The sequence below is a fragment of the Actinomadura xylanilytica genome (assembly GCF_030283145.1).
In the GTDB taxonomy this organism is placed as follows: Bacteria; Actinomycetota; Actinomycetes; order Streptosporangiales; family Streptosporangiaceae; genus Spirillospora; species Spirillospora xylanilytica.
This window is the reverse complement of record NZ_JASNWE010000003.1, coordinates 340,631-455,973: the sequence shown is the minus strand read 5'-3', so window position 1 is coordinate 455,973 and position 115,343 is coordinate 340,631. Positions and strand designations below refer to the sequence as shown.

General features: G+C 74.2%; 80 protein-coding genes, 1 tRNA gene and 1 pseudogene (2 of these 82 running past the window's edge). 44 read left to right on the top strand and 38 right to left on the bottom strand.

What is annotated here, in order from left to right:
- The 13 genes from QP090_RS19930 to QP090_RS19870 form a co-directional block, all read left to right on the top strand.
- On the top strand, positions 1-773 hold the 3' portion of the coding sequence (locus tag QP090_RS19930; protein WP_285940616.1) for an ABC transporter permease. It extends 274 nt beyond the left edge of the window; the window shows 773 of its 1,047 coding nt (coding positions 275-1,047); the start codon falls outside the window, past its left edge; its stop codon occupies positions 771-773.
- 58 nt (positions 774-831) lie between these two features.
- On the top strand, positions 832-1,926 hold the full coding sequence (gene rhaS, locus QP090_RS19925; protein ID WP_285940615.1) for a rhamnose ABC transporter substrate-binding protein: 1,095 nt from the start codon (positions 832-834) through the stop codon (positions 1,924-1,926).
- Positions 1,927-2,028: 102 nt separating this feature from the next.
- Positions 2,029-2,346: an L-rhamnose mutarotase gene (locus QP090_RS19920; RefSeq protein ID WP_285940614.1), complete on the top strand. Its 318-nt coding sequence runs from the start codon at positions 2,029-2,031 to the stop codon at positions 2,344-2,346.
- Between the two features lie 30 nt (positions 2,347-2,376).
- Positions 2,377-3,534: an L-rhamnose isomerase gene (gene rhaI / locus QP090_RS19915; RefSeq protein ID WP_285941377.1), complete on the top strand. Its 1,158-nt coding sequence runs from the start codon at positions 2,377-2,379 to the stop codon at positions 3,532-3,534.
- Positions 3,531-6,764, top strand: a complete 3,234-nt coding sequence (locus QP090_RS19910) for a family 78 glycoside hydrolase catalytic domain (RefSeq protein WP_285940612.1) — start codon at positions 3,531-3,533, stop codon at positions 6,762-6,764. Before rhaI ends, QP090_RS19910 begins: the two co-directional genes overlap by 4 nt.
- A gap of 25 nt (positions 6,765-6,789) precedes the next feature.
- The gene (locus QP090_RS19905; RefSeq protein WP_285940610.1) at positions 6,790-8,841 is read left to right on the top strand and encodes a bifunctional aldolase/short-chain dehydrogenase; all 2,052 of its coding nucleotides are present in this window, start codon (positions 6,790-6,792) and stop codon (positions 8,839-8,841) included.
- Positions 8,842-8,952: 111 nt separating this feature from the next.
- The gene (locus tag QP090_RS19900) at positions 8,953-11,502 is read left to right on the top strand and encodes an alpha-L-rhamnosidase-related protein (protein WP_285940608.1); all 2,550 of its coding nucleotides are present in this window, start codon (positions 8,953-8,955) and stop codon (positions 11,500-11,502) included.
- Between the two features lie 103 nt (positions 11,503-11,605).
- A complete protein-coding gene (locus tag QP090_RS19895; RefSeq protein WP_285940606.1) occupies positions 11,606-13,831 on the top strand; it encodes an alpha-L-rhamnosidase-related protein in 2,226 nt (741 codons plus the stop codon).
- 14 nt (positions 13,832-13,845) lie between these two features.
- Complete coding sequence (locus QP090_RS19890; RefSeq protein ID WP_285940604.1) at positions 13,846-15,267, top strand: L-fucose/L-arabinose isomerase family protein; 1,422 nt, start codon at positions 13,846-13,848, stop codon at positions 15,265-15,267.
- A gap of 57 nt (positions 15,268-15,324) precedes the next feature.
- Positions 15,325-17,421, top strand: coding sequence for a family 43 glycosylhydrolase (locus QP090_RS19885; protein ID WP_285940602.1), 2,097 nt, complete (start codon positions 15,325-15,327; stop codon positions 17,419-17,421).
- 3 nt (positions 17,422-17,424) lie between these two features.
- Positions 17,425-20,271 (top strand): alpha-L-rhamnosidase, encoded by a 2,847-nt coding sequence (locus QP090_RS19880; protein ID WP_285940600.1) that lies wholly within the window; start codon positions 17,425-17,427, stop codon positions 20,269-20,271.
- Positions 20,272-20,336: 65 nt separating this feature from the next.
- Positions 20,337-20,495, top strand: a complete 159-nt coding sequence (locus tag QP090_RS19875; RefSeq protein WP_285940598.1) for a hypothetical protein — start codon at positions 20,337-20,339, stop codon at positions 20,493-20,495.
- An 11-nt stretch (positions 20,496-20,506) separates the two neighbouring features.
- Positions 20,507-23,716 carry a family 78 glycoside hydrolase catalytic domain gene (locus tag QP090_RS19870; protein ID WP_285940596.1) on the top strand — a complete coding sequence of 1,070 codons (3,210 nt, stop codon included), beginning with the start codon at positions 20,507-20,509 and terminating at the stop codon, positions 23,714-23,716.
- A 75-nt stretch (positions 23,717-23,791) separates the two neighbouring features.
- Here QP090_RS19870 and QP090_RS19865 read toward each other — a convergent pair whose 3' ends face one another.
- The 3 genes from QP090_RS19865 to QP090_RS19855 form a co-directional block, all read right to left on the bottom strand.
- Positions 23,792-24,700, bottom strand: a complete 909-nt coding sequence (locus QP090_RS19865; RefSeq protein ID WP_285940594.1) for an acetamidase/formamidase family protein — start codon at positions 24,698-24,700, stop codon at positions 23,792-23,794.
- Positions 24,700-26,157 carry an APC family permease gene (locus QP090_RS19860; protein ID WP_285940592.1) on the bottom strand — a complete coding sequence of 486 codons (1,458 nt, stop codon included), beginning with the start codon at positions 26,155-26,157 and terminating at the stop codon, positions 24,700-24,702. Before QP090_RS19860 ends, QP090_RS19865 begins: the two co-directional genes overlap by 1 nt.
- A 107-nt stretch (positions 26,158-26,264) precedes the next feature.
- A complete protein-coding gene (locus tag QP090_RS19855) occupies positions 26,265-27,161 on the bottom strand; it encodes a proline iminopeptidase-family hydrolase (protein ID WP_285940590.1) in 897 nt (298 codons plus the stop codon).
- 131 nt (positions 27,162-27,292) lie between these two features.
- Between QP090_RS19855 and QP090_RS19850 the strand changes: the two genes are divergently transcribed.
- Positions 27,293-28,036, top strand: coding sequence for a FadR/GntR family transcriptional regulator (locus tag QP090_RS19850; protein ID WP_285940588.1), 744 nt, complete (start codon positions 27,293-27,295; stop codon positions 28,034-28,036).
- A gap of 193 nt (positions 28,037-28,229) precedes the next feature.
- Here the strand turns inward: QP090_RS19850 and QP090_RS19845 are convergent, their stop codons facing one another.
- Entirely contained in the window at positions 28,230-29,699 is a 1,470-nt protein-coding gene (locus tag QP090_RS19845) for an FGGY-family carbohydrate kinase (RefSeq protein ID WP_285940586.1), read from the bottom strand.
- Between the two features lie 251 nt (positions 29,700-29,950).
- On the opposite strand from QP090_RS19845, the gene QP090_RS19840 reads away from it, so the two are divergent.
- From QP090_RS19840 to QP090_RS19810, 7 genes are all read left to right on the top strand, one after another.
- Complete coding sequence (locus tag QP090_RS19840; protein WP_285940584.1) at positions 29,951-30,739, top strand: DeoR/GlpR family DNA-binding transcription regulator; 789 nt, start codon at positions 29,951-29,953, stop codon at positions 30,737-30,739.
- Positions 30,740-30,934: 195 nt separating this feature from the next.
- Complete coding sequence (locus tag QP090_RS19835) at positions 30,935-33,793, top strand: alpha-L-rhamnosidase (protein WP_285940582.1); 2,859 nt, start codon at positions 30,935-30,937, stop codon at positions 33,791-33,793.
- A gap of 59 nt (positions 33,794-33,852) precedes the next feature.
- Positions 33,853-35,136 carry an ABC transporter substrate-binding protein gene (locus QP090_RS19830; protein WP_285940580.1) on the top strand — a complete coding sequence of 428 codons (1,284 nt, stop codon included), beginning with the start codon at positions 33,853-33,855 and terminating at the stop codon, positions 35,134-35,136.
- Between the two features lie 2 nt (positions 35,137-35,138).
- Positions 35,139-36,041 carry a carbohydrate ABC transporter permease gene (locus tag QP090_RS19825; protein WP_285940579.1) on the top strand — a complete coding sequence of 301 codons (903 nt, stop codon included), beginning with the start codon at positions 35,139-35,141 and terminating at the stop codon, positions 36,039-36,041.
- Positions 36,038-36,865 carry a carbohydrate ABC transporter permease gene (locus tag QP090_RS19820; RefSeq protein WP_285940577.1) on the top strand — a complete coding sequence of 276 codons (828 nt, stop codon included), beginning with the start codon at positions 36,038-36,040 and terminating at the stop codon, positions 36,863-36,865. Before QP090_RS19825 ends, QP090_RS19820 begins: the two co-directional genes overlap by 4 nt.
- A 4-nt stretch (positions 36,866-36,869) precedes the next feature.
- The gene (locus QP090_RS19815) at positions 36,870-40,616 is read left to right on the top strand and encodes a glycosyl hydrolase (protein WP_285940575.1); all 3,747 of its coding nucleotides are present in this window, start codon (positions 36,870-36,872) and stop codon (positions 40,614-40,616) included.
- Positions 40,617-40,659: 43 nt separating this feature from the next.
- On the top strand, positions 40,660-42,258 hold the full coding sequence (locus QP090_RS19810; RefSeq protein WP_285940573.1) for an alkaline phosphatase D family protein: 1,599 nt from the start codon (positions 40,660-40,662) through the stop codon (positions 42,256-42,258).
- 94 nt (positions 42,259-42,352) lie between these two features.
- Here the strand turns inward: QP090_RS19810 and QP090_RS19805 are convergent, their stop codons facing one another.
- Positions 42,353-43,396 (bottom strand): DUF2293 domain-containing protein, encoded by a 1,044-nt coding sequence (locus QP090_RS19805; protein ID WP_285940571.1) that lies wholly within the window; start codon positions 43,394-43,396, stop codon positions 42,353-42,355.
- Positions 43,397-43,481: 85 nt separating this feature from the next.
- Here QP090_RS19805 and QP090_RS19800 point away from each other — a divergent pair, with 85 nt between their 5' ends.
- Entirely contained in the window at positions 43,482-43,700 is a 219-nt protein-coding gene (locus QP090_RS19800) for a hypothetical protein (protein ID WP_285940570.1), read from the top strand.
- Positions 43,701-43,764: 64 nt separating this feature from the next.
- Positions 43,765-44,712, top strand: coding sequence for a ribokinase (locus QP090_RS19795; RefSeq protein ID WP_285940568.1), 948 nt, complete (start codon positions 43,765-43,767; stop codon positions 44,710-44,712).
- A gap of 32 nt (positions 44,713-44,744) precedes the next feature.
- Here the strand turns inward: QP090_RS19795 and QP090_RS19790 are convergent, their stop codons facing one another.
- Positions 44,745-45,179 carry a PH domain-containing protein gene (locus QP090_RS19790; protein ID WP_285940565.1) on the bottom strand — a complete coding sequence of 145 codons (435 nt, stop codon included), beginning with the start codon at positions 45,177-45,179 and terminating at the stop codon, positions 44,745-44,747.
- Between the two features lie 59 nt (positions 45,180-45,238).
- On the opposite strand from QP090_RS19790, the gene QP090_RS19785 reads away from it, so the two are divergent.
- Complete coding sequence (locus QP090_RS19785) at positions 45,239-45,724, top strand: LURP-one-related/scramblase family protein (RefSeq protein WP_285940564.1); 486 nt, start codon at positions 45,239-45,241, stop codon at positions 45,722-45,724.
- 266 nt (positions 45,725-45,990) lie between these two features.
- Complete coding sequence (locus QP090_RS19780; protein ID WP_285940563.1) at positions 45,991-46,920, top strand: Ppx/GppA family phosphatase; 930 nt, start codon at positions 45,991-45,993, stop codon at positions 46,918-46,920.
- 28 nt (positions 46,921-46,948) lie between these two features.
- Here QP090_RS19780 and QP090_RS19775 read toward each other — a convergent pair whose 3' ends face one another.
- Positions 46,949-49,024 (bottom strand): protein kinase domain-containing protein, encoded by a 2,076-nt coding sequence (locus tag QP090_RS19775; protein ID WP_285940561.1) that lies wholly within the window; start codon positions 49,022-49,024, stop codon positions 46,949-46,951.
- Positions 49,025-49,281: 257 nt separating this feature from the next.
- Here QP090_RS19775 and QP090_RS19770 point away from each other — a divergent pair, with 257 nt between their 5' ends.
- Positions 49,282-50,850, top strand: a complete 1,569-nt coding sequence (locus QP090_RS19770; protein WP_285940559.1) for a polysaccharide deacetylase family protein — start codon at positions 49,282-49,284, stop codon at positions 50,848-50,850.
- A 48-nt stretch (positions 50,851-50,898) separates the two neighbouring features.
- Here the strand turns inward: QP090_RS19770 and QP090_RS19765 are convergent, their stop codons facing one another.
- Genes QP090_RS19765 through imuA' form a run of 3 tightly spaced genes read right to left on the bottom strand, consistent with a single transcriptional unit; the run spans position 50,899 to position 56,506 of the window.
- Positions 50,899-54,177: an error-prone DNA polymerase gene (locus QP090_RS19765; protein WP_285940557.1), complete on the bottom strand. Its 3,279-nt coding sequence runs from the start codon at positions 54,175-54,177 to the stop codon at positions 50,899-50,901.
- Positions 54,178-54,191: 14 nt separating this feature from the next.
- Positions 54,192-55,715, bottom strand: a complete 1,524-nt coding sequence (locus tag QP090_RS19760; protein WP_285940555.1) for a DNA polymerase Y family protein — start codon at positions 55,713-55,715, stop codon at positions 54,192-54,194.
- A complete protein-coding gene (gene imuA', locus QP090_RS19755) occupies positions 55,712-56,506 on the bottom strand; it encodes a DnaE2-dependent mutagenesis accessory factor ImuA' (RefSeq protein WP_285940553.1) in 795 nt (264 codons plus the stop codon). The genes QP090_RS19760 and imuA' overlap by 4 nt, the downstream gene beginning before the upstream one ends.
- Before the next feature lie 180 nt (positions 56,507-56,686).
- Between imuA' and mtnA the strand changes: the two genes are divergently transcribed.
- Complete coding sequence (gene mtnA, locus QP090_RS19750; RefSeq protein WP_285940552.1) at positions 56,687-57,718, top strand: S-methyl-5-thioribose-1-phosphate isomerase; 1,032 nt, start codon at positions 56,687-56,689, stop codon at positions 57,716-57,718.
- 137 nt (positions 57,719-57,855) lie between these two features.
- On the opposite strand, the gene QP090_RS19745 is transcribed toward mtnA, so the two are convergent.
- Positions 57,856-59,019 (bottom strand): aldose epimerase family protein, encoded by a 1,164-nt coding sequence (locus QP090_RS19745; protein WP_285940550.1) that lies wholly within the window; start codon positions 59,017-59,019, stop codon positions 57,856-57,858.
- A gap of 158 nt (positions 59,020-59,177) precedes the next feature.
- Here QP090_RS19745 and QP090_RS19740 point away from each other — a divergent pair, with 158 nt between their 5' ends.
- The 3 genes from QP090_RS19740 to recD2 all read left to right on the top strand — a co-directional run bounded on the left by QP090_RS19740 (position 59,178) and on the right by recD2 (position 62,986).
- Entirely contained in the window at positions 59,178-59,864 is a 687-nt protein-coding gene (locus QP090_RS19740; RefSeq protein ID WP_285940548.1) for a hypothetical protein, read from the top strand.
- Between the two features lie 580 nt (positions 59,865-60,444).
- Entirely contained in the window at positions 60,445-60,615 is a 171-nt protein-coding gene (locus QP090_RS19735) for a hypothetical protein (protein WP_285940546.1), read from the top strand.
- 139 nt (positions 60,616-60,754) lie between these two features.
- A complete protein-coding gene (gene recD2 / locus QP090_RS19730; RefSeq protein WP_285940544.1) occupies positions 60,755-62,986 on the top strand; it encodes an SF1B family DNA helicase RecD2 in 2,232 nt (743 codons plus the stop codon).
- Positions 62,987-62,993: 7 nt separating this feature from the next.
- On the opposite strand, the gene QP090_RS19725 is transcribed toward recD2, so the two are convergent.
- The 4 genes from QP090_RS19725 to QP090_RS19710 form a co-directional block, all read right to left on the bottom strand.
- Positions 62,994-63,794 (bottom strand): MBL fold metallo-hydrolase, encoded by an 801-nt coding sequence (locus QP090_RS19725; protein ID WP_285940542.1) that lies wholly within the window; start codon positions 63,792-63,794, stop codon positions 62,994-62,996.
- Positions 63,795-63,958: 164 nt separating this feature from the next.
- Positions 63,959-64,570, bottom strand: a complete 612-nt coding sequence (locus tag QP090_RS19720) for a TetR/AcrR family transcriptional regulator (RefSeq protein ID WP_285940541.1) — start codon at positions 64,568-64,570, stop codon at positions 63,959-63,961.
- Between the two features lie 45 nt (positions 64,571-64,615).
- Positions 64,616-65,173, bottom strand: a complete 558-nt coding sequence (locus tag QP090_RS19715; RefSeq protein WP_285940539.1) for an NADPH-dependent FMN reductase — start codon at positions 65,171-65,173, stop codon at positions 64,616-64,618.
- A gap of 42 nt (positions 65,174-65,215) precedes the next feature.
- Positions 65,216-66,775 (bottom strand): peptide ABC transporter substrate-binding protein, encoded by a 1,560-nt coding sequence (locus tag QP090_RS19710; protein ID WP_285940537.1) that lies wholly within the window; start codon positions 66,773-66,775, stop codon positions 65,216-65,218.
- A 186-nt stretch (positions 66,776-66,961) separates the two neighbouring features.
- On the opposite strand from QP090_RS19710, the gene QP090_RS19705 reads away from it, so the two are divergent.
- A complete protein-coding gene (locus QP090_RS19705) occupies positions 66,962-68,413 on the top strand; it encodes an LVIVD repeat-containing protein (RefSeq protein ID WP_285940535.1) in 1,452 nt (483 codons plus the stop codon).
- A gap of 89 nt (positions 68,414-68,502) precedes the next feature.
- Here QP090_RS19705 and QP090_RS19700 read toward each other — a convergent pair whose 3' ends face one another.
- Positions 68,503-69,054, bottom strand: coding sequence for a CGNR zinc finger domain-containing protein (locus QP090_RS19700; RefSeq protein WP_285940533.1), 552 nt, complete (start codon positions 69,052-69,054; stop codon positions 68,503-68,505).
- 308 nt (positions 69,055-69,362) lie between these two features.
- Positions 69,363-70,880 carry a type I glutamate--ammonia ligase gene (locus tag QP090_RS19695; RefSeq protein ID WP_285940532.1) on the bottom strand — a complete coding sequence of 506 codons (1,518 nt, stop codon included), beginning with the start codon at positions 70,878-70,880 and terminating at the stop codon, positions 69,363-69,365.
- 120 nt (positions 70,881-71,000) lie between these two features.
- Here QP090_RS19695 and QP090_RS19690 point away from each other — a divergent pair, with 120 nt between their 5' ends.
- From QP090_RS19690 to QP090_RS19680, 3 genes are all read left to right on the top strand, one after another.
- Complete coding sequence (locus tag QP090_RS19690) at positions 71,001-72,116, top strand: amidohydrolase family protein (RefSeq protein ID WP_285940530.1); 1,116 nt, start codon at positions 71,001-71,003, stop codon at positions 72,114-72,116.
- A 65-nt stretch (positions 72,117-72,181) separates the two neighbouring features.
- Positions 72,182-73,576, top strand: a complete 1,395-nt coding sequence (locus QP090_RS19685; protein ID WP_285940528.1) for an FAD-dependent oxidoreductase — start codon at positions 72,182-72,184, stop codon at positions 73,574-73,576.
- Between the two features lie 39 nt (positions 73,577-73,615).
- Positions 73,616-76,999, top strand: a complete 3,384-nt coding sequence (locus QP090_RS19680) for a DUF4132 domain-containing protein (RefSeq protein ID WP_285940526.1) — start codon at positions 73,616-73,618, stop codon at positions 76,997-76,999.
- 6 nt (positions 77,000-77,005) lie between these two features.
- Here the strand turns inward: QP090_RS19680 and QP090_RS19675 are convergent, their stop codons facing one another.
- Positions 77,006-78,130 carry a cystathionine gamma-lyase gene (locus tag QP090_RS19675; RefSeq protein WP_285940524.1) on the bottom strand — a complete coding sequence of 375 codons (1,125 nt, stop codon included), beginning with the start codon at positions 78,128-78,130 and terminating at the stop codon, positions 77,006-77,008.
- A 62-nt stretch (positions 78,131-78,192) separates the two neighbouring features.
- Between QP090_RS19675 and QP090_RS19670 the strand changes: the two genes are divergently transcribed.
- From QP090_RS19670 to QP090_RS19650, 5 genes are all read left to right on the top strand, one after another.
- Positions 78,193-81,531, top strand: a complete 3,339-nt coding sequence (locus QP090_RS19670) for a DUF4132 domain-containing protein (protein ID WP_285940522.1) — start codon at positions 78,193-78,195, stop codon at positions 81,529-81,531.
- 148 nt (positions 81,532-81,679) lie between these two features.
- The gene (locus QP090_RS19665; RefSeq protein WP_285940520.1) at positions 81,680-82,795 is read left to right on the top strand and encodes an ATP-binding protein; all 1,116 of its coding nucleotides are present in this window, start codon (positions 81,680-81,682) and stop codon (positions 82,793-82,795) included.
- Positions 82,795-85,140: a DUF5682 family protein gene (locus tag QP090_RS19660; RefSeq protein WP_285940518.1), complete on the top strand. Its 2,346-nt coding sequence runs from the start codon at positions 82,795-82,797 to the stop codon at positions 85,138-85,140. Before QP090_RS19665 ends, QP090_RS19660 begins: the two co-directional genes overlap by 1 nt.
- Positions 85,137-86,288 (top strand): VWA domain-containing protein, encoded by a 1,152-nt coding sequence (locus QP090_RS19655; RefSeq protein ID WP_285940517.1) that lies wholly within the window; start codon positions 85,137-85,139, stop codon positions 86,286-86,288. The genes QP090_RS19660 and QP090_RS19655 overlap by 4 nt, the downstream gene beginning before the upstream one ends.
- On the top strand, positions 86,285-88,357 hold the full coding sequence (locus tag QP090_RS19650) for a YehQ family protein (RefSeq protein WP_285940515.1): 2,073 nt from the start codon (positions 86,285-86,287) through the stop codon (positions 88,355-88,357). Before QP090_RS19655 ends, QP090_RS19650 begins: the two co-directional genes overlap by 4 nt.
- Positions 88,358-88,391: 34 nt before the next feature.
- Here QP090_RS19650 and QP090_RS19645 read toward each other — a convergent pair whose 3' ends face one another.
- From QP090_RS19645 to QP090_RS19585, 13 genes and pseudogenes are all read right to left on the bottom strand, one after another.
- A complete protein-coding gene (locus QP090_RS19645) occupies positions 88,392-89,177 on the bottom strand; it encodes a class I SAM-dependent methyltransferase family protein (RefSeq protein WP_285940513.1) in 786 nt (261 codons plus the stop codon).
- Positions 89,178-89,323: 146 nt separating this feature from the next.
- Positions 89,324-89,746, bottom strand: a pseudogene (locus tag QP090_RS19640) (lysophospholipid acyltransferase family protein); the annotation flags it as partial.
- Entirely contained in the window at positions 89,743-90,552 is an 810-nt protein-coding gene (locus tag QP090_RS19635) for a phosphatidate cytidylyltransferase (RefSeq protein WP_285940511.1), read from the bottom strand. The pseudogene QP090_RS19640 and the gene QP090_RS19635, both read right to left, overlap by 4 nt.
- Entirely contained in the window at positions 90,549-91,121 is a 573-nt protein-coding gene (locus QP090_RS19630) for a CDP-alcohol phosphatidyltransferase family protein (RefSeq protein WP_285940509.1), read from the bottom strand. The genes QP090_RS19635 and QP090_RS19630 overlap by 4 nt, the downstream gene beginning before the upstream one ends.
- Positions 91,122-91,204: 83 nt before the next feature.
- On the bottom strand, positions 91,205-92,146 hold the full coding sequence (locus QP090_RS19625) for an MBL fold metallo-hydrolase (protein WP_285940508.1): 942 nt from the start codon (positions 92,144-92,146) through the stop codon (positions 91,205-91,207).
- Complete coding sequence (locus QP090_RS19620) at positions 92,143-93,372, bottom strand: vWA domain-containing protein (protein WP_285940506.1); 1,230 nt, start codon at positions 93,370-93,372, stop codon at positions 92,143-92,145. Before QP090_RS19620 ends, QP090_RS19625 begins: the two co-directional genes overlap by 4 nt.
- Positions 93,369-94,604, bottom strand: a complete 1,236-nt coding sequence (locus QP090_RS19615) for an AAA family ATPase (RefSeq protein ID WP_285940504.1) — start codon at positions 94,602-94,604, stop codon at positions 93,369-93,371. The genes QP090_RS19620 and QP090_RS19615 overlap by 4 nt, the downstream gene beginning before the upstream one ends.
- On the bottom strand, positions 94,601-96,451 hold the full coding sequence (locus QP090_RS19610; protein WP_285940503.1) for an ankyrin repeat domain-containing protein: 1,851 nt from the start codon (positions 96,449-96,451) through the stop codon (positions 94,601-94,603). Before QP090_RS19610 ends, QP090_RS19615 begins: the two co-directional genes overlap by 4 nt.
- A complete protein-coding gene (locus QP090_RS19605; RefSeq protein ID WP_285940501.1) occupies positions 96,448-97,605 on the bottom strand; it encodes a leucine-rich repeat domain-containing protein in 1,158 nt (385 codons plus the stop codon). Before QP090_RS19605 ends, QP090_RS19610 begins: the two co-directional genes overlap by 4 nt.
- Positions 97,606-97,607: 2 nt before the next feature.
- Positions 97,608-99,047 carry an SDR family NAD(P)-dependent oxidoreductase gene (locus tag QP090_RS19600; RefSeq protein WP_285940500.1) on the bottom strand — a complete coding sequence of 480 codons (1,440 nt, stop codon included), beginning with the start codon at positions 99,045-99,047 and terminating at the stop codon, positions 97,608-97,610.
- Between the two features lie 21 nt (positions 99,048-99,068).
- A tRNA-Arg gene (locus QP090_RS19595) sits at positions 99,069-99,141 on the bottom strand.
- Positions 99,142-99,268: 127 nt separating this feature from the next.
- Complete coding sequence (locus QP090_RS19590; RefSeq protein WP_285941376.1) at positions 99,269-100,345, bottom strand: rod shape-determining protein; 1,077 nt, start codon at positions 100,343-100,345, stop codon at positions 99,269-99,271.
- A 274-nt stretch (positions 100,346-100,619) separates the two neighbouring features.
- On the bottom strand, positions 100,620-101,675 hold the full coding sequence (locus tag QP090_RS19585) for an SDR family oxidoreductase (RefSeq protein WP_285940499.1): 1,056 nt from the start codon (positions 101,673-101,675) through the stop codon (positions 100,620-100,622).
- Between the two features lie 482 nt (positions 101,676-102,157).
- On the opposite strand from QP090_RS19585, the gene qcrB reads away from it, so the two are divergent.
- On the top strand, positions 102,158-103,786 hold the full coding sequence (gene qcrB / locus QP090_RS19580) for a cytochrome bc1 complex cytochrome b subunit (RefSeq protein WP_285940497.1): 1,629 nt from the start codon (positions 102,158-102,160) through the stop codon (positions 103,784-103,786).
- A gap of 69 nt (positions 103,787-103,855) precedes the next feature.
- Here qcrB and QP090_RS19575 read toward each other — a convergent pair whose 3' ends face one another.
- From QP090_RS19575 to QP090_RS19545, 7 genes are all read right to left on the bottom strand, one after another.
- Positions 103,856-104,254: an STAS domain-containing protein gene (locus QP090_RS19575; RefSeq protein WP_285940495.1), complete on the bottom strand. Its 399-nt coding sequence runs from the start codon at positions 104,252-104,254 to the stop codon at positions 103,856-103,858.
- A 406-nt stretch (positions 104,255-104,660) separates the two neighbouring features.
- Entirely contained in the window at positions 104,661-106,133 is a 1,473-nt protein-coding gene (locus tag QP090_RS19570) for an aldehyde dehydrogenase family protein (RefSeq protein ID WP_285940493.1), read from the bottom strand.
- Positions 106,126-107,214: an ABC transporter ATP-binding protein gene (locus tag QP090_RS19565; protein WP_285940491.1), complete on the bottom strand. Its 1,089-nt coding sequence runs from the start codon at positions 107,212-107,214 to the stop codon at positions 106,126-106,128. Before QP090_RS19565 ends, QP090_RS19570 begins: the two co-directional genes overlap by 8 nt.
- 2 nt (positions 107,215-107,216) lie before the next feature.
- Positions 107,217-108,089: a carbohydrate ABC transporter permease gene (locus QP090_RS19560; RefSeq protein ID WP_285940489.1), complete on the bottom strand. Its 873-nt coding sequence runs from the start codon at positions 108,087-108,089 to the stop codon at positions 107,217-107,219.
- Entirely contained in the window at positions 108,089-109,009 is a 921-nt protein-coding gene (locus tag QP090_RS19555; protein WP_285940487.1) for a carbohydrate ABC transporter permease, read from the bottom strand. Before QP090_RS19555 ends, QP090_RS19560 begins: the two co-directional genes overlap by 1 nt.
- 8 nt (positions 109,010-109,017) lie before the next feature.
- The gene (locus tag QP090_RS19550) at positions 109,018-110,400 is read right to left on the bottom strand and encodes an ABC transporter substrate-binding protein (protein ID WP_285940486.1); all 1,383 of its coding nucleotides are present in this window, start codon (positions 110,398-110,400) and stop codon (positions 109,018-109,020) included.
- A gap of 54 nt (positions 110,401-110,454) precedes the next feature.
- Positions 110,455-112,002 carry an N-acyl-D-amino-acid deacylase family protein gene (locus tag QP090_RS19545; protein WP_285941374.1) on the bottom strand — a complete coding sequence of 516 codons (1,548 nt, stop codon included), beginning with the start codon at positions 112,000-112,002 and terminating at the stop codon, positions 110,455-110,457.
- A gap of 114 nt (positions 112,003-112,116) precedes the next feature.
- Here QP090_RS19545 and QP090_RS19540 point away from each other — a divergent pair, with 114 nt between their 5' ends.
- The 4 genes in view from QP090_RS19540 to QP090_RS19525 are tightly spaced (at most 25 nt apart) and all read left to right on the top strand, a layout consistent with a single transcriptional unit that may run on beyond the window.
- Positions 112,117-112,860, top strand: coding sequence for an IclR family transcriptional regulator (locus QP090_RS19540; RefSeq protein WP_285940484.1), 744 nt, complete (start codon positions 112,117-112,119; stop codon positions 112,858-112,860).
- Between the two features lie 16 nt (positions 112,861-112,876).
- Positions 112,877-113,980 carry an alanine racemase gene (locus QP090_RS19535; protein WP_285940482.1) on the top strand — a complete coding sequence of 368 codons (1,104 nt, stop codon included), beginning with the start codon at positions 112,877-112,879 and terminating at the stop codon, positions 113,978-113,980.
- A 25-nt stretch (positions 113,981-114,005) separates the two neighbouring features.
- Positions 114,006-114,977 (top strand): succinylglutamate desuccinylase/aspartoacylase family protein, encoded by a 972-nt coding sequence (locus QP090_RS19530; protein ID WP_285940480.1) that lies wholly within the window; start codon positions 114,006-114,008, stop codon positions 114,975-114,977.
- Positions 114,967-115,343, top strand: the 5' portion of a protein-coding gene (locus QP090_RS19525) for an MBL fold metallo-hydrolase (RefSeq protein ID WP_285940479.1). Its footprint extends 352 nt past the window's final position; the window shows 377 of its 729 coding nt (coding positions 1-377); the start codon lies at positions 114,967-114,969; its stop codon lies off the right edge, out of view. Before QP090_RS19530 ends, QP090_RS19525 begins: the two co-directional genes overlap by 11 nt.

Here is a 115,343-nt window from a genome sequence, read left to right as displayed (position 1 = left end):
CCGGCAAGCTGTGGGACGCGGGCCTGTCCATCGAGATGATCATCCCGCTGGTGCTGGTGATCGGAGTGGTCTGCGGGCTGGTGAACGGCCTGCTGGTCACCCGGCTCGGGCTGCCGTCCCTGGCGGTGACGATCGGCACGATGACGCTCTACCGCGGCCTGGCGTACGTGGTGCTGGGCACCGAGGCGATCACCGCCTTCCCGCAGACCTACACCGACCTGGCCACCTCGAACGTCCCCGGCACCCCGGTCCCCTACCCGATCGCGGTGTTCGCCGTGCTCGCGATCGCGACCGCGGTGACGCTGCACGCCACCGGCGTCGGCCGGTCCCTGTTCGCCATCGGCGCCCAGGAGGACGCGGCCCACTTCGCCGGGATCCGGGTCAAGCGGATCAAGCTCGTGCTGTTCGTGCTGTCCGGCCTGGTCGCCGGCTTCGCCGGACTGGTGTTCACGCTGCGGTACGGCAGCGCCCGCGCCGACAACGGCCTCGGCTTCGAGCTGACCGTGATCGCGGCGGTGCTGCTCGGCGGCGTCGACTTCGACGGCGGCAAGGGCACGCTCGGCGGCGTCATCGCCGCGGTGCTCCTGATCGGCCTGCTGAAGAACCTGCTCATGCTCAACGACGTCTCGGGCGACACCCAGGCGATCGTCACCGGGCTGCTGCTGATCGTCTCCGTCCTCACCCCGCGGCTGATCGCCGTGGTCCGTGAGGCACGGGGCAGACGGCGGGGCGGCGGGCCCACCCCGTCCACCGCCCCCGCCGCCTCCACCTGACCCCTCTCCGTCCACCCCTCCCCCCTGACACGACCCTGGACATCCGAAAGGCACCGAGATGACCGTTCGCACGCGCTCGCGCGTCCCGTTGCGGCACTTCGCCGCGATCGCCTCCGCCAGCGCCCTGGCCCTCACGCTCGCCGCGTGCGGCGGCACCACCAAGGACTCCGCCGGCTCCGGCGACGGCAAGGCGGCGGCGGGCAAGTCGTCCGCCGACCCGAACGCGCCCCTGAAGAAGGGGCTGAAGGTCGCGTTCCTGCCCAAGCAGGTCAACAACCCCTACGAGACGATCGTCGACAAGGCCGGCATCGCCGCCGCCGCCGAGTACGGCGGCACCGCCAAGGAGGTCGGCCCGTCCGACGCCTCGGCCTCGTCGCAGGTGTCCTACATCAACACCCTGGTCCAGCAGCGGCACGACGCGATCCTGATCGCCGCCAACGACGAGAACGCGGTGTGCGGCCCGCTCAAGCAGGCCATGGCCAAGAAGGTCAAGATCGTCGCCTATGACTCCGACACCGCCAAGGAGTGCCGCGACCTGTTCATCAACCAGGCCAGCTCCGAGGAGATCGGGCGCAGCCAGATCAAGCTGCTGTCGGAGCAGCTCGGCGGCAAGGGCGAGATCGCGATCCTGTCGGCGACCGCCAACGCCACCAACCAGAACACCTGGATCAAGTTCATGGAGGACGAGCTGAAGAAGCCGGAGAACTCCGGCCTCAAGCTCGTCAAGACCGCCTACGGCGACGACGACGACCAGAAGTCGTTCCAGCAGACCCAGGGCCTGCTCCAGGCGTACCCGAACCTCAAGGGGATCATCTCGCCGACCACGGTCGGCATCGCCGCGGCGGCCCGCTACATCTCCGGGTCCAAGTACAAGGGCAAGGTCGCGCTGACCGGCCTCGGCACCCCCGACCAGATGCGCCAGTTCATCAAGGACGGCACGGTCAAGCAGTTCGAGCTCTGGGACCCCAAGAACCTGGGCTACCTGGCCTCCTACGCGGCGGCCTCGCTCGCGTCCGGGCAGATCTCCGGCGCGTCCGGTGAGAAGTTCAAGGCCGGCAAGCTCGGCGAGCGGACGATCGGTGAGAACGGCGAGGTCATCCTCGGCCCGCCCACCGTCTTCGACGCCAAGAACATCGACGAGTACCACTTCTGAGCACCTCCGGCCGCGGCGCGCCCCGTCCCCCCGCCGGGAGGACCGAGGTCCGCGGGACGCGCCGCGCGCCGGTGACAGGTGAGACGTGAGACGAGGACGGTCATGAAGCGTGCCTGCTTCCTGCTGAAGGTCAGGCGGGACCGCATGGCGGAGTACCGGCGGCGCCACCGGGAGGTGTGGCCCGACATGCTCGCCGCGCTGAGCGAGAGCGGATGGCGCAACTACTCGCTCTTCCTGCGCGACGACGGCCTGCTGGTCGGCTACCTGGAGACCGACGACTTCGAGGCGGCGCAGGAGCGGATGGCCCGGACCGGGGTCAACGCCCGCTGGCAGGACGAGATGGCCCCGTTCTTCGAGGATCTGGACGGCCGCCCCGACCAGGGGATGCTGCCGCTCACCGAAGTCTTCCACCTTGACTAGAGGATCGGAGAGTAGGAACCCGTGACAGACATGACCGCGGTGAAGGACGCCCTGCGCCGCCAGCAGATCGAGACTCCGTCGTGGGCGTACGGCAACTCCGGCACCCGGTTCAAGGTGTTCGCCCAGCAGGGCGTCCCCCGCACCCCCCGGGAAAAGATCGCCGACGCGGCGCAGGTGCACCGCTTCACCGGCGTGGCCCCGAGCGTCGCGGTGCACATCCCGTGGGACACCGTGGACGACTACGCCGAGCTCGCCGCGTACGCCGTGGACCAGGGCGTGCGGATCGGCGCGGTGAACACCAACGTGTTCCAGGACGACGACTACATGCTGGGCAGCGTCACCAACCCGGACCCGGCGATCCGCCGCAAGGCCCTGGACCACCTGCTGGCCTGCGTCGACATCATGGACGCCACCGGTTCGCGCGACCTGAAGCTGTGGTTCTCCGACGGCACCAACTACCCCGGCCAGGACGACATCCGGACCCGCCAGGACCGGATGGAGGAGGCCCTCGCGGCCGTGTACGAGCGGCTCGGCGACGACCAGCGGTTCCTGCTGGAGTACAAGCTGTTCGAGCCGGCGTTCTACATGACCGACCTGCCGGACTGGGGCGCCTCGTACGCGCACTGCCTCAAGCTGGGCCCGAAGGCGCAGGTGGTGGTGGACACCGGGCACCACGCGCCGGGCACCAACATCGAGTTCATCGTCGCGTTCCTGCTGCGCGAGGGGAGGCTCGGCGCGTTCGACTTCAACTCGCGCTTCTACGCCGACGACGACCTGATGGTGGGCGCGGCCGACCCGTTCCAGCTCTACCGGATCATGCACGAGGTGGTCCGGGGCGGCGGCTACGACCCGGCGACCGGGGTGCGGTTCATGCTCGACCAGTGCCACAACATCGAGCCGAAGATCCAGGGCCAGATCCGCTCGGTGCTGAACGTCCAGGAGGCCACCGCCAAGGCGCTGCTCATCGACACCGCCGCGCTGGGCGAGGCGCAGCGGACCGGTGACGTGCTCGGCGCGAACGCGGTGTTCATGGACGCCTACAACACCGACGTCCGGCCGCTGCTGGCCGAGCTGCGCGAGGAGATGGGCCTGCACGCCGACCCCGTCGCCGCCTACAAGGCGTCGGGGTACTACGAGCGGGTGGTCGGCGAGCGCAAGGACGGCCAGGCCGCGGGGTGGGGCGCGTGAGACCGCGCCCCCGCCGCGGCGCGGCGCTGCTCCTGACCGGCGGGATGGTGGTCGCGGGGGCGGCGCCGGCGCAGGCCGCCGCCCCGGCGGGGCTGCGCGTCACCGGGATGGAGACCGAGCACGCGACCGCGCCGATCGCGGTCGCCGCCGCGAACCCGCGGCTCGGCTGGCGGCTCCGCTCCGACCGGCGCGGGGAGCGGCAGACCGCCTACCGGATCTCGGTCGCCGCCGAGGCCGGCGGGGGCCAGGTGTGGGACTCGGGCACGGTGAAGAGCGCGCGCGCCTACGACGTGCGGTACGGGGGGCCCGCGCTCAGGCCCGCCACCCGCTACACCTGGCGGGTCCGCGTGGCCGACGCCCGCGGGCACTGGACGGGCTGGAGCGCCAAGGCGGCGTTCGAGACCGCGCTCGCCGGGGACGGCTGGCGCGGCTCGTGGATCGGCGCGCCCGACGCCGCCGCGTCTGCGCCTGACCTCAAGGGCAGCAGTTGGATCTGGTTCCCCGAGGGCGACCCGGCGACCAGCGCGCCCGCGGCCACCCGCTACTTCCGCGGGGCGGTCGACCTGGCCTCGGTGCCGCAGGGCGCCCGGCTGGTCATGACCGCCGACGACGGCTTCACCGCCTGGGTGAACGGCACGGAGGTCGGCGGCCGGGAGCCCGACCCGTCCAAGGAGAACTGGAAGCGCCCGATCGTGGTGGACGTGGCCGCGGCGCTCCGCCAGGGCCGCAACGTCATCGCGGTCAAGGCCACCAACGGCCGCCAGAGCCCGGCGGGTCTGCTCGGCCGGCTCGAACTCCCGGGGCAGGCGCCGAAGGCGTTCGACACCGGGGACGCGTGGCGCGCGCTCGACACCGCGCCCGCGGCCGAGTGGACCGTTCCCGGGTTCGACGACGCGTCCTGGAAGGCCGCCAAGGTCCTGGTGCCGTGGGGCGGCGCGCCGTGGGGCGAGGTGTCGGTCGAGGCGCCGTCCCGCCCCGAACCGCTGCTCCGCCGCGACTTCACCGTCCCCGGCAAGAAGGTCGCCAGGGCCCGGCTGTACGCGGCGGCGGGCGGGTACGCCGAGCTGAGCCTGAACGGCGAGAAGGTCGGCGACGAGGTCCTCGCGCCCGGGTTCACCCGCTACGACAAGCGGGTCGAGTACGTCACCCACGACGTCACCAGGATGCTGCGCCGGGGCGGCAACGCCATCGGCGCGCGGCTCGGCCGCGGCTTCTACGGGATGACGCAGGAGAACGTCTGGAACTGGCACAAGACGCCCTGGACCGCCGAGCCGCGCCTTCTCGCCCAGCTCGTCGTCACCTACACCGACGGGTCCGCGCAGACGATCGCGACCGACGGGCAGTGGCGGTACGCCGAGGGCCCGGTGCGGTACGACTCGCTGTTCGGCGGTGAGACCTACGATGCCCGCGAGGAGAAGCCCGGCTGGGACCGCGCCGGGTACGACGCCGCGTCGTGGGGCCCGGCGACGAAGCTGGCCGCCCCGGCGGGCACGGTCGTCCCGGAGGAGCACGAGCCGATCAAGGTCACCGGCACGATCCGGCCCTCCTCGGTGACCAGCCCCAAGAAGGGCACCCACGTCTTCAAGCTGCCCGCCAACATCGCCGGATGGGCGCGGATCCGCACGCACGGGCCGAAGGGCGCGCAGGTCACGCTCAAGTACGGCGAGCGGCTCAACGCCGACGGCACCGTGCAGGTGAGCAACGGCAACGTCACCGGACGCGTCCAGACCGACGAGTACGTCCTGGCCGGGCGCGCGGGCACCGAGACCTGGGAGTCCCGCTACACCTACAAGGGCTTCCAGTACGTGGAGGTCACCGGCTGGCCCGGCGACGCGGCGCCCACCACCGCCGACCTGGACGGCCGCGCCGTCCACACCGACCTGCGCCCCACCGGGTCCTTCCGCAGCTCCAACGCGCTGTTCAACCAGGTCAACACGATGACCCGGCAGACGGTCGTGAACAACTGGCACGGCATCCCCACCGACACCCCGATGTACGAGAAGAACGGGTGGACCGGGGACGCGCAGCTCATGGCCGACATGGAGATGACCGAGTACGACCTCCGGCGGCCCTTCACCAAGTGGATGACCGACCACCGCGACAGCCAGGGCGCGGACGGGCTGATCCCCGGGATCGTCCCCGACAACGGATGGGGCCTCGGCTACTACGGCCAGGCGCCGCCGTGGCACGCCTCCTTCACCGCCATCCCGTGGCAGATGTACCAGCGGTACGGCGACAAGGACGTGCTCGCCGCCAACTACCCGGCGATGACCCGGTACCTGGACGGCTGGCTGGCCAAGGCCGACGGCGAGGGCCTCTACCCGAGCAGCCTCACCGACTACCTCGCGCCCGGCTACGGCGGTAACACCCCCGAGGACGCGCGCCTCGCCGGGACCGCCTACACCTACTTCAACACCACGACCGTCGCGGACGTCGCGCAGGCCCTCGGCCGCACCGCCGACGCCGCCCGCTACCGGGCCGCCGCCGCGAAGACCAGGGACGCCTTCAACAAGGCGTTCCTGCGCGGCGACGCCTACGTCACCGCGTCCGACCCGGGCTACCGGCAGACGTCGGCGCTCCTGCCGCTGGCGTTCGGGATCACGCCGGAGGCGTCCGAGAAGGCGGTCACCGCGCGGCTGGTCAAGGACGTCGAGGACCGCGGCGGCCACCTCAACACCGGCGCGCTCGGTACCAAGTTCCTGCTGACCGAGCTGACCGAGCGCGGCCAGGGGGAGCTGGCCTACAAGATCGCCGACCAGAAGACCTATCCGAGCTGGGGCTACTGGGCTGCCAACGGCGCGACCACGCTGTGGGAGCGCTGGGACCTGGACGCCCGGTCCCGCGACCACGTGTTCCTCGGCGGGGCGATCGGCGAGTGGTTCTACCGGGACCTGGCCGGCATCCGGTCCGCCGCGCCCGGCTACGACCGCGTCCGCATCGCGCCGAAGCCGCTCGGCGACCTGACCTTCGTCGAGGCGTCCACCGAGACGCCGCACGGCCCTGTCGCGGTGCGGTGGGACAGGCGCGCCGGCGGCGGGCTCGGGCTGCGCGTCCGGGTCCCGGTCGGCGCCACCGCCGAGATCGAGATCCCCGCCGCGTCGGCCGCCGCCGTCACCGAGGGCGGGCGCCCGCTCGCCTCCGTGCCCGGCGTCCGGGTGCTCGGCGCCGCCGGCGGGACCGTCCGGGTCGAGACCGGCTCCGGCGGCTATGACTTCCAGGCCCGCAAATGAGCCACCGAACAAGGAGACAGAACCGATGACCGCCACTCCGCCCGAGGTGGAGCAGCTCCTCGCCCGCGCCCACGACCTGGGCTCGGACCCGCGCAACACCAACTACGCGGGCGGCAACGCCTCGGCGAAGGGCACCGTCACCGACCCGGTGACCGCCCGCGACGTCGAGCTGATGTGGGTGAAGGGTTCCGGCGGCGACCTCGGCACCCTCACCGAGCCGGGCCTGGCCGTGCTGCGGCTGGACCGGATGCGCGCCCTCGCGGACGTCTACCCGGGCGTCGAGCGCGAGGACGAGATGGTCGCCGCGTTCGACTTCTGCCTGCACGGCAAGGGCGGCGCCGCGCCCTCCATCGACACCGCCATGCACGGGCTGGTGCCCGCCGCGCACGTCGACCACCTGCACCCCGACTCCGGCATCGCGATCGCGACCGCCGCGGACGGCGAGGAGCTGACCCGGCGGATCTTCGGCGACCGGGTGGTGTGGGTGCCGTGGCGGCGGCCCGGCTTCCAGCTCGGTCTGGACATCGCCGCGATCAAGGAGGCGAACCCGGCGGCGATCGGCGTCGTCCTCGGCGGCCACGGCATCACCGCCTGGGGCGCGACCAGCGCTGAGTGCAAGGCCGCCTCGCTGGAGATCATCGCGACCGCCGAGGCGTACCTGGCCGAGCACGGCAAGGCCGACCCGTTCGGCCCGGTCGTGCATCCGGCGCTGCCCGAGGCGGAGCGGCGGGCCCGCGCGGCCGAGCTGTTCCCGCTGGTGCGGGGGCTCGCCTCCACCGACCGGCCGCAGGTGGGGCACTTCACCGACAGCCCCGAGGTGCTCGACTTCGTCGCCCGCGCCGAGCATCCGCGGCTCGCCGCGCTCGGCACGTCCTGCCCCGACCACTTCCTGCGCACCAAGGTCGCGCCGATGGTGCTCGACCTGCCGCCGGACGCGCCGCTCGACCAGGTGAAGGCGCGGCTCAGCGAGCTGCACGCCGACTACCGCGACGCCTACCGCGCCTACTACGAGCGCAACGCCGCGCCGGACTCCCCGGCGATGCGCGGCGCCGACCCCGCGATCGTGCTGGTGCCCGGCGTCGGCATGTTCAGCTTCGGCGCCAACAAGCAGACCGCCCGGGTCGCGGGCGAGTTCTACGTCAACGCGATCAACGTGATGCGCGGCGCCGAGAGCGTCTCGGCGTACGCGCCGATCGACGAGGCCGAGAAGTTCCGGATCGAGTACTGGGAGCTGGAGGAGGCCAAGCTCCGCCGGATGCCCGCGCCGAAGCCGCTGGCCACCCGCGTCGCGCTCGTCACCGGCGGCGGCTCGGGCATCGGCGCGGCGACCGCGCGGCGGCTGGCCGCCGAGGGCGCCTGCGTCGTCGTCGCCGACCGCGACCGGGCCGCGGCCGAGAAGGTCGCGGCCGAGATCGGGGCGGGCGCCTACCGGGCGTCCGACGTCGCGGTGGCCGTCACGGTCGACGTCACCTCCGAGGACGAGATCACCGCCGCCGTCGCGGCGGCCGTGCTCGCCTTCGGCGGCGTCGACCTGGTCGTCAACAACGCCGGGCTGTCGGTGTCCAAGCCGCTGCTGGACACCACCGCCGCCGACTGGGACCTCCAGCACGACGTGATGGCGCGCGGCTCGTTCCTGGTGTCGCGCGAGACCGCCCGCGTCATGGTCGAGCAGGCCATGGGCGGCGACATCGTCTACATCTCGTCCAAGAACGCCGTGTTCGCCGGGCCCAACAACGTGGCCTACGGCGCGACCAAGGCCGACCAGGCCCACCAGGTCCGGCTGCTCGCCGCCGAGCTCGGCGAGCACGGCGTTCGCGTCAACGGCATCAACCCCGACGGGGTGGTGCGCGGCTCGGGCATCTTCGCCGGGGGCTGGGGTGCCAAGCGCGCCGCCGTCTACGGCGTCGAGGAGGACAGGCTCGGCGAGTTCTACGCCCAGCGGACGCTGCTCAAGCGCGAGGTGCTGCCCGAGCACGTCGCCGCCGCCGTCTTCGCCCTCGCGGGCGGCGACCTGACCCACACGACCGGACTGCACATCCCCGTGGACGCCGGCGTCGCCGCCGCGTTCCTCCGCTAGACCCGGTGGGGCCGGCCCGGTCACGCAGGAGCCGCGCCGGCCCCACCGCCCCACGCTCGCACGCGTCGCCCACCCCCCCGTTGGACCTTGCAGAGCCCGAAAGGGACAAAGATGGACCTGGCCAGGACGTTCCACCGCCCGCTGCCCGTCATCGCCACCCTCGCCCTCGGCGTGACCGGCCTGCTGGCCGCCGCCCTCCCCGCCGGCGCGACCGGCCCGTCCGGCGTGACCGACGCGTTCGGGCTGCCCGCCCTCGCGAAATCCGACCGCTACGTGATGACGCCGGCGGCGCGCACCGTCCGCCCGGCCCGCGTCGCCGAGTCGCACAAGGTCAACGGCGACTACGTCACGGCGGACTCGCCCGCCTCGGAGAAGGACGGCCACGCGCTGACCGCCGGCCCGTCCAGCACCACCGCGAGGGTCGACGGCGTCCAGGTCAGGCAGGCGGGCCCGGACGTCGCCGGAGCCTCGTTCGGCTACCGGATGCGCGTCCCCGGCACGGGCCCGCTGACGCTGCGCGTCGAAGAGGCGGGCAGCGCGACCGGCCACTACGAGGTGCTCGTCAACGGCACCGTCGTGCATGAGCGCAAGCCCGACACCGCCCAGGCCGGCGTCTGGGGCGGTCCCGGCGGGCAGCAGCTCGCCGGGCTCGTGCACTACGACGTCGCCGTCCCCGCCCGGCTCGCCGGATCCTCCGGCTCGATCCAGGTCACCTTCCGCAACGCGGCCGAGCCCGGCCCCGGCGCCCGCGTCCACGCCGTCTGGACGCTCGCGGACGCGGGCCGGACCACCGCCCCCTACGGGGGCACCGTCACCGACCCCGGCGGCGCGGCGCGCGGCGGCACCACCACGCTCCGCTCGGACGCCTACGGCCGCCCCTACGTCGTCTACGACTTCGGCCAGGAGGTCGGCGGGAAGATCGGATTCACCGCCCACACCAAGGGCGGTGCGGCCCCCAAGATCGGGCTGGCGTTCAGCGAGAGCCCCACCTACCTCACCACCGCCTCCGACTACAGTCAGGACCCGGTCGGGCTGGCGACCGAGACGCACTACCTGACCCCCGGCGCGGGCCGCTCGGCGGTCACCGACCCGGTGATCCGCGGCGGGTTCCGCTACCTGATGGTCTTCCTCGCAGAGCCCGGCGAGGTGGAGCTGTCCGGCCTGAAGCTGGACTTCACCGCCGATCCCGCCAACCCGGCCCCGAACCGGTACCGGGGCGCGTTCCTGTCCAGCGACGAGACGTTCAACCGGCTCTGGTACTCCGGCGCCTACACCGTCCAGATGAGCACCATCGACCCCCGGACCGGGCGGCCCTACCCGGGCAAGGAGGGACCGGTCGGCAACGACGCGACCGTCGGCGACGGCGACAGCGTCATCACCGACGGCGGCAAGCGCGACCGGATGATCTGGGGCGGCGACAACGCCGTCGCCGACGTGGTGTCCTACCTCAGCACCGGCCGCCCCGGACCGGCGGCCAACGCGGTCGGGTTCATGGCCAAGGGGCAGGCCGCCAGCGGCCAGATCCCCGGCCTGTACCTGACCGAGAGCCAGGGCTACAACCTCGGCTGGGGCGAGTACGCCGAGTGGTGGGTGCAGAACTTCTGGGACCACTACCTCTACACCGGCGACCGCGCGTTCCTCGACCGCTGGTACGGCGCGATGAAGAAGAACATGGCCTGGCTGGAGTCCAAGGCCGACGCCGACGGCGTCCTGGACCTTAAGGGCGCGGGCGGCACCTGGGGCTACGGCAACGAGGGCAAGGGCACCTACACCAGCTCGCTGTACGTGCGCGTGCTCGGCCTGGCGGCACGGGCCGCCGAGGCGAAGGGCGAGCCGGACGCGGCCAAGACCTATCGCGAGCAGGCGGCCCGCACCGCCGCCGGGGTCAACGCCACGCTGTGGGACCCCGCCGCGGGCGCCTACAAGGTCGGCCCGGGCGACGCCACCCACCCGCAGGACGGCAACGCGATGGCGGTCGTGGCGGGCGTCGCCACCGGCGACCGGGCGCGCTCGGTGCTGCGCTTCTTCGACACCGCCCTGGCCGGACGGCACGGCGACCTGACCGTCGACAAGCCCGGCGGCGTGGTGCCGCAGTACATCAGCCCGTTCGTGTCGAACTCCGCGCTGCTCGCGCACGTGAAGCAGGGCGACGCGGACGGCGCGGGGTCGCTGCTGAAGCGCACCTGGGCGCCGATGCTCGGCGGGTCCAACCCCGGCACCCTGTGGGAGAACGTGAACCCGGACGGCGCGCCGCGCCTCGGCTCGTACACCAGCATGGCGCACGGCTGGGCGGCCGGCCCGACGTCCTTCCTCACCAACCAGGTGCTCGGCGTCACCCCGACGTCGGGCGGGTTCTCGACCTTCACCGTGCTGCCGCACCCGACGCCGGGCCTGCGCTGGGCCCAGGGCCGCGTACCCACCCCCGCCGGGAACGTCACCGCCTCCTGGAAGCGGCAGGGCGGCACGTTCTCCCTCCAGGTCGTCGCGCCCGGCACGACCTCCGCCACCGCGGGCGTCCCCGCGGACGGCGTCCGCGAGGTCCGGCTCGGCCGCACCCCCGTCTGGCGGTCCGGGCACGCGCTGCGCCCCGGCGTGGTCGTCCGGGACGGGCTGATCCAGGTGCCGGGCCTCACCGGGACGTCCACGCTGACCGCCCGGTGACCCTCGGACGAGTGACCCTCGGACGAGTGACCTTCGGACGAGCGCCACTCGGACGAGCGCCATCCGCGCAGACCGCCGCCAGTAGCTGAGTACAGGAGCTTTGATGGCCCACCCCACCCCCCGCCGCGGGCTCGCCCGCGCCGCCGTCGCCGCCGCCCTCACCGTGGCCGGCACGGCGGCCGTCCTGCCCGCCATGCTCACGCCCGCCGCGTCCGCCGCGCCGTCCGCGCGCGGCCCCTGGCAGGACCCCTCGTACCAGCCGCGCCCCGGCCAGTGGCGCCCCTACGTCCTGGCGCCCGAGAGCCGCACCGTGCCGCCCGTCGCGGTGTACAAGGCCGACCCCCGCGAGGGGCGCATCGACGGCTCGCCCGAAGCCGCCCTGAAGAACGGCGGAGGGTCGGTGCGGCTGACCGGCGCGGCCGACCGCGCCGGGTCGCCGCTGCTGATCCTGGACTTCGGGAAGGAGGTCGCCGGGCACATCAAGGTGCGGGTCAAGGGCGCCTCGTCCACCCGGCCCAAGCTGCGCGCCTGCTTCAGCGAGTCGATCCGCTACCTCGCCGAGGCGCCCGGCGACAACGACGGGCAGGGCGCCATCGCCCCCGGCTGCGACACCGCCAACATCTGGAACGGGTTCCCCGGGCAGCCCTACACCGAGGACACCGACAGCCACGCCCTCACGCTGGACGGCAGGCTCCCCGGCACCGTCCGCGACAAGGAGCTGCGCGGCGGCTTCCGCTACGCCACGCTCTTCCTCGACGGCCCCGGCTGGGTCGACGTCGACGGCGTGTCGGTCGACTACACCGCGGCGCCCAGGCAGAAGGACATGACCGACTACCAGGGCCGGTTCCTGTCCAGCGACAACCTGCTCAACAAGATCTGGTACGCGGGCGCCTACACCGTCCAGCTCAACACCGGCGCCGCGAACACCGCCAAGAGCTGGCCCTACGTCAAGGGCGAGGGCGACCACGCCGACGCGCCCGTCCCGCACGCCGACCCGAGCAAGGACGTCATCTACGACGGCGGCAAGCGCGACCGCATCATCTGGCAGGGCGACCTGGCCGTGCAGGCGCCCGTCGCGTACCTGAGCACCAACGACCTGGACGCGGTGACCAACTCGCTGTCGTCACTGGCCGCCCAGCAGCTTCCTGACGGCTACATGCCCGCCGAGAGCCAGGTCGGCCAGCACAACGCGGACGAGCTGCGCACCTACGGCGAGTACGTCACCTGGTTCGTCAGCAACATGCACGAGCACTGGCTCTACACCGGCGACCGCGCCTACCTCGCCAAGTGGTGGACGGCGCTGACCAAGGCGACCGCCTGGCTGGAGTCGGTCCGCGCCCAGGACGGCGACAAGGGCCTGATCGCGTTCGACAAGGCCGGGTCGTGCGGCCACTACGGCTACTCCGACTGCGGGCACGAGACCTACGTCAACGCCCTCTACGCCCGCAACCTCGCGCAGATGGCGGACCTGGCGAAGGCCCGCGGCGACGCGGGCGCCGCCGCGGCCTACGCCGGGCGGTCGGCCGCGGTGAAGAAGGCGATCAACGACCAGCTCTGGGACGAGCAGGCCGGCGCCTACCGGCTCTCCCGCGAGATCCCGGGCGCCTACCCGCAGGACGGCAACGCCACCGCGGTCCTGGCCGGCGTCGCGGGCGCCGCGCGGGGCCGCCGCGCGATGGCCTACCTGCGCGCGAACAACTGGGAGAAGTACGGGTCGCTGACCGTCTCGCAGAAGACCCCCAACGCCTCGCTGCCGCCGTTCTACGCGCCGCTCCCGAGCACCTTCGAGACCGACGCCCGCCTGGAGGGACGCGACGCGTCCGGGCTGGACCTCATCCGGACGTTCTGGGGCCACCAGCTCGCGCAGGACCCGGGCTCGACGTTCTGGGAGCACATGCAGCCGGACGGCACCCCCAACCTCAAGCAGTTCTCCAGCCTCGCGCACGGCTGGGCGGCCGGCCCGACCGTCACCCTCAGCACCCGCGTCCTCGGCGTCCGGCCGACCGCCGCCGGATACTCGTCCTTTGCGGTCGTGCCGTTCGCCGGCGACCTGACGTGGGCCGAGGGCACGGTCCCGACGCCGCACGGCGGCATCGAGGCGTCCTGGCGCACCGACCGGCACGGGTTCGGCCTGACCGTCCGCGCCCCGCGCGGCACGACGGGCCGCCTCGCGGTGCCGGTGTCGGCGCGCACCCGGAAGGTGACCTTCGACGGCCGCACCGTGTGGGCCGGGGGCGAGGCCACCGCACGCGGCGTCAGCAGTGACGGCGCCTACGTCTATTTCGACGGGGTGTCCGCCGGGCGGCACGTCCTGGCGGCGAGAGAGTGAAGGGAAGAGAGCACATGACCGAGAACGGGACGGGGACCGGCCGGGTCCGGGTCGGCCTGGTCGCCGGGGGGCTGGGCGCCTACTGGCCGCAGTTCCCCGACCTGCTGCCGCAGTTGCGGCGGTCGGCGGAGCGAGTGGCCGAGCGGATGCGCGGCCTCGGCGCCGACGTCGTCGACGTCGGGTTCATCTCCGACGCGCAGGAGGGCGCCGCGGCGGCCGAGAAGCTGCGCGCGGCGGGATGCGACATCATCGTCGGCTTCCTCACCACCTACATGACCGCCACCATGCTGGTGCCGGTCGCGCAGCGCGCCGACGCGCCGGTGCTGCTGATCAACCTCCAGCCGACCGAGTCGATGGACCACGCGACCTTCGACACCGGCCAGTGGCTGGCGTACTGCGGGGCCTGCCCGCTGCCGGAGATGGCCAACGCGTTCCTGCGCTGCGGCATCCCGTTCCGGTCCGTCTCGGGGTACCTGGAGGACGAGCGGGCCTGGACCCGCATCGGGCGCTGGGTGCGCGCCGCCGGGGTGCGGGCCGCGCTCCGCCGCGGCCGGCACGGGCTGATGGGGCACCTGTACCCGGGCATGCTCGACGTCTCCACCGACCTCACCCTGGTCAGCGCCAACTTCGGCGGCCACGTGGAGGTGCTGGAGTTCGACGACCTGCGGGTCCGCGTCGAGCAGGTCACCGAGGCCGAGGCCGCCGCCAAGCGGGCCGAGGCGGCGGAGGTCTTCGAGCTCGACGCCTCCGTCGACGAGGACGACCTCCGCTGGGCCGCGCGGGTCTCGGCCGGGCTGGACCGGCTGGTGGCCGACTTCGAGCTGGACAGCCTGGCCTACTACCACCGCGGGCTGGACGGCGAGATCCACGAGCGGCTGGGCGCCGGCATGATCCTCGGCGCCTCGCTGCTCACCGCGCGCGGCGTCCCGGCCGCCGGGGAGTACGAGCTGCGCACCTCGCTGGCCATGCTGATCGCCGACCGGCTCGGCGCGGGCGGCTCCTTCACCGAGCTCCAGGCGCTGGACTTCGGCCGCGGCCATGTGGAGATGGGCCACGACGGCCCGGCCCACCTGGCGATCAGCGCCGGCCGGCCGCTGCTGCGCGGCCTCGGCGTCTACCACGGCAAGCGCGGCTACGGCGTGTCGGTCGAGTTCGACGTCAGGCACGGCCCGGTCACCGCGCTCGGCGTGATCCAGCACCGCGACGGCCGGTTCTCGCTCGTCGCGTCCGAGGGCGAGACCGTGGCGGGGCCGCTGCTCCAGATCGGCAACACCACCTCCCGGGTCGACTTCGGCTGCGACCCGGGGGAGTGGGTCGACGCCTGGAGCGCCACCGGCATCTCCCACCACTGGGCCCTCGGCACCGGCCACCGGGTGGCCGAGCTGAAGGCCGTGGCCGACCTCTTGGAGATCGAACTCATCGACGTCCGCCCGTAACGCGCACCACGACCGAATTTCAGGAAGTCGGGGGACTTACCTACCAGGAGCGTCCGCGTGACGTGTGTCTTCGGCATACGCAAAATCACCCCGGCCACCGCGCTCTTCACGGCGATGGCCCTGATCACCGCCCTGCTCTCGCTCGCGCCGCCGCCCGCTCGGGCGGCGGCGCCGCGGCCGGCGGGGACCACCACTGAGCTCGCCAACTTCGACGCGGGCGGGAACCAGGTCACCCGCTACGACACCGACGGCAACGCGGTGGACGCGCACGACGGCGCGATCCAGCGCTTCGGCGACACCTACTACCTGTACGGGACCAGCTACGACTGCGGCTACCAGTGGCAGGTCAACAACACCTTCTGCGGGTTCAAGGTCTACTCCTCGCCCGACCTGGCGCACTGGACCGACCGCGGGTACGCGGCCAAGCCCCGCGACTGCAAGTTCTGCTTCCGGCCGCACACCGTCCACAACAAGGCGACCGGCAAGTACGTCATGTGGGTGAACGACCAGGAGGCGGCGGACAGGTTCCGCGTCTACACCGCCGACCGGCCCACCGGCCCGTTCACCGAGAAGCCGGTGCCCGACCTCCCGTCCGCCACGCCCTGCACCGCCGACCTCGACGTGTTCATCGACGACGACGGCACCGGCTACCTGGCGTGCAGCAACGCCGGATGGCACATCGCGGTCATCAAGCTCACCCCCGACTACCTGCGCGTGGCCGGGCCGTACGCGGTGACCGGGGTGACACGGGTCGAGGCGCCGTCGCTGTTCAAGCGGAACGGCACCTACTACCTGACGATGTCGGACCCGAACTGCGGCTACTGCGTCGCGACCGGCACCTCCTACCTCACCGCCAAGAGCCCGCTCGGCCCGTGGCACGGCCGCGACGCCTGGACCGTCGAGGACGGCGCGCTGGTCGCCAAGGGCGGTCTCTACGGCCTGTCGCAGCAGGGCGACGACTGGACCGACTACACCTACTCCTTCGACGTCGCCCCGCTCCCGGCCTCGTCGGGGACGGCCGCGCAGGCGGGCTTCTCGGTCCGGATGAACCGCGACGACCACGGCTACCTGTTCCTGCTGAGCGGCTCGGGGACGGGCAACGGCAAGCTGAGCGTCCTGCGCCGCGCCGGGTCCACCACCGCGAGCCACGTCGTCACGCTCGACAAGCCGGTCGTGGCGGGGGAGTGGCACCACGTGTCGGTCACCGCCGCCGGCTCCACCCTCACGACGTCCATCGACGGCGTGCAGGTGGACAGCTACACCGACGCCACGTACCCGGCCGGCAAGGTCGGCGTCCGCGAGTGGAACGGGGCGGCGCTGGAGTCGGCCAGGTTCGACAACGTGCGGGTCACCTCGGCGGACGGCCGGGAGCTGCTCGCCGACGACTTCTCCGGCGACCTGTCCAAGTGGATCGTCCCGACCCCGGGCGTCAAGATCAGCGACGACTCCTGCGGCGGCCAGCCCGCCCAGGTCGCCACCCTGCGGCAGCGCCGCGGCGACCCGACCTACCTGTACTTCAGCGACCTGTGGAACTTCCACACCAACGAGGCGCGGGCCAACTTCTACTGGCAGCCGCTGACGTTCGCCGCCGACGGCTCGATCGAGAAGCTCACCTGCTCCAACACCCGCGTCCACCTCGATCCCGGGCACGCGGGGCGGCAGCGCCCGGTCCGGGGCCTGGACCAGGGCAGCGGCGCGGCCGGGTTCCGTACCGGCTGCGACATCGCGGGCAACGTCCGGCGGGAGCAGCGGTTCACCGCGGGCCGCTCCGGCCGCCTCACCTCGCTCGCCGTGACCGCGTTCAAGGACGGCACCGAGGAGGGACGCGTCCAGCGCACCCCGCCGGACGAGCCGCTGACCATCGAGATCACCGACGGGGCCACCACGCTGTGGTCGGGCTCGGTGGCGGCCACCGGCGTCGGCTGGGCGCCGCGCAACCTGACCGTCCACCCGCGCGTCAAGGTCGAGCGCGGCCGGCCCTACACGGTCCGGATCGGCTCGGCGACGACGGCCAAGGGCTGCTACGGCCTCGCCTACAGCGACGGCGACCCCTACCGGGGCGGGACGGCGGCCGTCAGCACCGACGGCGGCGCGACGTTCACCGCCGAACCCGCCCGTGACCTGAAGTTCTTCACCACCGTCGAAAGGAACTGACGCGTGAGCGACAACAAGGCCGGATTCACCCGCAGGGGCGTCCTCCAAGCGGGCACGGCGGCGGGTGCGGTCGCAGCCGTCTCCTGGGGCGCGCCCCTGGCCGGCACGGCCGCCGCCGAGACGGCCCCCGCCGCCGACTGGTCGGGCGCGTCGTGGATCTCGCATCCGGTCGTCGAGCCGTCCCTGGACGGCGCGTCCTGGATCTGGCACGCGGCCGACGCGTCCGCCCCCGGCAAGGTCGAGCGCGCCTTCCGGGGCGGCTTCACGGCGCCGGACGGCGCGTCCGGGGGCACGCTGCTGTTCAGCGGCGACGACGCGGTGGACGTGTACCTCAACGGCGAGCTGCTCGGGAGCACCCGCGCGATGCAGGCCCGCAACACCTTCGCCTGGCAGGTCGGGCAGCTCGTGGACCTCACCGGCAAGGTGAAGGCGGGCCGGAACGTGCTCGCCGTGCGCGGGGTGAACAGCGGCAGCTCGGCGGCCGTGATCGCGCGGGTGGAGGTCAGGGGGGCAGACGGCGGCGCCGTCCAGGGGGTCGACACCGGCGCCGAATGGCGGTCGGCCGCCGACGCCCCGGACGGCTGGGAGGCCCCCGGCTTCGACGATTCGGCGTGGCCCAAGGTCAAGGTGCTCGGCGCCTACGGGATCAGCCCGTGGAAGACCAACGTCCGCATCCCGCGCACGCCGGTCGAGTTCCGCCGCGGCTTCCGCGCGCGCAAGCCGGTCAGGTCCGCGGTGCTGCACGTGTCGGCGCTCGGGACCTACGAGGCGCGGCTGAACGGGAGCAAGGTGGGCGACGAGGAGCTCTCGCCCGGCTGGGTGGACTTCGCGCACAAGGTCCCGTACCAGACCCACGACGTCACCAGGCTGATCCGCTCCGGCGCCAACGAGATCGGCGCCACGGTCGCGGAGGGCTACTACGCGAGCATCCTGATGGGGGGCCAGCACCGCTTCGCCGACTCGATGGCCTTCCTCGCCGAGCTGGTCGTCCACTACCGGGACGGGTCCACCGACCGGATCGTCACCGGCCGCGACTGGAAGGCGGGCCACGGTCCTCTGACGCGGGCCACCCTGTACGACGGCGAGGAGTACGACGCGCGGCGCGCCGCCCTGCCGGTCACCGGGCCGGTGAAGGTCCGCTCCGACCTGTCCCCGCGGCTGTACGAGCTCGACCACGCGCCGGTGCGCGTGATCGGCACCGTCAAGGCCAGGTCGGTGACCGCGCTCCCCGGCGGCGTGCACCGGATCGATTTCGGGCGCAACTTCGCCGGCCGGGTGCGGATGACGGCCACCGGCCCGGCCGGCACCAGGATCCAGCTCAAGCACGCCGAGTGGCTGAACGCGGACGGCACCACCTACTTCGCCAACCTGCGCGGCGCCGACCAGCGCGACATCGTCACGCTGGCCGGTGCCCACCGTCCCGAACGGTACGTTCCCCGCTTCACCAGCCACGGGTTCCGCTACGTCGAGGTGACCGGCTATCCCGGCACCCCGACCGTGGACGACTTCGTCGCCGAGCAGCTCAGCGCCGACACGCCGGTGACCGGCGCGTTCAGCACGTCCAACGCCGACCTCAACGCGCTCCAGACGGCGCTGTTCGCCGGGCAGCGGTCCAACTTCACCGTGCTGCCGACCGACTGCCCGCAGCGCGACGAGCGGCTCGGCTGGGCCGGCGACGTGCTCGGCTTCGCCCCGACCGCCGCCTACAACGCCGACGTCGACGCCTACCTGCGAAGCTGGGTCACCTCGCTGCGGGAGGCCCAGCAGGAGGACGGCTCGGTGCCGAGCATCGCGCCGCGCGTCTACGACGGCGCCAACGGCGGCGCGGGCGTGTCCGGCTGGGGCGACGCGATCATCTTCGTGCCGTGGACGCTGTACGAGCGGTACGCCGACCGGCGGGTCCTCACCGAGAACTACGCGGCGATGGCCAAGTGGGTGGCCTTCCTCCAGACCGACTCCACCGGCCTGCTCCGTCCCCCGACCGCCTACGGCGACTGGCTGGCCGTGGACACCTCGCCCAAGGAGGTGGTCAACACCGCCTACTTCGCCCACTCGGTCCGGCTGCTCGCCAAGATCGCCCGGGTGCTCGGCCAGACCGCGGACGCGGCCCGGTACGACGCGCTGCTCGGCAAGATCAAGGACGCCTTCATCGCGGCGTACGTCTCCGCCGACGGCACCGTGCGCGGCGACACCCAGGCGGTCTACGTGCTGGCCCTCCAGTTCGGGCTGATGCCGGACGCGCTGCGCGAGAAGGCCGCCGAACGGCTCGTGGCCAAGGTGACGGCGGCCGGGTTCCACCTGTCCACCGGCTACCTCGCCACGCCCTACCTGCTGGACGTGCTCACCGAGGCCGGCCACCTCGACGTCGCCTACAAGGTGCTGCTGAACGACTCCTACCCCGGCTGGCTGTACATGCTGCGCCAGGGCGGCACCACACTCTGGGAGCGCTGGGACTCCCTGCAACCCGACGGGGTGTACCAGCGCAGCTCCTTCAACCACCACGCCCTCGGCGCGGTGGGCGACTGGATGTACCGCACCATCGCCGGGATCAACCCCGACGAGGCCCGGCCCGGCTACCGGCACAGCGTCATCAGGCCGCTGCCGGGTGGCGGCCTGACCAGCGCGCAGGGCTCGCTGCGGACCGGGTACGGCGAGCTGTCGAGCGCGTGGCGGGTGACCGGCTCCACCCTCCGGCTCACGGTGAAGGTGCCCCGCCGCACGACCGCCACGGTGCGCCTCCCGGCCGGTGCCACCGGGCCGGGGGGTCGCAAGCCCGACCGCACCGAGAACGGGACGGCGGTCTTCGAGGTCCGCTCGGGGACCTCGGCGTTCACCGCCCCGGCGCCCTGACGGCGATGCGACCCCGCGCTCAGAGGAAACGTGAGGTGAGGCCCTGATCCGCTGCGACTGAGCACGTGATCGGGGGATCCGCTCCGCAGGCGACGGCGAGCAGGCCCCGGCCGCACGGCCAGGGGTCCTGCTCGCCGAGCGTCCGCTTCACCGGGATGCGCGACGGCCACGCGGTCTACGAGGCCGGGTCCGGCCGCCTCACCTTCCGTTCCACCCACCGTTGAGGAGCATCGGCATGTCCGACGAGCTGTCCAGAAGAAGATTCGTGCAGGCCGGCGGCGTCGCGGCGGCGGCCGTCACCGCGGCCGGCGGCGCCACCGCCGCCTTCACCGCCACCGCCGCGCCGGCGGCGGCGGCCGAGCGGGCGGCCTCGCTCCGTCCGGCCGACCTCCAGGTCGACCACCTGCGCTCCCCCCTCGGCATCGACGACCCCGAGCCCACGCTGAGCTGGCGGTTCGCCCCCGGGCCGCGCAACCAGACGCAGACGGCCTACCAGGTCCGCGCCGCGAGCGGCGACCGGGCGCTCGCGCGGCCCGACCTCTGGGACTCCGGCAAGGTCGCCGGCGCGGCGGTGGAGGCCGTCTACGGCGGCCGGGCCCTGCGCTCCCGCGAGCGCGTCTCCTGGCAGGTGCGGGTCTGGGACGCCCAGGGCCGGGCCTCGCAGTGGAGCGAGCCGTCGCACTGGGAGATGGGGCTCCTGAAGCCCGGCGACTGGACGGCCCAGTGGATCGGGAACCCCGCCTGGACCGACCCGGTGCCCGTCCCGGTGACGGTCGAGTTCACCGCCCGCACCGCCCGGCACGTCCGCCTCGACGTGACCCGGCTCGGGCTGCCCATCAAGGAGGGTTGGCCCGACAAGGTGTCCCGGCTCCAGCTCGCCGCGATCCAGGTGCTGGACGGCGCCGCGCCCGGCACCGACCTCGCGCTGCACGCGCCGGTCACCGCGTCCGAGAGCTACACCGCCGCGGGCCAGTGGGAGCCCGAGGCGCTCACCGACGGCTCCCTGACCACCGACACCGCCCCGTTCGGCTACACCAGCATGGAACGCCACCAGCAGGACCTGGCCGAGCCGATCTGGATCCAGCTCGACCTGGGCGAACCGCGCCGCTTCGACCGCGTCCTGCTCTACCCGCGCACCGACGCGATGACCGACGACGGCAGGACGCCGAACGTCCCGGCGGACTTCACCGTCCGGACCTCGGACGACGGCAAGGCGTTCGACACCGCCAAGGAGGTCAAGGGGCAGCCGGCGCCCCCGCCGATGCACCGGCAGCCCGAGGCCCTGCCCGTTTTCGCCAAGGACTTCACGGTGTCCAGCCGGGTGCGCGAGGCCCGCCTGTACGCCACCGCCCTCGGCGTCCTCGACATCACCGTCAACGGGCGGGCGGTGAGCGGCGCGGTGCTGGAACCGCCCAACACCGCCCACAAGGAACGCCTCGTCTACTCCACCTACGACGTCACCCGCCTGCTGCGCAGCGGCGACAATGAGGTGCGCGCGGAGCTCGGCAACGGCATGGCCAACGTGCCGTCCACGCCGGGCCGCTACCAGAAGCTCGTCCGCTCGGACGGGGCGCCCGCGTTCATCGGCCAGCTGGAGATCACCTTCACCGACGGCCGCCGGACCGTGGTCGCCGCCGACACCACCTGGCGGACCGCGCTCGGCGCCACCACGTTCAGCAGCTGGTACGGCGGTGAGGACCACGACGCCCGGCGCGTCCCGAAGGACTGGCGGACGGCGGTGCGCCGCGACGCGCCCACCGCCCGGCTCGCCGCCCGGATGGCGCCGCCGATCGAGCAGGTCGAGACGCTGCGCACCAAGAAGATCACCAAGCCGAGGGACGGCGTGTACGTCGTCGACCTCGGCACCAACTTCGCCGGCTGGCCCCGGCTGCGGGTCGAAGGCCCGGCCGGCACCACGGTGACCATGCGGCCCGGGGAACTGCTGAACGACGACGGCACCGTCGGCCAGCACACCACCGGCAGCCCGATCTGGGACACCTACACCCTGTCGGGCAAGGGCACCGAGACCTGGCACCCCCGCTTCACCTACCACGGGTTCCGCTACCTCCAGCTGGAAGGGCTCCCGTCCGCCCCGGACGCCGGCACCGTCACCGGGATGGTGCTCCGCGCGGCCAACGCGCCCGCCGGCGCCTTCACCAGCTCGCACGCCCTCCTCAACGACATCCACAAGATCATCGACCGGGCCGTGCAGAGCAACATGTACTCGGTCCTCACCGACTGCCCGCACCGGGAGAAGCTCGGCTGGCTGGAGCAGACCAACCTGGTCTTCCCCGCCGTCGCCCGCAACTACGACGTCGCCGCCTACTACGGCGGGCTCGTCCGCGACATCGCCGAGGCCCAGACCTCCAGCGGCCTGGTCCCCGACATCGCGCCCGAGTTCACGGTGTTCTCCGGCGGCTTCCGCGACGACCCCAACTGGGGCAACGCGATCGTCTTCGCGCCCTGGCAGATGTACCGCGCCTACGGCGACGTGGCGACGCTGCGCACCTACTACCCCAACATGACGCGCTACCTGGACTACCTGACGGGCAAGGCGAAGGGGGACCTGCTCGACTACGGCCTGGGCGACTGGATCACCTTCGACCCGAGCACCCCCACCGGCGTGACCGCCACCTTCGGCTACCACCGCGCCGCGTCCGCCCTCGCCGGGATCGCCGGGGTCATCGGCAAGACCGCCGACGCCGAGCGCTACACCGCGCTGGCCAAGAGGATCGGAGCGGCGTTCAACGCCGCCTACCTCAAGGGCGACACCTACGCCTCGGGCAGCCAGGCGTGCGACGCCCTCGCGCTCGACATGGGCGTCGTCCCGGACGACCGGCGCGCGGCGGTGCTCGGCCACCTCGTCGCGAGCGTCACCGCCAAGGGCTACCACCTCACCGTCGGGGAGATCGCGCTCCCGTCGGTGTTCCGGGTGCTGTCGGCGGCCGGACGCGACGACGTCATCCACGCGGTCGCGACGCAGACCGGCAACCCGAGCTACGGCTACCAGGTCGCGCACGGCGCCACCTCGCTGACCGAGAACTGGGACGGCCCCACCTCCGGCAACTCGCAGAACCACTTCATGCTCGGCGCCATCGACGAGTGGTTCCACAACGGGCTCGCCGGGCTCGGGCAGGCCGACGACTCGGTCGGCTACCGGCACCTGCTCGTCCGGCCCGCCGTGGTCGGCGATATCACCCGCGCGGCGGCGGCCTACGAGACCCCGCGCGGCCGGGCCGCCGCGTCCTGGCGCCGCACCGGCAAGCGGCTGCGCCTGGACGTCACCGTCCCGCCCGGCGCGACCGCCCGCGTCGAGGTCCCCCTGCTCGGTGGCACCGGACAGCCGAAGGCCCCCGCCGACGCCCGCTGGACCGGCGTCCAGGACGGGCGCGGGGTCTTCGAGATCGGCTCCGGCGACTGGACCTTCGAAGGAGCGTCCGCATGACCCCGTCCCCGTCCCGGCGCCGTTTCCCGGGGGCCGGGGCCGTTCTCCCGGGGGCTCCGCCTCGCCGGAGGGTGCTCAGGAGAGCAGGGCGAACTCCAGATGGGCCGAGACGACCCAGTTGGGGGCGTCGACGACTTCGGAGATCTTGAGGTCGGCGGCGACGCTCGCCAGCAGGTAGGCGTCGACCGGATGCATCCCGGTGCGCGCCACCACCTCGTCGATCAGGCGCCGGGCCGCGTCCCGGGTGGCCTCCATCAGGTCCGGGCCGATCCCGGTGGTGGCGAGCGCGGCGCCGGTGCGCTGGGAGCGCGGATCGGTGTGCACGACGGGCGTCCGGGGCGCGCCGCCGCGGTGCAGGCCGACCCGGAGCCGGACGGCGGCGTCGGTCTCGACGCCGGTGCCGCAGACCTCGCCGTCGCCCATCGCGGCGTGCGCGTCGCCGACCGACAGCAGGGCGCCCTCCACCCCGACCGGCAGGATCAGCCGGGCGCCGGGGCCGATGTGCCGGACGTCGAGGTTGCCGCCCCAGCGGCGCGGCGGGACGATCGAGTGCTCACCCGGCTCCGGCGGCGCCGTCCCGATCGTGCCGATCATCGGGACGACCGGGACGGGCAGGCCGGGCAGCAGCTCGGCCCCGTCCGCGCCGATCGTGGAGATCCGCAGGTGCGGGTCGGGGAACTGGTCGGCGAGCAGGCCGAACCCCGGGATGCAGGCCGTCCAGCCCCAGTCGCCCACCTCGACCTCGAGCACGTCGATGACCAGCGCGTCGCCGGGCTCGGCGCCCTCGATCCGGAACGGGCCGGTGACCGGGTTGACCCGGCCGAAGTCGAGGTCGGCGACCTCGGCGGTCACCGAGTCGCGGCCGAGCTGGCCGCCGCTCGACTCCGCCGTCTCCAGGGTGATCTCCTCGCCGGGCGCCAGGACGGCCAGGGGCGGGATCGCGTTGTCCCAGGCGTTGTGCGCGCTGGTGCGGCGGAAGTGCATCAGTCCTCCAACTTCAGGTCGCTGCCACGGCCGGTGCGGGTGAACACCAGCAGTACCACGGCCCCGACGGCGAGCCAGATCAGTCCGCCGATCTTGGCCCGGTCGTCGGCGTTCACCAGCACCGAGCCGATGATCACGAAGCCGAGCGCCGGCGCCAGCATGTGCAGGTGCCACCTGGTGCTCCGGTTCCGCAGCTTGAAGTGCACGAACACCGCCACGTGCAGCATCAGGAAGGAGAACAGCGCGCCGAAGTTGACCAGCGACGACAGCAGGTCGATCTGCCCGGTGAAGAACAGCCCGAGCACCAGCGAGATCGCCGCCACGAACAGGATGGCCCGCTCGGGCGTCTTGCGGGTCGGGTGCACGTGCGCCAGGAACCTCGGCAGCTTGCGGTCGCGGGCCATGCTGAACAGCAGCCGCGAGGTGGCGGCCTGCGCGACCAGGGAGTTGGCGATGCCGGTGGCCAGCGCGGCGGCGACCGCGACGGTGATCTTCAGCCAGTGCCCGCCGGCGATCTCGGCGATGTCGTAGAACGCCGAGTTGGTGGCGTCCCCGTCGGCGAACGACTCGCGGCCGGGCACCAGCAGCGCGGCGACGTAGGTCTGCACGACGAACAGCGCGGCGACCACGCACAGCGCGATCAGGGTGCCGCGGCCGACCAGCTTGCGGTCGCCGTCGCGGACCTCCTCCGACAGGGTGGAGATGCCGTCGAAGCCGAGGAAGCTCAGCACCGCGATGGACAGCGCCCCGAAGATCAGGCCGGGGGTGAGCACCTCGGGCTTGAGCAGCGGGTCCAGGGAGAAGTGCGCGCCGTTCTCCCCGTTGACCACGGCGGCCAGGCCGAAGCCGACGAACAGCGCCAGCACCACCAGCTCACCGCACAGGAAGATCCGGTTGAGCCGCGCGGTGGACTCGATCCCGGTGAAGTTGATCACCGTGTTGACCAGCACGAACACGATGACCCAGGCCCACTGCGGGACGGCCGGGACCAGCGAGGTCAGCGCCGCCGCGCTCATCACGTACAGCAGGGTCGGGATGAGCAGGTAGTCCAGCAGGATCGCCCAGCCGGCCAGGAAGCCGACCTTGGGGTTGATGCCGCGGCCCGCGTAGGCGTACACCGATCCGGCGATCGGGAACGCGCGGGACATCTCCCGGTAGCTGAGCGCGGTGAACAGCATCGCGACCAGGCCGATGAGGTAGGTGAGGGCGACCATGCCCTTGGAGCCGTTGAACACGACGCCGAAGATGGTGAACGGCGCGATCGGCACCATGAACACCAGGCCGTAGATCACCAGGTCGGCGAGGCTGAGCGAGCGCTTGAGCTCCTGGGCGTAGCCGAACGAGCTCAGCGTGCCCTCGCCGCTGCCGACGGGGGCCGCGCCCGCGCCCGCGCCCGGCGCGGTCGGGTCGGAGGATCCGGGCTCGGGTGTGCCCGGCCGGGGGCTGGCGGTGGTCATCTGCGCGGGCGCCTTTCAGGGTGTGCGGGTGTTCAGGGGGCGGGCGGCGGCACATCGGCGCTGGTGCGCCGCCGTGATCCAGAGGCCGGTGACCGGCCGGCGATCGGTCAGCGGTCGCCGAGGAACCCGGCGACCGCCGCGAGGCAGGCGTCCTTCTCCTCGACGTGCGGCATGTGGCTGGACTCCTCGAAGACCTGCCAGCGGACGTCGGGGATCCGGTCGGCGTACGGCTGGACCGCCGCGGGCGTCGCCTCGTCGTACCGGCCGGAGATCAGCAGCGTCGGCACCGCGATCCGGTTCAGCCGGTCGATGATCGACCAGTTCCGCAGCGTGCCGACCACGTGGAACTCGCTCGGCCCGTTCATCGTGTGGTAGACGGTCGGATCGTCGTCGATCGCCGCGAAGGTGCGGGCCACCTCGTCCGGCCAGGGGATCCGGCACACGTGCCGGTCGTAGAAGACCCGCATGGCGGTGGCGTACTCGGCCGAGCCGGTGGTGCCGCCGGCCTCGTGCTCGCGCAGCGTGGCCTCGACCTCGGCCGGCAGCCCCAGCCGGAGCCCCGCTGCCGCGGCGAGCCACAGCGGCATCGAGGCGGGCGAGTCGGCGATCACCAGCGACCGCAGGCCCGCCGGGCGCCGCACCGCGTGCTCGGCGCCGAGCATGCCGCCCCAGGACTGTCCCAGCAGATGGTACCCGCCGTCGACGCCGAGGTGGACGATCAGGTTGTCCAGCTCGGCGAGGAACAGCTCGACCGTCCAGAAGTCGGCGCCCCGGTCCCGCAGGTGGGTGGAGCGCCCGTTGCCGAGCTGGTCGTAGTGGATCACCTGGCGGCCGGTCAGGGCGGCCAGCTCCGCGAACGACAGGACGTAGTCGTGCGTGCAGCCGGGACCCCCGTGCAGCACCACGAGCGGCGCCCTTCCCGAGGCGGGCGGCCCGGTCACGCGGTACCAGGTCCGGTGGCCGCGGAACTCGGCGAACCCCTCGACGACGGCCGGTCCGGTCACGCTGATCTCCTTCTGAGCTGGGGGAACGTGCTGCGATGCGAGGATATGCGGTAAAAGGTCTGAATCCCAGACCTTTATGTAACGTTAGTGTTCCCCAAGGTGGAACCGGACGGCGGGGAGGGGGTGGCACGGTGGTCCACGACCCGCTCGGGCCGCTGCGCCCGGCGCGCACCGGCGAGCAGGTCGCGCACCGGCTGGCCACCGCGATCGCGCTCGGCGAGTTCACCCTCGGCGACCGGCTGCCGAGCGAGCGCGACCTCGCGACCCTGCTCCAGGTGAGCCGCGAGAGCGTCCGGGCGGCGCTGCGGCTGCTGGCCGGATCGGGGCTGGTCGAGACCCGGCGCGGCCGGGGCGGCGGCGCGTTCGTCCGGGCCGAGTGGGGCGAGGTCAGCGAGAGCGCCGTCCGCGGCGCCCTGCTCGACCGGTGGGAGGAGTTCGAGCAGCTCTTCGACTACCGCCGCCTGGTCGAGGCCATGATCGCCCGGACCGCGGCCGAGCGCGCCACCGGCGCCGACCGCGACGCCGTCCGGCGGGCGCTGGCGGGCTTCGACGGCGCGGCGACCCCCGCCGAGGCCCGCGAGTTCGACGTCGCGCTGCACCAGGCGGTGGCCCGCGCCACCGGCAATCCCCGGCTGGTCCGGCTGCACGAGCGGCTGCTCTCGGAGGTCAGCCTCGGGGTGTCCGCCGAGCCCTACACCTGGGCGATCTACGAGGAGGCCCGGCCGCACCACCACGCGCTCGCCGACGCGATCACGGCGGGCGACGGCGACGCGGCGGCGCGCATCGCCGAGCGGCACTTCGCGATCACCGAGGTCGCGGTGCGGCGGCTCGCCGACCGCGTCGGCCGCCCCGAGCCCGAACGCCCCGCCCTCTGAACGCCCTTGACATCCCGCGCCGCGGGCGGTCCGGTAAGCGCCTCAGCCGTCGCGCGAGCGCGCTACCTGGCCGGTGAGGCGATGCCGAAGGCGAGCCTCACCGGCCAGATCGCGAAGCGATGTCGCGCTCGCCCAAGCACGGTCGGCGTCCGAGCCGCCAGGCGAGGGCGCCGGGCCGGGCTTGAAATATGACTCAGCCGTGCTCGCGGGCGTAGGCGGCCTGCTCGGCGGGCAGCCAGCCGCGCCGTTCCAGCTCGTCCAGCAGGCGGTGGAACGGCTCGGCGAACCGCTCGGCCGCGCCGGGCCGGGGCTCCACGACCGTGCGGATCCGCACCATCGACTCGGCGATGTCGGCCGGCGACCGGCCCTCCGTGGTCCCGTACGCGGCGAGGACGGCCATGCCGAGGGCGGCGTCGGCGTGCTCGGGGATCCGGGCCGGGCGGCCGAGGACGTCGGCGCGGAGCCCGCACCAGTACGCGCTGCGTGCCGCGCCCCCGGTGAAGGTGATCGGGCCCTCGACGTCGGCGCCGAGCTGCCGGACGTAGGCCAGCGCCAGCCGCTCGATGAGCGCGACGCCCTGGAGCAGGGCCGCGTGCCGGTCGCCCTCGCCCGCCGGATCGCCCAGCACGAAGCCCTCGGCCTGCGGGGCGAGGAAGGGGAAGCGCTCGCCGCGGGAGACCAGCGGGTAGGCCAGCGCCCCGGACGGCTCATGGGCGGCGGCCAGCTCGTCCAGCCGGGCGAGGTCGCCGGACAGCACGCCCGCCCCGACGCTGGAGGCGCCGCCGGGCAGCCAGGCGCCGTCCGGCGCGCGGTGGCTGTACATGACCCCCGCCGGGTCGCGGACGGGCGCGGCGGTCACCCCCTTGAGCACCAGGGTGGTGCCGAGCACCGAGTTCCACCGGCCGAGCCCGAGCGCGCCCGAGCCGAGCTGGGCGGCGCAGCCGTCGGTCATCCCGGCGATCACCGGGGTGCCGGCCGCCAGGCCGGTCTCCGCGGCGGCGCGGGCGCCGACCTCGCCGAGCCGGGTCCCGGGCCGGACCACCTCGGGGAACAGCGAGGCGGGCAGGCCGAGCCGCTCGTGCGCCTCGCGCGGCCAGCCCTCGGCCTGGAGGTCGTAGCCGGTCTTGAGCGCGTGGCTGGAGTCGGTGCCGGCGGGCGCGCCGATGAGCCGGGAGACGACGAGGTCGGCCTGGTGGGTGATCCGCGCGCCGTCCAGGAGGCCGGGGTGGGCGCGGGCCAGCCACAGCACCTTGGCCAGCGCCCAGGAGGGCTGGATGCGCACGCCGAGCCGGTCCCAGAGCCCGTCCCCGGCCTCCTGTGCGGCGCGCGCCTCGGCGGGCGCCCGGCCGTCGTCGTACATCAGCCCGCCGGTCCGCGGCTCGCCGTCCGGCCCGGCCAGCAGCACGGTGCCGGAGGTGCTGCACACGGCCAGCCCGCGGACCGCGGCGGACGGCACGCCGGCGAGCGCGGCGCGGGTGGCCTGCACGACGGCGGCCCACCAGTCGGCGGGGTCCTGCTCGTGCCACCCGCCGTCGCGCCGTCCGGTGAGCGGCGCCGAGCCGCGCCCGGCGACCCGTCCGGCGGCGGTGACGGCCAGCGTCCGGACGCCCTGGGTGCCGACGTCGATGCCGACCCAGACGGCCTCCGGGGACCCCTCTCGCACGATATGACTCCTAAGTTTTCGCGTCGAATCATGTGAACTTACAACAGGTGAACGTTAATTCATGTCGGTACGGTACCTGGCGGACCCGGCCAAAACCGCGATGCGCAGGGGCTTGACGCGATACGGGCTGGTGTTACAAGCTCTGTGACGCGGCTCTCGCAGTGTTAACAGCAGGGCCCTCGTGCGCCCGTCCCGCCGCCGGCTCCGGGAAGGTCCCGCCGCCCGGCGCGCCGCCACGGGAGGATCGGATTATGACCAAGGACAGCACCGGCCGGCGCGGCCCCGAAGGGCGCCGGCGGGACATCGCCGATCATGTACTCTCCGCGGGCTCGGTCACCGCCGCCGACCTCGCCGAACGATTCGGCGTGAGCCTGATGACGATCCATCGCGACTTCGACGAACTCGAGCGCCAGGGCATCGTGCGCAAGCATCGCGGCGGCGTCACCGCCCAGCCGTCCGGGGTGTTCGAGAGCAACGTCTCCTACCGGATGAAGTCGATGGAGGCCGCCAAGGACGCCATCGCCGGGCGCGCGGTCGAGCTGATCGAGCCGGGCATGGCGGTGATGCTCGACGACTCCACCACCACGCTCGCGGTGGCCCGCCGGCTCGCCGGCATCACGCCGCTGACCGTCATCACCAACTTCCGGGAGGCGATCAACCTGCTCGCCCGGCAGCCCGACATCCGCCTGCTGGCGCTCGGCGGCGACTACGACCCGCTGCACGACTCCTTCCTCGGGGTGTCGTGCGTGGACGCGATCGGGGCGCTCAACGTGGACCTGTGCTTCGTGTCCACCTCGGCGGTGTCCGGCGGCTTCGCCTACCACCAGGAGCAGCACATCGTGTCGGTCAAGCGCGCCATGCTCGGCGCCGCGGCCCGCAACGTGCTGCTGCTCGACCATTCCAAGCTGGGCCGCGTGGCGCTGCACCGGGTGGCGCCGCTCTCGGCGTTCGACCGCGTCATCGTCGACGACGGCGCCGGCGCCGAGGTGCTGCGCGACCTCGACGAGCAGAAGGTGGCCTACGAGCTGGCGCGGACGTGACCCCGTTCCCCTGGTGATCGCCTACTCCCTGGGCTGACCGGCGGCGGCGAAGGAAGGGCCGGAAGGAGCGCCCCCGGTGCCGGGGGCGCTTTTCGGGCTGCCCGGGAACGCTGAGAAAAACGTTTTAACCGGTTGCTCCGAAGTTCTTGACACCCTGTTCGAGCACCTTCTAGCGTCAACTCCACATTAATTAACGTGATCTTCACAGATCTGTTGTTAAGTGATTGGAGTGGGCCGGTGACCGGTTCCGAGCACGTGCTGCTCACCCCCTATGGCCTGCGCTGCGACCACCGGGCCGAGCCGCTGGGGCTCGACGCGGGGACGCCGCTGCTGTCCTGGCGGCTGCGGTCGGGCCGGCGGGGCGACGCGCCCGCCGCGTACCGGGTGCGCGTCCGCACCGAGGACGGCGTGCTCGTCTGGGACACCGGCGAGGTGGCCGACCCGGAGGCCGCGTCCGCCCGCTACGCGGGCCCCCTCCTGCGGCCCCGCACCCGCTACCGCTGGCAGGTCTCGGTCACCGCCGCGGACGGCGCGGTGGGCGCGGCGGAGTCCTGGTTCGAGACCGGGATGCTCGGTCCGTCCGCCTGGACGGCCTCCTGGATCGCGCACGACCCCGCCGCGCTCGACGTCATGAACGCCCCCGAGGAGGGCGAGCTGGCCCTGGCCGACCACGGCCTCCAGCCCGCCGTCCGGCTGCGCCGCCCGTTCGAGGCGCCCGCCGCGCCGGTGCGCGCCCGCCTCTACGTCACCGCCCGCGGCCTGTACGAGATGCGCGTCAACGGCGCCCGCGTCGGCGACGCCGAGCTGGCCCCCGGCTGGACCGATTACCGCGACCGGATCGATTACCAGACCTACGACGTGACCGGCCTGGTCCGCGCGGGCGGGAACGTGCTCGCCGCGACCCTCGCGGACGGCTGGTGGAGCGGCTTCGTCGGCTTCGACCCGCGCCGCTCCGGCGCGCACTACGGCACGTTCCCGCAGCTCCTAGCCGAGCTGCACCTCGAATACGCCGACGGCACGACCGGGATCCTGGCCACCGGCGGCGACTGGGAGACGGCCCGGTCGCCCATCCGGTACGCCGACCTGCTGATGGGGGAGTGCCACGACCTCCGCCTCGAGACCCCCGGCTGGGACCTCCCCGCGGAACGGGCACGGCCCGAGGCGACGCAGGACCGGGAGACCGAGCCCGAAGAGCCGCGTCCGGCGCAGTCACAGCCGGCGGAGTCACAGCCGGCGGAGTCGCGGCCCGAAGGGACCGCGGCCGGCCGCGCGTCCGGGGACGGCTGGCTGCCCGCGTACGTCGCGGGCACCGACCGCGCGCTGCTCACCGCGTCCGTGGCGCAGCCCGTCCGGGCCGTCCAGGAGCTGGCGCCCCGCACCGTCACCCGGTTCGAGGACGGCCGCCACCTGGTCGACTTCGGGCAGAACTTCGCCGGCCGCGTCCGGGTCACCGCCCGCGGCCTGGCGCCCGGCGACCGGGTGGTGGTCCGGCACGGCGAGACCCTGGACGACCGGGGCCGCCTCTACACCGACAACCTGCGCACCGCGGCGGCCACGGACGTGCTCGTCGCGGGCGCCGACGACGAGACGATCTTCGAGCCGCGGTTCACCTACCACGGCTTCCGCTACGCCGAGGTGACCGGCCTCACCGCCCTCGGCACCGGCGACATCACCGGCGTGGTGCTGCACAGCGACACCCCGTGGGCGGGCGAGTTCGCCTGCTCCGACCCCGAGCTCGACCGGCTGCACCAGTCCATCGCCTGGGGGCAGCGCTCCAACTTCGTGAGCGTCCCCACCGACTGCCCCCAGCGCGACGAGCGGCTCGGCTGGCTCGCCGACGCGCAGGTGTTCCTCCCGACCGCCTGCCTCAACGCCGACGTGGCCGCCTTCTTCGACGGCTGGCTGCGCGACGTCCGCGGCGCCCGGTCGGCGGACGGCGGCTTCAGCAACGTGGCGCCGAGACTGGCCGGGGTGGCCGACGAGGGCGCGCCCGGCTGGGGCGACGCGGGCGTTCTGGTGCCCTGGCACCTGTACCGGGTCTACGGCGACGAGCGGGTGCTGGTCCGCAACTTCGACGCGATGTGCGGCTGGGTCGACTTCGTCCACCGGCACAACCCCGACCTGGTGTGGAACCGCCGCGTCGGCCCGCACTTCGCCGACTGGCTCGCGCCGACGCCGACGCCGCGCGACGTGGTCGCCACCGCCTACTTCGCCCGCAGCGCCGACCTGACCGCCCGCGCCGCGGAGGTCCTCGGCCACCCCGACGCCGCCGAGCGGTACGGGACGCTCGCCGGCCACATCCGCAAGACCTTCACCGAGCGGTTCGTGACGCCGGACGGCCGGATCGAGGGCGACACCCAGACCGGCTACCTGCTGGCCCTGGCCTTCGGCCTGCTGCCCGCCGAGCTCGTGCCGGGCGCCGCGGACCGCCTGGCCGAACTCGTCGAGGCGGCCGGACCCGGCCTGACCACCGGGTTCCTCGGCGTCGGCCTGATCGCGCCCGTCCTGGACGCGCACGGCCGCGCCGACCTCGCGCACGCCCTGCTGACCCGCGCCGAACCGCCGTCCTGGCTGCATCCGCTGCGGAACGGCGCCACCACCATCTGGGAGCGGTGGGACGGCTACACCGCCGGACGCGGCTTCCAGGCCGCCGCGATGAACTCGTTCAACCACTACTCGCTCGGCTCGATCGGCGAGTGGCTCTACCAGGGTGTCGCCGGGCTGGCGCAGGCGCCCGCGTCGACCGGCTACCGGGAACTGCTGATCCGCCCCCGTCCCGGCGGCCTGACCTGGGCCCGCGCGTCGTACGAGTCGGTGCGCGGCACGGTGAGCACCGCCTGGACCCGCGAGGGCGGCGGGTTCCGGCTGGAGGTGTCGGTGCCACCGGGGGCGTCCGCCGTGGTGCACATTCCCGCGGCCGATCCCGGCGGGGTCAGGGAGAGCGGGATCCCGGCGGCCGAGGCCGCCGGCGTACGGATCGTCGGCACGGAGCCGGGAGCGCTCCGCTGCCGGGTGACATCGGGGGAGTTCCGCTTCACCGCGGACGTTCATTGACCACCGTCCCCAAGGGGGACGGCCCCGGCGACCCTTTCGCCGGACATCAAGGAGGACACATGTCAGCGTCGTTCGAGAGGGCGGCCCTCAGCCGCCGCGGGTTCCTGCGGGCGTCCGGGATGGCCGCCGGGGCGATCGCACTGCCCGGAGCGCTGGCCGCGTGCGGCGGGTCGTCGGGCGGTTCCGGCGGCACCCTGCGGCTGGTCGGCGTCGCCGACCAGCAGAAGCCGCTGGACCTGCTCACCAAGGCCTACACCAAGTCCAAGTTCAACGCCTCCTACGCGCCGACCGACCAGGTGCAGACCTCCGTCCGCACCCAGCTCGGCGCGGGCAACGCGCCGGACGTGCACGTGGTGTTCCCGGGCAACGGCAGCGCGATGAGCATGATGCAGATCTCCCAGGCCGGGCTGCTCGCCGACCTGAGCGACCAGGCGTGGACCAAGAAGATCCCGGCCAACTTCAAGCCCGCGTTCCAGCGCGACGGCAAGACCCTGATCCACGCGGCCGGCGCCAGCGTGATCGGCGCGATCTACAACAAGAAGGTCTTCCAGGAGGCCGGGGTCGAACCGCCGAAGACCTGGCCGGAGTTCCTCCAGGTCTGCGAGAAGATCAAGAAGAAGGGCAAGATCCCGATCGCGCTCGGCGCGCAGACGCCCTGGGTCACCCAGCTCATCAGCTACGCGCTGGTGCCGTCCACCGTGTACGCCGAGAATCCGCAGTTCGACAGCCAGATGCAGGCGGGATCGGCGACCTTCGCGAAGTCCGGCTGGGTGCAGGCGCTGGAGATGTACCTGGAGCTCCAGAAGCGCGGGTTCTTCAACGACAACCCGAACGGCACCACCTTCGAGCAGCAGACCTCCATGGTCGCGACCGGCAAGGCCGCCATGGCGATCCAGGTCTCGGCGGTGCTGCCCGACTTCCGCAAGGCGGCGTCCGGACCGGACGACCTGTCGATGTTCCCGGTGCCGGGCGCGGACGACGCGGCCGGGGTGTGGATCCCGGCGGGCGTCGTGGTCGGCCTCGGCGTCAGCGCGCGCGGCAAGAACCGCGACGCCGCCAAGGCGTTCATCGAGTTCCTCGGCGAGCAGCAGAACATCAACACGTGGGCCGAGGCGGTCGCGTGCGTGCCGCTCGTCCGCGACTCCAGCTCCAAGATCGACCCGGTGCTGGAGCCGTTCCTGTCGTTCATGGACGGGAACAGGGCCGTGCCGTTCATGGACCAGAACTGGCCCAACGCCGAGGTGCAGCCCGCGCACTTCGCGATGGTGCAGGAGCTGCTCGGCGGCAAGACCACCGTCGCGGCCGGTCTCGCCAAGCTGGACGAGACCTACCGGAAGAAGTAGCCGTGTCCCTGCTCACGATCCGCCGCGCCAAGGGCGGGTTCCTGAGGCCGCCGTGGTGGTTCGCGGCGCCCGCCCTGGCGGTCTACGCGCTGGTGGTGCTGTACCCGACCGCCAGCGGCATCGTCTATGCGTTCACCGACTGGAACGGCATCGGCGACAGCTCCTTCAACGGCCTCGACAACTTCAGCAAGCTCCTCCAGGACGACGCGGCGCGCGGCTCGCTCGTCAACACGCTGCTGCTGAGCGTCGCGATCGTCATCGTCCAGAACGGCGTCGGGCTCGCGCTCGCGCTCGGCGTGCACACCGCCATCAAGTCGCGGGCGCTGCTGCGGGTGGTGTTCTTCGCACCCGCCGTGGTCAGCCCGGTGATGGTCGCCTTCCTGTGGAAGTACGTCTACAACCCGGCGCCGGACGCCGGCCTCAACGGCATCCTCGGCGCCGTCGGGCTCGGCGGGCTGCGCCAGGACTGGCTCGGCGACCCCTCGCTGGCGATCTGGTCGGTGGCCGGGATGGTGGTCTGGCAGTTCGCCGGCTACTCGATGGTCATCTTCCTGGCCGGGCTGGAGGGGGTGCCGGCCGAGCTGCACGAGGCCGCGATGATCGACGGCGCCGGGCGGTTCCAGCGGTTCCGGCACGTGACCTGGCCGCTGCTGGCGCCCGCCGTCACGATCAACGTGATGCTGTCCACGATCGGCGGCCTCAAGCTGTTCGACCAGGTCTACGCGGCCACCAACGGAGGCCCCGGGCATGCCAGCGAGACCCTGTCGACGGTGCTGTACAAGCAGGCGTTCGTCTTCGGCAACTACGGCTACAGCACCGCGATCGCCCTGGTGCTCGCGCTGTTCGTGGCCGCGGTGTCGATGGTCCAGATCTTCTATCTGCGCGGCCGGGAGGTGAGCGCGTGAAGCTCCGCTACGGGTTCCGCACGTTCCTGCTCGAACTGGTGATGATCGCTGTCGCCCTGGCGTTCCTGTTCCCGGTGTACGCGCTGATCACGCTGTCGCTGAAGGACAAGCAGCAGATCGCGTCGACGCCGCTGGCGCCGCCGACGTCCCCGACGTTCGGCAACTTCGCCGACGCCTGGCAGCGGGCCTCGCTCGGCTCGGCGCTGCTGAACAGCACCGTGATCACGGTGGTCAGCCTGCTGCTGCTCATCGCGGTCGGGTCGTTCGCCGCCTACTTCCTGGCGCGCTGCGCGTCCCGGCTCGGGTTCGGGCTGTACGTGCTGTTCCTGCTCGGCATCGTGCTGCCGTTCCAGCTCGGCATGATCCCGCTGTTCAAGCTGGTCGACTCGGCCGGGCTGCTGGGCAGCTACCAGGGAATGATCATCTTCTACACCGGCATCCAGCTGCCGTTCACGATCTTCCTGTACACCGGGTTCATCCGGGCGCTGCCCGCCGACTACGCCAACGCCGCGCTGATCGACGGCGCGGGGCACTGGCAGGCGTTCACCCGGGTGGTGTTCCCGCTGCTGCGGCCGATCACCGGCACGGTGCTGATCCTCAACGCCGTGTTCATCTGGAACGACTTCTTCACGCCGCTGCTCTACCTGGGCGGGTCGGCGCGCGAGACGGTCCCGGTGCGGATCTTCGCCTTCGTCGGGCAGTACGTCTCCGACTACGGCCTGGTCTTTGCTGGGCTGGTGCTGGCCGCGCTGCCGATCCTGGTGGTCTTCCTGGTGCTCCAGCGGTATGTGATCAAGGGCTTCGCGAGCGGGCTGAAGGGATGAGGCCGTGATCCCGGCGCGGCTGCGCGCGGTCCTGGCGGACCCGCCGCGGGCCTACTCCCCGGCGCCGATCTGGTGGTGGAGCGGCGACCGGCTGGACCGGCGGCGCCTGCGCGACCAGCTCGAGCGGTTCGCCGCCGGCGGCGTCCACAACCTGGTCGTGCTGAACCTGGCGCCCTCGGGCCCGATGTTCGGCGCGGACGCCGACGACCCCCCGTTCTTCTCCGAGGCGTGGTGGGAACTCCTGGACGGCGTCTGCGAGGACGCCGGGGCGCTCGGGGTGTCGCTCTGGTTCTACGACCAGCTCGGCTTCTCCGGCGCCGACCTCCAGGCCCGCCTGGTGCGGGACGCCCCCGGGTACGCCGGGCGGTGGCTGGACCGGGACGGCGGGGTGTCGGTGCGCGGCTTCGACTACCTGTCGGCCGAGGCGTGCGCGGTACTGCTCGACCGGGTGCACGGCGAGTTCGAGCGGCGCCTCGGGCACCGGCTCGGCACCGTGATCGCCGGGTCGTTCCAGGACGAGCTGCCCTCCCTGCCGACCTGGTCGGAGCCGTTCGCCGAGGAGTTCGAGAAGCGCCGCGGCTACGACCTCACGCCGCACCTGGCCGTGCTGTGGGACGGCGGCCCGTCCGGCGCGCCTGGCCCGTCCGGGCCGGCGGGCCGGGACGGGCAGATCCGCCGTGACTACCACGCGACCCGCGCCGAACTCGCCGAGGAGGCGTTCTTCCGGCCGCTGGCCGAATGGCACGAGCGGCACGGCCTGCTGGTCGGCTGCGACCAGCAGGACCCGGCGCGGGCCGGGCACCCGGTGGACGGGGTGCGGCTCTACGCCGACTACGCGCGCACCCACCGCTGGTTCGGCGCGCCCGGCTCCGACCACCACGGCGACGCGCGCGTCCACTCGTCCCTCGCCCACCTGTACGGCCGGGAACGGACGTGGATCGAGGCGTTCCACTCCAGCGGCTGGGGCGGGACGATCGAGGAGACCTTCGACTGGCTGCTGCCGTGGCTGCGGTCCGGCGCGACGCTGTACAACCCGCACGCCGCCTACTACACGACCAGGGCGGGCTGGTGGGAGTGGGCGCCGCCGTCCACCGACTGGCGCCAGCCCTACTGGGCGCACTACAAGGTCTTCGCGGACGCGGTCGCCCGGCTCTGCGCGGCGCTCTCGCTCGGCCGCCACGTGTGCGACGTGGCCGTGCTCTTCCCGACCGCGACCGCCCAGGCCGGGACGCGGCTGGACGGCGTGGACTCCGGCGCCGCCCTCGCCCAGGACACCTACCGGGCGCTCATCGGCGACATGGCCTGGTTCCGGATGGTGCCCGGCGCCCTCGACCGGCTCCGCGTCGACGCCGACGTCGTGGACGACGACTCGGTCCAGCGCGCGACGGTCGCGGACGGCCGCCTGAACGTCGCGGACGAGGCCTACGCGACCGTCCTGCTGCCCGCGTGCACCGTGCTGGAGGGCGACACCGCCCGGCGGCTCGCCGCCCTCATCGAGGCGGGCGGGCGCGTCATCGCGATCGGCCCGCCGCCGCGCGAGGGCGTCGGCGACGCGGCGGCGGGCGAGGCGGTGGCACGGCTCGCCGGGATGGTGGAGACCGTCCCGGACGTGGCCGGTCTGGACGCGCTGCTGGCGGCCCGGCGGCGCGTGGAGGCGCCCGTCCCGGCCCTGGTCCGCGAGGTCGACGGCGCGACCGTGGTGTTCGTGACCGCGACCCCGTCCATGGCCAGCCGCGTGTCGGTCGAGCGTCCCGACGAGCGCGGCGCCGACCAGGGCTGGGTCGACGTGACCTACGACTTCGATCCGGGCCGCTACCTGCGGGAGATGCCCGTGCGCGTCGAGGGCGTGACCGGCCCCGCCTACCTCGCCGGCCCGTTCGGCGGCCCGCTGAGGCCGCTCGCGTGCACCGTCTCGGGGACGGCCGCCGAGGTCGTCGTGCCGTTCGACGACGGGCCCGCCGCGCTGATCATCTTCCCCGGCGGTGAGGACGGGGCGATCCCGCCCGCCGCGCCTCCCGTCAGGCGGGTCCCCGAGACGGAGATCGGCCTCGGGGCGTCCTGGAGCATGGAGCTGGTGCCGACGCTCGACAACGCCTGGGGCGACTTCGCCCGTCCCGCCGGCGAGCCCGTGCCGCTGGAGTGCTGGGCCCTCTCCCACCAGGTCGAGGGCGAGGACGGCTGGGACGGGGCGCACGCCACGTTCGGTCCGCACGGCGTGTGGACCGCCGCGCCGGGCGGCCCCGGCCGGACGGCCGAATACTCCGACTCGCGCGGCATCCGCAAGGACACCGTCCACCGCGACTTCCTCGGACCGAAGGGCCACGTGCCCGAGGAGTTCCTCGATTTCGGCGACGTCCGGGCGGGGGAGCGGGTGCTGTTCCGCACGCGCCTGACCGTGCCGGACGGCGGCGGCGGATTCGTCGCGGTCGGCGCCGCCGCCGCCAAGACGCTCACGGTGGACGGAGCGGCCGTCCCCCTCGACGATCACGGGTACCTCGCGGACGGCGCCACCCGGCTCGCTCCCGGTGAGCACGACGTCGAGCTCCACCTCGTCCCCGGCGAGGACGTGCGGCTGCGCGCCCACCTGGCCGTGGTGACCGACCCCGGGCGGTACCGCCGTCCGGAGTGGATCACCGCCGGGGGGGACGGGCGGCCGGGCGCGCGGGTCGCGTTCACCGTGCCGCTCGGCCCCGGCACCGTCCTCCAGGTGGCGTCCGCGGCGCCCTGCCGCATCCTGGTGGACGGCGCGGAGATCGGCCGCCAGGGCGGCTTCGACCCGTACGCCGAGCAGGAGGTCCCGCGCGTCGGCCGCTACGACCTGACCGGCGCGGCGAACGCCGAGCTGACGCTGGTCCTCACCGAGGAGGGGGCGCCGCCCGCCGTCCTGGTCGACGGCCCGGCCGTCTCCGGCGCCCCGGGCTGGACCGCGACCCGCGACGGCGAGCCGGTGCCCGTCCTGCCGAGGCGCCGCCAGCACGGCGACCCGGCCGCGCTGCACCTGCACCGCCGCCCCCACCCGCTGACCGGCACGGCCTGGCTCGAAACCGACGGCCACGATGGCGGCGGCGGCGGGCCCGGCGGCGGAGTCGTCCTGCCGACGGTGCTCGACGTCCCGGGGACGGGCGGCGGCCGGATCGAACGGCTGCGCCTCACGGTGCCGCCCGGCGCCACCCGGATGGCCTTCGACCTGCGCGGCGAACTGTTGGACGTCCTGGTGGACGGGCGGCCACTGGAGTTCACCGGGCGTTCGGCGGCCTTCGATCTGATGCTCCCAGGGGGCCGGACGGCGGCGCGCACGGCGACGCTGCGGATCCGGACTCGGCCGGGCCACCGGGCGGGCGCCGCGCTCGCCGGGCCGGTGCGGTTCGCGATGGGCCCCGGCACGATCGAACCGGGCGATTGGGAGGAGGTCGGCTTGGCCGGATACAGCGGCGGCGTGCGCTACCGCCGGCGGGTCGAGCTCCCCCCGACCCCGATGGCCTCCGGGACGGCGACGCTCGATCTTGGGAAGGTGCGGGGCACCGCCGAGGTGACGGTGAACGGGCGTCCCGCGGGCGTCCGCGTCTGCGCGCCCTACACGTTCGACCTCGGGACGGCCCTGCGTCCCGGGGTGAACGACATCGAGGTCCTCGTGTTCGGCACCCTGGCCCCCTACCTCGACGAAGTGAGCCCGACGCACTTCGTGTTCGACGGCCAGCGCGCGTCCGGGATGTTCGGCCCGGTGCTCCTGCGCCTGCGTCCCGGAACCTGACCGCCCCTCACCCCACGCACCCCTCACGTTCGAGGAGACCTCCATGACCAGTGCCCAGAACCGGCCGTCCGGCCCGTCGCTAGGACGGCGCGAGCTGCTCGCGGGCGGCGGGGCCCTCGGCCTCGGCGCCGCCGCGGCCGGCTTCTCGACCAGCAAGGCGTGGGCCGCGCCCGCGTTCGGCGACGACCCGTTCACCCTGGGCGTGGCCTCCGGCGACCCGTGGCCGGACGGCGTCGTGCTGTGGACCCGGCTCGCGCCGCAGCCGCTCGCCCTGGACGGCCTCGGCGGGATGCCGCCGCACAAGGTCGAGGTGGTCTGGGAGGTCGCCGCCGACGAGCGGTTCCGGAAGATCGTCCGAAGGGGGCGCACGCACGCCGTCCCGGAACTGGCGCACTCGGTGCACGTCGAGGTGAGCGGGCTCGCGCCGGGACGGGAGTACTTCTACCGCTTCCGCGCCGGCGGGGCGCAGAGCCCGGCCGGGCGGACCCGGACCGCGCCCGCGCACGGCGCCGCGCTCAGCGAGCTGAAGTTCGGCGTCGCGTCCTGCCAGGCGTGGTTCGAGGGCCACTACACCGCCTACCGGCACCTGGCCGAGGAGGACGTCGACTTCATCTTCCACCTCGGCGACTACATCTACGAGAACCCGATCGACGAGGCGGGCGGCGTGCGGAACGTGGCGCTGCCCGCCGAGGTCAGGGCGGAGCCCTACGACCTCACCCAGTACCGGCTGCGGCACGCGCTGCACCACTACGACCCCGACATCATCGCCGCCCACCAGGCGCATCCCTGGGCGCTGATCTGGGACGACCACGAGATCGACGACAACTGGGTCGGCGACTTCGGCAAGGACCCCGGCACCGACCCGGCGGTGTTCCGCAAGCGCAAGGCCGCCGCCTTCCAGGCGTACTACGAGAACCTCCCGCTGCGGCTGCCGAACAAGCCGAACGGGCCGAGCGCCCGCCTCTACCGCGGCCTCGGCTACGGCCGCCTCGCGCAGTTCCACCTGCTCGACACCCGCCAGTACCGCGACGACCAGGCGTGCGGGGACAAGACCAGCGACTGCGCCGAGCGGCTCACGCCCGGCCGCACCGTCCTCGGCGACGCCCAGGAGCGGTGGCTCTTCGACGGCCTGCGCCGCTCGCGCGCGACGTGGAACATCATCCCGCAGCAGATCCCGGTCACCCAGGTCGACACCGTCCCCGGTGACGGCCGGGCGTTCGTCATGGACTTCTGGGACGGCTACAAGCCGGCCCGCGACCGGCTGTTCGCCCGGCTCGCCGACCCGAGGGTGCGCAACCCGGTCGTGCTGACCGGCGACATGCACCGGCACATGGCCGCCGACCTGCGGACGGACTTCGACGACCCGCGTTCGCGCACCATCGGCGTGGAGTTCGTCGGCACCTCGATCTCCACCAAGATGGACGGGATGGACCTGGACCCGGGCGGCCAGGACCTGCTCGACGCCAACGAGCACATCAAGTTCACCAGCTACCAGCGCGGCTACGTCCGGTGCACGCTCACCAAGGACACCTGCCGCGCCGACTTCCGCGTCCTCCCGTACGTGACGCGGCCGGGCGCACCGGTCAGCACCCGGGCCTCGTTCGTGACCGAGAACGGCAACCCCGGCCTCCAGGCGGTGTAGCCCGCCTCCCGGCCGGCGACGTCCAGGCGCATGACGTATCCGTCCGGATACGCCCGGTTCCGGAATTCTCTGGAACCGGGCCCGTGCGGTACGGCTAGGGCGCCCGCCGCCACGTATTGAGCACCCGGTCGACCGTGGCGCGGATCGCGGCGCGCGCGTCCGCGCGCGGAACGCCGTCCATCAGGAGCCGGTCGTAGCCGGTGTCGAGATGCCGGACGGAGGCGACGACGGCGAGCGTGACGGCCTCCTCGTCCAGCTCCCGGCCCGCCGCCGACCGCCCGACCCGGCCGCTGCCGCGCACCGCGGCGTGCCCGGCGATCTCCGCCGCGCGGTCGGCCGGGCAGCCGGGGAAGAGCCGCACGATCTCCGCGGCCATCCGCTCCTGGAGGTCGAGGTCCTGCTCCGCGCGGCGCCCCCGGTCGCGGTCGCGGCGCCTGGACCGGGCGTCCTCGTCGGCCAGGCACAGCTCCTCGGCCCGCTGGAGCGCCGCCTCCTCGACGAGGAGGCCGCGCCGCTCGTACCGCTTGCGCCGCCGGTTGAACCGCATGACCAGCGCCGAGAGCCCGCTCTCCTTCTTCGCCCGGCGGCTCAGCGCGGCGTCGCCGGACGGCAGGAACACCAGATGGTCGAGGTCGGCGCAGGCCAGGCAGAGCGGCGCGTCGTCCTCCACGAGGTGGAACTCGCCGGTGCCGCCGCATCCGGCGCAGGCCCACGCCTTCTCCGGCACGACGGCCACCAGGTCGGGGGCCCGGTTCTGCTTGGCGGTCAGCCGTTCGCGCTGCGCCGGCGTCAGATCGGGGGAGGTCCAGTGCAGGCGGAGGGCGCGCTCGGCCGCCTCACCGCCCGCGGCGGTGAACCGCAGCGCCCGCCGGTCGCGGGTGGCCGCGAGGTAGACGGCCTCGCTGGAGTCCAGCCCCCGGGCCTCGGCCCACGCGCGCAGCGCCCGCGCGGCGTCGCCGATGCGGTCGGCGCCGACGGGCATGACCGCCTCGAGGGAGGCGTGCCGCCCCTGCCGCCACTCGTCCACCTGCGCGGTCCGCAACCAGCGGATCTGGGTGAACACCTCCACCGCCGACACCGACCGCGTCCGTTTCAGGATCCCGTCCGCGGCGTCCTCGACCCGCCGTCCCAAGCTCATGAGCGCCAACGCTACCGACCTCCGGACCCCCGCAGGACCGGGGCCGGAACGGAGCTGCGCGGTCACGGAACGTAATGTCGATCTCATGGAACGGGGGAACTGGACCGGGCCCGGTGGGATGCGGGTCACCGCCGTGCGGCTGGCGGGGGCGCACCGGGTATGGGCCGACTTCGCGGGGATCGGGGCGGAGGTCGGCTCGGCCTTCCTGGTGACCGGCGGCGGGGCGCTGGCCGGACGCGGCTACTACGCCACGGTGGAGGACCTGGCACGGGCGGTGGACCTGGCGGCGCTGAGCCCCGGCTGAGCGGCTGAGCGGCTGGGCCTTGCGGGCCGGGCCGGCCCGTGTGATTGTTTGGCGGATGATGGACATGCCCGAGCGGGACCGCGCGGAGGTCGTCGTCGTCGGGTCGGTCAACGCCGATCTGGTGGTCCGCGTCGACCGGCGCCCGGAGCCGGGGGAGACCGTGCTGGGCTCCGACCTGGCCGTCCACCCGGGTGGCAAGGGCGCCAACCAGGCGGTCGCCGCCGCCCGGCTCGGCGGCCGGGTCGGGATCGTCGGCCGGATCGGCGACGACGGCAACGGCGAGCTGCTGCGCGCCTCGCTCGCCGCCGCCGGGGTCGGCCTCGGCCACCTCCTCGGCACCGGCGGCCCGACCGGGGTCGCGCTGATCACCGTCGGCCCGGACGGTGACAACAGCATCATCGTGTCGCCCGGCGCCAACGCGCGGCTCGGGCCCGCCGACGTCGCGGCGGCCCGCGCGATGATCGCCGCGGCGGCCGTGGTGTCGTTCCAGCTCGAGGTGCCGCTCCCCGCCGTCCTCGCCGCCGCGCGCACCGCGGCGGACGCCGGGGCGCGGGTCGTCCTCAACCTCTCGCCGCCCGCCCCCGTCCCGGACGAGCTGCTGCGCCTGTGCGACCCCCTCGTGGTGAACGAGCACGAGGCCGCCTTCCTCCTGGCGGGCCGCGACGGCGGTGACGGGCCTCCTGGGGACGGGGACGGGGACGGCGGCGATCCGGCCGGGCTCGCGGACGGGCTGCTCGGCCTGGGCCCCCGGTCGGTCGTGATCACCCTCGGGCCCGGCGGCGCGCTGGTCGCGGACGCGTCCGGGACGGCCCGGGTGACCTCGCCGCGGGTGGAGGCCGTCGACACGACCGGCGCGGGCGACGCCTTCACGGCGGCGCTGTGCCTGCGCCTGGCCCGGGGCGACGCCCTGCCGGACGCGGCCCGCTTCGCCGCCCGCGTCGGCGCCGCGTCCGTGCGCACGCCCGGGGCGCAGAGCTCCTACCCGGGATCGGCCGACGACCTGCCCGTCTGACCGCCCGACCCGCCGCCCGTCCGGGTGCCCGATCAGCCGTCCGGGACGGCGCGGAGCCGGAACAGCTCTTCGGCGACGTCGTGCACGTCGGCGCCCAGGTCGAACGCGCTGAGCAGGTGCAGGTCGTCGACGGTCTCGATCTCCAGCAGCCGGGTGTGCAGGAGCAGCCGCCGCCGCTCGTCCACCCGGATCGCCTCGACGTCGGCCCACGGGATCCGGCGATGCCCGGCGTAGCCGCTCATCACGGTCACCCCGGCGCCGTCGGCGGCCAGCCGCACCGGCGTGAGCAGGTCGCGCACCGCCAGCCCGGCCAGGCCGATCGCCGCCACGCCCGCCAGCAGCACGAGCTGCCGGTCGTGCGCGGACAGCGCAGCCAGCCCCGCGACCGCCACCGCGGCGGCGCACTTCAGCGCCACGTGTCCCGGCGGCACCCGCCACTGCCGTCCGGGTCCGGCCTCTTCCCCCATGGCCGACACGGTAGCGGCCCGTCGGGTAGGAAGAGCGGGACGACCACGGAAGGCGGCACATGCGGTTCAAGGTGCGAGACCGGATCTTCGGCATCGGCGACGACTACTGGATCGAGGACGAGGACGGCCGGCGCGCCTTCCTGGTGGACGGCAAGGCGCTGCGGGTCCGGCAGACGTTCGAGCTGAAGACCCTCGACGACCAGGTCGCCGCGGTCATCCGCAGGAAGATGGTGGCGATCCGCGACACGATGGTGGTCGAACGCGAGGGCGAGCGCCTCGCGTCGGTGCACAAGAAGCACCTCACCCTGCTGCGCGAGCGCTTCAAGGTCGAGCTCGCCGACGGTTCCGCGTGGACGGTCAAGGGCGACATCATCGACAAGGAGTACGAGATCGAGTCCGACGAGGGCCGGGTCGCGCGGATCTCCCGCAAGTGGTTCCGGATCCGCGACACCTACGCCGTCGACGTCGACGAGGGCGCCGACGTCGCCCTCGTCCTCAGCGTCGCGGTGTGCGTGGACGCGCTGACCTCGGACGAGGACGGCTGACCCGCGCGCCGGCCGGGCGTGTCGGCCCCGACCGCGATGGCCACATTGCACTTCCCCGCGGGTCACCCCACCGTCCGGTGCCGGCCCGGCGGGGGCGTGCACCGGCCCGGGGCCGCCCCGCCGTCCCGTCCGCCGGTCCGGTGCCCGCCCTCGGCCGCGGGCCGGGCCCGGGCGCCGTATGTTCCAGCGGTCGTTACACGGGAGCTCCGGCCGCATAGGGGTGATCCGCGGCATTCGCCGGGCCGCCGGTTCGGTAGCGTCGAGGCATGCGACTCGGCGTACTGGACGTGGGCTCGAACACGGTGCACCTGCTGGTGGTGGACGCCCATCGGGGCGCCCGCCCGCTGCCGGCGTTCTCCCACAAGGACGATCTGCGCCTGGCCGCGCACCTCGACGAGGACGGGCGGCTGTCGGCCGACGGCGAGACCCGGCTCCGCGCGTTCATCGAGGAGGCGCTCCAGGTCGCCGAGGACAAGGGCGTGGAGGACCTGGTCGCGTTCGCCACGTCCGCGGTCCGCGACGCCGCCAACGGCGAGGAGGTCCTCGACCGCATCCGCACCGGCACCGGGGTCGGCATCAGCGCCCTGTCCGGCCCGGACGAGGCGCGGCTGACCTTCCTCGCGGTGCGCCGCTGGTTCGGCTGGTCGGCCGGGCGGCTGCTGGTGGTCGACATCGGCGGCGGCTCGCTGGAGATCGCGACCGGCATCGACGAGGACCCCGACGTGGCGATCTCGCTGCCGCTCGGCGCGGGCCGGCTCACCCGCGACTGGTTCACCGCCGACCCGGTGCCCGCCGACGAGGTGCGCAAGCTGCGCAAGCACGTCCGCGCCGAGATCGCGCGGCACGTCGGCGAGGTGGCCCGTTACGGCGTGCCCGATTTCGCCGTCGCCACGTCCAAGACGTTCAAGCAGCTCGCCCGGATCGGCGGCGCCGCGTCCACGTCGGACGGCCCCTACCAGCGCCGGGTGCTGCGCCACTCCGACCTGACCGAATGGGCCGAGAAGCTGGCCGGGATGCCCGCCGACGGGCGCGCCGCGCTGCCCGGCGTCTCCGAGCGCCGGGCCTCGCAGCTCCCCGCCGGGGCGATCGTCGCGGACGCGTCGATGGACCTGTTCGGCCTGGCCGAGCTGGAGGTCTGCCCCTGGGCGCTGCGCGAGGGCGTCATCCTGCGCCGGCTCGACATGATCACGGGCTGACCGCCGGACCGCGCGGGGCCGTGCCGGATCACCAGCCGGGGTGGCCCAGGGTGCGGCCGGGCGGGGTGATCCGCCGCTCGCCGGTGCCGTCGGCGCGGATCGCGTGGATCACCGGGCGGTCCCAGGTGCCGCGGGTGAAGGCGATCCACCGGCCGTCCCGCGACCAGGAGGGGTCCATCTCGTGGGCGGGGTCCCGGGTGACCCGGTGCGGAGCGGAGCCGTCGGCGTTCACGATCCAGATGTCGCCGCCGGGGTAGGCGCCCCGCGAGTAGGCGATCTTCGAGCCGTCCGGCGACCAGGCGGGATCGACGGCGCGGACGCCGTCGCGGGTGATCCGGGTCCACGGCGCGGCCGGCCGTTCCGCGTCGAGCGAGTAGAGCTGCTCGGCGCCGTCGCGCTTGCTCCAGAACACGAGGCGGCCCTGCGGGGAGCACATCGGGTCGTCCTTGTCGGACGGGTCGGTGGTGAGCGGCTGAGCCGCGCCCCCGTCGATCGCGGTTCTGTAGATCTGCCGGACGTCGGCGCGCTCGCCCATGTACGCCAGCCGCCGGCCGTCCTCCGACCACGTCACGCGCCCGCCGGCCAGCGCGTCGGTGACCCGCCGCGGGCCGCCGCCGTCGGCGTTCATCACCCACGCCTCGGTCTTGTCGCCGTTCTTGCGGGTGAACGCGACGCGCTTCCGGTCGGGCGAGTACTGGGGAAGGGAGTCGCACGTCGGCCCGCCGACGAGGGTGGTGGGCGCGGCGGCACCGGGCGCGTAGGTGCCGATGTCGCCGTGGCAGGTCTTCGGCCATCCGGGTGCCGTGTCGATCCGCACCAGCAGCGGCTCGGCCGGGAACCCGCCGGTGGTCTTGGCAGCCATTCGCGACCCGTCGTCCGGCCGCGTCAGCAGGTAGTTGCCCGTCACGGCGCCCACCAGCAGCACGGCGGCGCCGACGGCCAGCGGCCCCTTTCTGCGGGGCCACGCCCGCCGGGCCGGAGGCGCCGGGGGGACGGTGGGCATGACGGGCTGCGGCGACTCGGTCCGCCCCTCCCCGATCGGCGAGGTGCCCGACTGGGGAGGGGGCGCCACCTCCGTGGCGGGGTGCGGTGGCGGGGGCGAGCCGTGGCGGGCGTCCGGCGCGGCGGCGTCCTGAGAGGTGACGCCAGAGGACGGAGACGGAGACGGCGGCGGGATCGGCGGCGGGGATGGCGGCGGGGGCTGGGGCGGCGTCCACGACTCGCCCAGGGTCGTGGACACGTCGGTCTCGGTCGAGCCGCCGACGAGCGCGAGCAGCAGCTCCTGCGCGGTGGGCCGGTGTTCGGGGTCCTTGGCCAGCGCGGCCCGGACCAGCCCGGCGAGCGGGCCCGGCAGGTCGCCCAGCTCGGGCTCGGCGTGCACGACGCGGGCGGCCATGACCTGGAAGGTGCCCTGCCCGAACGGGTTGCGCCCGCCGGCCGCGAACACCACCAGGCAGCCCCACGCGAACACGTCGACCGCCGGGCTCACCTGCTGGGTCAGGATCTGCTCGGGCGCGATCCAGCCCGGGGTGCCGACGACCTGCCCGGTGCGGGTGTGCGCGCTCGCCGCGTCCAGCGCGCGGGCGATGCCGAAGTCGATCACCCGCGGCCCGGACATGGACAGCAGCACGTTGCTCGGCTTGAGGTCGCGGTGCACCAGCCCGGCCGCGTGGATGGCGACGAGCGCGGCGGCCACGCCGACCGCGACGCCGTGCAGCATCCCCGGCGACAGCGGCCCCCCGTCCGCGACCCGCTGGAGCAGCGAGGGGCCGTCGATGTACTCGGTGACCAGGTAGGCGACGCCGGCGTCCTCGCCGTGCTCCAGCACCTGCGCGGTGCAGAACGAGGCGACCCGCTCGGCGTGCGCGGCCTCGTCGTGGAAGCGGGCGAGGAACGTGCGGTCGCCGGCGAGCGCCGCGCGGACCACCTTCACCGCGACCGGGCCGCCGTCCGGGGCGCGGCCGAGGTAGACCGCGCCCATCCCGCCCTCGCCGGCCTTGGCCTCGATCCGGTACCGGCCCACCCGCGCCGGGTCGCCGGGACCCAGCTCGCGCAGCGGTGCCGGCGTCGGCCCCGGTCCCGGCCGCGAAGTCGGGTTCTCCATTGGCGACTCACCTCTTGCGCCCAGGGGCGCCTCCGAACGGCCGCCGTCGCGGCGGCACGCGGGCCCCGTGAATCCTCACGATGGCAGAGCCGGAGCGGCACGGCCAGTGCCGGTGAAAGGTCAATAAAACGCCAAGTCCATCCCGGCATACGGCAAAACTCCGAATGGTCGGCTGTGCCGCGGCCTGCGCCGGCGCGGCCGGGCATACGCTGGTCGGCCAGCCGGTCCGAGGCATGCTCGGATCATCGGGGTGATCGGTGGATTCCTTGATCTTGCGGATGCGCCGCGGCACCCCCCGCCGTTTCCCCATCCGCCCCGGAATCCGCCGTGATCGCGCCCGCGCCCTTCCGCGCGGGCGCGGGAGAACCGGGCTCGTCCTGGCCGCCGTGCTGGCCGTGGTGCCGGCCTCGTCCGGCTGCGGCATCCGGACCGAGCGCTGGAGCCGGCCGGTCTCCGGCGTCACCGCCGTCCAGACGATCGACCCCGGCGTGGTGCCCGGTCTCGACGTCGAGACGCGCACCGGGGACGGCCCCGAACGCCACATGTACGCCGCATACCCCCGCATCCCGGGCGCGGACCCGCTGACCGACCGGCTCGCCTCGGCCGTCGACGACCGGATCAGGGCCTTCGAGGCCGACACCGCCGACACCGCCCGCGGCCGGGACGGCGACGCCCCGGCCGCGTCGTCCGGTGGACGCGCCCCCGAGCTCAACGTCCAGTGGTCGCTGACCGCCGCGTCCGGCCAGGTGGCCGGGGTCCGGCTGGTGACCTGGCAGTACCTCGGCGCCTCCGGCGGCGAGACGCGGCGCACGTTCTGGTACGACGGCACCACCGGCCGGGCGCACCCCTCGTCCGACCTGCTGGACGGCGACCGCGGGCTGGACGCGCTGGCCCGACTGGTCCGCGACCGGCTCGGGGCGCGGGGCGACCCCGGGCAGGTGGAGGCGGACGCGCGCGCCTTCCCGTCCCTGGTCTTCAACGAGGCGGGCGACCTGGTCGTCGAGTTCAGCGACTTCACCGTGGCCCCCCGCTCTGCCGGGCGGGTCGCGGTCGCGCTCGGCCGCGAGGACTACGACCCGCTGCTGTCGGACGTCGGGCGCCGCGCCAGGGACGCCGCCGTCGCCGTCCGCCCCCGGCCCGCGCTCGCCGCGGCCGAGCCGGACGCCCGGCCCACGCCGTCCCCCTCCGTCCCCCCGCCGGCGGCCCCGTCGCCGTCCGGGACGTCCCGCCCCGACTGCGCCCGCGCCAAGTGCGTCGCGCTGACCTTCGACGACGGCCCCGGCCCGGTCACCCGGCGGCTGCTGGACGCGCTGGCCCGGCGGCAGGCCCGGGCGACGTTCTTCGTGGTCGGCGGCAGCGCCCACGCCTACCCCGACACGATCCGCCGCATCGCCGCCGCCGGCCACGAGCTCGGCAACCACACGCAGAACCACCGCGACCTCGGCCGGCTTCCGGCCCTCCAGGTCAACACCGACATCCAGGCGACCCAGCAGGTCCTGCGCACCGTCCTCGGCCGGGCCCCGGTTCTGCTGCGGCCCCCGTACGGCTCGACCAACGGCACCGTCGAGGGCGTCGCCGGATCGCTCGGACTGCGCCAGGTCGGCTGGAGCGCCGACCCCGGCGACCGGGGGGAGGACGACGCCGGGACGATCGCCGACCGCACGGTGGACGCGGCCCGTCCGGGCGGCATCGTGCTGCTGCACGACGGCCACGGGCCGACGGCCGACGCCGTCCCCGCCATCGTCGACCGGCTCGCGGGCGACGGCTACACCCTGGTCACCGTCTCCGACCTCCTCGCCGGCCAGACCCACCGCCACGGCGGCTGAACACGCCCGGCCCCACGGCACCGGCGCGGCGGACGGCCACCGGGCGCGTCAGTGGAAGTTGCGGGCGCGCACGCGGCCGGGGACGGGGAGGCGGCGCAGCCGCGTGGCGCGGACGTTGGCGACGCCGTCGGCGCGTTCGAGGCGCCCGCCGACCAGCAGCGCCTGCGCGTCGACGGCCAGCCCCCGGTGCCGCTGGAACACCTGCGGCGGGCAGACCACGTTGACGATGCCGGTCTCGTCCTCCAGCGTCATGAAGACCAGTCCGCCGGCGGTCGGCGGTCGCTGCCGGTGCGTGATCAGCCCCGCCACCAGCACGTTGGTCTCGCCGGGGACCGCGGCCAGGCGCTCGGACGAGTACGCGCCCAGCTCGTCCAGCGAGGCGCGCACGTGCGCCATGGGATGGGTGCCCGAGACGCCGGTCGCCCACAGGTCGGCGAGCGTCTCCTCGACCGGCGTCATGGCGGGCAGCTCCGGCGCACCCGCCCCCGGCGTGACGCCCTCAAGCTGCCCGGGACCGGTTCCGGCCAGGGCACCCGCCGCCCACAGCGCCGCGCGCCGCGAGAGCCCGAGGCGGCCGAACGCGCCGGCCGTCGCGAGCGCCTCCAGTGCGGCGGGCGACAGCGGAACCCGGCGGGCGAGGTCCTCCATACTCGCGTACGGGCGGCCCGCGGCGATCGCCTCCGCCGCGTCCGCGCCGAGGTTGCGGATCCCGGTGAGCCCGGCGCGGATCGCCGGCTGCGGCGCGGCAGGCGCGTGCGGATGCCGGCTCTCGTGCGCGACGGGCTCCTCCAGCGTGGGGTGCACCCCGCTGGCGTTGACGTCGACGGGCCGCACCTCCACGCCGTGCCGGCGGGCGTCGCCCAGCAGGCTCTGCGGGCTGTAGAACCCCATCGGCTGGTTGCGGACGAGCGCCGCGGTGAACGCCGCCGGGTAGTGCCGCTTGAGGTAGCCGCTGGCGTACACCAGGTGCGCGAAGCTCTGCGCGTGCGACTCGGGGAACCCGAAGCCGGTGAAGCCGAGGATCTTCTCGTACACGTCCTCGGCGACGGCGGCGGGGATGCCGCGCTCGGCCATCCCGTCCAGCAGGCGCCGCCGGAGCCGCTCGACCCGTTCGGGCGCCCGCTTGGACCCCATCGCCTGCCGCAGCTCGTCGGCCCCGGCCGGGGTGAACCCGGCGCAGTCGACCGCGAGCTGCATCATCTGCTCCTGGAACAGCGGGACCCCGAGCGTGCGGGCCAGCGCCTTCTCCATCAGCGGGTGCGGGCAGGCGGCGGGCTCCAGCCCCTTGCGGCGCCGCAGGTAGGGGTGCACCGAGCCGCCCTGGATCGGACCCGGGCGGATCAGCGCCACCTCCACCACCAGGTCGTAGAACTCGCGGGGCCGCAGCCGGGGCAGCGTGGCCATCTGCGCGCGCGACTCGACCTGGAACACCCCGACGGTGTCGGCGTCGGCGAGCATCGCGTACACCTCCGGATCGTCCGGCGGGATCGACTGGAGCCCCAGGCGCCGCCCGTGGTGCGCGGCGACCAGGTCGAACGCGTCGTGCAGGGCCGCCAGCATCCCGAGGCCGAGCAGGTCGAACTTCACCAGCCCGGCCGCCGCGCAGTCGTCCTTGTCCCACTGGAGGACGCTGCGGCCGGCCATCCGGGCCCACTCGATCGGGCAGATCTCGCCGACCGGACGATCGGCGATCACCATGCCGCCCGAGTGGACGCCCAGGTGCCGGGGCAGCGACAGCATCCGCCCGGCCAGGTCCGTCACGGCGCCCGGGACGTCGTTCTCGGCGCCGACCGGATCGCGCGGATCGACGCCCCGCGACCAGGCGTCCTGCTGGCCGGGGGAGAAGCCGAGCGCGCGGGCCGCGTCGCGCACGGCCATCCGCGGGCGGTAGCTGATGACGTTGGCGACCTGCGCGGTGCACTCGCGCCCGTACTTGCCGTAGACGTACTGGATGGCCTCCTCCCGGCGGCGGTGCTCGATGTCGAGGTCGATGTCGGGCGGCCCGTCCCGGCCGGGGGACAGGAACCGCTCGAACAGCAGTTTGTGGTGCACCGCGTCCACGCCCGTGATGCCGAGCGCGTAGCAGACCGCCGAATTGGCCGCCGATCCCCGCCCCTGGCACAGGATGTCCTGCTCCCGGCAGAACCGCACGATGTCGTGCACGATCAGGAAGTAGCCGGGGAAGCCGAGCCGCTCGATGACGTCGAGCTCCTTGGCGAGCTGCGCGTACGCGCCCGGGGTCCGCTCGCCGTCCGGCGGCCCGTAGCGCTCGCGGGCGCCCTCGGCGACCAGGTGCCGCAGCCAGCTCGCCTCGGTGTGCCCGCCGGGCACCGGCCAGTCGGGCAGCCGGGGCGCCATCACCCCGAAGCGGAACGCGCAGTCGCGCGCCAGCTCCACCGTCCGCTCGCGGACGCCCGGGAACCGTGCCAGCCTGGCCGCCATCTCCGCGCCGCTCCGCACGTGCGCGGTGCCGCCCGCGGGCAGCCAGCCCACCATGTCGTCCAGGCTGCGCCGCGCCCGCACCGCCGCCATCGCCTGCGCCAGCCGCGCGTCGTCCCCGGGCGCGGCGAAGTGCACGTTGTTGGACGCCACGACCCCCGTCCCCGTGCGGGCGGCCAGCTCGAACAGCACGTCGTTGCGGGAGTCGTCGTCGGGCTGGTCGTGATCGACCAGCTCCACGAACACGTTGCCGCGCCCGAACAGCCCGGCCATCCGGCGCAGCTCCCGCTCGGCCGCGTCCGGCCCGCCCTCCTCCAGCGCGGCGGGCACCGGCCCCTTGCGGCACCCGGTCAGCACCGCCCAGTGGCCGTCGTGCGCGGCGGCCAGCGCGTCCAGGTCGTACACCGGGCGGCCCTTCTCCCCGCCCGCGAGCTGCGCGGCGGTGATCGCCGAGCAGAGCCGCGCGTACCCGTCCGGATCGCGGGCCAGCACCAGCAGGTGCCGCCCCGCCGGATCGGGCTCGCCGGTCTGCGGCCCCGGCAGCCCGAGGCTCAGCTCCGCGCCGAAGACCGTCGCCAGTCCCGCCTCCCGCGCCGCCTGCGCGAACTGCACCGCCCCGTACATCCCGTCGTGGTCGGTGACGGCCATCGCCTCGACCCCGCGCCGCTTCGCCTCGGCGACCAGCGCCGCCGGAGCGCTGGCCCCGTCCAGGAAGCTGTACGTGGAGTGGCAGTGCAGCTCGGCCCACGGAACGGGGTCCGTCGGCGCGGTCTCGCGCGGCGCCGTGCGCGGACGGGGCGCCGCTGCGCCGCCCCGCTCAGGGGCCTGCCGCCACGACAACCTCTTCTCGAACTCCCGCCACGGGATCGGCGGATTACTCCAGCCCATCGGCCCTCCCCGCCTCAGTCATAGTCGCCCTCCACATGCCAGCGCCCGCCCTCGACCGCGAGGAGGAACGCCGCGCCCTCAGCCGTGACGACCTGGAACCGGGCGCGGCGCCGGGACCGGTCCGGATCCCACCAGCGTTCGTCGGCGGGCCACGGCCCCGTCCACGCCGACACCGGCACGGCCCGCCCGCCGCCGATCGCGATCCGCGCGGGCGGCGCCGACAACGTGCAGCGCGCCGACACCACCACCGGTGCCCCGGACGCGTCGGTGACGTCGACGGAGGGCGGCGCGACCGGGACGGCCGCGGGAGCGGGCGCCGGGACCCGGCCCGGCCACGGCCCCCCGGGCGCCCCGCCGGGCGGCAGGTCGCCGACCGGGACCCGCACCACCTGCTCGCCCGGCCCGCGCCCGCCGACCAGTACCGGACGGGTGATCCCGCGGTGCCCGAGCAGGGTCTGGATCCGGTCCGCGGCGCGCGCGATCCGGTCGGTCACCGCGGCCTGCCCCCACAGCGCCTGCTGCCGCCCCTCGTCCGGGACGAGCTGGTCGGGCACCAGCTCCAGCCAGCAGACCCCGCCCCAGACCGCCTCGTCCGGCCCCGGCGCGTCGTCCCGCCACGCCGACAACTGCCAGCGCACCCGCTCGGCCACCGCCAGCGTCGACAGCGCGCCGTCGTGCCGCCACAGCCGATGCAGGACGCGCCCGTCCGCGAACCCCACCTCGACCTCCAGCCGGACGCACGTCAGCCCGCCCTCGGCGAGGCCCTCGTGCAGCTCCCCGGCGAGGCGCTTGGCGGCGAAGACCACCTGCTCGGCCTGGGCGGCGGGCGGATCGAAGTCGCCGCGCACCGACAGGTCGGCGGCGGCCTGCGCGGGCGCGAGCGGACGCGGTTCCTCCCCGCGCGCCAGCCGGTGCGCCAGAGCCCCGTCGGCACCGAACCGGCCCGCCACGTGGCCCGACGGCAGCGCCGCGAAGCCGCCCAGCGTCCGCACCCCCAGCCGGGCGAGCAGGTCGGCCAGCTCGGGACGGCCCAGCACCGACAGCGGATACGGCGCGAGGAACGCCGCCGAGCCCCCTGACGGGACCACCGCCCCGCCCCCGCCGCGCGCGGCCAGCTCGGCCGCGAACAACCCGTCGGCGATGCCCGACCCGCAGTCGAACCCGGCCTCCACGACCGCGTCCTGCACCAGGACGCGCAACGCCTCCTCACCCCCGTAGAACCGTGCCGGGCCGCGCGCCGGAATGGCGCACAGCCCCGGCCGCACCACCTCCACCTTGGGCGTGAGCTCGGCCACCGCGTCCACGACGGTCTCGAACAGCCGACCCTCGGCGTCGACGTCGCGCTCCCGCACCACCAGCTCAGGACAACGACGCTGCGCGTCCCGGATCCGCTGCCCCCGCCGGACGCCCTCAGCCCGCGCCGCCGCCGTGCACGCCGCGACCTGCCCCTGCACCACGACCACCCCAGGCGTCGCCGCCTCCACCCCGACCGCCGTCGCCGGCCAGTCAGGGCACCACACCACCAAGACCCGCGTCACGCCCCCTCCCCACCGACCACGACGGCACGCCCCGCGAAACCGCTGCCGGGAATCGCGGTGACCGTGCCGCCCCTCGGGATGGCCGTGATGGTGCCGCGCTTGGGGACCGAGGTCACGGGGACGTGTTCGCAGGCCGCGGTGACGGCGCCGTCCGGGGCGGGCAGCCACAGCCGGTCGTGACGGCCCGTGCCGGGAGCGTCGCGCCCTTCGGCGACCACCCGTGCGAGGCGTCCGCGGAGCCGGCCGTGACCGTGGCCGAGGCCGTGCCAGGTGACGTCCTCGATCCGCAGCCTGAGCCGGGTGCCGGGCCAGTCGCGGGCGAAGGCCCCAGTGAGCGTCAGCACGCAGCCGTGTTTGCGGGCGAGGGCCGTCAGGCGGCGGACCGCCGTGGCCCCGGGGCGTTCGGGCGGCCTGACCAGGATCAGGTCGACCGCCTCGGCCAGTGCCGCCACCACGTCGGGCCACCGGCCGCCCGGCTCGTCGACCAGCAGCAGCCGTTCGGGCGCGGCGCCCATCGCGGTGGCGGCGGCCACCCCGAAGTCGGGCAGGCCGACGACGCCGCACCAGCCGCCGGTCCCTTCGACGCCGCCGTGCCGGGAGACGCCCGCGACGAGCGCCAGGCCGAGCGACGCGGCGCCGAGACCGCCGAGGCCCACGATCGAGCCGGGGCGCAGCCCGCCGCCGGGCACCACCGACCGCAGCGCGGGCAGTACCGGAACCAGGCCGCGCGCGGACCCGGCGCCGGGCGCGAAGGCGTCCAGCGCCGCGTTCTGTAGCGCCGCTTCCGGCACGGTGCCTCCTTCCACGCCGACCCGGCCCGCTCCCGACAATGTCGAACATAGGTTCGATGTATGTCAAGTTACCGCAGGTCACCTGATGGATGGCGTGGGCCGCCCCGGGGTCGGGAAGCCTTGCCGGGACGGGCTTTCGTTCCTGTAAGAGGGAGTTTCGCGGTTTCGTAGCATTGCCCCATGAACGGTGATGTGAGGGTCGTGTCGTGGACGGGTGACGCGCTCCGGCTCGTCGACCAGACGCTGCTGCCGGCGCGCCTGGCGCACGTCGACATCCGTGATGTCGACGTGCTGGTGGACGCGATCCGGCGGCTCGTCGTCCGTGGGGCGCCCGCCCTCGGCGTCGCGGGCGCGTTCGGCGTCGCCCTCGCGGTCCTTCAGGCGGAACGCGAGGGGTGGGACGACGCCGCCCGAGACGCCGCCATCACCCGGATCCGCGAGGCGAGGCCCACCGCCGTGAACCTCGCCGCGGGCGTCGACCGGGTCCGCCCGTACCTCGCCGGGGGCGCCGGCGCCGTGGCGGCCCGGGCCCAGGAGCTGCTCGACGCCGACGTGCGCGGGAACCGGGCGATCGGCGCTTACGGTGCGGACTGGATCCTGGCCCGCACCGGCGACCGCCCCCTGCGCGTCCTCACCCACTGCAACGCGGGTGCCCTCGCCACCGCGGGCTGGGGCACCGCCCTCGGTGTCGTCCGTGAGCTGCACGCCCGCGACCGCGTGGAGCTCGTCCATGTCGACGAGACCCGACCCCTCTTGCAGGGCTCGCGGCTCACCGCCTGGGAGCTGGACGAGGCGGGCGTCCCCTACGCCGTCCAAGCCGACGCCGCCGCGCCGAGCACGATCCTGCGCGGCCTGGTCGACGTGGCGGTCATCGGCGCCGACCGCATCGCCGCCAACGGCGACACCGCGAACAAGATCGGCTCGGTCGGGGTCGCGCTCGCCTGCGCCGCCGCCGGCGTCCCGTTCGTCGTCGCGGCCCCGTGGAGCACCGTCGACCTCCGAACCCCGTCCGGCGCCGGCATCCCGATCGAGGAGCGCGCCGCGGACGAGATCCTCAACTGGCAGGGCGCGCGCACCGCTCCCGCCGCCGCCCGCGCCTTCAACCCCGCCTTCGACGTCACGCCCGCGCATCTGGTGACCGCCCTGGTCACCGAGACCGGCGTGCTCGAGGTCTCGGCGGGGGCGACACCCCACCGAGCGGCCACCGGCTGACCAGCGCGCCCGCTGACCAGCGCGCCCTCTGGCTGACCGGCGCGCTCGCCGGGTGATCCGCGCCTTCCGGCTCCGGACTCCTTTCTGTTCGTGCCGGCGCGGTGTCCCGGGTTGACCGGCCGGCGATCAGCGTCCTCCTAGCGGGTGGAGAAGGCGTAGACGGTGCCGGCGTCGAAGGTCTGGCCCGGCCGCAGGACGGTGGACGGGAACGCCGGCTTGTTGGGGGAGTCGGGGAAGTGCTGGGTCTCCAGGGCGAACCCGTCGCCCTGCCGGTAGGCGTGCCCGCTCGTGCCGACCAGGCTGCCGTCCAGGAAGTTCGCGGAATAGAACTGCACACCCGGCTGGGTCGTGCTGACCTCCATGACCCGGCCCGTGGCCGGTTCGGTCACCCGCGCCGCGCGGGTCGGCTCTCCGGGCCTGCGCTGGTTGAGCACGTAGTTGTGGTCGTAGCCGTGCCCGATGATCAGCTGCGGATCGTCGGCGCGGATGCGCTCGCCGATGGTGTGCGGGCGGGTGAAGTCGAACGGGGTGCCCTTGACCGGCGCCAGCGGCCCGAGGGGGATGGACGTCTCGTCGACCGGTGTGTAGCGGTCGGCGTTGAGCTCGAGCCGGTGGTCGTAGGCCCCGCCGGTGCCCTCACCGGCCAGGTTGAAGTACGAGTGGTTGGTCAGGTTGACCACCGTGGCCTTGTCGGTGGTGGCGTGGTAGCCGATCCGCAGTTCGTTGCGGCCGGTCAGGGTGTAGGTCACGGTCGTCTTGAGGGTGCCCGGGTAGCTCTCCTCGCCGTCCGCGCTCGTGTAGCTGAGCCGGAGGCCCACCGCGCCCTTCGCGCGGACCGGCTCGGCCCGCCACACCCGTTTGTCGAAGCCCTTGAGCCCTCCGTGCAGGCTGTTGGGGCCGTTGTTGACCGCGAGCTGGTAGCTCTTGCCGTCGAGGCTGAACCTGCCCTTGGCGATCCGGTTGGCGAAGCGGCCGACGAGCGCGCCGAAGTACGGGCCGGAGTTGTTGTCGACGTAGTCCTTGAGCGTCGCGAAGCCCAGCACGACGTTGTCGCTGCGCCCGCGCCGGTCGGGGACCTCCAGCATCTGCACGATCCCGCCGTACGTCAGGATCCGCACCCGCATCCCCTGCCCGTTGCTGAGCGTGTAGCGGTCGACCTTCGTGCCGTCCGGCATATTCCCGAACGCCTCTTTCGAGATGCCGGGGCCGCCCCCGGTGGGAGACGCCCCCGCGGGAAGGGCCGAAACGACCAGTGCGGAGCCGGCCAGCATCGCTCCGGCGAGTGCGAAAACGCTCTTCATGGCTCTCCCCAATACTCGTGGTACGGACGCGCCCGGACCGTACGTCGCGATCACTCATAGATCCAGATCCCCTGCCGGAACCGGCCACCCCCCGGACCCGGCCGCCGCCTTCGGCACGTCCTTTGACCTGAGGGCCCGCGCCTTGCGACGATCGGGGGATGCTGAAGGTTCCGCTGCGCGATGTCGACGCCAGCCTCAAGGAGAACGGGTGCGGCTCCAGGTTCGCGATCGTCACGGTCGATTTCGAACCCGCCGCGGCGTTCGAACTGGTCGATGCCACGCACCCGGCCCGATCGAGGCAGGAGTGGGCGGACGGCGTGGCATCGACGAGGCCGCGCCTCTCAGGCGGCGATGATCTGCGGGCCTACAAGAACGCGTTCGCCGATGCGGTGCGGCAGGAACTCGGGCGGGCCGCCGTCAAGGTGATCCTCACCCGCCTCCGGTATCACGAGGTCGACAGCAGTGAGCGCGCGTTCGTTCTGGCGGCTCGGCACACCGCGCGGGAGCTCTACCGGCGGGTCCCGTGCCGGCTGAGCCGGCCGGTGCGCGGAGTGCGGGTCAGGGACGCGGGCGTGTACCACCGCGGCGCCCGCTATGCCGCGGGCATCACGGTCGATTTCGAGCCCGCCGACGAGTACGCGTTCGTCAGCACGGTCGATTCGCGTCGCGTTCCGAAGGACCACGTGGCCACAGTGCGCGAGGTCTTCCACGAGGAGGCGGGCGGCCAGTCCGTGCGGATCGTCCTCACCGGTGAAGAGCATGACAACGTCCTCGCCTTCCGCTTCCGGGACGTCGCCCACCAGGCGGTGAGTGAACTGCGCGCCCACCTCCGCCCGGCGGAGTGAGCCCACGCGCCGGCGGCCGGATTGTGCGCGGGGACGACGGCGGTGAGGGTGGGCCCGGTGCGGTGGCCCGGGGGCCCGCCCCCGGCGGGGTCGATCGTCGTGACGGTCATCGCCGGCCCCACAGCCGCAGGAGGGCGCGCCAGGTGCCCGTGGCGAGCCAGACCGTGCCGTGGACGAGGGTGCTGAGCCCGATGCCGGGCACTGCTCCATGCATGGTGTAACTCCTCTCTCGCGTTCGGTGACCATCCTCGGTCGGTGGGCACGGCGCCGCCAAGACCCTCGCGAAACTGTGGATAACCGGGGTTGGGGATCTGATCTGGCCATATGTGAGCGGAATGACACCATTTGCACCGCATCTACACTCGGCTGGGTTCTGTGAGCCGATTTGAGCTGATTATGCGGTGTGGGAGGGGGTGTCTCGGCCGCAGACCGGAGGCTGACCGGGCGGTGCGCGGCATGGGGAATGGCTGCGCCCTCGTTCTCCCTGATCAGCCGCTGAAAGGATCAATGCGGAACTTTCCGCACTCTCTTTGCATCTCACCCATGACTGAGCTGGAAGGAACAGAGGGAGTGATGGTGAATGTCCAAGAACACCAAGAAGGCCGTCGGAGCGTACGGTTCCGCCGCCGTTTGCCTCGTGACCGCCCTCATCATCTTCGCGATGGGCAATGACACCGGGACGGCCCCTGTGTTCCTTGTCTTGGCTTTGGTGCTCACCATCATCGGCGCCTTCCGGCAAACCCGCGATTGATCGGGTGTAGGAGCCGGGCGGCGGCGGCCTGGTGCCGCGCGGCGTTCACGGCCCCGGCAAGGTCGAAACGCTGGGTGTCCTTATCCACAGAATTTGGTTCGGGTCGTGGCTGTCGTACTGATCCGCCATCATCGGGAATGTGACGAGCAGCAGTGGTCCGCCCCCGCCCCCGCCGGTGCGGCTGGAGGCCGTTCTCGAGCGCATCACCTATGCCAATGAGGACACCGGCTACACGGTCGCGCGGGTCGCCACCGACCGCTCCGGCCCCGACCTGCTCACCGTGGTCGGGGCGCTGCTCGGCGCGCAGGTGGGGGAGAGCCTGCGGCTCACCGGCCGGTGGCGGTCCCATCCCCGCTTCGGACGGCAGTTCGAGGTCGACTCCTACACCACCGTGCTGCCCGCGACGGTGCAGGGGATCCGCCGCTACCTCGGCTCCGGGATGATCAAGGGGATCGGGCCGGTGACGGCCGACCGGATGGTCGTGCACTTCGGCACCGACATCCTGCGGATCATCGAGGAGGAGCCCGGTCGCCTGGTCGAGGTGCCGGGCCTCGGGCCCAAGCGCACCCAGCGCATCGCCGACGCCTGGGAGGAGCAGAAGGCGATCAAGGAGGTGATGCTCTTCCTCCAGGGGGTGGGCGTCTCCACCTCCCTCGCGGTGCGGATCTACAAGCAGTACGGCGACGCCTCGATCGCCACCGTCCGCCGGGAGCCCTACCGGCTCGCCGCCGACGTGTGGGGCATCGGGTTCAAGACGGCCGACACCATCGCCCAGGCGGTCGGCATTCCGCACGACAGTCCCGAACGCATCAGGGCCGGATTGCAGTACACGCTGTCCGAGGCCGCCGACGACGGGCACTGCTTCCTGCCGGAGCCCAACCTGATCACCGCCGCGGAGAAGATCCTCGGCGTGCCGCGCGAGCTGATCGGCCCCGCCCTCGACGGTCTCGCGGCCGACGAGGGCGTCGTCCGCGAGCCGATCCCCGGGCCCACTGACGGCGACGCCACCATCCCGGCCGTCTACCTGGTGCCGTTCCACCGGGCCGAACGGTCCCTCGCGCGCGGGCTGCGCGAGTTGCTCGACGCCGGGCACGACCGGCTCAAGACCTTCGCCGACGTCGACTGGGCGCAGGCCCTCGGCTGGCTCGAGCGGCGCACCGGCACCGCGCTCGCCCCAGAGCAGGAGGAGGCGGTGAGGCTCGCGCTCACCGCCAAGGTCGCGGTGCTCACCGGCGGCCCGGGATGCGGCAAGAGCTTCACCGTGCGCTCCGTCGTCGAGCTCGCGCACGCCAGGAGGGCCAAGGTCATCCTGGTCGCGCCCACCGGCCGCGCGGCCAAGCGGCTCGCCGAGCTGACCGGGCACGAGGCCGCCACCGTGCACCGGCTGCTCCAGCTCCAGCCCGGCGGCGACGCCAAGTTCGACCAGGACAACCCCCTCGACGCCGACCTGGTCGTCGTCGACGAGAGCTCCATGGTCGACCTGATCCTCGCCAACAAGCTGGTGAAGGCCGTTCCGCGCGGCGCCCACCTGCTGCTCGTCGGGGACGTCGACCAGCTCCCGTCCGTCGGGGCCGGCGAGGTCCTCGCCGACCTCCTGGGCGCCGAGACGGTCCCGCGGGTGCGCCTGACCAGGATCTTCCGGCAGGCGCAGCAGTCCGGCATCGTCGTCAACGCGCACCGGGTGAATTCCGGGGAGCACCCGCAGACGAGCGGCTATCCGGACTTCTTCCTCTTCCCCTGCGACGAGCCCGAGGGCACCGCCGCGCTCACCGTCGACGTCATCACCAACCGCATTCCCCGCAGATTCGGCCTCGACGCCCGCCGCGACGTCCAGGTCATCGCGCCCATGCACCGCGGCCCGGCGGGTGCGGGCGCCCTCAACGCGCTCCTCCAGGAGTCGCTCACCCCGCACCGGGAGTCGCTGCCCGAACGCCGCTACGGCGGACGGGTCTTCCGGGTCGGCGACAAGGTCACCCAGCTCCGCAACAACTACGACAAGGGCGAGGCGGGGGTCTTCAACGGCACGGTCGGGGTCGTCTCCGCCGTGTCGCCCGACGACCAGACGCTCACCGTGCTGACCGACGAGGAGGAGAGCATCGACTATGCCTTCGACGAACTGGACGAGCTGGCCCACGCGTACGCCATCACCATCCACCGGTCACAGGGCAGCGAGTACCCGGCCGTCGTCATCCCGCTCACCACCGGATCCTGGATGATGCTGCGGCGCAACCTGCTCTACACGGGGATCACCCGCGCCAAGAAGCTGGTCGTGCTGGTCGGCTCGCGCCGGGCCCTCGCCGCCGCCGTCCGGACCCCCGGCGCGGGGCGGCGCCACACCGCCCTCAGGCACCGGCTGGCGGTCCCGGCCTGAACGGACGTCACCGGTAGCGGTCGAACTCCCAGGGGTCGTGAGCGCAGAACATCTCGATCTCGTTCTTGAGGGCCAGTTCGCGGAGCCGCGCGACGTTGTCCAGGCGCAGGGCGCGGTCGACCTCGGCGCCGACCTGGACGAGGTCGAGCAGCGGATGGGTGCACGGGTCGGGCCGGTCCACCTCACCGTGGTAGAAGTACGCGTCGCCGGCGTGGAGGAGTGGGCGGTCCCCGTCGTCCACCGCGACGGCGACGTGCCCTGGCGTGTGACCGCCGAGCGGGACCATGAGGATCTCCGGAGGCAGGCCGTCCAGCGGCCGTACGCCCTCGAAGCCGAACCACGGGTCGCCCCGCCCGTCCTCGTACGTAGCCCAGCGGGGACCGTGCGCCAGTTGCGCGGACCGGTACGTCCCGGGGTCGGAGAGCGCCGCGGCATGCTCGGCCGCGTGCACGTGCACCGTGGCGTCCGGGAAGTCCCCCAGGCCACCGGCATGGTCGCTGTGCAGATGGGTGAGTACCACGTGCCGGACGTCCTCGGGCGAGTACCCGAGCCGTGCGACCTGCCGCACCGCGGTCTCGGTGGGATCCAGGGCGGGTGCGGCGAAGGCGATCCAGTCCGCCCCGAGCCGCTCGTCCGGATCGGCGATGTCCGGCGTCCCGATCCCGGTCTCGACCAGTACCAGGCCGGCCGAGTCCGTCTCGATCAGCAGGCAGTGACAGACCGCCCGGGTCGGCTTCAGCGGGCTGTCCGCGCCGTCGACCGGCTCGATCTCCGCCAGCGATCCGCAGTTGAGGTGATGGACGCGCAACGCATACTCCTTGATTGATCTCTATGACGGGTACAGAGGCCGAGACGCCGAATGCATGCGAGTGGACCCCAGACGGTCGACTCGGACGGTTTGGGTAGGGGTGGGCCACGGCAGGGGTGGGGCGTGCGGCTGGGGCTGCGGCCCGGGGGCCGGCGGGGGATGTCCTACAGAGGAGCCGGGGTGGTGCCGGTGGCCGGTGCGGTGGCCAGCTCGATGAGGTCGCCGAGTTGGCGGGTGATCGTTTGGATGACGGTGACGTCGCGCTGGACGCGGGCGAGCATGACCACGCCCTGAAGCGACGAGAGCACCAGGGCGGCCAGGGGGTCCGACGCGTCGTCGGGTACGCCCCAGCCGCGCAGGGCGGTGGCGATGCCGCGCTGCCAGCCGTCGTACGCCTGGTCGCAGGCGGTGCGGAGGGAATCGCTGGCCGCCGAGGTCTCCAAGGCGACGGTCGCGACGGGACAGCCCTTGCTGAAGTCGGACTCCAGCAGGGACTGGGCGAAGTACTCGCCGAGAGCGGCGACTCCCGTCCGGCCGTCCGGGGCGGTCGAGGCGGCGGCCATGAGGGCCTCGCCCAGCTCCGCGCCCGAGAGCGCCACCGACTCGGCGGCCAACTGCTCCTTGCCGGCGGGGAAGTGGAAGTACAGCGAGCCCTTCGGCGCATGGCTCTCGGCGAGTACCTGGTTGAGCCCGGTGCCGTGGTAGCCCTGCCGTTGGAACAGCTCGGACGCGGTTCGCAGGACCCGGTCTCGGGTCTCTCCCTGGGATGCTGCCATGCGGCCACCCTAGACCAATCGGTCTATAGTGATCAATAGACCGGTCTACCTAGTTGTCCCCGGGGCGCGGCTGTGGGCGGCCAGGGCCTGGATCGCCCGGGTGATGGCGGTGCGGGTCGCGGGGGGTTGGACGAGGCCGTCGGGGCCGACGTCGTCACGGGTGACCGGGATGCGCGCGCAGGCGGCTTCGACCAGGTCGGCGCCCGTGTAGCGGAGCACCTTGCGGAGGGAGTCGTGCGCGTCGGCGCCGCCGCTCGGGGCGGCGGGGGAGGCGACGTTGATCCAGGCGGTGGGCTTGTCCTGGGTCTCGACCCCGCCGACCGTCCAGTCGAGCAGGTTCTTGAAGGAGCCGGGCAGCGCGCCCGCGTACTCGGGTGTGCAGATCAGCAGCGCGTCCGCGGCCTCGATCGCCGCGCGCAGGGCCGTCACGGCCGGGTGCAGCGGGGCGTGGTCATCGTCGGGGTCGAAGTGCGGAAGCTCGCGCATGCCGCCGAACAGCGTCGCCGTCACGCCGTCGGGGGCCCGGTCCGCCGCCGTCCGCAGCACCGCCTCGTTCGTCGATCCCGCACGCAGGCTTCCACAGATCATCAGCACGGTCGTCATGATCGGTGAGGCTAGCCGGAGGGAGGCGGTGACGCCGTCCGACTACTCCTTGAGTGCGAGGCGGTCGAGGTGCAGGCCGGTGAAGGGCTCGGCGCTGACGCCGCGCAGCCGTTCTGACCAAACCAGGTGCTCGTGGGACGACCACAGGGGCATCGCCGGCATGTCGCGGAGCAGCGCGGTCTCCGCGAGCCGGGCCGGGGTCACGGCCTCCTCGGGGGTGGCGGCGCGCTCGGCCTCGTCGATCAGGTCGGACGCGTAGCCGTCGGCGAGTTCGAGGAGGGGCGCCAGCGCGGCGACCGGGGCCGGGTAGGCGGCGGTGGTGTGCAGGACGAACGGGCCGTCGGCGCCGCGCAGCTCGGCAGGCTCGGCCGGTCGGGTCCGGACGTCCAGCTTGAGCTCCTTGCGCAGCTGGCCGGCGACGGCCGTCACCCCTGCGGCGTCGCCGGCTTCGTACCGGATCGTGACCGGGCCGGTCGGCCCGCCCGCGTCGGCGAGGGCGGCGGTCGCGGCCTTGGAGTCGTGCACGCACAGACGGCACTGGCCCTCGCGCCGGCCGGGCAGGACGCCGGGCGGGACGAGCGCGTTCGCGGGGGACGCCTGGTGGCCCAGCGGTCCCTCGGTGACGGCGCTCCGGTCGATCGCCATGGACATCGCCTGGCGCAGCGCCGGGGACGAGAGGTGCTCCGCCCGCTCGGGGAAGACCAGATAGGTCGTCGTGCGGCCCGGCAGCGCGAGATGGCGGCCCCGGAAGTCGGTGTCCATCGACGCGTGCCGTCCGGGCGGCACCTGCGTGGCGAGGTCGAGGTCGCCCGCCTCGACCGCCGCGTACTGGCGGGCGGCGTCCGGAATCGCCTCGACCACGATCTCGCGGCCTCCGGCGGGACGCCGGAGCACGGTCCCGGACGTGTCGTGGGACCGTACCCGGTACGGGCCGTTCCCGATCGGGAGCCGCCCGTACGAGGCCCAGTCGCGCGAGCGCAGGACGCTCTCGGGCATCGGCAGGAACGCCGGGTCGCCGAGCAGTGCGCGGAACCCGTTCAGGGGCCGGTCGAGCGTCACCTCGAACGTCCGGTCGTCCTCGACCTTCAGGCCCGCGACGCCGGCCGAGCGGCCGACGGCGCGCGCGGCGCCCTTGATCCCGGCCACGTCGGTGAGGAGCGGGGCGCCGTGCCAGTTCTCGTTCAGCACCGACGTCCAGGCACCGGTGAAGGAGCGCGCGGTGACGGGGCTGCCGTCGTGGAACCGGCCGCCGGGCCGCAGCCGGACCGTCCAGACGCGGCGGTCCGGGCTGGTGACCGACTCGGCCGCGGCGTCGGCGGGGACACCGGTCGCGGCGTCGTAGGCGACCAGGCCGGTCCACACGGCGCCCGCGATCATCCGGCCGGTCCGGTCGCGGACGTCGCCGGGGACCAGGGTGGCGGCGGGCGCCGCGCCGACCGAGATGCGGGGGTCGGCGGGATCGCGCAAGAGCGTGAAGCCGGCGATCGGTCCCACGAGCACCAGCATCGCGCCGGTCAGCAGGGCGGCGGTGCGCGGGGCGCTCTTCAAGCGGGCCTCCCGGGTGTCGGCGTGCTCGGCGTGCCCCGGAAGCCCGGGGCCCACCCGCTCCGGTCGTGCCGGGCGCGTCCCCGGCCGCCGGTGAGCGTACGGCACGCCCCTACGGCCACGGAAGACAGGGACGAGCGCTCCTGACACTCCTGAGGCCGATTCGTGATTCCGTGCCCATTGATCAGCGGGGCCGCACTGTTCACACTGACGCTGCGAAGATCCGCTCGAAGTGGAGGCGCGATGTTGCCCCGCAGACCAGCCCGCACCAGACGGCTGATCCAGGGCGCCGGCGCGGTCACCGCGTCCCTGGCGCTGATGGCCGGCACCGCCTGGGCCTGCCCGCCGGAGCCCGGATACCCGCAGACCACCAAGGCCGGCGAGGTTCGGGGAGAGGGCGGCGGCGCCGGCGCCTCCGGGCACGCCGGGCACTACCGCCCGGCCGAGACGGGCAAGGCCGAGGCGTCCGAGGCGATCAAGGGCGTGCGACGGGTCGGCGGGGTGCCGGAGGCCAAGGGCGCCATCTCGCTGATGTTCATCGACTACGGCACCGGCCGGCACAAGCGGACGATCATGTACGCGACCGGCGATTTCGGGCTCAAGGCCTACGACATCAGCGCCGACCCGCGCGTCCCCACGCTGGTCGGGCAGCTCAACATGCCCGGGATGTGGGAGACCGAGGACACCGACTTCGATCCCCGGCGGAAGATCATCTACCTGTCCCGGGACCCGCGCGCGTTCGGCGGCAGCACCGCCACCGGCGAGTCGGGCGTCTACGTCGTGGACGCGTCCAAGCCGGAGAGCCTGCGGCAGATCACCTACGTGAAGGTCCCGGCCGGGCACACCACGACGTGTGTCAACGACTGCGCGTACCTGTGGACGGGCGGGCCGGCGAAGGCGAGCTGGATGCCGGCCGACTGGGGCGGCCGTCCGGTCTGGGTGACCGACGTACGCGACCCGGCCAGGCCGAAGGTGCACAAGGACCCGATCGACACCGGCCGCAACGACGGCAAGACCGACTACACCCACGACATCCAGGTGGACTCCGACGGGGTGGCGTGGGCGTCCGGGCGCGGCGGCGTCCGCGGCTACCACACCTCGGGACGGCACTTCGACCCGCTGAAGAAGAAGTGGCGCAAGGCGACCGCCCTCGACCCCGTTCCGTACGCGGGCGGCGGTCTCGACGAGGCCACCACCAACTCCACGTTCATGCACAACAGCTACCGCGCGGTCGGCCGCACCCGGGACCAGGCCGCCGACCCGCGCAGGTGGGGCGACGGCAAGCTGCTGTTCATCACCGAGGAGACCTTCAACGACGGCTGCGCCAACGACGGCCTCCTGGTCATCGCCTCGCTGAAGGGCTCGTACAAGGGCGAGGGCTGGAAGTCGACGCCGGACAAGAAGTTCCGGCTAAACACCGTCGCGACCTGGGGCGTGGCCGGGCAGGAGGGGAGCGATCCGACGAGCACGGACTGCTCGGCGCACTACTTCGACGTCCGTGACGGGGTGCTGGTGCAGTCGTTCTACTCGCAGGGCACCCGGTTCCTCGACGTGCGCGACCCGACCAACCCGCGGCAGCTCGCCTACTACCGTCCTGCGGACGCCGCGTCCTGGCAGCCGTACTGGCACGGGAAGTACGTCTATGTCGCCGACAACACCCGTGGCATCGACGTGTTGCAGCCGACCTTCCGCTAGAGGCGACCGGCTGTGGGGGTTCCTCCGCGGGCCCGTCCCTTCTGTCTGGGGACGGGCCCGCTGCCACGTCCCGCGTCAGGCGTCCCGCGTCAGGCGTCGGCCGTGGGGAGGGTGCGGCGGCGGGCGCGGAACGCGGCCACGTTGGTCCGGTTGGCGCACGCCTCGGAGCAGAAGCGCCGCCGGCCCGCCCGTGAGGTGTCCGCGTAGACCCGGTCGCAACCGTCGGCGGCGCAGACGCCCGTGCGGCTGAGGCCGTGGCGGCAGACCAGTTCCGAGAGGTTCATCAGCGTGCTGGCCTGGAACCGCTGCGGCAGCCGGGCCGAGGGCGGCGCGAAGTGCATGTGCAGGCCGTGTGGTTCGTGGTTGGCGATGTGCGGGTGCATCGGTATCCGGAGCATCAGCCCGTTGAGCATGGCCGCGGCCTCGGCGAGGTCGGACGTCTCGAAGAAGGGCCGCAACGTACGGCCCCACGCGCGCAGGTCCTCGGCGTCGTCGGGCTCGAACTCCCGCCAGAAGAACTCGTTGTCGCGCAGGATCGCGCGGAGGGCGTCCGGGCCGTCGTCGTCGTCCGCGCCGGTGACGGCGTTGACCAGCGCCACCGCGGCGGCGGTGCCCTTGCTCTTGTACCCGATCGTCTGCATTGCCCGGCTCCTACTCGCATGCCATGCTGTAAATGATATCTTTTCAACAACCCTTACAACGGCCCGCGAGTGACGGGATGCGCGGTGGAGGATTGCCCAAGCTGTGGATGGCCCCAGGCGGAGGTCTACCGGGTGCTGTCACGCCATCTGACCTCCGAGGGTGTGGTGACCTACAGCCGCTGCGCGTGCGGACGGCTCCAGGTCCGGACGCAGCCGTTCGACGCGGGGACGGTGGTGTCCACGGGGCCGGGGGACGGTTCGGGGCGGTGTCGCGCCGGCGGCTGAAGGGGCGCCGCGGCGCCGGCACGTCAGTGCCGCCAGCGGGTCGCCGCGGTGATCTCCTCGGGCGTCGCGCCGTCCAGGAGTTCGATCTCGCCCCGCCGGACGACCGCGACCGTGTCGATCACGGCCTCGCCGAGCGCCTCGCGCAGCGCCGGATCGGCCTCGAACGCCGCCACCGACTCCTCCAGCGACGACGGCAGCGCGATGATGCCGCGGTCCGCGCGGGCGTCCGCGGACAGCGCGCCGGGGTCGAGGTCGACCGGCTCGGGCAGCTCCGCCTCGGCGCCGATCCCGGCGCGTCCCGCCGCCAGCAGCGCGGCGAGGGCGAGGTAGGGGTTGGCCGCCGGGTCGAAGCACTTGATCTCCAGATTGGCGGCACGGGCCCGCTCGCCGTCGGCGCCGGCGACGAACCGCAGCGCGGCCTCCCGGTTCTCCAGCCCCCAGCAGGCATAGGCGCCCGCCCAGTGCGACGGGATGAGGCGCAGGTAGCTCGCCACTGACGGCGCGCCCACCGCGAGCAGCGCGGGCAGCCGGTCGAGGATTCCGGCGGCGAACGCCTCGCCCGCCCCGGTCATCCCGTACGGCCCGTCACCGCCTGCCATCACGTTCACCGCCGCGCCGCCGGCCGGACCCCCCGCCCCGGTCGCGCCCGCCCCTGTCCCGGCGGTGCCCGCCGCCGCGCCGTCGGCGGCCGTGCCGGCCGCGGTGGGGTCGCCCTGCCACAGGCTCAGGTGGATGTGGCCGCCGTTCCCGACCGAGTCGGCCTCCACCTTGGGGGAGAACGAGGCGACGAACCCGTGCTCCAGCGACACCGCGCGGATCGTCTCGCGGACCAGGACGGCGGTGTCGGCCGCGCCGACGGGGTCCTCGGCCGCCACGGACAGCTCGTACTGCCCGGCCGCGTACTCGGGGTGGATCTGCTCGACCGCGACTCCGGAGGCGTCGAGCGCCTGGAGCAGGTCGCGCAGGTATCCGGCGAGCTCGCTGATGCGGGTCATCCCGTATGCGGGGCCGCCGCTCGCGGGACGGAATCCACCGCCGTCGCCCTCCGACACCGTCCACTCCACCTCGAACGCGGTCAGCGCCGACCAGCCCAGCGCTGCCAGCCGCGCGACCTCGCGGCGCAGCAGCGCCCGGGTGTCGAGCGGGTGCACGGTCCCGTCCTGCGCGTACCGCAGGGCCGGGGCGAGGGCCCAGCCGGGCAGCGCCGGGAGCGGGACGAGGCGGTCGAGGTCGGGGTGCAGCCGCAGGTCGCCGACCGGACCGCCCACGTACCGGCCGGACACGATCGAGTCGTCCAGCAGGAACGCGTCGAACACCGGCGACATGCCCACGCCCCAGGTGGCGGCGTGCTCGAGCCGGGCCACCGGGACCGCTTTGGTACGCGTGATGCCGCTGATGTCGACCCAGGTCAGGGCCACCGCGGCGACGTCGCGGCCGGCGAGCTCGGCGGCCAGTGCGGCGGCGCGGGCGCCGAGCCGGGCGCGTTCGTCCCGGTCGAGGGCGCGCTGCCCGCCGTCCCGGCCGTAGGCGGTTTCTTCCACGTTGCGGTCCCCGATCGGAAGTGGCGGTGGGCGGCGACGGTGCGCACGGCCCCGTCCAGGGCATCGTAGGAAGACCGGGGGACCATTTCACGGTCGACACGTGATGCGAGGGGGAGACACGTGCTGGAGAGGCTGGAAAGACTGAGCCTGATCGATCACCACTGCCACGGGGTGCTGCGCCGTGACCTCGACCGGGCCGAGTTCGAGTCGCTGCTCACCGAGGCCCGCGCGCCGGGGCCGCTCGGCGGGAGCCTGTTCGACTCGCAGGCGGGGTTCGCGCTGCGGCGCTGGTGCGCGCCCGTGCTGGACCTGGAGACGCACGCCGATCCGGACGACTACCTCGCCCGCCGCGCCGAACTGGGCGCCGACGAGGTCAACCGCCGCTTCCTGGAGGCGGCCGGGCTCGACGCGCTGTGCGTGGACACCGGCTACACCCCGGAGCCGCTGACGGCCCCCGCCGAGCTGGGCGGCCTCGCAGGCGCGCGGGCGCACGAGATCGTCCGGCTGGAACGGGTCGCCGAGGACACGGCGGCGGACGGGACGGACGCCGCCAGGTTCGCCGACGACGTCCGGACCCGGCTGGAGGCGCGCGTGCGCGCGGGAGCCGTCGGCGCCAAGTCCGTCGCGGCGTACCGGGCCGGGCTGGAACTCGCCGGGGAACGCCCGTCCGACCTCGAGGTCGCCGCCGCGGCCGGACGGCTGCTCCGCGAGGAGATGCCGCCTCGGGTGGCGGATGAGACGCTGCACCGGTTCCTCGTCTGGTGCGCCGCCGACCTCGGGCTGCCCGTGCAGTTCCACGTCGGCTACGGGGACGCCGACGCCGACCTGCGGCGCGGCGACCCGCTGCTGCTGACCGGGCTGCTCCGGGAGCTGGCGCCCACAGGGACACCGGTGCTGCTCCTGCACAACTACCCGTACCACCGGCAGGCCGGCTATCTGGCGCAGGTCTTCCCGAACGTGTTCGTGGACGCCGGACTCGCCACGCACAACCTCGGCCACCGCGCGCCCGCGCTGATCGCCGAGCTGCTGGAGCTCGCGCCGTTCGGCAAGGTGCTGTTCTCCTCGGACGCGTACGGGCTGGCCGAGTTCTACCACTTGGGGGCCCTGCTGTTCCGGCGCGGGCTGGCGCGCCTGCTCCGCTCCGGCGCCACCGAGGGCGCCTGGACCGAGCGGGACGCGCTGCGCGTCGCCGAGCTGGCCGCCGCGGGCAACGCGCGCCGCGTCTACCGGCTGTAGGGACGCCCGGTACCGGCGGGTACGCTCAGAAATGATCTACTTTCGAGCCTCCGGGAGTGCAGGCGATGGCCGAGCCCGCGCGCGAGCGCCTGCTGGTGATCGGCGGTGACGCGGCCGGGATGAGCGCCGCGTCCCAGGCCCGCCGCCGGCGCGGCCCGGACGAGCTGGAGATCGTCGCGCTGGAGCGCGGGAGCTTCACCTCCTACTCGGCGTGCGGCATCCCGTACTACGTCGGCGGCGTCGTGGCGGACGCGGACGCGCTGATCGCCCGGACGCCGGCCGAGTTCCGCGAGCGCGGCATCGACGTCCGCCTCGGCCGTGAGGCCGTCGAGATCGATCCGGACCGCGGCCGGGTGCGGGTCCGCGAGCTGGACGGCGGCGCCGAGCGCTGGGAGGGCTACGACCACCTGATGGTCGCGACCGGCGCGGTGCCGTCCCGGCCCGACCTGCCGGGTGCGGACGCCGCCGGGGTGCACGGGGTGCAGGTCCTCGGCGACGGCATCGAGATCCGCCGCGAGCTGGAGGCGCGGGCGCCCCGCCGCGCCGTCGTGGTCGGCGGCGGCTACATCGGCCTGGAGATGGCCGAGGCGCTGGTCATGCGCGGCGTCGAGGTCACGCTGGTGGACGGGGCCGAGCAGCCGATGCGCACGCTCGACCCCGACATGGGCGCGCTGGTCGCGGACGCGCTGCGCGGTGTCGGCGTCCGGCTCCGGCTGGGCGAGCGGGTCGAGGGGTTCGACACCGAGGGCGGGCGGGTGACGGCGGTCCGCGCGTCCGGCGGCGTCCTGCCCGCCGACCTGGTGATCCTCGGGCTCGGGGTCAGACCGGACAGCGCGCTGGCGGACGCCGCCGGGATCCCGGTCGGGCCGACCGGCGGCATCGTCACCGACCGCCGGATGCGGACCGGCGCCGAACGGGTCTGGGCGGCCGGCGACTGCGTGGAGACCCGGCACCTGGTCTCGGGCGGCCCGGTCGCGATCGCGCTCGGCACGCACGCCAACAAGCAGGGCCGGGTGGCGGGCATCAACCTCGGCGGCGGGTACGCCACGTTCCCCGGCGTGGTCGGCACCGCCGTGTCCAAGATCTGCAAGGTCGAGGTGGCGCGCACCGGGCTGAACGAGGCGGAGGCCGCCGCGGCCGGGTTCGCGGCGCTGAGCGCCACGGTCCAGTCGACCACCCGGGCCGGCTACCACCCGGGCGCCACCGCGATGCGGACCAAGCTCGTCGCCGAGCGGCGCACCGGACGGCTGCTCGGCGCGCAGATCGTGGGGGAGGAGGGCGCGGCCAAACGCGTCGACGGCCTGGCCATCGCGCTCTGGAACGGGATGACGGTCGAGGAGATGACCGGCCTCGACCTCGGCTACGCGCCACCGTTCTCCCCGGTCTGGGACCCGGTCCTCATCGCCGCCCGCAAGACCGCCGAACGGATCGAGGAGGACATGCGCGGGACCGCCCCTTGACCGAGGCGATGTCGTAGGCGTCCTCTAGGGTGCGGTCGCATGGCGATTCCCCCCTCTGCCCCGTCCTCGCCGCCGGACGAGGACACCTTGGTCCTCCCCGACGCCTGGCGCCGTGACCTGCATCCGCGCCGGGGCGGTGCCGCCGGCCCCGGGATCGAGATCGACGCGGGGGCGGTGACGGCCGCCGGCGCGCTCGTCCAACAGGTCCGGGGCACGGTCGAGACGGTGCTCGCCCGCTGGCCCGGTGACGCCGGGCCCGCCGCGCGCGTCCGCGAGCATGTGGACGGGCTCGACGCCGGCGGCGTGCCGTCGCGGCGGCCCGATCCGTTCGGCGCCGCGGTGGTGGCGGCGGTCGCGGGCGGCATGCCGCGGGCGCGCAGGGACTTTGGCGAGGTCTTCGTCGACGCCTGGACGGCCCTTCACGGGGTCGCCTTCGCGGCCTGCGCGTTCGCGGAACTGACCCAGATGTCGTTCGGGGACGGGGAGTTCTCCTTCGTCCCGTCCGGCGAGTACGCGGCGTTGCCGGAGGAGGCGCCCCGCCGGCTGCGGGCGCTGCTGGCGGCGTCCGGCGCCGACGACTACCGGGACGCGGTCGCCGGCCTCGCGGCCTGCCGCCGGACGCCGTTCCAGCGCCTGGTCACCGGCTACCTCGTCCCGACCGAGCGTGGGTGGGTGGACGAGGTCTGCGCGGACCCGCCCCCGGCGGAGGTCGGCCCTGCCGTTCACTGGGCGATGTTCTGCGCCCTGAGCACGGCCGACCAGGTCCGTGCCCTCGGTGGACTACCGATTCCGTGCACCGGTTCCCGCCTGTTCGGCATCATGACCACGATGGCCGACGGGCTCGGCGGGGCCGTGGCGCCGCTGCTGGCCGCGCTGCTCGACGGCGGAGCTCAGTTCATAGCGCGCCGGCGGGCCGTCGAGGTGCTCGCCGCGCTGCCGTCCGACGAGGCGTGCGCGGTGCTGGCGTGCCGCGTGGATCGGCGGGACGCGCGGCTCGGAATGCTCGCGGTGATGGAACGCTCTCCGGCGCGGGCGCTCAGGGCGCTGGCCGAGGCGGCGGGCACGGCGGAGGCGTCACCGCACGCCGCGGAGCTGCTGAACGACCAGGTCCGCGCCGCCCCGGGCATGGCCGCCGCCGAACTGCCCGGCCTGACCGCCGGTGCCCGCGCGCTCGTCGAGCCTCTGGTCGCGACGTGGAGGCGGGCCGAGGAGGCTTCCGCCGAGACGCTGCCGCGTGTGCTGACCGAACCGCCGTGGACGCGCCGGCGGCAGAAGACCGGGCAGCCGGTCCTCAAGGGCCTGACGGCCCCCGCCGAGCAGTCCGTCGTGTGGGGGCCGGCGGAACGTGACGCCTGGCTTCAGACCGTCGTCGCCTATCCCAACGACTGGTGGGAGGGATGGTCCGGATACGCCTCGCTGGAGCCCGTGCCCGCGGCCGACCGTCCCGCCTGGGAGAAGCGGATCGCCGACTTCCGTGCCAGACGGCTCACCCGCCAGAAGCAGACGGCCGTGCTGCTGGGCGGCCCCGAGGAGAGCGTCCGCCCCCTGCTCGCGGGCTGGTTCCTCGAGGGCTGGGTCCGCACGGCCGGCCCCAGCGACTCCGAGCAATGGATGCCCCCCGTCCTGGCCCGTTTCGAACTCGACGCGCTGCCCATCGCGATCAGTTTCGCGCGCAGTGGGCCGATTCGTTTCGGCGCGCTGCTCGTCCCGTTCCTGAATGCCGAGGTGGCCGCGCTGATGGCCGACTGGGCGTCCCGGCTGCGCGGAGGGAAGGAGATCACCGACGCCTGGTTCGCGCGGCACGGTGTCACGGTGGTGCCCCACCTGGTGCCCGCCGCCCTCGGGACGGCGGTGAAGCGGCGCCGCGACGCCGAACGGGCGCTGCACGCCCTCGCCTCCGCCCACGGCGGGGACGCCGTCGTCGAGGCCGCGCGCGCCCATGGTGCCGAGGCCGCCGACGGCGTCGCGGCGATCCTGGCGCGCGATCCGCGGGATCTCGTCCCGCGCAAGATCCCCAACACCGGCTGGGCCGATCCGGCCCGCCTCCCGCAGGTGCTGCTGCGCGACCGCGCCGACCGGCTCCCGGACACGGTCGTCGCGTACCTGGTCACAGCGCTGGCGCTGTCGGCTGAGGACGGTGAGCCGCACGAGGGCGTTCGGGCGGCCCGGGAGATCTGCGACCCGGCGTCCCTGGCCGACCTCGGCTGGGAGCTGTTCCAGCTCGGACCCGGCTGGACGCTCACCACCCTGGGCTGGACCGGCGACGACGCCGTGGCGCGCCGCCTGACCCCGCTGATCAGGGCCTGGTCGGGCGACGGCCGCCACCAGCGCGCGGTCAGGGGGCTGGACGCTCTGGCGAACATGGGCACCGAGGTGGCGCTGAACCAGCTCAACGGGATCGCGCAGACGTCCCGGTACAAGGGGGTCAAGGCCCGTGCGCAGGACCGCATGGCCGACGTCGCCGCCGCGCTCGGCCTCACCGCCGAACAGCTCGCCGACCGCGTCGTCCCCGACCTCGGGCTGGACGAGGCGGGCGCGACGACGCTCGACTACGGCACCCGGCGGTTCGTCATCGGCTTCGACGAGCGGCTCGAGCCGTGCGTCGCCGACGAGGACGGCACGCCGCGCAAGACCCTCCCGAAGCCCGGCGCCAGGGACGACGCCGGGCCCGCCCGCGCAGCCTACGCGCGCTTCGCCGAGCTGAAGAAGGAGGCGCGGGCGATCGCCGGCCTCCAGATCCGCCGGATGGAGGCGGCGATGGTCGCGCGGCGCCGCTGGACGCCCGAGGAGTTCGGGGCCCTCTTCGTCCGCCACCCCCTGATGCGGCACCTCGCGCGCCGCCTGGTGTGGCTCGCCGACGACGGCGGCGAGATCGTCCCGTTCCGCCTCGCCGAGGACCGCACCCTCGCGAGCGCGGACGACGACGTGCTCGTCCTCCCCGCCGCCGCGCGCGTCGGCATCGCGCACCCCCTGCACCTCGGGGACGCCCTGGCCGCCTGGTCGGAGGTGTTCGCCGACTACGAGATCCTCCAGCCGTTCCCCCAGCTCGACCGCCCGGTCCACACCCTCACCGCCGAGGAGCGGGCGGGCACCCGCCTGCGCCGCTTCGAGGGCCGCACCGCCTCGGTGGGGAAGATCCTCGGCCTCACCCGGCGCGGCTGGGAACGCGGCGGCGCCGAGGACGGCGGCCTCGAATTCCGGATCTTCCGCCCCCTCCCGGACGGCCGCGCCGCGGTGATCGGCCTCGATCCCGGCATCCCGGTCGTCGCCACGGACTATGCGGAGAAGCAGGAGCTGGAGGCCGTCTGGCTGAAGGACGGCCCGCAGAGCCTCCACCACGCCCCCGAACTTCCCTTCGGCGAGCTGGACCCGGTCATCGCGTCCGAGATCATCGCCGGCCTCGAGGAGGTGGTCCGGGCCTGAACCTGTTCACGGGGCCTCCGCGGCGGCGGACAGGGCCGCAGTGACGTCCGCCAGGAGGTCGGCGGTGTCCTCGACGCCGACGGAGAAGCGGACGAAGCCCGGCGCGACGGCGTCGCCGCCCCAGCGTCCGCGGCGCTCCGCCGAGCTGTGCACGCTGCCGAAGCTGGTCGCCTGGTCGATGAGGCTCAGGGCGCCGAGGAACCGTTCGGCGTGCGCCTCGTCCGGCAGGGTGAACGACACCACGCAGCCGAACCGGCGCATCTGGCGGGCCGCGGGCTCGTGCGCGGGGTCGCCGGGCAGTCCCGGGTAGCGGAGCCCACTGATCTCGGGACGGTCGAGGAGGGCGCCCGCCAGGGCGAGGGCGTTGACGGCCTGCCGGTCCAGCCGCAGGTGCAGCGTGGCGAGCGAGCGGTGCGCGAGCCACGCCTCCATCGGGCCGGGGATCGCGCCGACGGTCTTGCGCCAGAGCCGCACGGCGTCGGCGAGCCCGGGGGCGCGGGTGGCGACGTGGCCGAGCATCAGGTCGCCGTGCCCGGTGAGGGCCTTGGTGTCGCTGGCCACCGAGAAGTCGGCGCCGAGGTCCAGGGGCCGCTGCCCGAGCGGGGTGGCGAGGGTGTTGTCGACCGCGACCAGGGCGCCGGCGGCGTGCGCGGCCCCGGCGATCCGCGCGATGTCGCAGACGTCCAGGCCCGGGTTGGACGGGGTCTCCAGCCAGACGAGGGCGGCGCCGTCGAGCGCGTCGAGCTGAGCGTCCCCGGCCGTGCGCGCCGTCCGCACATGGACCCCGTACGATTCGAGCCGCCCTCGGAGCGCCCGTGTCGTCTGGTAGCAGTCGTCCGGCAGCACGACGGTGTCTCCGGCCTTCACCTGCGACAGCAGCACCGCGGACACGGCCGCCATCCCGGATGAGAACGCGGTCACCTCGGCGCCGCCCTCCAGCTCGCCGATCGCCCGCTCCAGCAGCGTCCACGTGGGGTTGGTGTCGCGGCCGTAGGTGTACGGGCCGGTCGGCTCGCCCGGCAGGTGGTAGTGCGCGGCGAACACCGGTCCCGGGAGGCCCGGTGCGTGCTTCTCCGCCGGCGGCCTGCCCGCTCCGACCGCCAGTGTGCCGTCGCCGATCTCGTGTCCCATATCGTCCATGATCCCCCACGGCCGGTCCGGACTGTCGTACGGCTCCTTTACGGTGAGTGGCCATGGATGATCAGCTCCCCTCGGACGAGGATGTCCTGGTGCTCCCCGAGTCCCTGCGCGGCGGGGTGCACCCGCGCTGTGGCGGCCCGCCCGGCCCGGCGGTCGAGATCGCCGGGGACGCCGCGGAACGGGTCCGGGTGCTCATGGAGTTCGACCGCGACCACATCGACGAGGCGCTCGCCGATCCGGCCGCCGACCGCGGCATGGTCGAAGGGGCCCGGCGGCATCTGGGCGGCGAGGCCGACCCGATGGGCGCGGCGGTGGTCGCCGAGATCATCTGCACCGGGCGGGACGACCGGTACCACCTGGAGGAGCTGTTCACCGACTCGTGGATCGCCGGGCACGGCCTCGCGTTCGCCGCGTGCGCGTTCGCGGAACTGCCCGACGTCTCGGCGCACCAGAGTCTGCACTCCATGTACGCCGACCCCTTCTGGGGGCCGACCTGGGGCGGGCGGCCCCCGTCCGGCGAGGCCGCACGCAGAGTCCGGGTGCTGCTGGCGAACGCGGGCGACGCGGAGTACCTCGACGCGGTGGAACGGCTGGCGGCGTCCCGCCGGTCCCCAATGCAGCGGCTGGTCGTGTCGTACCTGGTGCCGACCCGCGACGACTGGGTGGAGGAGTGCTGCGCCCTCGAGACGCCCTGGAGCCTGAAGAGGTTCCTGCTGCCCTCGGTGAGCACGCGCGCGCACGTCGAACTGCTCAGCGGCTGGTTGCGGCTGGGCTACGACGACTGTCGGGACGGCTCCGTCATCACGATGACCGAGTCGCTCGGCCCGATGGTCCTCCCGCTGCTGGCCGCCGGGATGGACGCGAACGGGATGCCGTCCATCGGCCACGCGGAGCTGCTCGCCGCCATCGGCGTGCTCCCGACCGACGAGGCGTTCGCCGCGATGGTGGAGCGGATCGAGCTCCAGGAGGCCCAGACCGCGCTGCTGACGGCGATGGAACGCTTCCCTGTCCGCGCGGTCAGGCTGCTCTCCCCGGCCGGTGCGGGCACGTCACGGGCCGCCGAGCTCGCCACCGAGCTGCTGAAGGCGCACCTGCGGGCCCATCCCGAGCTCGCCGCCCGCGGCGACCTGCCCGCGGAGGCCGCGGCCCTGGCGGCGTCCGTCATACGGGTGCCGGACGCTCCCGCGGAAACGGTGCCGCGCGACCTGGTGGAGCCGCCCTGGCTCCGTCCCAAGGAGAAGGCCAAGAAGCCCAAGGCCGCGCAGAGGGACGACCTGCCGGTCGTCACCGGCCTGACCCCGCCCGCCGGTTCGGAGGTCGTCTGGGAGCCCGGCGAACGCGAGAGGTGGCGCGACGCCGGGCACACGTCCCGACACGGCAACGATGACTGGGACGAACGGAAGTGGAAGCAGGCGGTGCAGGGGTTCGACGCCGGTTCGATGGGCTTCCGGCCGTGGGAGCAGGCGCGGTTCCTGGCGGCGGGCCCGGACGAGTTCGTCCGCCCCCTGCTCGGCGAGTGGAATCCGGAACTCGGCATGCTCGACGTCCGCCACATCAAACCGCTCGCGGCGCGGTACGAGCGAGACGTGCTGGACGTGGTGTACGGGGTCGCGAAGCGGTTCCCCACCGACAAGGGCGGTCTGCTGCTGCCCTACCTCCGCGCCGATGTCGCGCGGCTGGCGGCCGACTGGCTGGTACGCCTCCCGTCGGCGCGGGACCAGGCGCGCGCCTGGTTCGCCCGGCACGGCCTGACGGCCGTCCCGTACCTGGTCCCGGACGCGCTGGGCAAGCGCGCGGCGCCCCGGCGCAACGCCGGGGCCGCGCTCCGGCTGATCGCCGCGGACCGGGGCCGGGACGAGGTCGTCCGGGCGGCTCGCGCCCACGGTGACCAAGCCGCGGAGGCCGTCGCCGCCATGCTCTCGGCCGAGGCACCGGAGCCCGTCGCCGAGAACCCGGCGGTGGCGCCGGCCAAGCGGCGTCCGACGCCGCGCCCGGTCCCCGGCTGGGCGGACCCGGCGGCGCTTCCGCAGGTGCTGCTGCCCGGACGTGACCGGGCGCTGCCCGACTCCGCGACGCGGCATCTGCTGACGATGCTGGCGACGTCCAGGCCCGATGAGATCTACCCGGAGGTCACGACGGTCGCCGCGGCGTGCGATCCGGGATCGCTCGCCGAGTTCGGCTGGGCGCTGTTCCGGCGGTGGCAGATGCTCGGGATGCCGCCGGCGGACGGCTGGGCGCTGACCGCGCTCGGCCCGCTCGGCGACGACGACGTCGTCCGGCGGCTGTCCTCGCTGATCCGCGCCTGGCCGGGGGAGGGCGGGCACGCCAGGGCGGTCCGGGGCCTGGCGGTGCTGGCCGGGATCGGGACGGAGGTCGCCCTCATGCACCTGCACGGCATCGCCCAGCGGGTGAAGTACGGCGGGATCCGGGCCGCGGCCCAGGAGCGGATCGGTCAGATCGCCGAGAGCCTGGGCCTGACCGCCGACGAGCTGGGAGACCGGCTCGTTCCCGATCTGGGGTTGGACGCGGGCGGTGCGCTGACCCTCGATTATGGTCCGCGGCGGTTCGTGGTCGGGTTCGACGAGCAGCTCAAGCCGCAGGTGTTCGATGAGGACGGTACGCGCCGCAAGTCCCTCCCCAAACCGGGGGCGAAGGACGACGCCGACCTCGCGCCCGCCGCCTATGCGCGGTTCGCCGCGCTGAAGAAGGACGTGCGCGCGCTCGCGTCCGACCTGCTGCTGCGGCTGGAGACGGCGATGGTCGTGGGACGGCACTGGACTCCCGCGGGTTTCCGGGCCTTCTTCGTCGAGCATCCGTTGGTGTGGCACATCGCGCGGCGTGTGGTGTGGGTCGCCGAGGACGGTGACCGCGTCACGACCTTTCGCGTGGCCGAGGACAGTACGTTCGCTGACGTCCAGGACGATCCGTTCGACCTGCCCGAGTCGGCGCGCGTGGGGATCATGCACCCGCTGCCTCTCGGTGATGCTGTCGCGGCCTGGTCGGTGGTGTTCGCCGATTACGAGATCCTCCAGCCGTTCCCGCAGCTCGGGCGCCCTGTCCACGTGCTCACCGATGAGGAGCGGACGACTGGGAGGCTGAAGCGGTTCGAGGGGCTGAAGGTCCCGTCCGGCGCGCTGCTCGGCCTGGAACGGCACGGCTGGGAGCGGGTGCAGGACGATCGCGCCATCGTCGACCAGGTGGTGCGCGACCTCGCGGACGGTGCTCGGGTGTCCATCGAGTTCGAGCCGGGGATCTTTATCGGCGACCTGGACCACACCGAGGAGCAGCTCCTCGAGCGGGTCACCCTCGTCGGCGCGGCCGGCGCCGTGGCCGCGTCCGAGATACTCGGCGACCTGGAACGGCTCACGGCGGGGACCACGGCCGGTGAATGATCCATATACCGGGTGGTCTGTCGTACCGCTCCTCTACGGTTGGGGCACGGTCGACGGGAAGGCCGGCCCGTCGGGCGCGGCGGCGCTCGTGCCCGTCACCGCGCCGGCCGAGCGCGCCGTCTGACCCCTCAGAACCGAAAGAACTCCGATGACCGTAGAGAAGACCGTGGACAAGACCGAGCAAGAGCAGGTGCAGCGGCCCCCGGCCGAAGTGCGGTACGCCGACGAGCTGCGGCGGCTGCGCGAGACCGACACCGCGCCGAGGCCGCCCGGCTGGGCGCTCAGCCTGGAGGCGGCGCGCCGCTTCATCGTCGGCGACGACGCGCGCGGGATCCGGCGCAAGTTCGTCGGCGACCCGTCGCTGATCGACCGGGCGCTGGTGACCCTGGCGACCAGCCGCGGGCTGATGCTGGTCGGCGAGCCCGGCACCGCCAAGTCGCTGCTGTCGGAGCTGATCGCCGCGGCGGTCAGCGGCGACTCGACGCTGACTATCCAGGGCGGCGCGGCCACCACCGAGGACCAGATCAAGTACTCCTGGAACTACGCGCTGCTGGTGTCCGAGGGCCCCTCCACCCGCTCCCTGGTGCCCGCGCCGCTGCTCGACGGCATGGCCGGCGGCAAGGCGGTCCGGTTCGAGGAGATCACCCGCTGCCCGCTGGAGGTGCAGGACTCGCTGCTGTCGCCGCTGTCGGACCGGGTGCTGGCGATTCCCGAGCTGACCGGCCCGGACGCGATGGTCTTCGCCCGCGAGGGGTTCAACATCATCGCGACCGCCAACACCCGCGACCGGGGCGTCAACGAGATGAGCGCGGCGCTCAAGCGCCGGTTCAACTTCGAGACGGTGTTCCCGATCGCCGACTTCGCGACCGAGCTCGACCTGGTCGAGACCGAGGCCGCCGCGCTGCTGGAGCAGTCCGGCGTCGGGGTGCCGCCGCGCCGCGACGTACTGGAGGTGCTGGTCACCGCGTTCCGCGAGCTGCGCACCGGGACGGCCGCCAACGGGCAGTCGATGGACCGGCTGACGACGGTGATGAGCACCGCCGAGGCGGTGTCGGTCGCGCACGCGGTCGGCATCCGCGGGTGGTTCCTGCGCGGTGAGCAGGGCCGGGCCGCCGACATCGTGGAGTGCCTGGCCGGGACCGCCGCCAAGGACAGCGCCGACGACCTCGTGCGGCTGCGCCGCTACCTCGAGCAGCAGGCGTCGCGCCGTTCCGGCGAGCAGTGGAAGGCGCTGCACGCCGCCCGCAACCTGCTGCCCGGCTGATGGCGGTCACCTTCATCGGGGTCCGGCACCACAGCCCCGCCTGCGCGGGGCTGGTCGCCCGCACCATCGAGCGGCTCCGTCCCGCGCACGTGCTGGTCGAGGGGCCCGCCGACTTCAGCGGGCGGCTGGACGAGCTGCTGCTCGGCCACGACCTGCCGGTGGCGATCTTCAGCTACTACCGGGACGCGGAGCGGGTGCACGCGTCCTGGTCGCCGTTCTGCGCCTACTCGCCCGAGTGGGTGGCGCTGACGGCCGGCCGGGCGTGCGGCGCCGAGGTGCGGTTCATCGACCTGCCCGCGTGGCATCCGGCGTTCTCCGAGCGGCGCAACCGCTACGCCGACGCCGACGAGAGGTACGCCGAGGTCAGCGCGCGGCTGTGCCGCAGTTTCGCGGTCGACAACACCGACACCCTCTGGGACCACCTGTTCGAGGTCGAGCAGGACGGCGACCTGGAGGAACGGCTCGCGTCCTACTTCGACCTGGTTCGCGGCGAGTCGCCCGCGGGCCCGGACGACACCGCCCGCGAGGCGTACATGGCGCGCTGGATCAGGGCGGCGGAGGCCGACGCCGGCGACCGGCCGGTCGTGGTCGTCACCGGCGGCTTCCACAAGCCCGCGCTCCAGACCCTCGCCGCCACCGCGGGCGACACGGGCGACACCGCGTGGCCCGAGGTACCGAGTCCGCCGGACGGCGCGGCCGGCGGCGGGTTCCTGGTGCCGTACTCGTTCCGGCGGCTCGACTCGTTCACCGGCTACCAGTCGGGCATGCCGTCGCCCGAGTACTACCAGCGGCTCTGGGAGGACGGCCCGAAGGCGGCGGCGAACGGCCTCACCGAGATCGTGGTGGCACGGCTCCGCGAGCGCCGGCAGGTGGTCTCGACCGCCGACCTCATCGCCGCGCGGACCCTCACCGAGGGCCTGGCCCGGCTGCGCGGCCACGGCTCCCCGGCCCGCACCGACCTGCTGGACGGCCTGGTCGCCGCGCTCATCACCGACGACCTCGAACAGCCGCTCCCGTGGACCGACCGCGGCCCGCTCACGCCCGGCGCGCATCCGGTCGTGGCCGAGATGGTCGGCGTGCTCAGCGGCGACCGCGTCGGCCGGCTGCATCCGCGCACCCCGGCTCCGCCGCTCGTCCATGACGCGGCGGCCGAGCTGGAACGGCTCGGGCTCGACCGGGCCGGGACGGTCGCCCTCAAGCTCACCGACGAGCGGGGCCTGAGGCGCAGCCGCGTCCTGCACCGGCTGCGGGTGCTTCGCATCCCCGGCGTCGTACGCCAGTCCGGACCGTCCACCGGCGCCGATCCGGTGCTGGAGGAGTGCTGGCGGCTCGACCCGGGCGACGCGGCCGGGCCGAGGCTGTCCGCGCTGATCGAGGCGGGCGCGTACGGCGCGACCCTCGCCGACGCGTCGGCGGCGGCGCTCGAGGAGCGGATGGCCGGCGCCGGCACCGACATGGAGCGGCTCGCCGCGGTGCTGTTCGACGCGGCGCTGAGCGGCTGCGGCGACCAGTCCGACCGGATCGCCGAGACGATCGCCGCCGGGATCGCGGGCGCCTCCGACGTCGGCGCGCTCGGGCACGTGCTCGGCACCGTGCTCGGCCTGTGGCGGCACGACCGGTTGCTCGGCACCGCCCGCAGCCCGCTGTTCGGCACCGTCGTCGAGGGCTGCGTCACCCGGGTGCTCTGGCTGATCGAGGGGGTGCGCGGCGGTCCGGCCCCGGCCGACCTGGACCGGCTGCGCGCGGTCGCCGCGACCCGCGACGCGCTGCTGCACGCCGCCGGGCCGCTCGGCCTCGACCGGGACGCGGCGCTCGGCGTCGCCGCCCGGATCAGCGTGAACGCCGACGTCCCGCCCGATCTGCGCGGGGCCGCTTTCGGTCTCGGCTGGGCGCTCGGCGTCGCCGCCGACCCGGTCCGGGCGGTCCGGGGCGCGTCCGGCCCGCGCACCCTCGGCGACTGGCTCGCCGGGCTCTTCGCGCTGGCCCGCGACGAGGTGCTGAGCGCCGGCGACGCGGGTGCGGGCGCGGACGGCGACGTCAAAGCGGGTGCGGGCGCGGGCGGGGCGGGCGTGCTGACCGTCCTCGACGAGATGATCACCGGGCTGGCCGCGACGGACTTCCTGGTGGCGCTGCCCGCGCTGCGCCAGGCGTTCGAGTTCTTCCCGCCGCGCGAGCGCGAGGCGATCGCCCGCGGCCTGCTCGAGCGCCGGGGCGTGCGCGGCTCGCCGCGGGCGCTGCTGCGCACCCCGGTCGACCCCCTGGTGATCGCCGAGGCGAGCGTGCTGGAGGACAGGACAGATCGGTGCCTCCACGAGGAGGGCCTCATCCGGAAGGAGCCGGCGTGACGACGCCCGACCTCGAACGCTGGCGGCTCGTCCTCGGGTCGCCCGCCGAACCCTCCACCGGGGCGCTCAGCGACGAGGCGGCCGGGCGCGACGCGGCGCTCGACTGGCTGTACGGCCGCGACCCCGATCTCGACCGCCGCGGCGTGCGTCGCGGCGGTGGCGGTGGCGGTGGCGAGCCCGGTGGCCGGGAGGGCGGCGACGGGCCGTCCGCGCTCACCACCGTCGACTGGCTCGACGAGGTGCACCGGCTGTTCCCCAAGGAGACCATCGAGCGGCTGGAGCGCGACGCGGTCGAGCGCTACGAGATCCACGAGGTGGTCACCGACCCCGCCGTCCTGGAGCGCATCGAGCCCAATGCGACGCTGCTGCGCGCGGTGCTGCGCACCAAGCACCTGATGAACCCCGAGGTGCTCGCCCTCGCCCGGCGGATCGTCGAGGCGGTGGTGCGGGACCTGATGGACAAGCTCGCCACCGAGGTCCGGCAGACCTTCCACGGCACCCGCTCGCGCCGGCCCAGCCGGATCAAGCAGTCCCGCAACTTCGACTTCCACCGCACGATCCGCGCCAACCTGGCGCACTACCGGCCGGACGAGCGGCGCGTCTACATCGAGCACCCGAGGTTCGTGTCCCGCACCCGCCGGCACCTGGAGCAGTGGCAGGTCGTGCTGCTGGTCGACCAGTCCGGCTCGATGGCCGGATCGGTGATCCACGCGGCGGTGACCGCCGCGTGCCTGTGGGGGCTGCCGGGGCTCAAGACCCACCTGGTCGCCTTCGACACCGCGGTGGTCGACCTGACCGCCGACGTCACCGATCCGGTCGAGCTGCTGATGAAGGTGCAGCTCGGCGGCGGCACCGACATCGCCGGCGCGGTCGAGTACGGCGCGACACTGGTCGAGAGCCCGCGCCGCGCGATCGTCGCGGTCATCACCGACTTCTACGAGGGCGGCGACTCCCACCGGCTGGTCCAGGCCACCCGGCGGCTGGTGCAGCAGGGCACCCAGGTGCTCGGGCTGGCCGCGCTCGACGAGGACGCCAATCCCGACTACGACCGGGGGATGGCGCAGCGGCTCGCCGACGTCGGCGCGCACGTCGGCGCGATGACCCCGGGCGAGCTGGCCGCGTTCGTCGCCGAGAGGATCGGCGCATGATCCGCACCGACCTGCTCGCGCTGACGCCCGACGCCCTCGCCGCGCTCGCCAACCGCGGCCTGGTCAAGCGCGCCGCCAAGGACTTGGACGCGGGCAACGGCCCGCAGGTCGCCGTGACCGGCGAGGGCACCGTCGAGGGCGTGTTCCCCGACGGCGCGCGGACGGCGCTCCCGGCGGGCGCCGGCCTGGAGGCTGCGCCCTGCACCTGCGCGGCGCCCGGCATCTGCCGGCACCGGATCTGCCTCATCCTCGCCTACCAGCGCGAGGCCGCCGAGGCCGCCGACTCGGCCGTCACCGATACCGACGCCGCCGACACGGCCGCTACTGCCGACGGCGCCGCCGGTGCGGGGACCACCGCGCCCGGCGAGCCGTCCGCGACGAAGGGGGAGGCGCGGCCAGGCCCGCCCTCGAAGGACTGGTCGCCCGGGGGGTTCGGCGACGACGCGCTCGCGAAGGTGTTCGGCGAACGGGCGCTCACCGCCGCGCGGCGCGCCTTCCGTGCCGGGTACGCCGCGCGCGTCCGCAGGTCCACCGCCGACGACCCGGTCGCCCAGGTCGAGCTGCCGACCTGCACGGTGCGCTTCCTCGTGCCGGGCGAGCTCGGCTACGTCCACACCGACGCCACGGCCGCCGTCCGCGGCGAGATGGTCGTGCTGGCGGTCTGGGCGTTCCGCGCGGCGGACGAGCGCGGGCCGTCCACCCGGGGCGGCACCGGCGCCGCCATCGACGTCGGCGGCGGCGCCGCGGCGTCCGGCACCGGGATGGAGTCCGCGCTGGAGCTGGCCGACCAGGTGCTGATGGAGGGCGCGATGCACGCGGGCCCGGTGCTCGGCACCGCGCTGCGCCGCTCCGCGCGCGAGCTCACCGCCGGCGACCTGCACTGGCCCGCGGCGGCCATGGTGGACGTCGCCGAGCAGCTCGCCGCCTACCACGAGCGCCGCGCCGACTACGAGCCCGCCCGCTTCGCGTCGCTGCTCGCCGAGCTGCACGCCCGGCACCGCGCGGGCGGGCACGACGGCGGCAGCCCGCGATCGGAGGTCCTCGGGACGAACGAGTCGGCCGAGACGCCGCTGCGCCGGGTCAGGCTGGCCGCGCTCGGCTGCCGGATCGGCGGCACCGACGCCGAGCGCACCGCCGACGTGTTCCTCGCGCATGCCGGCACCGGCGTCGTCCTGGTGCTCAGGCGGCGCTGGGACGTGCCCGAGGGCACCACCCTGACCGGCGGCGACGTGGCCGGGCGGCGGGTCTCCGGCGCCGGCCCGCTGCGCGCGATCGCGACGGCCAACGTCGTCTCCGAGACCGCGAGCCGCAGCGCCAGCCGGGTGGTGCGGCTCGCCCCCGGACGGGTCGCCAAGACCACGGTCACGCCGCTCGGCGGCGCCTGGACGGGCCTGCCCCCGTCCCTGCTGATCCGTGACCTGCGCGCCTTCCAGGACACGATGGACGCGCTCCCGCCCCGCCTCGTCCGGCCCCGGGTGGAGGCCGAGCTGGTCAAGGTCGTCGAGATCGCCGAGGTGCGGTCGCTCGGGTACCACCCGGGCGACCAGCGGCTGGAGGCGGTGGTCGCCGACGCGGCGGGCACCGCGGCCGTCGTGTCCGCCACCTACAGCGCGCACGCCCCGGCGGCCCTGGACGTCCTCGCCGAGGCGCTGAAGGGCGGGCCCTCGCACCTCAGCGGCGTGGTGAGCCGGGCCCGCGGCGGACTGGTGATCGACCCGGTCGCGGTGCTGACCCCGGACGGCGTCGTCGCGCTCGACCTGGCGCCGGGCGCCGGCACCGCCGCGCTCGACGGGCTCGGCGCGCGCGCGGCCGATCCCCTGGAGGAGGCGCTGGAGGCCGCGCTCGGCGTGTGCGCCGACCTGGCCCACCGGGGCCTGACCCACGTCCCGGCCGGGGTCCGGGCGCGGCTCGGCCAGGCTCGCGGGACCCTCGAACGGGTCGGCCTGCGCGCCGCCGCCGGCGTCCTCGAGCGGCTCGCCGCCACGCTCGACGGCGACGACCCGCGCCGGGCCGCCGAGAGCTGGGTGGACGCCCAGATCCGCCTGGTCACCACCGCCGAGCTGCGCTGACCGCCGGGGAGACGGGCGCGGTGAGCGGGCGCGGTCAGCGGGCGGTGGTGACGGCGAACAGGCCGACGTCCTCGACGCGGGAGGCGACGTCGGTGAAGCCGGCCTCCTTGGCCCACACCTCGGTCTCCCCGGCAGGCCGGCACTTCATCACCCAGCGCTCGCCGTAGCGGTTGGGCAGGACGTTGGCGATGAAGTCCAGTTGCGGGTGGCGGGTCTGCGTGGTGAAGACCAGCGTGCCGGCCGGGGCGAGCAGCTCGCGGAGCGAGGCCATGGACGCGCGGATGACCTCGTCGTCCAGGAGCAGCTCGTACAGGCCGGACACCACGATGACGTCCGGCGGCCCGAACGCGGGCGGCTCGGGCGCGAACGCGTCGCCCCGTTCGTAGGCGATGTTCAGCAGCCGGCGCTCGGCCGCCGTCGCCGCGCCGCGCCGCAGGCCGGCCGGGGCCAGGTCGCGGCAGAGCACCCGGTGCGCGTGGCGCGAGGTGTCCTCGGCCAGGAACTCCTGGAGGTAGCGGCCGGGCCCGGCCGCCACGTCCAGGATCTTCAGCGGGTGCCCGCGGCGCGCCGCCTCCTCGCGCAGCGTCCGCTTGAGGAGCACGGCGCGGGCGCGGATCGCCCGCCAGCCGACGGCGTTGAGGTAGACGCGGTCGATCAGCCGGCCGGCGCCGAGGACGCCGTGGGAGCGGTTCTCGTAGACGTAGTCGAGCATGGTGCCGCTGTCGAATCCGTGCCGGTAGCCGATCCGGATGCCGCGGGAGGTGCGGCCGGCGGTGCGGAGCAGCAGCCGGGCGGCGGCCCATCGGGCGTCGTCGAGCATGTGACTTCCTCTCGGGAGAGCCCGCGGACGATCCGGCGGGCGGTCTGAAGGTCGTGCACGGGCTCGCCGAAGCGGACCCGCACCCGGGTGCGGTGCAGCCGCCCGTGCACGCCGAGCAGCTCGCGGGTGCCGACGAGACCGACGGGCACGAGCGGCACCCCGGCGAGATCGGCCAGGCGCGCCGCGCCCGAACGGAACGGGCCGACCTCGCCGTCCCGCGACCGCGTCCCCTCGGGGAACACGACCACGGCGCGGCCCCGGGCCAGCAGCGCGGCGGCCCCGGCGAGGTCGCCGAACCCGCCCCGCTCGCGCCGGACGGGGAACCCGGCGACGACCGTCCGGCACACCAGGGCCCGGAGGCGCCCGGCGAACCAGTAGTCGGCCGCCGCCGCGACGACCGGGCGGCGCCGCGCGGGCAGCGCGGCGAGGAGGGCGGCGGTGTCGGCGTGCGAGGAGTGGTTGGCCACGATCACGCAGGGACCGGCCGGCGGGGACCCCTCGACCTCGATGCCCCCGGAGAACCGGAACCCGGCGCGCCAGCCGGCCCGGCGGAGCAGCGCGGCGATCATGACAGCACCAGCGCGACGGCCAGCGCCACCAGCAGCGAGTCGATCCGGTCGAGCAGCCCGCCGAACCCGGGCAGCCAGTTGCCGGCGTCCTTGACCCCGGCGCCGCGCTTGAGCATCGACTCCAGCAGGTCGCCGAGCGGCGCCCCGGCGGCGACGGCGAGCACGGTGGCGGGGGTGGCGGCGCCGAACAGCGCGAGCACCGCCACGCCGCCCAGCGCGCCGCCGGCGATCCCGCCCCAGCGCTTGGCCGGGCTGAGCGGCGACAGCGCCGGGCCGCGCAGCAGCTTGCCGCCGCACCAGGCCGCGACGTCGGCGACGGCGATCGCCGCGCAGAGCGGGAGGGCCAGCTCGCCGAGCAGGACCAGCCCGCTCAGCGGCGCCAGCCACACCACCCCGAACACCGCGCCCCGGGCCCGGTCCGCGCCGCCGCCCGCGTCCCCGGCCAGCACCGGCACCAGCGCGACGGCGAGGAGCGCGGCCATCAGCAGCCGCAGCATGTGCCCCGGCGCCAGCCACGCGGTCAGGGGGAAGGCGACCAGTGCGGCGGCCATCACCGCCAGGTCGGCCCGGCGCAGCCGGGCCAGCCGGGCGTACTCGGCGGCGGCGACGAGCGCGACCCCCGAGGCGAGCGCGGCTGCGCCGGGCGCGCCGAGCAGGAACGCGCCGCCCACGATCGGGACGATCGCCAGCCAGCTCAGCCAGCGCCGCACCAGCTCGCGGTCGCCCGACCGCCAGACCGCGACGCCGGTGACGGCGAACGCCCCGGCCAGGTAGGGGACCGGCAGGGCGGAGAAGGACGGGATCACAACGACCTCCGGAGCCGGGCGAGCCGGAGCAGTGCGGTCAGCAGCGACCCGGCGGCGAGCACCGCGAGGAGGGGGACGGCCCAGCCGGTGAAGGCGATCAGCGCGAGCAGCAGGCACCGTTCGGTCTTGCCGACCGGTCCGCCCTGCGGGCGCGGGCCCCCGGCCGCCGCGCCCGCGAGCGAGGCCCAGGACGGCAGCGTCGCGGCGAGCGCCGCCGTGGCCACCAGCCAGGCCGGGGCGAGCGCGAGGCAGCCCGCGAGGACGGCCAGCTCCGCGGCCCGGTCGCCCAGCTCGTTGACCACCGAGCCCCACGGCGTGCCGCGCCCGGTCTCGCGGGCGAGCGCGCCGTCGAGGTTGGCGCAGCCGAGCCGCGCCGCCAGCAGCGCGGTGACCAGCAGTCCGGCGAGCGGGCCGGGCGCGGTGAAGGCGAGCGCGCAGCCCGCGGCGGCGCCCGCGGCGACTCCGGCGGCGGTGACCGCGTCAGGGGAGACCCGGCGCCGGACGAGCGCGGCCCGGATCCCGCCCAGCCGGGCGGCGTACCAGGGCTTGAATGCGTACAATCCGTCCATACCGACCAGCGTCGCGCGCGGCCGGGGGCCGGGACATCCGCTCGGCTACTCGGTTACCAGTGAGTAGTGGTACCTGGCCGGGGCTACGCGCGGCAGGTCAGCGGGCGTCCGCCGTTGAAGGCCACCATGTCGGTCAGCGCGGGGACCGGGTCGATCCGGGCACCGGGCTCCGCGCCGTCCAGCTCGGCGAGGGCCCGGTACAGGTTGCCGACGAGCCGTTCGGGGTCGGTCAGCCCGGCGTACTCGCCGAGGTCGGTCTCGCGCGCCGCCTCCAGCGGGGTCAGCCCCGCCGCCCGCGCCGCCGCGGCCGTGTCCTGGACGAACCGCAGATACCCCAGGACCTGGCCGATCAGCTCGGGGCCGGCGACCGGGCCGTGCCCCGGGACGATGGTCTCGGCGCCGAGCGGCGCGACGACCTCCTCCAGCACGGTGATCGCCCCGGCGACCGACCCCTGCATCAGGAACGGCGTGCCGCCGTTGAACAGCAGGTCGCCGCAGAACAGCACCCGCCGTTCGGGGATCCACACGAACGAGTCGTTGGTGGTGTGCGCCGGGATGCCCGCGGCCCGGACCTCGCACCGCAGGTCGTCGACCCACAGCGTGACGCCCTCGGTGTAGGTCAGGAACGGCGGTTCGAGCTCGACGTCGCCCCAGTCGACCTCGGTCCAGAACGGAGCGTCGAACGGCCTGCCCCAGCCGAGCGCGCACTCGCGGGTGGCCTCGTGGCCGACGATGGTGGCGCCCTCGAACAGGTAGTTGCCGAAGGTGTGGTCGCCGTGGTGGTGGGTGTTGACCAGCGTCCGCACCGGCCGCGGCGTGACCGACCGGATCGTCTCCAGGTAGGCGCGGGTGCGCCGCTCGGTCGAGCAGGCGTCCACGCTGGTCACGCCGCGCCCGCCGACCAGGAAGCCGGTGTTGTTGATCCACCAGGTGCCGTCCGGCTGGAGGTAGGCGAAGACGCCGTCCGACACCTCCTGGAGCCGCGGCGCGCCCGGGGCGGTGACGTCGTGCGCGGTGTCGCTCATGAAGGCTCCTCCAGCCGTACGGTCTCCACCCAGTCCGGCGGGGCGGGCGCGCCCGCGCCGATGAGCGCCGCGATGAGGCGGCACGAGGGCGTCTCGCCGGGCCACGGAGTGTAGCCGTCGGTGAGGACGATGACCACGTTCGGCCGGTCCCGCTGGGCGAGGGCCGCGGCGATGCCGACCCGCATGTCGGTGCCGCCGCCCCCGCCCAGCTCGACCTGCTCGGCGGAGGTCACCCGCGACACCACGTGCACGTCGGCGTCGCACGCCAGCACGCTGACCCGCTCGCCGCGCACGCCGACCTCGCGCAGCACCCCGGTGACCTCGGCCAGCGCCGCCGCGAGCTCGTCCTCGCCCATCGAGCCGGAGGTGTCGATCACGATCGCGACCCGCGGCAGCGGGCGGCGCAGGCTCGGCAGCACCACCCCGCGCAGCGCCGGGGTGCGGCGGGACGGGCGCCGGTAGGTGTAGTCGACCGCGCCGCCCGCCCATGCGACCGCCTCGCGCACGGCGCCCGCGAGCACCCGCCGCCAGTCGACGACCGGCTCCAGGATCTGGTCGGCCCAGCGCTTCCACCCCGCCGGGAGGTTGCCGCGGGAGCGGGCGTGGGAGCGGATGGCCTCGGCGGTGGACCGGCGCAGCGCCCCGGCCTCGACCGGGGTGACGCTCGGCGCCCCGTCCGGCCCCGAGAGCTCCCAGGGGGCCGCCCGCCCGTGCGCGCCCGAGCCGCAGTCGACGCGGCGGGGCTGGGGCGGGATGCCGGCGAGGTAGCCCTCGAACAGCAGGCCGACCGGGAGGCCGAAGTCGCCGGGCTCGACCCGTCCCGCCGGGAGGAGGAGCCCGTCGGCGAGCAGGTCGTCGTTGATCTCGCAGTCCTGGGCGATGTTGACCCGGGCGTGGTCGCGCTGGTCGGCGGCGGGCAGCCGGTCGGCCCGCCCGTGGTGGTCGCGGAGCAGGTGCGACACCTCGTGGATCCAGACCCCGGCCAGCTCCGGGACGGGCGTCGCCGCCACGAACGCGGGCGATACATAGCAGCGCCAGTGCCGGTCGACGCCCATCGTCGGGACGAGGGCGCTCGGCACGACCGACAGCGAGTACAGGGCGGACGCGAGGTAGGGCCGGTCCTCCGCGGCCCGGTAGCGGGCGGCGAGCAGCTTGGTCCGGTCGAGCGTCGGCGGCTCCCGCCCGGCGAGGTCACCGGCGCCGTGCTCGGCGGCGTCCACGGTCACCCGCCGCCGGGCAGCGCCCCGGACAGCCGCAGCAGGTCCACGAACCCGTCGATCCCGCTCGGCACGGGCCAGTCGGTGTCGCGCAGCACCGCCAGGTCGGCGGCGGCGCGGGCCGCGACGTCGGGCACGCCCGCGTCGACGGCCTTGGCGAGCACCGTCCAGCCCGCCTCCCAGCGGCGGCGGGTCGGCTCGCCCTGGACCGAGGCGACCACCGAGGTCAGGAACGCCAGCTGCCGGTCGCCGCGCTCCGGCAGCGCGAACGCGTCGGGGTTGGCCAGCACCCGGTCGGGATCGGGCAGGTCGAGCTCCTCCAGGTAGGCGAGCAGCTCCATTCCGGCGCCGTCCCCGATCGCGCCGATCAGCGCCGACGACAGCGCCTCGCCGCTCGCGCCGGTCGCGTACCCGGTCGCCAGCAGCCGGAGCGCCATCTCCCAGCTGCGCGGCGACGGCCACGCGCCGCCCCGCGCCTCGGCGTCGGCCGGCAGGTGGTGCGCCAGGCCCGGCCGCGCGGTGAGGAACCCCGACACCGTGCCGCGGGCGCGGGCGACCGACGAGGCCACCTTGCCCGGGTCGACCACCGGGACCGTCAGCTCCGGCCAGGTGCCGGCCATGCCGCGCGCGACCGTCCGGGACTGGTGCGTCCAGTGCAGGTGGACGAACCGGTTGGCCAGCGGGGGGCTGAGATGCCAGCCGTCGGCGGCGCTCGCCGGCGGGTTCGCGGCGGCGACGACCCGGACCGGCTCGGGCAGCGTCAGGCTGCCGACCCGCCGCTCCAGCACCACCCTGAGCAGCGCCGCCTGCACCGCGGGCGGCGCCGACGACAGCTCGTCGAAGAAGACCATCCCGCGCCCGGACCGGGCCAGCCGCACCGCCCAGTCGGGCGGCGCCATCGGCACCCCGGTCGCCGCCGGGTCGTCCCCGATGACCGGCAGCCCGGCGAAGTCGGACGGCTCGTGCACGCTGGCGATGACGGTCTCCAGCGGCACCCCGAGCCCGGCGGCGAGCCGTTCCAGGCCCGCCGACTTGCCGATGCCCGGCTCACCCCACAGCAGGACGGGGATGTTGGCCGCCACCGCCAGCGCGAGTGCCTCGAGCTGGGGGCTGCGGGCCGGCTCGGTCCGCCAGGCCCGGGTCCGCCGGTTCAGGTCGTCGGCCGCGGCCAGCAGATCGGGCGGCGGCGGCGCGGACGGTGCCGCCGGCGGCGCCTGCGCGGCCTCGAGATCGGCGCTCACTCTTGGTCGTCCTCCCAGTCCACGTCGTAATAGTCCCAGTCCTCGACGCCGATGCCGGGGTGCTCCCGGTCGATCCGCTCCTTGAGGAAGTCGAGGTCCTTCCGGCGGAAGGCGTGGATCATGTTGTTGATCGAGGCGCCGTTGTCGTCGACCGCGTCGATCCGCGCCCCGGCCGCCAGCAGCGCGCGGACCAGGGCGGGGGAGCCGCGGGAGCCCACGGCCGAGTGCAGCGGCGTGCACGCGCGGTGGTCCAGGTCCTCCAGGCCGAGCCCGGCCTTCAGCAGCCTGGGCAGCAGCTCTTCGTGGTCGACCAGGTGCAGGAGGTGCAGCAGGGTCTGCCTGCGGCCGTTGCGGACGCTCGGATCGACCCCGGCGTCCAGCAGCCACAGGACTCCGGCCGTGTCGCCGTGCTGCGCCCGCTGGAACAGCTCCCGCCGCTGCGCGAGCAGCGCCTTGGGTAGCCTGCCCCGACCGGACGTCCAGGCCCGGTGGGCGCCGAAGCATCCGGACAGGGCGCCGCCGAACGCCAGCAGCGCGAGTTCGCGCTCCCGCTCCTCATCGGTGTGCGGCATGGTCAGGGTGCCGCCACGGAACCGCATCTCGTGCCACCCGCGGCCCTGGCAGCGGACCCGCACAGACCTGGGGGCCTCAGGACCAGGCGGGCCGACCGGCCCCTCGGCCGCCGGCCGCCCGGGGAACAGCGCCGCGCGGACCAGCGGGTGCAGCCGCTCCGGGGTGATCCGGCCCGCGCGCAGCAGTTCGAGGTCGGGGAGCCGGGCGCAGTGGTGGTCGGCCAGCGCGGGCCAGTCGCGGTGCGGGGGGCCTCCGGAGAGGGGCCGGACGCGCGGACGCCGCGTACCCGAACCGGTCTCGAAGATCAGCCGTCGGCGCCGGGCGAACGTGGCCTGCACGCTGTCCGCGCCCTTGAGGTCCGCCAGCCGGGCGGCCTCGCGGGCGACGACGGCCAGGTTCGCCTTGCGCAGCAGACCCCACAGTTCGTGCGGCGGCTCGGCGGGTGTCCCGTCGGCGGACGGCGGCAGGTCGAAACCGAGGACGTCGAAGGCCGCGGCGAGGTCGCCGCGCTGGTGGAGCAGGGCGACCCACTCGGTGAGCGCCGTGGCGTCGCCGGGCCCGGGGGCGGCGGACGGGAGCTCGGCGGCGGTGAGCGGGGTGCCGTCGGCCTGGAAGAACGGTGCCCGCCCGTCACCGCCGCAGGCCGCGAGCAGCTCCCCGGTCCGCCGGACGTCCCACCGGGCCCGCGCGGAGGTCCAGTCGAGCGTTGTGCGGGCGTCCGGATTGGCCCGCTGCTCGTCGGCCCCCGTGTCGCCGAACCGGAGGACCAGCCGCTGGTGCCCGTCCACCCCGATGGGCGTGAGCACCTGGAGGACGGCCGGCCCGGGTCGCGCCGCGCCCGGCCCGCCCGCGCCCGGCCCGCCCGCGCCCGGCCCGCCTTCGCCGGGCTCGTCGTAGTCGGCGAGGACGAGGGCCAGCCCGGGACCGAGGGTCGTCCGGCCGTTCAGCGCCCTCGGCAGGTGCCAGCGCAGCAGGTCCGGCGCGAGGTGGAGCAGGTCGGTGCTCAGCCGTTCGGCGACCTGGGCGCCGTGCTCGCGGGCGACGGCGTGGACGTCGAAGGCGACGTCGATGTTCGCCGCCGTGCAGGCGCCCCGCCAGTCGCCCGCCGCCCGCCGCGCGGTGGCCAGCTCGATCATCCGGCGCGGCACGGCGTAGCGGCGGATCCGCTCCCAGTCCGACAGCTCATCGGTGACGAACGCCGCCCAGTTCGTGCCCGCCGTGTTGAAGGCCGCCCAGTTGGTGCCCGCGGTCACCGGGTTCGTGCCCGCGGTCACCGGTAGACGCTGGAGATCGCGTGCAGGTCGGGGTGGGTTCCGGCGGCGGGGCGCAGCCGCGGCGCGAAGGCCCGCTTGACCTTGCGCGGCACCCCCGGGCCGAGCCCCACGTACTCCAGCCGCGTGTCGGCGGCGACCCCGGCCAGCAGCGTCTTGGCGCCCCGGCCGGTGAGGCCGGTGTGCCGCAGCTCGAGGCGGCGCAGCGGGCTGCCGGGCAGCGCCTCGGCCAGCGCCGCCGCCCCGTCGTCGCCGGTGGCGTTGGGCGGCGCCCCGAGGGCCCGCTCCGACGGCGGACGGCCCAGGTCGAGCGCCTCGATCCCGGCCAGCGCCCCGGCGAGCGCCCGCGCCCCGGCCGGGCCGAGGCCGTTGCCGCCCAGGCCGAGCCGGACGGGCCCGACGCCCCCATCGGCCCCGGACCCCGACCCCGTGCCGATCGCCGAGGCGAGGACGGCCACGCCCTCGTCGCCGAGGTGGTTCGCGGGCAGGTACAGCTCGCGCACGCCCGCGTCACGGATCAGCGCGGACAGCAGGTCGGCGGCCTCGGGACCGAGCCCGTTGCCGCCGAGGAACAGCCGCTCGAGCGGACGGTCCCGCCGCGTCAGGGCGTCCAGCAGCGCGCGCAGGCCGTCGAGGCCGAGCCCCGTGTTGACCAGGTCGAGCGTGCGGAGCGCGGTGTTGGCGCGCAGCATCGCCGCGAGCGCGCGGGCCCCGTCGTCGCCCACCGGGTTGCGCTTGAGCCACAGCGCGCGGACGGTGCCGTCCGAGGCCAGCGGCCCGGCGAGCGCGGCGGCCCCGTCGGCGTCGATCCGGTTGCAGCCGAGGTACAGGGTCTCCAGGCCGTGGCCGGGCTCCAGCGCCGCGGCGACCGTCCGCGCCCCGGCGCCGCCCATCGCGTTGGTGCCGAGCAGCAGGTGCGCCGCGTGCGGGGACGCGGTGGCTGCGGGCACCACCCGGGCCACCCCCTCCGCACCGAGACCCTGCTTGCACAGGTCGACCCGCCCGTCGGCGCGCAGCGTCCCGAGCGGGAACGTCGCGTCGGCCGTCACGGGTGCCGGCGCCGCCAGCCGCGCCAGCAGCGGGTCGAGCGCGGCCGGGTCGGCGAGCGGCACGTCGGGGTGCTCGATCGCCGGGCAGCGTACGGGCGTGGGTTCCATGCTCACCATTCCACCGGTCGGTAGTCCTTCAAGAACAGTCCGGACATCCGCTCGCCGCCGAGGCCGCGCACGATCGGGTCGTACACCCGGGCGGCGCCGTCGATGACGTCCAGCGGGGGCCGGAACCCGGCCTCCCGCTGCGCGAGCTTGCCGGGGTGCGGGCGCTCGTCGGTGACCCAGCCGGTGTCCACGCTGTTCATGTGGACGCCCGAGGCCGCGTAGTCGGCGGCGGCGGTGCGGGTCAGCATGTTGAGCGACGCCTTGGCCATGTTGGTGTGCGGATGCCGCACCGTCTTGCCCTCGCGGGAGAAGCTGCCCTCCATCGCCGAGACCTGCACCACGTACCGGTCGGGCGAGGGCGCCGACTCCAGCAGGCCGCGCAGCCGCGCGGTGAGCAGGAACGGGGCGAACGCGTTCACCATCTGCACCTCCAGCCACTCGGCCGGGTCGACCTCGTGCAGCCGCAGGGTCCAGCTGTTGCGGTCGCGCAGGTCCAGCGGCTGGCCGGTCTCGTCGGTGCGCCCGGCGGGGAACAGCGCCTCGGCCGCGCCGTCCCGCACCGCGACCACGGCCGGATCGGCGGCCATCCCGGCCTCCAGGACGGCCCGGCCGCCCTCGGCGACGTCGATCGCCGCCGCGGCCCCCGCCAGCGCCTCGGACTCGGCCGCGCGGACCTCCCGGTGGTACGCGGCGGGCCGCCGGATGGTCTGCGCCGCGTTGTTGACCAGGATGTCGAGGTGGTCGAACCGCTCGTGCACCGCCTCCAGCATCCCGGCGACCCCGGGCAGGTCGAGCAGGTCGACGCCGTGGACGTGCAGCCGGCCGAGCCAGTCCGCCGCGTCGGGGACGGCCGCGTAACGGCGCGCCGCGTCGCGCGGGAACCGGGTCGTGACCAGCACTTCCGCGCCGTCGCGCAGCATCTTCAGCGCGACCTGGAAGCCGATCTTCACCCGGCCGCCGGTCACGATCGCGCGCCGCCCGCGCAGGTCGCAGCGCGCGTGCCGGCGCGCCGTGTTCTCGGCGGCGCATTCGGGGCAGAGCAGGTGGTAGTCGGCGTGCACATCCCGGTAGGGGGCCTTGCACACGTAGCAGCGCCGGGACGCGGCCAGCACCCGCCCTGACGCGCCGCCATCGCCGCCCGGCTCGCTGATCTCGCGCGGCCCGCCGGTCCCGGCCTCGGGATTCTGCTCCCGGAACCGGGTGGCGGACGCGAGCGCGTCCAGATCACTGCGCCGGCGCTCGGCGTCGCGGGACGCCTTGCGGGCCTTCTTGCCCGCCCGGTGCACCTGCGACGCGGCCCGGTGCACGGGCTGCCAGCGCGGGTCGTCCGGGTCGGTCGCGCGGGCCCGCTCCAGCACCCGCAGGCACGCGGCGAGCTCGGCCGGGTCGGGGACGGCCGCCTCCTCCTCCGGCGTCTCGACCGGGGCGGGGGTGGTCGGCACGGCACTCCTCACGGATCGGGGCGGGACCGGTCGGATTCGAACCGACGTCCTCCGGCTCGCAGCTTGGGCGCGACGACCTCTGCGCTACGGTCTCGCCACGCGAGAGCCTAGCGAACATCGCCGACATTCCGCCCAAGATCAAAGAAGCTCGGACGAGCCCTCCCACCAGCACCCGCCGCCGTCACCCCACCGCGTCGCGCCGCCGCCCCGCGGCTCCGAGATCAGGTGAGGGGCTGGCATCTCCGCGTCGGCCACACGCCGATCGAGACCCCGTCGCGCGCCTTGCGCAGCGGGAACCGCCCGCCGCGCGGGACGCCGTGCCGCAGGAACTCGGCCGCGCCGAGCACGGCCGCGTCGGCGGCGTCCTCCCCGACCCGCGTCCGCAGCCCGGTCTCCGTGCCGATCAGCCGGTCCAGTCCGGGCAGCCGCGCCGCGGCGCCGGTGAGGGTGAGGCCCGAGCTCATCAGGTCGCCGGAGATCTCCGGCGAGCAGCGGCCGATCCCGATCCGGATCGCGTCCACCATGGCGGCGATCGCGCCGGCGATCGCCCGGTTGATCTCCGCGGCGGTCAGCACCACCGGGCGGGGCAGCCCGGTGGCCAGGTCGCGGCCGTGCACCATGGCCTGCCGGGTCCGCTGCCGCCCGCGCGGCGCCACGCTCCCGACCGCCAGCTTGGCCGCCTCCGCCGCGGCGCGGGACAGCAGCACCTCGTGCTCGCGCCGGACGTGGGCGACGATCGCGCGGTCCAGCGCGGCCCCGCCGATCCTGGCCATGTGCGAGCTGACCAGGCCGCCGAAGGCGATGATCCCGATGTCGGTGATGTCGGCGCCGATGTCGGCGACGATCATCACGTCGGCGCCCGTGCCGGCCGGCCCGCTGCCGGCTGCCGCGGCGAGCGGCGTCGGAACCAGTTCGAGCTGCCGGGCGCCCGCCTGGTAGGCGGCCGACTCCACCGCCTCGTACTGGAGCGGGGTGAGGTCGCTCGGGACCGCCACCACCATCCGCGGCCGGGCGGTGTAGCGGCGCCGGTGGTGCGTCCGGACCAGGTGCCGCAGCAGGTACTCGGTCTCGTCCGGCTCGGCGGGCGCGCCGTCGCGGATCGGCTCGATCAGGGACACCTCGTCGGTGAGGCCGGCCAGCTCCTGGGCGGACGACCCGAGCGCCAGGATCCGGCCGCTACTGCGCGACCGCGCCAGGACCGACGGCTCGCGGGCGACCACACCCCGGCCCCGGACGTGCATCCGCACGGTCGTGCTGCCCAGGTCGACGGCGGTGTCGCGGCATGAGTACTCCCACATGCTCACGCCCCCACGCTGTGCGCGCCCGGGGCCCCTCGCCGGTGTGCCGCCGCGTCGTCCGCCCCAAAGTCCCCCATAGCCGCGCCCCCCGACATCCGGCCGAATATGCATGAACCAGCTAGATTCCCCGGGCAGTCTCTAGGGAGGCACCCGGGCAGGTATGCGGATCGCAATGGCCGCGCGCGGCGCCCGGCGCGGACGGGATCGTCCCGGCAGCACGAAGGCCGGCGGCCTCGTGGGAACGAGGACCGCCGGCCTCCGGCAGGCCGGTGCGTCAGCCGGGTGCGACCGGGGTCCGGCCGGCGAGGGCGGCCCGGGGTGCGGGCGGCCTCGGGCCGCGAACGGGCCGGACGTGCTCGCGGGAGATGTAGTCCAGGGCCGCCAGGAAGGCGGCCTCGACGCTCTCGGTGCTGGGCGCGGGCGGGCCTCCTTGGATCGTTCCAAGTGAGGTGGGGAACGGCGCGGCCCCGTCGAACATCACCGCGAGTCCGAGCAGCTCGGCCAGCCGGCCGTGCAGGTCCCCGGCGGCCCCGCCGGGCCGGGCCGCCCCCGCGAGCCGCCGGGCCGTCCGGGTGGAGGCCAGCCGCACCGGGGCCAGCCGCCGCCCGCCGCGCGCCGCCGCGTGCTCGGCCAGCTCGAACAGGCGCTGCGCCGTCGGCGCGTGCTCCCCGCTGGTCAGCCAGAACTCGCCGGTCGCCGCCAGATCGACCAGCGCCGCCAGCGCGCCCGCGACCACGTCGCTCGGGACGAAGTCGACCCGGTCGCCCGGCCCGCACGGCACCACCCCGCGCACCTGGTCGCGCAGGACCGAGCGCAGGAAGGCGTAGAACCCCTGGATCGGCGCCAGCGCGCCGGTGACCGAATCGCCGATCACCACCGACGGGCGGACGATCGCGGTGGGCAGCCCCGCCGCCCGCACCTGCTCCTCCGCCGCGATCTTGGAGGCGACGTAGGCGAGCGGCGACGCCGCGTCCGCGGCCTCCCGCTCGCGCGTGACGAAGGCGGTGGACAGGTACACCAGCCGGGCGCCCGCGGCGGCGGTGAACTCCAGGATCCGCTCGGTGCCGAGCACGTTGACCTCGTTGGTGCGCTCCGCGCCGACGCCGAAGTCGGTGACGGCCGCGCAGTGCACGACGGTGTCGACCTCGCCCAGCAGGCCGCGGTGCTCGGCGCCGCCGAGACCGAGCCCCGGCGCCGAGACGTCCCCGCGCAGCGAGACGCCGGACACGGCCCTGCGCCGCGTCAGCGCGATGACCCGGTGGCCGCGCAGCCGCGGCAGCAGGGCGCCGCCGACCACGCCGGACGCGCCGGTGAGAAGAATGGTGCTCATATTGGAATTACCGTCCCGGCCGGGCGCACAAAAGCCCGAATAGATGAAGACAATGGGAAAGTGGGAGAGCGGTGAATGCGGTGCGTTCATCGTATCGACCACGGCAATGGCGGGCCCCGCGACAACACGCCAAGGATCCTTGACCTCGGCGGGCTCCGGACCCCCGCCCAGGTGCGGATTCAACCGCCCGCCCGCAGATGACGATTCAACTAGTGAAAGCCCCGGGATAAACGCCGGGTTCGAATCATATTCGGGACCTTCGGCGGAGTGTCTTCCCCCGCACACCGCTCGGCGGGCGCACCGGCTCGCGTCCGCCGGTCGCCAAATCGGCCCATGCCGCGATGCGCCGCCGGGCGGCCCGGCGCGGCTGCGGCGACGCGGGGCCCGGCCGGGCTCGATGTCACGAATCGGGGGGCTCGTCCGGTCTTCATGTCGATGCCGCCCGTCCGCGGGCCCCCTTCGCACCGCAAGGAGAACACGCCGTGTCCCCTCGGTCGCAACGTCCGCAACCCCCGCCCCGGGCCCTCGCCTCACTCGGCCGGGCCGTGAACGAGCGGTTCGGCGGAGCCGCGTTCCTGCGCACGTCGATGCGCAAGGCGTTCCCCGACCACTGGAGCTTCCTGCTCGGCGAGATCGCGATGTACGCGTTCGCGATCATCCTGCTGACCGGGGTGTTCCTGACCCTGTTCTTCAAGCCCGGGATGGCCGAGGTCGTCTACGACGGGTCCTACGAGCCGCTGCGCGGGGTGCGGATGAGCGAGGCGTACGCCTCCACCCTGCGGATCAGCTTCGACGTCCGCGGCGGGCTGCTGGTCCGGCAGATCCACCACTGGGCGACGATCATCTTCATGGCCGCCATCTGCGTCCACCTGCTCCGCAACTTCTTCACCGGCGCGTTCCGCAAGCCGCGCGAGCTCAACTGGCTGATCGGGATCGGGCTGTTCGTGCTGGTCATGCTGAACGGCCTGTTCGGCTACTCGCTGCCCGACGACCTGCTGTCGGGCACCGGCCTGCGCATCCTGGAGGGCGTCGTCGTCTCGCTGCCGCTGGTCGGCAGCTACGCGCTGATGTTCCTGTTCGGCGGCGAGTTCCCCGGCGACCTCATCGTCCCGCGCCTGTACATCGTCCACATCCTGCTGATCCCGGGCATCCTGCTCGCGCTCATCCCGCTGCACGCCATCGTGCTCACCTGGCGGCAGACACACACGCAGTTCCCGGGGAAGGGCAGCGGCAACCGGACCGTCCGCGGCTACCCGTTCTTCCCCGTCTTCATCGCCAAGACCACCGCGTTCTTCCTCTGGGTCTTCGCCGCGACGGCGCTGCTGGCCACGTTCTTCCAGATCAACCCGGTCTGGCTGTTCGGCCCGTACGACCCCGGCGCGATCAGCTCGGGCTCCCAGCCCGACTGGTACATGGGCTGGCTGGAGGGCGCGCTGCGGATGATGCCCGCCTGGGAGGTCACCACGTTCGGGCACACCCTGCCCCTCAGCGTCCTCGTCCCCGCGCTGGTCGTCCCGGGGCTGCTGTTCACCGGCCTGGCGCTCTACCCGTTCCTGGAGCGGTGGGTCACCGGTGACCACCAGATCCACCACCTGCTGGACCGGCCGCGCGACGTTCCCGCCCGCACCGGCATCGGCGCCGCCGGCGTCACCTTCTACGGCGTCCTGTGGATCGCGGGCGGCAACGACGTCCTCGCGCACACCTTCCACGTCCCGCTGTACTGGACCACCTGGATCTTCCGGATCGCGGTCCTGCTCGGCCCGGTGCTCGCCTACACCGTCGCCTACCGGATCTGCCTGGGGCTCCAGCGGCGCGACGCCGACCTCGTCGCCCACGGGCTGGAGACCGGTGTCGTCAGGCGGCTCCCGAGTGGACGGTACGTCGAGGTCGAACGGCGGCTCACCTCCGCCGAGACCGCCGCGATCACCGACCCGCGCCCGGCCCCGGCGGTCAGGATGGGGGACCGGCCGGAACACGACGGGGTCACGCCTCCCGAGACCCGCACCGCCCTCGGCCGGGCGAGGCTCGCCCTCAACCGCCGCTTCGCGGCCGACCTCGCGCAGCCGCCCCGGCGCTCCGAGGACACCGAGATCGGCCCGCCGCGAAAGTGAACGGGCCGCGAGAGTGAACGGGCCGTGAAAGTGACGGGCCGCGAGAGCGAACCGGGCGAGGCGGGCGGGTCAGCCGAGGCGGGCGGACGAGCCGGTCAGCGCGGCGAGCGCGGTGTGCCGGTCGGGGGCGATCGCGACGCGCCGCGCCAGGCCGGCCACGTCGCAGACCCGCCGGACGATGCCGCGGGACGGCAGGACGACCCACATCGGCACGCCCAGCTCGCCCGCCCGCGCCTGCGCGCGGAAGATCAGGTTCGGCCCGGTGGAGTCGCAGAAGGCGCAGTCGCCCAGGTCGATGATCAGGGTCGGCACCCCCGAGTCGAGGAGGTCCAGCGTCTGGGCGAGGATCGTCTCGCCGTTGCTCAGGTCCACTTCGGCGGGGAAGGTCACCACCCCGCCAGCAGCGCTGTGCTCCACTCGCGCCCTATCGAGGTTCATCACCGTGTGCTCCTGCGCCAAGATCGCCATTGGTCCCAACGTCCCGTTCCCCACTTCGGTGGGGTCCTGCTGTGACTGTAAGCCCCAAACCTGGGCGAAACCTGAAAGAAATGGTCAAGCCTGAGCGATGGCGGTGCGGGACCGGCGGCCGGCCTCCGGTCCCGCCGGTGTCACCGCACGGGCTGGTCCGGTGCCGCGATGCCGGCCCCGGTCCCCCCGGCCGCAGGCCGGGGGGACCGCGGGAGCGGAGAAGAGGACACGTGACGCTCCCGGTGGTTCGGGGGATCCGAGCCCGCGCTCAGCGGGTGCCGGCCCGGCCGAGGGCGTGCGGAGGAGGACCCGGGTGAACCATGGCCTCAGCCTCCCTCTTCATGATCATGTGAGACGGGTAAGCTAGCAGCGTCCCCGGGCCCCGGCAACCCCGGAGGGAGCGCGTTCAGCGCCAGGGGGAGGGCAGGTCGATGGAGATCGACTGGAGCTCGGTCACCACCTGCGCGGCGTGCCGGCCGCCCAGCCTACCGTGCCCACTGGCGCGGCCGGGGGCACCGCCGAACGGCAGGTGCAGCTCCCAGTAGTTGCTGTGGTCGTTGACCGTCACCTGGCCGGTCCGGAGCCGGCCCGCCACGGCGAGCGTCCGGTCCAGGTCGCGGCCGAAGACGGCGGAGCTGAGGCCGAAGCTCCCGGCGTTGGCCGCCGCCACGATCGCCTCGGTGTCGTCCGCGACCGCCAGGACGGGGGCGATCGGGCCGAAGGTCTCCTCCCGCATCACCTCGGCGTCCGGGGCGACGCCCGCCAGCACGGTCGGCCGCCAGTACAGTCCGGTCGGCCGGTCCGTCAGCGGGGCCCCGCCGAACGCGGTCCGCGCGCCCCGGGCCTCGGCGTCGGCGACGTGCCGCGCCATCGTGGCGGCGACCCCGGCGTTGTGCACCGGGCCCATGGTGGTCCCGGGCTCGAACGGTGAGCCGACGACCTCCCGGCGGGCGTGCTCGACGAGCCGGGCGGTGAGCTCCCCGGCGATGGACCCGGCCGCGATGATCCGGCCGGCCGCCGAGCACGACTGGCCCGAGTTCATGAACGCCGAGGACGCGATCGCGGCGGCGGCCCGGTCGAGGTCGGCGTCGGGGAGCACGACGATGGGCCCGTTGCCGCCCAGCTCCATCAGCTGGGACTTGCCCGCCGCGAGCGCCGCGATCTCGGCGCCGGTCCGGGAGCTGCCGGTGAAGCACACGCCGGCCACGCCGGGGTGCGAGACCAGCAGCCGGGCGGGCGCCACGTCCGGGCCGGTGACGAGGTTGACCAGTCCCGCCGGGACGCCCGCCTCCTCGACACAGCCGAACAGCGCGGCGGCGACGGCGGCGGTGGACGGCGCGGGCCGCCACACCACGGCGTTCCCGTTGGCCAGCAGCGGGCCGAGGTACTCCACCGGGATGTTCACCGGGAAGTTGAACGGCGTGATCGCCGCGAACACCCCGCGGGGCTTGCGGGTGGTCAGCACCAGCTTGGTGCCGTCCCGCACCGGGACGGTCTCGCCGCCGAGCCGCTTGGCCTCCTCCGCGGCGAGCCGGAACCCCTGCGCGGCCAGCATGATCTCGCCTTCGGCCTGGGCGAGCGGCTTGCCGTGCTCCAGCGAGAGCAGCGGGGCGATGCCGGCGGCGCGGGCCTCGATGACCGCGGCGACGCGGTGGCACCAGTCGGCCCGGGTGAACGCCGTCTCCTGCCGGTTGGCCTCGAACGCCTCGCCCGCCGCGGCCACGGCGGCCTCGACGTCGGGCTCGGCGGCGCGGGCCAGGCGCGCGAACCGCTCGCCCGTCACCGGGCTGACCGCCTCGTACACCGCCCCGCCGGTCGCCGGCCGGGCCTGCCCGCCGATGTGCAGCAGGCCCTCGTCGATCGTCGTGCCGTCAGCCATTCCGGCCTCCTGTCATCGCGTCCCCCAGGGCGATCGCGGCGCCGTCGCCGGAGTCGAACAGATGCGCCTTGCCCTTGCCGATCTCCATGGTGACCGGTGCGTCCCCGTCGAGGTCGACGTCGGGTCCGGTCCGGGCCACGACGTCCCCGAACGGGAAGGCCGCCACCACGATCGCCTCCACGCCGAGCCGCTCGACCATGCGGACCCGGCCGGGGGCGCCCTCCGCCGCGGGCGTCAGCGTGACGTCCTCGGGGCGGACGCCGAGCGTGACGTTCTCCCGGGCGGGCCGCGACCAGCCGACCGGGATCGACAGCCCGTCCCGGGTGAAGGAGCCGTCGCCGCCGAGGCCGCCGGTGATGAAGTTCATCGACGGGGTGCCGACGAACCCCGCCACGAACCGGTTGGCGGGCCGCCGGTACAGGTCCAGCGGCCTGGCGTCCTGCTGGACGAGGCCGCCGTTCATGACCACGACCTGGTCGGCCATGCTCATCGCCTCGCCCTGGTCGTGGGTCACGTAGACGAAGGTCCCCTTCAGCTTCTTCTGGAGCTCGCGCAGGCTGATCCGCATGTCGGCGCGCAGCTTGGCGTCCAGGTTGCTCAGCGGCTCGTCCAGCAGGAACACGTTCGGCCGCCGGACGATCGCGCGGGCCAGCGCGACCCGCTGCTGCTGGCCGCCCGAGAGCTGCCGGGGGCGGCGGCGCAGCAGCGGCGTGATGCCGAGCATCTCCGCGGCCTCGTCGACGCGCTCCCGGATCTCCGCGGCGGGGGTCTTGCGGAGCTTGAGGGCGAAGGCGATGTTGTCCTCGACCGTGCGGTTCGGGTAGAGCGCGTACGACTGGAACACCATGGCGACGTCGCGCTTGTGCGGCGCGAGGTCCTGCACCTCCTCGCCGTCGAACAGGATCTTCCCGCCGGACGGCTCCTCCAGGCCGGAGATCATGTTGAGCGTCGTGGTCTTGCCGCAGCCGCTCGGCCCGAGCAGCACCGTGAAGCTGCCGTCCTCGATGGTCAGGTCGATCGAGTCGACGATCAGTGATTCGCCGAACCGCTTGCTGACCTGCTTGAGCTCGATACCGGACACCGTCACACCTTTCCGACGCCTGAAGTCAGGCCACGCACGAGGAACCGCTGCGAGATGAGCGCGAGCAGCATGGTGGGCAGGGCCGCCAGCAGGGTGCCGGCCGCCATGATCCCGAAGGACTGCTCGCGGACGTTGTAGAGACCGGAGATCGCCGGCTGGATCAGCATGGCGTCGGTCCGCGAGTTGAGGACCAGCGCGAACAGGAAGTCGTTCCACGACACCATGAACGAGAACAGGCCCACGCTGATCAGGCCGGGCCGGGCCAGCGGCAGCACCACCCGGTAGAACACCTGCCACCGGGTGCAGCCGTCGATCATGGCGGCCCGGTCCACCTCGATCGGGATCCCCTTGAAGAACGAGCGCATCATCCACACCGAGAACGGGACCGTGAAGCTCAGGTGCGCGATCACGATGCCGGCGTTGGAGTCGGTCAGGTTCACCGAGCGCAGGATCACGTAGAAGGGGACGACCAGCGCGAAGACCGGCACGAGCTGGGTGCCGAGCAGCAGCCCCGGGACGACCCGGGAGCCGGGGAACCGGAACCGCGCGAACGCGTACCCGCCCATGCTGCCGATCACGATGTTCAGCAGCGCCACGAAGAACGCCACCACCGCGCTGTTCTGGATCCCGGGAATGATCAGGTCGCTGGGGCTGGACGCGGGGGCCGAGCTGAACAGCGAGTCGAAGATCTTCTCGAAGCTGCCGAAGTCCATCGCGGGGATCCACCGCGGGGGAGTGGCCAGTGAGTCGGCCTTGGAGGTCAGCGCGACGAGGAGGAGGAAGTAGAAGGGCAGCAGCACCCACAGCAGCAGGGCCGTCACCACGATCACCCGCAGGGCGCGCGACACCAGGCGCCCCCGGGTTCGGCCGGTCATCACTCGTGCCGCCCCTTCCTGGAGCGCCCGCGGATGCAGAGCGCGGTCAGCGCGGCGAGGACCACCATCGCCAGCGTCATCAGATAGAAGATCGCCGCGCCGCGGCCGAGGTCGAGGTCGCGGAACGCGGTGGTGTAGCCCCACCACGACAGCAGGGTGGTCTCGGTGCCGGGGCCGCCGCCGGTGAGGACGTAGATCAGCGCGAACGCCAGGAACGCGTTGATCAGGGCGAGCACCGCCACCACCAGCACGGTGTCGCGGATCCACGGCAGGGTGACGAAGAAGAACCGGCGCACCGGCCCGGCGCCGTCGATCCGGGCGGCCTTGTGCAGGTCCTCGGGCACCGTCTGGAGCGCGCCCAGGATGAGCAGCGTCGCGAACGGCACCAGGCTCCACACGAACGCGACCGCCATGACGGTCAGCGCCACCTGCCCGGAGGCGAACCAGGCGACGTAGTCGTCGATCACCCCGGCCTGCTTGAGCGCGCCGTTCAGCGGCCCGAACGTCGAGTTGAAGATCCAGCCGAAGGTGAGCGCGAGCGTGATCTGGGACAGCGACCAGGGCAGGATCAGCACGCCCCGGACCACCGACCGGCCGCGGAACTCCTGGTTGAGGGCCAGCGCGAAGACCGTCCCGAGCAGCAGCGTCCCGGCGATGACCGCGGCGGCGAACAGCACCGTCCGGCCGAGCGAGGGCATGAAGATCGGGTCGGTCAGCACCGACCGGTAGTTGTCCAGGCCGACCCACTCGGCCCGGCCCCGGCTGCCGAGGGTCTGGTCGTGCAGGCTGACCCAGAACGAGTACACGAGGGGGTAGGCCAGCAGCGCGACCGTGACGAGCAGCGCGGGCGCGGCCATGCCCATGCCGAACCGCGCGTCGCCGCGCCGCGCGGCCCCGCGGGCCGCTCTCGGGGACCTCACCGCGGCCGTCATTTCTGTTCCGCCACGAAATCGCTCATCTCCGTGAGCCCCTCGTCCGGCGACTTCTTGCCGAGCACGACCTCCTGGAGGGTGGCGCAGGCCATGTCGCCGAACTTCGGGTACCACTTCTTGTTGGTGACCGGGCCGAGGGGGACGGCCTTGGCGAGCTGCTCGGTGAGCGCGTCGACGTCGGCCCACTTCGCCCAGGAGGCCAGCACGGCCGGGTCGCGGTCGACGCTCTTGTAGCCGCTGGACAGCCCGAGCGCGATCGCGACCAGGTTCTTCGGCACGTGGTACGAGCCGTCCCGGCCGGGCCCGCCCAGGTAGCTCATCGCGGTCGCCGCGTGCTCGCGGCTCCTGATCGCGTACGACAGCATCCAGTGCGCGCCGAACCCGTGCGTCTGGCGGGTCCGGCCGGGGATGAGCACGTTCTTGATCGACTTGGCCGCGCGGCTCTGCTCGGGGTCCCTCCAGCCGACGATCTGCGCCTGGTAGCGCAGCGAGAAGCTGCTCTTGCCGCCGCCGAAGATGTTGGTGATGCCGCCGTAGTCGGTGGTGAGCAGGTCCTTGGGGACCAGGCCCTCGGAGTAGAGGGTCCGCCAGCGCTCCAGGGTGGCCCGCGCGACGGCGTTCCCCTTCAGGTTCGGCGCGGCGTCCTGGCCGAACAGGTCCCCGCCGCCCTCGGAGGCGCACTCGGCGGCGAACTGGTGCCAGGCGAGGAACGCGTACTTGATCCAGTAGGGCGAGTACGGGACGGCGCTCACCCCCTTGGCCTTCAGCTCGCGCGCCTGCTCCAGGAACTCCTCCCAGGTCGCGGGCGGGCCCGCGCCGATCTTCTGGAGGTGCTCGGTGTTGACCGCGAACAGCTCGGCGCCCTGGAAGTAGGGGAGTGCGTAGAGCTTGCCGTCCGGGCTCCTGAGCGAGTCGGCGACGCCCGGGTTCATGTCGGCGAGCAGCCCGCCGATGCCCGGCAGGTCGTCCAGCGAGGTGATCCACCGGTTCTTCGACCAGGACTCCAGGTAGCCCTCGTCGGCGGACAGCACGTCGTAGGACACGTTGCCGCCGGCGAGCTGCTGGTTGGTGACCGTCAGGTAGTCCTGCGCCACGTAGGACGTGCCGAGTTTCAGCGGCTTGTAGTGGGCGTTGAAGTACTCGACGTAGGGCGCGAACAGCGGGCCCACCGCGGCGTCGTGGTGCATGTTGAGCTCGGTGACCGGCCCGGACCGCTCCCGGGAGGAGCAGCCGGTGAGCAGCGCGCCGCCGCCGATCGCGCCGAGGCCCGCGACGGCGCCGAACGCGGCCGAGCCGCGCAGGAAGGACCGCCGGGTCACCGGGGCCGCCGTCGGCGGGGGCGCCGGCGGCCTGGCGGGCGGATGGTCACTGGAAGCCATGGGCTGCTCCGTTCCGGTCCATGCGGGGGGTCCGCGGGGGGTTCGCGGGGGCGATCACGACGCGCGCAGCACCCGGCCCGGACGACGGCCGGTGAGCCGGGCGTCGGCGAGCACGGGAAGGCCGTTCACGAAGACCCATCGCACCAGGTCAGGGTAGGTGTCGGCGGGGAGCGCCGCGGCGCCTGCCGCCGCCCTCCCCGGGTCGGCGATGACGATGTCGGCGTAGGCCCCGGGCCGGAGCGTGCCGCGGCCCGCCAGCCCGAGCCGGCGCGCGGGGGCGGTGGACAGGTGCCGCACGGCGCGGTCCAGGGAGGTCCGGCCGAGCAGCGCGGGGGCCAGCACCGCGATGGTGCTGCCGAGGTTGCGGGGGTGCTCGTGCCGGGCCTCTCCGGCGGTCATCAGCCAGCCGTCGCTGCCGTGCATCGCGGCCGGATGCGCCGAGACGCTGGCCAGGTCGTCCTCCGACGCGGCCGGGACGATCATCGTGAGCCGGTCGCCCTCGTCCAGGATCAGGCCGAGCAGGGTCTCGGCCGGGGCCCGCCCGTCGGCGTCCGCGATGGCGGTGAGCGGCAGGCCCGAGACGTCCGGGCGGGTGCGGGAGCGGCCGATGATGATCTCGTCCGTCCGGAACTGCGACGAGGTGTCCAGGTGGCGCAGCAGGTCCCGGCGCGCGGCGCCCCCGGCGGCCCGCTCGCGCAGCCCCGCCCAGCCGCCGTCCAGCGAGCCGGGCGGCAGCAGGCTGGAGACGCCGGTGCTGCCGGAGGTGTAGGGGTAGTAGTCGACGGCGACCTCGGTGATCCCGCGCGCGTTGGCCTCGTCGACCATCGCGAGGGTGTCCTTCGTGCGGCCCCAGTTGGCCTTGCCGAGCGCCTTGTGGTGCGAGATCTGCAACGCGACGCCCGCGCCCTCGGCGGTGGCGATCGCCTCCGCGACCGACTCGGCCAGCCCGTCCCGCTCGTCCCGCAGGTGGGTGGCGTACAGCCGTCCGGACCGGTGCACCGGCGCGAGGACGGCGCGGATCTCGTCGGCGAGCGCGAACCGTCCCGGCGCGTAGACCAGGCCGGTGGAGACGCCGAACGCGCCCTGTTCCAGGGAACGTTCCACCAGGCGCCGCATCGCGTCCGCCTCGCCGGCGTCCGGCGGCGCCGGGCGGGATCCCACCACGTGCTCGCGCACCGCGCCGAGCCCGACGAGCGGCGCCACGTTCAGGGCCGGGCGGCGGGACTCCAGGTCCGCTGCGTAGGAGTCCAGGTCCGCCCATCCCGCCTCGACCCGGGAGCTGAAGAACGAGCCGAACCCGACGCAGCCGCGCGGCAGCGGGAACGGGGAGAACCCGCAGTTCCCGGTCACGTCGGTGGTGACGCCCTGGTGGATCCGGGCCGGCGCGGCGGGGTGGTGGCCGAGGGTGAAGTCGCTGTGGGTGTGCATGTCGACGAAGCCGGGCAGCACCAGCAGACCGGTGGCGTCGACGGCGGTCGCGCCGGCCGGCGGTGCGATCCGCGGCGCGGACGCGAGCACCCGGTCGCCGTCGATCAGCAGGTCGAGCACCGCGTCGGTCCCGGTGTCCGGGTCGACCACGCGGCCCCCGTGGATGAGCGTCACCAAGCCGTTCGTTCCATTCTGTGGGATGGCGTTCCGTTTGATGGGATGATGTGGCAACATAGCCATGCTTCTGATTCCAGGTCAAGGTTTCGATCCCCTCGCACAGGAGGCGCAGTGGTCCAGGTGGTCGACCGTGTCGGCGCGCTGCTCGGCGCGTTCTCCCAAGAGCGACCGGTACTGGGACTGGCGGAGTGCGCGGAACGGTCCGGGCTGAGCAAGAGCTCGGCCCACCGGCTGCTCACCAGCCTGGTCGAGATCGGGTTGCTCGAACGCGACGCCGCGGGGAACTGGCAGATAGGAGAGCTGCCGCTCCGGCTCGCCGCGATCAGGCTGTCGCACCGCAACATGCGGCTGGAGGTGGTCGCCGCGCTGGTGCACCTCGGCCAGCGCTTCCAGGCCGCCACCGCCTTCTCGGTGCCGAACGGCGGCGAGATGGTCTACGTCGAGCGCACCGACAGCGTCATCCCGTTCGCTCCGAGCGTCCGGCTCGGCAGCACCGCGCCGATGTGGACCGGCGCGGCCGGCCGCGCGGTGCTGTCCCTGCTCGAACCCCCTCTGCGGGAGGCGCTGTGCGACTCGCCGGAGTGGACCGCGCTCGGCGACGGCGCCCGGGCCCGGATCACGTCGGAGGTCGCGGGCGCCGCAGGGCGCGGCTACTCGGTGGACCGGGGCGAGTTCTTCGACGGCGTCGCGGGCGTCGCGGTCGCGCTCCGCCGCTCGGGCGAGCCCGTCGCCGCGGTCAGCCTGATCGTGTCGCCGGAGCGGATGACGCCCGCGCTCGAGCGGGAGATGGGCGAGGCGCTGCGGCACCTCGTCGACAAGATCACGCGCGGGACGACCCTGCCCGCGACGGACTGAGCGGAAGGCGAGCACCATGTGGCAAGCGGCCCGTGCGGACCGGGGACGGCAGACCCCGTTCCTCGCCGTCGATCACCCCCGGCTGATCGGCAACATCCGGGACATGGCCGGGCGCGTCGCCCGGCGCGGCGGCGCCTCGACGCCCCATCTCAAGACGCACAAGAACCTCCAGATCGCGCGGGCCCAGGTCGCCGCGGGCGCCACGGCGGCGACGGTCGCGACCGTCGCCGAGGCGCACCTGGCGTTCGACGCGGGCTTCGAGTCCGTGCTGTTCGCCTACCCGCCGTTCCCCGGCGGGCGGCTGCGGGCCCTTCCCGAGCTCGCCGAACGCGGCCGGGTCGCGGTCACCTGCCACAGTGCCGAACAGGTCGCGCTGCTGGCCGGCCTCGGTGGCGCCTACGACGTCTACTGGGAGGTCGACTCGGGCACCGGGCGGCTCGGCACCGCGCCCGGCGAGCCCACCGCGGTCGCCGCCGCGTCCGCGCGGTTCAGCGACAGGGTGCGGCTGCGCGGGCTGATGACCTTCGCCGGGCACGCGTACGGCGCGCGCGCCCCCGAGGAGCTGGTCGCGGTGCGCGACCAGCAGGACCGGGCGCTGTCCGACAGCCGCGCCGCGCTCGCCTCCCGCGGGATCGACGTGCCGGTCCGCAGCGTCGGCGTCACCCCGCTGGCCCCGGTCGATTCGGGCGAGGCCGAGGAGTACCGGTACGGCAACTACGTCTTCTACGACGCCACGCAGGTCGCGCTGGCCGAGACGGCACCGGGCGGCCCAGGGCTCGACGACTGCGCGCTCGCGGTGATCAGCACCGTGGTGGACGCGCCGTCCGAGGGGAGGCTGGTCCTGGACGCGGGTGCCAAGAGCCTGCCCGCCGAGAAGATGACCAGCCTGTCCAGCGGTTTCGGGGCGGTCGCCGGCCACCCCGACATCGTCATCGACAAGCTCTACGAGGAGCACGGGCTGGCCTCCCGCGGCGCCGGATCGCGGGACCTGAGGCCCGGCGACCGGGTCGCGGTGATCCCCAACCACGCCTGCACGGCGGTCAACCTCTTCCACCAGTACGCCGTCTACGACGCTTCCTCGTTCGTGGAGACCTGGCCCATCCAGGCCCGCCGGCGCTGACGTCCCCTAGGAGAACGGAGCCACCATGGCCCTGGTGATCGACCGGCTGACGGCCGGCGGCCTGACGCTGGAGGCGGCGCGCCTCGGCGGCGGGCCCGGACCGCGGATCGCGGTCCTCGGCGGCGTGCACGGGGACGAGCTGGAGGGCGTTCTCGCCGCGCAGCGGCTGATCGGCGCGCTCGGCACCCGGACCCTGCACGGCACGGTGACCGTGCTGCCCCTGGCCAACCCGCCCGCCCTCACGGCCGGGACCCGGGCCGGCGCCGACGACGAGAACCTCGCGCGGGTCTTCCCCGGTGCCGCGGACGGGACCCTGAGCGCGCGGATCGCGCACGCGATCAGCGCCGGCCTCATCGCCGACTGCGACCTGCTCATCGACCTGCACTCGGCGGGCCGCCGCTACCGGATGCCGCCCCTGTGCGGCCTGCCCGCCAAGGGGACGGTCGGCGGGCGTCCGCTGCTGGACGTCGCGCGCACGACGGCGTTCCCGTTCCTGTGGGCGCACGGCTCCGTCGCCCCCGGACGCTCGGTCAGCCACGCCGAGGCGCTGGGCAAGCCGTGGGTCTACTTCGAGTGCGGTGGCGGCGGCGCGCTGCGCGAGCACGACATCGACCGGTACGTGACGAGCGTGCTGCGGCTGCTGGCCGAGGTCGGCGTGCTCGACGCGGAGCCGGCGCCCGCACCGGCCGCGCCGCAGGTGGTCGTCCGGGACGGCGACGGCAACACCGACGACGGCATCGTCCTCGGGGCGTCCGGCCTGTTCGTGACGCGGTGCGCCGCGGGCGACGCGGTCACCGGCGGGCAGATCCTCGGAACGGTCCACGGCCCGGACGGGGCGGTGCTGGAGACCGTCCGGGCCGCCGCCGGGGGATACGTGATGATGCTGAGGCACGACTTCGAGGTCGCCGCGGGCGACGTCGCCGCGATCGTGGCCGGGACGGGCGGCGGGGCCGGGACGGGCGGCGGGGCCGGGACAGGCGGCGACGGTGCGGCTTGACGGCACCGTCGACCTCGTCGGCGGCGGACGGCTCGGCCCGGGGCTCAGCAACCCCTACGACAGCAACGTCTACCTGCTGCGCACCGGCGAGGGGGCCTGGCTGGTCGACACCGGCTGCGGCCTCGGCCGCGCCGAGCTGGCGGCGCGGGTGTCCGGCGCGCTGGACGGGCGGGCACCTGCCGGTGCCGTGCTCACCCACGCCCACCCCGACCACGCGGGCGGCGCGGCCGGCCTCGTGGACGATCTCGGCATCCCCGTCCTCGCCGGCGCCGGGACCGCCCGCCTCGTCCGGGTCGGCGACCACGACCGGCTCGGGCTCACCGCCGCGCTGCGCGCGGGCCTGTACCCCGCCGGCTACCGGTTCGC

Coding starts and splice junctions, on each gene's coding strand:
- QP090_RS19715 (WP_285940539.1), bottom strand. CDS start 65,173: ATGACGACCGTGCTGATGATCTGTGGAAGCCTGCGTGCGGGATCGACG.
- QP090_RS19630 (WP_285940509.1), bottom strand. CDS start 91,121: ATGGACGGATTGTACGCATTCAAGCCCTGGTACGCCGCCCGGCTGGGC.
- QP090_RS19810 (WP_285940573.1), top strand. CDS start 40,660: ATGACCAGTGCCCAGAACCGGCCGTCCGGCCCGTCGCTAGGACGGCGC.
- QP090_RS19675 (WP_285940524.1), bottom strand. CDS start 78,130: ATGGGACACGAGATCGGCGACGGCACACTGGCGGTCGGAGCGGGCAGG.
- QP090_RS19735 (WP_285940546.1), top strand. CDS start 60,445: ATGTCCAAGAACACCAAGAAGGCCGTCGGAGCGTACGGTTCCGCCGCC.
- QP090_RS19780 (WP_285940563.1), top strand. CDS start 45,991: ATGCGACTCGGCGTACTGGACGTGGGCTCGAACACGGTGCACCTGCTG.
- QP090_RS19650 (WP_285940515.1), top strand. CDS start 86,285: ATGATCCGCACCGACCTGCTCGCGCTGACGCCCGACGCCCTCGCCGCG.
- QP090_RS19830 (WP_285940580.1), top strand. CDS start 33,853: ATGTCAGCGTCGTTCGAGAGGGCGGCCCTCAGCCGCCGCGGGTTCCTG.
- QP090_RS19535 (WP_285940482.1), top strand. CDS start 112,877: ATGTGGCAAGCGGCCCGTGCGGACCGGGGACGGCAGACCCCGTTCCTC.
- QP090_RS19865 (WP_285940594.1), bottom strand. CDS start 24,700: ATGCACTTCCGCCGCACCAGCGCGCACAACGCCTGGGACAACGCGATC.
- QP090_RS19795 (WP_285940568.1), top strand. CDS start 43,765: ATGCCCGAGCGGGACCGCGCGGAGGTCGTCGTCGTCGGGTCGGTCAAC.
- rhaS (WP_285940615.1), top strand. CDS start 832: ATGACCGTTCGCACGCGCTCGCGCGTCCCGTTGCGGCACTTCGCCGCG.
- QP090_RS19745 (WP_285940550.1), bottom strand. CDS start 59,019: ATGAAGAGCGTTTTCGCACTCGCCGGAGCGATGCTGGCCGGCTCCGCA.
- QP090_RS19660 (WP_285940518.1), top strand. CDS start 82,795: ATGGCGGTCACCTTCATCGGGGTCCGGCACCACAGCCCCGCCTGCGCG.
- QP090_RS19625 (WP_285940508.1), bottom strand. CDS start 92,146: ATGAGCGACACCGCGCACGACGTCACCGCCCCGGGCGCGCCGCGGCTC.
- QP090_RS19775 (WP_285940561.1), bottom strand. CDS start 49,024: ATGGAGAACCCGACTTCGCGGCCGGGACCGGGGCCGACGCCGGCACCG.
- QP090_RS19790 (WP_285940565.1), bottom strand. CDS start 45,179: ATGGGGGAAGAGGCCGGACCCGGACGGCAGTGGCGGGTGCCGCCGGGA.
- QP090_RS19805 (WP_285940571.1), bottom strand. CDS start 43,396: ATGAGCTTGGGACGGCGGGTCGAGGACGCCGCGGACGGGATCCTGAAA.
- QP090_RS19550 (WP_285940486.1), bottom strand. CDS start 110,400: ATGGCTTCCAGTGACCATCCGCCCGCCAGGCCGCCGGCGCCCCCGCCG.
- QP090_RS19645 (WP_285940513.1), bottom strand. CDS start 89,177: ATGCTCGACGACGCCCGATGGGCCGCCGCCCGGCTGCTGCTCCGCACC.
- QP090_RS19685 (WP_285940528.1), top strand. CDS start 72,182: ATGGCCGAGCCCGCGCGCGAGCGCCTGCTGGTGATCGGCGGTGACGCG.
- QP090_RS19560 (WP_285940489.1), bottom strand. CDS start 108,089: ATGACCGGCCGAACCCGGGGGCGCCTGGTGTCGCGCGCCCTGCGGGTG.
- QP090_RS19705 (WP_285940535.1), top strand. CDS start 66,962: ATGTTGCCCCGCAGACCAGCCCGCACCAGACGGCTGATCCAGGGCGCC.
- QP090_RS19740 (WP_285940548.1), top strand. CDS start 59,178: ATGCTGAAGGTTCCGCTGCGCGATGTCGACGCCAGCCTCAAGGAGAAC.
- QP090_RS19665 (WP_285940520.1), top strand. CDS start 81,680: ATGACCGTAGAGAAGACCGTGGACAAGACCGAGCAAGAGCAGGTGCAG.
- QP090_RS19785 (WP_285940564.1), top strand. CDS start 45,239: ATGCGGTTCAAGGTGCGAGACCGGATCTTCGGCATCGGCGACGACTAC.
- QP090_RS19860 (WP_285940592.1), bottom strand. CDS start 26,157: ATGACCACCGCCAGCCCCCGGCCGGGCACACCCGAGCCCGGATCCTCC.
- QP090_RS19700 (WP_285940533.1), bottom strand. CDS start 69,054: ATGCAGACGATCGGGTACAAGAGCAAGGGCACCGCCGCCGCGGTGGCG.
- QP090_RS19765 (WP_285940557.1), bottom strand. CDS start 54,177: ATGGGCTGGAGTAATCCGCCGATCCCGTGGCGGGAGTTCGAGAAGAGG.
- QP090_RS19670 (WP_285940522.1), top strand. CDS start 78,193: ATGGATGATCAGCTCCCCTCGGACGAGGATGTCCTGGTGCTCCCCGAG.
- QP090_RS19840 (WP_285940584.1), top strand. CDS start 29,951: ATGACCAAGGACAGCACCGGCCGGCGCGGCCCCGAAGGGCGCCGGCGG.
- QP090_RS19575 (WP_285940495.1), bottom strand. CDS start 104,254: ATGGCGATCTTGGCGCAGGAGCACACGGTGATGAACCTCGATAGGGCG.
- QP090_RS19890 (WP_285940604.1), top strand. CDS start 13,846: ATGACCGAGAACGGGACGGGGACCGGCCGGGTCCGGGTCGGCCTGGTC.
- QP090_RS19870 (WP_285940596.1), top strand. CDS start 20,507: ATGTCCGACGAGCTGTCCAGAAGAAGATTCGTGCAGGCCGGCGGCGTC.
- QP090_RS19895 (WP_285940606.1), top strand. CDS start 11,606: ATGGCCCACCCCACCCCCCGCCGCGGGCTCGCCCGCGCCGCCGTCGCC.
- rhaI (WP_285941377.1), top strand. CDS start 2,377: ATGACCGCGGTGAAGGACGCCCTGCGCCGCCAGCAGATCGAGACTCCG.
- QP090_RS19605 (WP_285940501.1), bottom strand. CDS start 97,605: ATGGAACCCACGCCCGTACGCTGCCCGGCGATCGAGCACCCCGACGTG.
- QP090_RS19680 (WP_285940526.1), top strand. CDS start 73,616: ATGGCGATTCCCCCCTCTGCCCCGTCCTCGCCGCCGGACGAGGACACC.
- QP090_RS19900 (WP_285940608.1), top strand. CDS start 8,953: ATGGACCTGGCCAGGACGTTCCACCGCCCGCTGCCCGTCATCGCCACC.
- QP090_RS19585 (WP_285940499.1), bottom strand. CDS start 101,675: ATGAGCACCATTCTTCTCACCGGCGCGTCCGGCGTGGTCGGCGGCGCC.
- QP090_RS19570 (WP_285940493.1), bottom strand. CDS start 106,133: ATGGCTGACGGCACGACGATCGACGAGGGCCTGCTGCACATCGGCGGG.
- QP090_RS19905 (WP_285940610.1), top strand. CDS start 6,790: ATGACCGCCACTCCGCCCGAGGTGGAGCAGCTCCTCGCCCGCGCCCAC.
- QP090_RS19920 (WP_285940614.1), top strand. CDS start 2,029: ATGAAGCGTGCCTGCTTCCTGCTGAAGGTCAGGCGGGACCGCATGGCG.
- QP090_RS19720 (WP_285940541.1), bottom strand. CDS start 64,570: ATGGCAGCATCCCAGGGAGAGACCCGAGACCGGGTCCTGCGAACCGCG.
- QP090_RS19530 (WP_285940480.1), top strand. CDS start 114,006: ATGGCCCTGGTGATCGACCGGCTGACGGCCGGCGGCCTGACGCTGGAG.
- QP090_RS19590 (WP_285941376.1), bottom strand. CDS start 100,345: ATGTGGGAGTACTCATGCCGCGACACCGCCGTCGACCTGGGCAGCACG.
- QP090_RS19800 (WP_285940570.1), top strand. CDS start 43,482: ATGGAACGGGGGAACTGGACCGGGCCCGGTGGGATGCGGGTCACCGCC.
- mtnA (WP_285940552.1), top strand. CDS start 56,687: ATGAACGGTGATGTGAGGGTCGTGTCGTGGACGGGTGACGCGCTCCGG.